The following is a 115,343-nucleotide window of genomic DNA, read 5'->3' as shown; positions in this document are numbered from 1 at the left end:
TAAATGAACTCAAAGCAAGCAAAACAAAAGTTTTGAAAACTGATGACTGGGGCGGCAGCATTAGTGTAACTGGTTCTTTAAAGAATGATTCTGGCAAAGAGGCAACAGATATACAAGCGACAGCTGGGCTGTATGATAAAAACAATAAGTTCCTCGGTGCTTTGTTCCTCAGCTCCGATGATCATACTGTAATAAAGCCTAAACAAGAAACAAGCATAGATATGTCTGTGCCAAGTTTACCAACTAAAAAAGTAAAAGAAGTAGACCATGCTGACCTAAAAGCGAATGTACCAAACTATTAAAATACAATTGCCCTCTTGCGGGGGCATTTCTTTTTCGCTTAAAATAGAACGTATGTTTGATCCATTTTTTTCAATAGGCTATTGGACACATTTATCATAGGGAGATTGTACAAATTTTAATTTCCACACATTTAAGGGGGCGTTCATCTTGGTATATACAAAAAGTCATCTGGAAGATTGGATTGAAAGGCTATATAGAGAAATAAACATTCTCAATCCTGCTGACATCAATATTGATCATATTGCTCATGCACTGGATATTTTGATCGTCTACAATCCTGTAACCAGTTTTGCGCTGCGCTTTAATGGAATGTTCACCATTTCTTTAGATTCCCGAAAATCCAGAAAAGAACAATGGCTTGATTTTTCTCATGAGGTCTGTCACGAGCTCAGACATGTAAATAACGATAAGATCATGCCGATTTATTGGAAGGAATATTTAGAGTGTCAGGCGAATTATTTTGCATATCATTTCTGCATTCCTACATTCATGCTCCGGCTAATTGAAATCCCTCAGAACCAATACTTCGCGGCGCAGGTCATTGCCGACATATTCAAAGTGCCTGAATCATTTGCCTATATCCGCTTAAATATGTACTTAAACAAAGCCAGGCTGATCATATAAGAAGAGCCTTTTCAGGCTCTTTGTTTGCAACAGGTATGCATCTCATTTGAAATGTGATTCCGTACAGTTTTTTCACTGATAAACAGCTCGCTTGCAATCTCCTTTGTTGTCTTGTCTTGAACGAGCAATTCGAATACTTCTCTTTCTCTTTTTGTTAGCAGCGGCTTTGATTGAAATTCTTTCTCCTTCAAGTATTGTAACCCTCCTTGCTAAGGTGAGAGCGAATCTAAACGAATGGGTTTATATAGTCAAGATATCATATGTAAGGAGCGCATTGGAGGTGACGTCTCTAAGAGAAATAGTTATTCGTTCAGGAGAGCAGCATTCCTTTCTCTTCCTCCGTCCAGCTGACGGCTTTGCCGCTTTTTTTGGATACTTGGACCATCACGACGGAACCGGTAAAGCATGGCTGGCCTGATTCATTTTCCCCCAGATAATGAAGGGTGACGGACGCGTTTCCGGCCGTGCTTGTTTTGACATAGATCCGCAGATTTTCATATGGCATGACCTGGCGCATATAATCACATTGCTGGCTTGCAACAACCGTGATCGTTTCTGTGTTCTCCGCCTTGATGCGGCGCTGTTTGAAGTAGGAAATCCGCGCTTCTTCGAAATAAACGAAAGGGGTTACATTATTCATATGGCCAAACATATCCGTTTCTGAAAAACGTACTGAGACCTCGGTAAAAAACGAGAACGACTTTCTCCATTCTTCAAACGGCATGTCGATATAAGACGGTTTTTTCATAACCTTCAGCTCCTTATAAAAAAACCTCTCCCGTGCGGAAGAGGCTGTTTTCTCTTTCTTATACTCTGTCGCTTCCGAAGAAATTGCGGAATGCCTGTAAATTGGTATCTCTGTTTAACGCAGCGATTGAAGTCGTCAGCGGAATACCTTTCGGGCAGGATTGGACACAGTTTTGTGAGTTTCCGCAGTCCCCGAGACCGCCATCTGTCATTAGGGCTTCTAAACGTTCGGACTTGTTCATTGCTCCTGTCGGATGAGCGTTAAAGAGACGCACTTGCGACATTGGAGCAGGCCCCATGAATTTAGATTTGCTGTTGACGTTCGGGCAGGCTTCCAGGCAAACGCCGCATGTCATACATTTTGACAATTCATATGCCCATTGGCGGCGTTTTTCCGGCATTCTCGGTCCCGGTCCCAAATCGTAAGTCCCGTCAATCGGCACCCACGCTTTGACTTTTTTCAGCGAATCAAACATTCGGCTGCGGTCAACCTGCAGGTCACGGACAACCGGGAATGTTTTCATCGGTTTCAGGCGGATCGGCTGTTCCAGCTTATCGATAAGCGCCGTACATGATTGGCGCGGTTTTCCGTTGATGACCATGGAGCATGCGCCGCATACTTCTTCAAGACAGTTCATGTCCCAAGCCACGGGGGTAGTCTTTTCCCCTTTTGCGTTGACAGGGTTTCTGCGGATTTCCATCAGCGCAGAAATGACGTTCAGATTCGGACGGTAATTGATTTCAAATTCTTCATCGTATGGCGTGCTTTCAGGCGTATCCTGGCGGGTGATAATAAACCGTATCTTTTTCTCACTCATGATTATTTCGCCACCTTCTTCTTCGAGTAATCGCGTTTGCGGGGCGCAATCAATGAAACGTCGACATCCTGATAATGAAACTCCGGCGCTTCAAACGCACCGGCATGTTTTGCCATCGTCGTTTTAAGGAACTCCTCATCGTTACGTTCAGGGAAATCAGGTTTATAATGCGCTCCCCTGCTTTCATTTCGGTTGTATGCACCGAGTGTGATGACTCGGGCAAGCTGGAGCATATTAGAGAACTGGCGGGTGAACATGGCGCCTTGGTTGCTCCATTTTGTCGTATCATTGATATTGATTTTCTTATACCGTTCCATTAACTCCTGAATCTTATCGTCTGTTTTCAGCAGCTTGTCATTGTGGCGGACCACCGTCACGTTGGCAGTCATCCATTCTCCAAGCTCACGGTGCAGCACGTAGGCATTTTCATTGCCGTCCATTTTCATAATATCCGCCCATTTTTCTTCCTCTTTTTTCACATGGGCGTCAAATAGAGTTGAAGGCATATCCTCTGCGGATGATTCAAGGCCTGATACATATTTCACTGCATTCGGCCCGGCAACCATTCCGCCGTAGATGGCGGAAAGCAGAGAGTTTGCCCCTAGACGGTTTCCTCCGTGCATTGAATAATCACATTCACCGGCTGCAAACAGTCCGCGGATGCTTGTCATCTGATCGTAATCGACCCACAGACCGCCCATTGAATAGTGGACAGCAGGGAAGATTTTCATCGGAAGCTTGCGCGGATCGTCACCCATGAATTTTTCATAGATTTCAATAATGCCGCCAAGCTTAACATCAAGCTCTTTCGGGTCTTTATGCGAGAGATCGAGATAGACCATATTTTCGCCGTTGATGCCGAGTTTTTGATTGACGCACACATCAAAGATTTCGCGTGTCGCAATATCCCGCGGCACGAGATTTCCGTAAGCCGGATATTTTTCTTCAAGGAAATACCAAGGTTTTCCGTCTTTATATGTCCATACTCTTCCGCCCTCACCGCGGGCCGATTCACTCATCAGACGCAGTTTATCGTCGCCCGGGATCGCTGTCGGGTGAATTTGGATAAATTCGCCGTTAGCGTAGTATGCACCCTGCTGATAGACGATAGATGCAGCAGAACCTGTATTGATCATGCTGTTTGTTGATTTTCCGAACACGATTCCCGGTCCTCCGGTCGCCATGATGACGGCGTCAGAACGGAATGACTCAATTTGCATATTGGTCAGATTTTGAGCTACGATGCCGCGGCATGTTCTGTCGTCATCAAGAACGGCGCCGAGGAATTCCCAGCCTTCATATTTCGTGACAAGCCCCGCAACTTCATATCTGCGCACCTGCTCGTCCAGCGCGTACAGAAGCTGCTGTCCCGTCGTCGCTCCCGCATATGCGGTTCTGTGATGCTGTGTACCCCCGAAACGGCGGAAGTCAAGCAGACCTTCCGGCGTTCTGTTAAACATAACCCCCATGCGGTCCAATAAGTGGATAATAGACGGCGCCGCTTCGCACATCGCTTTTACAGGAGGCTGGTTCGCTAAAAAGTCTCCCCCGTACACCGTGTCATCAAAATGCTCAAACGGAGAGTCGCCTTCCCCTTTTGTGTTGACCGCTCCGTTTATACCGCCTTGCGCGCAGACCGAATGAGACCGTTTTACCGGAACGATTGAAAACAGTTTAACGGCTGTGCCCGATTCCGCTGCTTTTATTGTCGCCATGAGGCCGGCAAGACCCCCGCCGACTACGATAATGCTTGATTGACTCATGATAGCCCCTCTCCCTCTAGTAATCTAGTTCTCTTACACAAATGCAAAAATCGCTTTTAGACCCACGTATGAAAGCGCTAAAAATATAATCAGCGTCACGTAAGTCGAAATTCTTTGAGAACGCGGCGTGACAGTGATTCCCCATGTGACCGCAAAAGACCATAAGCCGTTTGAAAAGTGAAAAATCACCGATAAAACGCCTACAATGTAAAAGCCGAGCATGACAGGCGAGCTTAAAATGTTCGCCATCATATCAAAATTGACTTCCGCGCCCATTTGTGCGGCAATCCGTGTCTGCCATACATGCCAGCTGACGAAAATAAGGGTGAGAATACCAGTGACACGCTGAAGCACAAACATCCAGTTTCTGAAATAACTATAGTGGCCAGCGTTGTTTTTCGCAGTAAATGCTATGTACACACCGTAAACCGCATGATAAATTAAAGGTAAGAAAATAATAAAAATTTCTAAGGCGTACCTGAACGGCAGACTGTCCATAAAGCCGGCCGCCTTATTGAACGCATCTGCTCCCCTTGCAGCAAACTGGTTGACGACTAAATGCTGAATTAAAAAGATGCCGACCGGAATGACGCCAAGCAAGGAATGCAATCTTCGAAAATAAAACTCTCTGTTCCCAGACATTACTTTACCCCCTGTTTGATTTAAGTGCGAAATGTACTAAAATCTCTGCCCCCACTTCGTTTCAATTGTAAGCACTTTATTAAAATTTATTGACAATTTCATTTTACTCCTCCCTCAAAAGGGCGTCAAGAAAACGTGTACATAAATTATAATTTTCCGAATTGAACATTTGACGGAAAAATTTTATTTTCCTGCAATATCATTCTCACATTTTTTCACGAGTTTTAAAGGATCATCCTGTAATCCTCCCCCCTGTTTAAGCTATAATAAACGAAGGAAAGAGGGGAATACATATATGAAGAATAATTATGAAGCAGCTTTAGAAACCTTATCTGAACTTGACGTCAGTGCATACGGCTACGAATTGATCCGGGAAATCGTGCTTCCGGATATACTCGGTCCGGATCATTCATCCATGATGTATTGGGCAGGCAAACGCCTCGCCCGCAAATTTCCTCTTCAATCATGGGAAGAAATCCCCGCCTTCTTTGAAAAAGCCGGATGGGGAATCCTTACAAACACCGGAATAAAAAAACAGGAGCTTGAATTTGAACTGGAGGGCCCGCTCGTCTCCAGCAGACTTAAACATCAAAAAGAGCCGTGTTTCCAGCTTGAAGCCGGTTTTATCGCCGAACAGATTCAATTGATGAATGATCAGATTGCAGAATCTTATGAACAAGTAAAGAAAAGAGCCGATAAAGTCGTTCTGACGGTAAAATGGGATATGAAAGATCCCGTGTAAATGAAAAAAGGCGGTGACTGCCAGTCCCGCCTTTTTGGCTTGCCGTTTTATACGGCAGACGGCTGCTTTGAGAGTTCAAACGCATCGTGAAGCGCTTCGACCGCTTTCACCATATCATTTTCACTGACAACCGTTGATACTTTAATTTCAGATGTGCTGACCATTTTCACTTGTACATTTTTTTCAGCCAGTACGGCAAACATTTCCGCAGCCACGCCCGGATTTGACACCATGCCGGAGCCGACAATGGATACTTTCGCTAATTTGCTTTCCGTTTCAATTTTTTCATAATCAAGCGCGTTTTTATATTCTTCAAGCACTGCGACCGTTTGGGCGGCGTCTTCTGTTTTGACAGAAAAGGAAATGTCCGTTTCGCCGCCGCCTGCCTGTGATTGAATAATGATGTCGACATTTATGTTTCGTTTTGCAAGTGTGGTGAAGATGGTAGAAAGTGTTGTCAGTCCGCTTGCGAGGCCTGAAACAGACACCCTTGTGATCTGGTCTTCAAATGCAATTCCTCTGACGATTAAATTCTGCTCCATTGATGATTCCTCCTCGATTAATGTTCCCGCTTCAGGTTCCGTACTTGACCGCACTTCCAAAGGCACTTGGTAATTCTTCGCGAATTCAACCGCTCGCGGATGAAGAACGCCGGCTCCGAGGTTTGCAAGCTCCAGCATTTCATCGTATGAAATCCCCGCCAGTTTTCTCGCTGACCGGACGTAACGCGGATCGGTCGTAAAGACACCGGGAACGTCGGTGTAGATGTCGCATTTATCCGCTTGTAATGAAGCGGCAAGGGCAACGGCGGTTGTATCCGATCCGCCCCGTCCGAGCGTCGTGATTCCGCCGTCTTCTGTCACTCCCTGAAAGCCTGCGACGACTGTGATTTTCCCTTCTGCCAGCCGCGCTTGAATCGCGGTGACATCTATATCCGTGATTCTGGCACTGCCGTGGACGGCTTCGGTGCGAATGCCCGCCTGCCCGCCTGTATAGGAGACGGCGTCATAGCCTTTTTCCTGAAGCGCCATGGCAAGCAGCGAAATTGTAATCTGCTCTCCCGTAGACAGAAGCATATCCATTTCGCGTTTATTCGGCTCACCGGTAATTTCCGCCGCGAGATTGACCAGCGCGTCCGTTGATTTGCCCATTGCCGAAACGACAACCACGACATCATGGCCTTTTTGCTTTTCAGCAATGGCGCGATTTGCGGCATTTTGAATTTTTTCGGCAGAGCCGACGGAAGTACCTCCGAATTTTTGTACGATAAGACCCATACTAGACCACCCTTTACATTTTGGTTCGTGCGGGTGAGGAGAAAGAGCGCTTTGTCCACAATAAAAAAAGCAATGAGAGGATTCGCTCTCATTGCTTTTTTCATATCATCACGAATGATTATGAACAACGAGATAGCCCTCCAAGAAAATAATTTCTTGACAGCCTTACATTTATTTAATGCAAGGCCAGCAAATGACACCGATGGGATGTTATTCGCTTCGGCGACGCTCCCCTTTCAGCCCTTTTCGCAGAATCCATCATTCTCCAAAGGCTTACTATTGAAGTTCGCACCTCTATCTTCACCATATAACACGATCTTATGAAATTATTCACATTCTAGCAGATTTTTCAGTAAAGTACAATACTATTTTTGCAGCTTTTCAAACAGGAGCTGTGCCGCCGCTGCAGGAACGCCCGCTTTCTTAATATCATCAAGGCTTGCTTCCTTCATTTTTTTGACAGAGCCGAAATGCTTCAGGAGCATCTTTTTGCGTTTTTCACCGATTCCGGGTATATCATCCAATACGGATTGAAAGGCGCTTTTTCCGCGAATCTGTCTGTGGAAGCTGATGGCAAAGCGGTGCACCTCATCCTGTATGCGCTGAAGCAAATAAAATTCCTGGCTGTTCCGCTCCAGAAATACCGGCTCAAGCGGGTCGCCGATCAAAAGGTTGGACGTGCGGTGTTTATCGTCCTTCGCCAAGCCCGCTATCGGCACATCCAAACCGAGCTCATTTTCCAGCACGTCACGAGCCGCGTTGATCTGTCCTTTTCCGCCGTCAATGATGATTAAATCCGGCAGCGGAAGGTTTTCGCGGAGCACTCTCGTATATCTTCTTCTGACGACTTCCCTCATTGAACCGTAATCGTCAGGCCCTGTAACGGTTTTAATTTTATATTTGCGGTATTCCTTTTTATTCGGCTTTCCGTCGATAAATACAATCATAGCCGACACCGGGTTTGTCCCTTGGATGTTGGAGTTGTCAAATGCTTCGATTCTGTGCGGCGTATAAATGTTCAGGGCTTCTCCCAGGCCTTCTGCCGCTCCGATTGACCGTTCCTCATCCCGTTCGATTAAGGAGAACTTTTCCCGCAAAGCGATTTTCGCATTTTTATGGGCAAGCATGAGCAGTTCTTTTTTCGGCCCTTTTTTCGGCTGATGCACGCCCGTTTCCAGCAGCTGCTCAATCATGTCTTGGTCAACGCTGTCCGGCACTAAAATTTCCTTGGGCAGAAAGTGATTGTTTTTAGAGTAAAACTGGCCGATAAAGGTGAGAAATTCTTCGTCGGCTTCCTGATACATCGGAAACATGCTGACGTCCCGTTCAATCAGCTTTCCTTGCCGTATGAAAAAGACTTGGACGCACATCCAGCCTTTATCGTACGCATAAGCAAACACATCGCGGTCCACAAGGTCATTCATCGTCATTTTTTGCTTTTCCATCGTTGATTCGATGTGGGCGAGCTGGTCGCGGAATTCTTTAGCCCGTTCAAATTCAAGCTTTTCCGCTGCCTCTGTCATTTTTGCCTGAAGTTCTTTTTTGACTTCGTTATAGCCGCCCTTTAAAAATCTGGTGATGTCTTCGACAAGCTCACGGTTCGTCTCTTCAGAAATATCCTTTACACAAGGCGCCAGGCACTGCCCGAGATGGTAGTACAGACAGACGCGGTCCGGAAGCTTCGAACACTTTCTGAGCGGGTATAAGCGGTCCAGCAGCTTTTTCGTTTCCCGCGCTGCCTGCACATTCGGATACGGGCCGAAATAGCGCCCCTTGTCTTTTTTGACATTTCGGGTCACGATCAGACGCGGATGGCGTTCATGGGTGATTTTTATAAAGGGATAGGTTTTGTCATCTTTCAGCATGACATTGTATTTCGGATCGTACTTTTTGATCAGGTTCATTTCCAAAATAAGCGCTTCAAGATTGGAGGAAGTCACGATATATTCAAAGTCCTCGATTTCCGTCACAAGCCTTTGGGTTTTTGCGTCGTGAGAGCCGGTGAAATAGGACCGCACCCTGTTTTTCAGTACTTTCGCTTTCCCTACGTAAATGACTGTTTTTTGACGGTCTTTCATTAAATAACAGCCCGGCTGATCGGGAAGGAGGGCCAGCTTTTCTTTCAGTTGTTTATTCATACGTTACCCTTCCTTACGTTAGTTCTCTCTTCATTCAGTGTATCACGAACACTTGTTTTTCTCCATTCTCAGCTTTTGGAAGATAAAAAAGGCGATTCCTTAAAAGGAATCGCCCGGCCGGACATATTGCTGCCGGCTTACAGGTGTTTGTTTACAAGCTCTTCAAGGGCTTCTTTTGGTTTGAAGCCGACAGAAGTTTCAACAACTTCGCCGTCTTTTAAGACGAGAAGTGTCGGGATGCTCATTACTCCGTATTTACCGGCTGTTTCTTGGTTTTCATCTACGTCGATTTTTACGATTTTTACTTTATCGCCCATTTCTTGATCAAGCTCTTCAAGAACAGGTGCAATCATTTTACAAGGTCCGCACCACGGAGCCCAGAAATCAGCTAATACGACACCTTCACTTGTTTCAGCTGAGAACGATTGATCAGTTGCTTTTACGATAGCCATTAGTTTATTCCTCCAATTGTCAAATGATGATTTTTAGTATAGCATCTCCCATTCGTTCATGCTAATTTAATGCTTATAATTTATCATCCCCTGATTTTGCCGGAAATAATCTTATTTATATAGTGTATTATAACCCCTGTGCAGGTGTTCAAACCTTGTTATTTTGGTGCCGGCAGCGTGAGTAAAACGACTGCCATCGGAGGCAGTTCCGCACCCAGCTTTCCATCTTTGACTGTAAATCCGGTGAACGGTTTCGGCTTGACGTTCTCCGGACTGTTGAATGTGTTGCGGGCGTTCATTTTTTCGGAATGCAGGATGGTTCCAAAAGGATTCCCTCTCTTTGTCATCCCCCTCAGCTCAATCTTCACATCGGCCTTTTGCAGATGATCGATATTGCAAATGCTGATATGGATGTCACCCGTTTTATTTTTTGACGCCGAAATGCTGATTTGAGGCAGCTGTCCGTCTTTCCATTCATATTGGGCCGCTTTTGTTTCTGAAGCTAAAAGGAAAGCGTTCTGATGGACTTTAAACATATCAAACACATGATACGTCGGCGTTAACAGCATGTTCTCCCCTTCTGTTAGGATCATCGCCTGCAGCACGTTTACCGTTTGCGCGATATTGGTCATTTGTACGCGGCTTGCATGCTGATGGAAAATGTGAAAGTGAGATGCGGCGACGAGCGCATCGCGAATTGTATTTTGCTGATAAAGAAAACCCGGATTCGTGCCTGGCTCAGGATCAAGCCATGTGCCCCATTCGTCAATGATCAAACCGACCCGCTTATCCGGATCGTATTGATCCATGATTGTGCTGTGTTTTGTAATCAGCTCATCCATATGCGCCGCTTTTTTCATCGTAATGAACCATTCATCTTCTGAAAACTCCGTCGCGGAGCCTTTTCCCTTCCAGAAGTCCCCCGGTATCGTGTAATAATGCAGGCTTAGTCCATCCATGAGATCAGCAGCTTTTTTCATTAAGATTTCTGTCCAGCGGTAATCGTCAACGTTTGCGCCGCCGGCAATCTTATAGACTTCATTTCCGCTGTAATTGCGGACATAGGTTTGAAAATTGCGGTAGAGATCAGCATAATACTCGGGATGCATATTTCCGCCGCAGCCCCAATTTTCATTCCCTATGCCGACATATTTCAGCTTCCACGGTTTTACCCGTCCGTTTTCCTTTCTCCAATCGGACATCGGAGTGCCCGCCTCAAATGTCATATACTCAATCCAATCGGCCATTTCCTTAACAGTTCCGCTGCCGACGTTTCCGGCGATATACGGTTCACAGCCGAGCAGATCGCACAGCCTCATAAATTCGTGCGTGCCGAATTCATTGGAATCAATCGTTCCGCCCCAGTGGGTGTTTAGCATGGTTTTGCGTTCACCGACTCCGTTTGCCCAGTGATATTCATCTGCAAAACAGCCGCCGGGCCATCTGAGGACGGGGATGTTCAGCTTCTTCAGGGCCTGTGCGACGTCTGTTCTGATCCCGTCTACATTCGGAATGTCGGAATCCTTCCCAACCCAGATGCCCTCGTATATCCCTCTTCCCAAGTGCTCTGCGAAATGTCCGTATATATTTTTATTAATCGTTCCTTCGATGATATCCGTTTGAATGACTGCCGTGTTTTTAGACAAACTTGACCATTCCTTTCTGATAAAAATGAAAAGCACTACAGCCAATCTATGTATCTATGATGTTACGCCTGAAAGGATGCCGTTCAAGTTTGTAAGCGCTTTTACAGAAAGTTTATTATATTCATTCGTACATGTCAATCTTACATTTTATCATTTGTATATTTGTACGAACCAATTAAAACAAATAAAGCCCTCTGACAGCAACTGCCAGAGGGTTTCGGTTACGAATGGATATTAGCGTTTTTAAATTCCTGTGTCAAAAGCGGGACTACTTCAAACAAGTCGCCGACAATTCCGTAGTCCGCTATTTTAAAAATCTCAGCTTCCGGGTCTTTATTTATCGCAACGATGACTTTGCTGTTTGACATGCCCGCCAAATGCTGGATCGCTCCGGAAATGCCGCAGGCGATATAAAGATCCGGTGTGACTACTTTTCCGGTCTGGCCGATCTGGAGCGAATAGTCGCAATAATCCGCGTCGCATGCACCGCGTGAAGCCCCCACTGCCGCCCCCAATACCTCGGCGAGCTCTTCTAAAGGCCCGAATCCTTCTTTGCTTTTCACACCGCGGCCGCCGGCAACGATAATCTTCGCTTCTGATAAATCCACGCCGTCCGCTGTTTTTTTCACTACATCTTCAATAATTGTCCGTAAATCTGCCGGCTCCGCGTCAAGTTGTTCGATGCCGCCTGTACGGTTTGTGTCTTTTTCTAACGCTTGGATATTATTCGGGCGTATTGTCGCAAAAATCATGGGATCGGTTGAGATGACCCGCTCAAAGGCTTTGCCGGAATAGATCGGTCTTGTAAACACGATATTTTCTCCGGTAACGCTTACATCCGTACTGTCAGAAATCAAGCCTGTTTCAAAACGGGCCGCAAGCTTCGGTGATAAATCTTTGCCCATTGAGGTGTGGCCGAAGATGACCGCATCAGGCTTTTCATTTTCGATCAGATCCCCAAGCACTGCGGCATACCCGTCAGCTGTGTAATGTGCCAGCCCGGGCGCATCGGCTGTGAATACTTTATCAGCTCCATATTGTATAAGCTCGGATGCTGCATCAACTGCGCCTTTTCCGATCAGCACGCCGATCACGTCTCCGCCGCCGGAAATGGTTTTGCCTGCGGCTATAGCTTCAAAGGTGACGTTCCGTAAGGCGCCGTCACGAATTTCTCCGAGTACGATCACTTTTTTTCCCATTCTGACATCCCCCAGTTTCTTTAAATATCGGTTTACACGACTTTGGCTTCTTTTCTCAGCAGTGATACAAGCTCTTTCGCCTGCTCGGCCGCTTCTCCTTCCAGAAGTTTTCCCGCTTCTTTTTGCGGCGGCAGAAAACGTTCAATCGTTTTGATTTTCGGAGCGACATCATCCTCGTCAATGTCAAGATCATCAAGCTCAAGCTCTTCCAATGGCTTTTTCTTCGCCTTCATAATTCCCGGAAGCGACGGATAACGCGGCTCATTTAAACCTTGCTGGGCAGTGATAAGAAGCGGCAGAGTCGTTTTAATGATTTCGGTGTCCCCTTCATTATCCTTTTCTGCCACAGCCTCATCCCCATTGACCGTAAGTTTTGTGATCGTTGTGATGCACGGAATGTTTAAAAGCTCGGCAAGCCTTGGAGCCACTTGGCCGGAACCGCCGTCAATCGCGACATTTCCGCCGAGAATAAGGTCAAAGTCCTGATCCTTCAGATAATGATATAAAATGGCCGAAACCGAATATTGATCCGAATCGCTGAGATCGTCGTCAATATTGATTAAAACCGCTTGATCACAGCCCATCGCCAGCGCCGTGCGCAGCTCTTTTTCTGCTTCCTCGCCGCCGACGGTAACCGCTGTAACGGAACCGCCATGCTGTTCTTTCAGCTGAATGGCTTCTTCAATGGCGTATTCATCATACGGATTAATGATAAATTCGGCTCCGTCCTCCTGAATCTTTCCTGCTTCAATGACGATTTTTTCTTCTGTGTCAAACGTCCGTTTCATCAGTACAAATAGATTCATGTTCTTATCCCCTTTATCTTCGCCCACCGAATTGAGGCTTTCTTTTTTCGAGAAATGCCTGAATGCCTTCTTTTGCGTCGTCTGATGCAAATGCTTCTCCAAAACGCTTCGCTTCAAGCTTCAAGCCGCCGTCATAAGAATATACCTTGCTTGAATAAAGAAGCTCAAGCAGATAGGCCATCGACTGCGGGCTTTTTTCCGCGAACTTGCCTGCGATAGCCTTTGCTTTTGCAAGCAGCTCCGCCTCATCCTTGGCGCCGATCGTGACAAGCCCGAGGCTGAGCGCTTCTTCCCCGGTAACAGGCTCTGAGGTGCCGATCATCTCGAGCGCTTTCGCCGTTCCGACGTACCGAGGCAGGCGCTGCGTCCCGGCAAACCCGGGAATGATGCCTAAATTCAGCTCAGGCAAGCCGAGCTTGGCGTCCATTGTGGCGATCCTGATATGGCAGGCCATTGCAAGCTCAAGCCCGCCGCCGAGTGCAGCGCCGTGAATCGCTGCGATCACGGGCTTCGGAAATCCTTCGATTCTTTCCATCAGCTGCTGGCCTTTATCTGCCATAGCAGAAGATTGTTCAAGATTTTCAAGTGAAGTGAATTCCTTTATATCCGCTCCCGCCGAGAAAAATTTCCCCTCACCGCGAATGATGATGCTTCTTACGCTGTCATCCGCTTCACACCGGTCAAACATACCGGACAGTTCATCTAAAATCCGGCCGGATAGCGCGTTGGCCGGCTGATGATTAATGGTGATCACCGCGACAGACTGTTCAACCGCCATTGAAAGGCTGTTCATCCGTCAACCCCCTTTAGTTTTGATGAATCCCTGACACCAACAGTTCTAAAACTTTATCTGACAAAGCCGGCAGATCATATTTCTGATCATTCATCACCCACGTTGTCACTGTTTCATCTATTGTCCCGAATATCATCTGCCGGGCGAGGCGGACGTCGAGATTGTCTTTCCATTCGCCCGACTTTATTCCTTCGGTCAAAATGGTGTCCAGCATGTTTAAATAGCCTTTTAAAATATCATTGATTTTCAGGCGCAGCTTGATATTCGACTGTCTGAGCTCAAGCTGGGTTACAATCGCGAGGTGGCGGTCATTGCCGAGCAGTGAGAAGTGCTGTTTAATGACGAGAGCGAGTTTTTCCTTTGCCGTCGTTTTTTCTTTTACTTCTTCTTCCATGCGTTCAATGAACTGGCCCATCTTTTCTTTGAAGAGCGAGATGAGAATGTCTTCTTTATTTTTAAAATATAAATAGATGGTGCCGTCCGCTACACCGGCCTGCTTGGCGATTTTGGACACCTGTGATTGGTGGTAGCCGTTTTCCGCTATGACTTCTACTGCTGCATCAATAATCTGCATATACTTTGGCCGTTTTTGGTTCAATGTCATCGTTCCTTCCTTCGATAAATGAATGACTATTCATTCATAACTTTATGATAAAAAGGAATCTGTACTTTGTCAAGTTTTTCTTTTAAGGAATCTTGTTTTGGTGAACGTCCTCCTCTTTCACTAAACGCCTTCTTAAAATTTTTCCGACGGCCGTTTTCGGAAGTTCCGCTCTGAATTCGTACAGTTTCGGAACTTTGTACGGCGCCAGACGCTCTCTTGCGAACGAATCAAGCTCATCAGCATCTGCCTGTGCGCCTTTCTTCAAAACGATAAATGCTTTGACCGTTTCCCCCCTGTATGAATCGGGGACACCCGCGACGACGATTTCCTGAACCGCTTCGTGTTCATACAGAACCTCTTCGACCTCGCGGGGATAAATATTGTACCCGCCGGCAATAATGATGTCTTTTTTTCGGTCTGCGATATAGAAAAACCCCTCATCGTCCATGTATCCCATATCACCGGTAAACAGCCAGCCGTCTCTGAGCACACGCGCCGTTTCCTCCTGATTGTTCCAATACCCTTTCATCACCTGCGGACCTTTTACGATCAGCTCTCCATGTTCATACGGACCGGCAAGCCCGCCTGTTTCTTCTGAATAGATTCCGGCATCGGTATTAGGCCAAGGACAGCCGATGCTGCCGGGCTTGTTTTTCCCCCAGATAAAGTTCGAGTGCGTGACCGGAGATGCTTCAGATAACCCGTAGCCTTCCACAAGTTTTCCCCCTGTAACCTTTTCAAACTTCTGCTTTACCTCGACCGGCAGCGCCGCTGAACCGCTCGGACAGCTTTTGATGGACGAGAGATCATATTTGTTCAGTTCAGGATGATGCAGAATACCGATATAAATCGTCGGCGCGCCCGGAAATACCGTCGGCTTCAGCCTATCTATCGTTTTAAGGGTATCCAAAGGATTGAATTTAGGAAGAAGAATCATTTCACAGCCCTGCATAATGGAAAAATTAAGCACGGCGGTTAATCCGTACACATGAAAAAAAGGCACGATCCCCAGCACCTTTTCGGCACCCTTTTTCATTTTATACATCCAGGCCGCACACATTTCTGTATTGGCTTGAATGTTCCGATGCGTCAGCATGACCCCTTTCGGATTGCCTGTTGTCCCGCCCGTATATTGAAGCACGGCAATATCATGCTCAGGGTCAATATCGAAAACGGGCGCATCTTCCGCTGTTTCGTCTTTTAAAATATCAGATAAGCTGTGAATCTGTTCGTGGCCGTCATAATCGATATGCACCTTTTGTTTTTGTGTAAGTGAGTACAGCATATTTTTCGGAAACGGCAAATAATCTTTTATACTGGTTGTGATAATCCGCTCTACAACTGACAGCGTTTTCATTTTTATCACCTTCGGAAACAGCATATCCAGGGTGATAATGACGCTTGGCGCGCTGTCTTTCAGCTGATATTCAAGCTCATGCTCAGTGTAGAGGGGATTGGTCTGTACGACGATGCCGCCGGCAAACAATACGCCGTAAAAAGCGATGACCGATTGCGGACAATTGGGCAGCATGATGGCGGCTCTGTCGCCTTTTTTCAGTCCTTTTTTCCGCAAAAAGGCGGCAAGCTTTAAAGAATCAGTGAGAACGTCTTGGAATGTGAGTTTTTTTCCGAGAAAATAAATAGCAGTATGGTTCGGGAATTGGGCAGCGGAGTTTGTCAGATTGGATGGCAGGGTTTGATTGGTAAATTCAAGCTCATGCGGAATCTCATCCGGATATTCAGAAAGCCATGGCTTATCAGACTGCATAAAACCTCTCCTTTCTGTTTTCATATACGCTATTATTATATCAGATGGCTGATCAAAATTGGAAAGTGTTTCATATGATTTTTTCAGGTCAAGGAGTGGTGTATTTGTTAGAAACATTGAGTTTTGAACCCGGCGTCCCCATCCTGCGCCAGCTGCCGAAGCCGTTTTCATCAGCAGCATTTCTGCTTCACCCTTTTGTCCGAATGCCCATCGGCTGGGGGCAAAAGAAGCGAAAGCGGCCTTTTGAACACATCTATCCGAGCGATGAGGAGATGCTTGCATCCGGCGTTCCTGTTTCCTGGAAAACAGTGATGCCCATTTGCGGCTTGCGGTCTGAGAAAGAGACCGCTATTGCCCTCATGACTGAGACCATGGCTTTACGTGATGAATACGCGAGGCCCGATTCATCCGCGCTGTTAGAGAGGCTGAATGGCTGCCCGGACCTTTATTTTCCAAGTGAGGATTACACTTCGGCATTTCTTATTCCGGGCCTGCTGGATGTTTTCCGCTCCAAAGGCTCTGAGCGCTGCACTTATTTTGAGCCGATCGAACAGCAAGGGATGTTTTCGCTCAATAAAGTGACGCCTTTGGAGATATGCGATTTGCTACAGCCTGAAATGGTGATTGCCGATGAACATCTGAATGCCGCTTTTATGGGCGTGTATGATTCTTTTACCACACTATTTCTTATGAAAGACCAAGACATGGCAGGCATTGTCCGCACAGCAAATTGGGAAGCGGTCATTTGCACCGAATTGACTTGCATCGACTGGTTTTATCCATAAAAAAGGCTGCCGATTGTATATCCGGCAGCCTTTCGTATTATGAGGTCATTAACAGATAAATAAGTCCGATCAGCAGAAAAATCCCTGCTGCCGACAGCAGCACTTTCGCAAGCTTCTCCATTTATACCGTCCCCTTAGATCCCGGCGGCCACCACAAATGACAGGCCGACTGAGATGACAAATGAAATAAAGCCGACAGCTCTGTTATCTTTTTCGATTTCTTTATCAATTTTAAAACGGGGGGTAAGAAATTCAAAGATAAAATAGCTGACCAACAGCATGATAAACCCGTATACGCCCCAGCCGATCATTTGCATCAGTGAATTATGCTGGGCGATGCTGTGCTGAAAGACATTAGCGATTCCGAGAATTTTCCCCCCGGTCGCCATCGCAACCGCAAGATTGCCTTTTTGGATTTCTTCCCAGTTTTTATAGGTTGTCACCAATTCAAATATACTTAGAAAAACGACGAGGCACAAGACGGCCACACTGTAATAAGCCGCGATTTCAACAAGCTCATTTTCCCAAAACGCACTCATGACGTTTACCCCTTTTTATTTTAGTTCGACAATCGTAATGCCTGATCCTCCCTCTCCCGCTTCACCGAACCGGGAGCTTTTGACACTGCGGTGGTTTTTCAGAAGATCCTGCACGCCTTTTCGGAGGGCGCCCGTTCCTTTTCCGTGAATGATGGAAACTCTCGGATAACCGGCGAGCACCGCATCATCTAAATATTTTTCCACACGGCTGAGCGCGTTTTCGTAACGTTCTCCGCGCAGGTCAAGTTCAAGGGAAACGTGATAGTCCTTCCCTTTAACGGCGGCGATTGTTTTTTCCTTTTTAGGTTCAGGCGATGATTTGAGAAATTCGAGATCTTTTTCCTTCACCTTCATTTTGAGGATGCCGATCTGGACATTCCATTCATTCGCACCGGTTTTTTCAAGCAATGTTCCTTTTTGCCCGAAGGTGAGCACCTTGACTTCGTCACCCGGTTTCAGCTCGCGTTTTTTCTCTGTTTGTCTTTCGGGCTGCTTTGATTTCTCAAAAGCGGGCATCGCGTCTCCGAGTCGTTTTTTAGCCTCAATCAGCTCGTGATCCTTGAAAGATCTGTGTTCTTGCTTAATCGACCGGAGTTCATGAATGATTTGTTCGGCTTCTTTTGTGGCGGCCTCCAGCTTTTCAGCCGCTTTCTGTTCGGCTTCTTCCAGCAATTTGTCCTTTTGGCCGTTCAGCTCGATGATTTGCTGCTGAAGTTCTTTATGCAGCTTTTCAGCCTCTTTTCTGATTGATTCGGTTTCAGAAAGCTCTTCATCCGCTCTTTTTTTACTTTGTTCCAGTGATGCGATCATCAAATCGACTTCGTTGTGTTCGGCCGTCATTTCTGACTTTGCCTGGCCGATGACATGCTCCGGCAGTCCGAGACGCCTTGAAATTTCAAAAGCGTTGCTTCGGCCCGGAACTCCGATTAAAAGCTTGTAAGTCGGCGAGAGCGTCTCAATGTCAAATTCAACGCTCGCGTTCATGACGCCTGTCCGGTTATACCCGTAGGCTTTCAGTTCCGGATAGTGGGTTGTCGCGAGGACTCTGGCGTTTGTCCGGTGAACTTCGTCGAGAATGCTCATCGCAAGCGCCGCCCCTTCCTGCGGGTCTGTTCCGGCGCCAAGCTCATCAAACAGCACAAGACTGTTTTCACTGACGTCTTTTAAAATGCCGACGATATTTACCATGTGGGATGAGAAGGTGCTTAAGCTTTGTTCAATGGACTGTTCATCACCGATATCGGCAAAGACATTGTCGAACACAGCGGCTTCGGAACCCTCGTCAGCCGGTATGTGCAAACCTGCCTGCGCCATGATCGTCAGCAGTCCGAGCGTTTTTAACGTGACGGTTTTACCGCCCGTATTCGGTCCCGTGATGACAATGGTTGTATAGTCTCCTCCAAGCTCGATATCATTGGCCACCACCTGTTCTTGAGGCAATAACGGGTGACGCGCTTTTTTCAGACGGATGAAACCTTCGCCGTTCATCAGCGGTTTTGTCGCCTTCATCGCTTTTGCGTATCTCGCTTTGGCAAAAATAAAATCAAGTGTTTGCAGCACTTCCACGTTTTGAACCAATTCATGTGTATGTTCTGCCGTATGCTCTGTCAAAACCCGGAGAATCCGTTCAATTTCCTGTTTTTCTTTTACCTTCGCCTGCTGAAGCGAGTTATTCATATCAACGATCGCCTGCGGTTCAATGAACAGAGTCGCGCCGGAAGAAGAGGTATCATGAACGATTCCTCCGTAGCTTGATCTGTATTCCTGTTTGACCGGGATGACAAAGCGGTCATTTCGGATCGTGACGATAGTGTCAGACAGCATTTTTGAGGCCGAAGAAGAGCGCAGCATCGATTCAAGCCGGTCTCTGACTCTTGATTCAAGCGTCCTGAGCTGCGTACGGATTCCTCTTAATGCATCGGACGCATGGTCAAGCACTTCGCCATGATCATCAATACAGGAGTTAATCTCGCGCTCCAAATCGCTTAACGTAATCAATTGCTCCGCATGGGCTTCAATCAGCGGAATGTCGACGCCGTCCTCCGTCATTTGGCTGATAAAATGCTTCATTTGTTTGACGGCATACAGCAGCCCGGAAATTTCGGTGAATTCCGCGGGAGTCAGCACACTGCCGATTTCCGCGCGCCGCAGAGCGGCTCTGATATCGGTCAGCCCGCCAAAAGGGGCATGGCCTCTCAGGCGCATGACTGCGGATGCTTCTTCGACTTCATCCAGCTGTTTTTGGATCTCAGCCAGATCCGTCAAAGGTTTTAGCTGCAGAAGCATCTCTTTGCCGAGCGATGAAGCGGCATGAGCGGTAATTTGTTCTTTTACTTTATGAAATTCAAGTGATGATAACACTTTTTGCTGCACGGTTATGTGGTCCTCCTTACTTAATCATTGCGCTTCAGAAATGCTTTGACCTCACTTAGCGGCCGGGCATTTAAGACGTGTTTTCTTTCAGTCCAGCCTTTGCGCGCAGCTGTTACGCCCGTTTTCATGTCGCTGAGCATCTCAATATTATGGGCATCTGTATTAATAACCAAGGTTACGCCTTTATCGTTCGCTTTCATCAGATGTTCCGTCCGTAAATCGAGGCGCGCGGGGTTTGCATTCAATTCAAGCGCCGTATTTGTTTTTGCGGCAAGCTCAATGAGCATGTCGATGTCGACTTCATAGCCGGCCCGTCTGCCGATCAGGCGGCCCGTCGGGTGTGCGATAATATCCACGTGTTTATTGGTCAGCGCCTGTTCAAGCCGTTTCATAATGACATGCTCCGGCTGGCTGAAGCTTGAGTGAATGGAAGCGATGACAAGGTCCAACTCGGAGAGCACGCTGTCATCATAATCAAGCGAGCCGTCAGGCAGGATATCCATTTCCACGCCTTTAAAGATATGAAAGTTTTCAAATTCAGCATTTAATGCGTCAATTTCTTTCGCCTGTTTTCTGAGGCGTTCCGCCGTTAAACCGTTGGCCACTTTTAAATATTGCGAGTGGTCGGTGATCGCCATGTACTGGTAGCCTTTTGCCATACACGCTTCCGCCATTTCTCTGATGGAAAAAGCGCCGTCGCTCCAGGCGGAGTGCATGTGAAGATCCCCTTTTATATCCGCTTGTCCGATCAAATCCGTTTCTTCGCGGTAGGTTTCGACCTCCTGCCCGCTTTCCCGGAGCTCCGGGGGAATCAACGGCAGGCCGAAATGTGCATAAAAAGCCTCTTCACTCGGGAAGGTTTTGACTTCTCCGGTTTCAATTGTTTCTACACCATATTCGCTGATTCGTTCACCGCGTTCTTTCGCGAGCTGTCGCATTTTAATGTTGTGGTCTTTGGACCCTGTGAAATGGTGCAGTGTCGTCGGGAATTGTTCATCTGTCACAAGACGGAAATCCACACTTGTTTCATATTCAAAGGACAGGGTGACTGATACCTTTGTATCTCCGCTTGCTATGACGTTTTTTATGTTCGGCAGTGAGAGAAGCTGATCCCTTACTGACGCCGGATTGTCCGTTGCGATAATGTAATCAAGGTCTTTCACCGTTTCCCGCGCTCTTCTCAGACTTCCTGCCCGGGAAAACCTCACAATATCCGTAAAACCGGACAAATGCTCTTCGATTACTGAAGCGATGCCGAGCGCATAGCCGATCGGAAAACGTTCCGGCTGTTTTCCGGCTTCTCCCAAAGCCTGAAGGATTTTTTCTTCCGTTTTTTTGCCGAATCCGGCAAGCCCCTGCACTTTTTGCTGTTCGCACGCTTCTTTCAGCGATTCCGCGTCATGCACGCCGAGCTCTTGATACAGCTTGGCGATTTTTTTGCCGCCAAGCCCCGGAAGCTTCAAAAGAGGCACTAACCCTTCCGGAACCTCTTTCTGCAATTGGAGAAGCGTGCTTGACACGCCTTCCTTCATATATTCGCGAATGACGCTGTAGGTGCCTTTTCCGATGCCGGATAAAGACATCATGTCGTCGATTTCCGACAGGCTGCGGTCATCCTGCTCCAGCGCGGCGGCCGCTTTACGGAAGGCTGATATTTTAAACGGGTTGTCCCCTTTCAATTCCATATAGACTGCAATCGTTTCAAGCAGCCGGATGATATCTTTTTTATGCATCTGTTTAACCCCCAGTCGTTTCCTGCTTTTCATCATACAAATTTTTCACCGCCGGCACAACTGACTTACGGCTTGAAAAAAAACTTCTCCGGTCAAGAGAAGTTTTTTATGCCCCGTACTGAGCCCACAGTTCTTCCAGGAGCCCTGACAAATACGGCGTATGATGAGTAATGATGTCCGCAAGCGTTGATTGTGCGAGCATCTGCTGAAGCGCGCTTACCGGTAATACGGATGCGACATACAGCAAGATAAACGCAAATAAATAGACTTCCAGAAAACCGAGCACCCCGCCAAGCAATTTGTTGATCTGTTTAATGACCGGAATGCTGGCTATGATATTAAGCGCCGCTCCGATGAACCGAAGCAGAATTTTCGCGATGATAAACAAAATGACAAACGCGATCGCGTTGTAATAGGCCGTCTCTACGTTACCTTTAATAAAAGAAAGAGCCGCCTGGCCGCCGGAAAAATCAGGCGCCGGTATAAAGCTCAGATGCGGTGCCAGATTTTTGTAAAAAAGCGCCGCAAACGCAATAGAGAGGATAAAACTCGTTAAATATATAAATTGCAGGATAAATCCTCTTTTTAATCCAAGCAATGTGCCCATCAGGAGCAAAACCAAGATGATGATATCTATCATATGCTGTTCATTCCTTTTCTTTAAGCTGCCGCTCCAGTATTTCATATTTTTCTTGGAGTTTCATATAATCATGCACCACATTGACCGCAGTCAAAACAGCAAGCTTATTTATATCAAGATATGGATTTTTCTCGTTGATTTCTCTCATTTTATCATCAACCATTTCGGCCACGTGGCGCATGTGCGCTTTGCTTTCTTCCCCGATAATGGTGAAGTGCTGGCCGTAAATGTTAACTGTCGTTTTTGTTTTTTTGCCGTCAGACAACGTTTCTCCTCCATTCCGCGAGAATCCTAGTTCCTATCATACCATGATTAGTGTTTGAATGGAAAGACGAGCCTCAGGCTGTTATGATACACTGGTATATACAGTGAAAAGTGCCAAAAAAGGAGATTATATCGTGTCCCATTCTGTTATAAAAGTTTCCGCTTCCGCTATTGAACAAATGAAACAGTCCTATGCTGGCTCCCTCACTCCGTCCGTGCCGCAGGGCGCCGTCTTTCAGGCTAAGCCGCCGGGCTGTACCATTACAGCCTATCGCTCAGGAAAGGTTTTGTTTCAAGGAAAAAACGCCGGAACAGAAGCCGCACGCTGGGGAACGGCTGAGGCGCCCAAAGCCAAAAAAACAGCCGTCAAAAAAGCGGCAGATCCGCTCTACGTTCCCCCTGCGCACATCGCCTCCATGTCGGTGATCGGTTCTGATGAAGTCGGAACCGGCGATTATTTCGGACCGATTACGGTTGCCTGTGCGTACGCGGACAAAACGAAGCTGGGTTTAATGAAGGAACTCGGGGTAAAGGATTCAAAGGATTTAAAAGACCCGCAGATTATTGAAATTGCCAAACTTTTGATCAAAACCATTCCTTACAGCCTTCTTGTATTAAAAAATGAAAAATACAATCAAATGCAGGAAAAAGGAATGAGCCAAGGGAAAATGAAGGCGCTCCTTCATAACCAGGCGATCTCCAACCTGCTGAGAAAAATGGACGGCGTGAGGCCGGAAGCGATTTTGATTGACCAATTCGCAGAGCCCGGCATTTATTTTAAGCATCTGGCGGGAAGAGACATCGTAAAAGAAAAAACGTATTTCAGCACAAAGGCGGAAGGCATACACCTCTCCGTCGCAGCGGCCTCGATTATTGCCAGATACTCCTTCTTACTTGAGATGGATAAGCTTTCCCGTGAAGCCGGCATGACGATTCCAAAAGGCGCGGGGCCGCATGTCGATGAAGCCGCGGCAAAGCTGATCATCAAAAAGGGCGAAGGCTCGCTCCGAACGTTTACAAAGCTCCATTTCGCCAATACGCAAAAAGCGAAACGCCTTGCTGAACGGAAACGGTCATAGGAATAAAAAAAGCTTGCAGATGAATCTGCAAGCTTTTTCATTATCCTCTCAATACAGCCTGATACGTTTCTTCTAACGCTTTCAGCACTTTATCGTGGACTTTTGTCACTTCTTCTTCTGTCAATGTTTGTTCCGGGTTGACATACTGCAATGAGAACGCGACGGATTTTTTGCCTTCTTCCATATGCTCGCCTTCGTAAACGTCAAATACAGTGACTTCTTTTAGAAGCGCGCCTCCCGCTTCTTTGATGACGGCTTCGAGCTGTCCGCTTGTGACGTTTTTATCTGTTACAAGCGCGATGTCACGTGTAACAGACGGGTATTTCGGAATCGCGGTATACACGACCGGTTCCGTTTCCGCCGTCAACAGCATATGCAAATCAAGCTCGAATACATAAGTTTCTTTAATATCAAGCTCTTTTTCCATTGCCGGGTGCACTTGGCCGATAAATCCGGCGAGCGAACCGTTCAAGAGAATATTTGCCGTCCGGCCGGGATGCATGTTTTTGCGTTCCGACTGGACAAATTCGATGCTGTCTGACACATTCAATTGGTGCAGCAGGCCCTCGACAATTCCTTTAACAACAAAGAAATCAACCGGTTTTTTCTCGCCCTGCCATAAGTTTTTGCGCCATAATCCGGTAACGGCTCCTGCAACCCGTTCTTTTTCAACGGGCTTCGTGTTTTCTTCCCTCGTCAGGAATACAGAGCCTGTTTCATACAATGCGACGGAATCAGTCTGTCTGGCCAGATTGTATGATACTGCCTCAAGCAGATTAGGGACAAGGCTGTGTCTGAGAATGCTTCTTTCCTCACTCATCGGTAAAGCGAGCATAGTGTTGAATGATTTTTCAATGGCAAATGCGGCGGCTTTTTTATCATTTGTTAATGAATATGTTGTCGCCTGTGATAAACCGGCTCCTTCAAGGAAACGTCTGACTTTCCGGCGTTTTGCCTGATACGGTGTCAAACCGCCTGTCGTGCCCGCCGTTTCCGGGAGCGTGGACGGAATGTTGTCATACCCGTACAGTCTTGCCGCTTCTTCAATTAAATCTTCTTCTATTTTAATATCGCCCCGGCGTGACGGCACCGTAACGACGAGAACATCTTCAGCTTCACCGACTGAAAAACCGAGTCTTTTATAAATGCTGACCATTTCTTCTTTCGTGATTGACATGCCGAGCACGCTGTTCACTTTTTCAACAGAAACCTGAATGTTGTTGGCTTCAATGGTCAGATGGTTTTCTTTCACTGTGCCTGACAGCACTTCGCCGCCGGCATACGCCTGAATCAGCCCGGCAGCCCGTTCAGCCGCAAGAAGCACGCGGGCGGGATCAATGCCTTTTTCATATCTTGTGCTTGCTTCACTTCTCAGCCCGAGGTCTTTCGACGCTTTGCGGACGGTCTGTCCTTCGAAATAAGCGGCTTCCAGTAAAATCGCGGTTGTATCTTCACGGACTTCCGACTCAGCTCCGCCCATTACTCCTGCAACGGCTTGCGCTTTTTCACCGTTTGTGATGACTAAGTGGCTGCTTGAAAGCTTCCGTTCCTGTTCATCAAGCGTGACGATGGTTTCGTTTTCCGCCGCTTTTCTGACGACGACCTCTTTAGAGCCGAACCGGTCGTAATCAAAAGCGTGAAGCGGCTGGCCGTATTCCAGCAGGACGAAGTTTGTAATGTCCACGACGTTATTGTGCGGGCGGATGCCTGCATTCATCAGCTTCGTCTGCATCCAAAGCGGAGACGGGCCGATTTTGACGTTTTTAATGATTTTTGCAGCATAGAGCGGGTTGGCTTCCGTATCTTCAATCTTGACAGAAATAGCTTCCGCTGCTTTTTCCGCCGCTTCTTCATATGAGGTGTGAGGAAGCTTTACCTCTGTCTCAAGGATGGCCGCGACTTCATAAGCCACACCGAGCATGTTCATCGCATCGGCGCGGTTCGGCGTTAAGCCCAGCTCTAAAATCGCATCATCTAGCTGAAGGGCCGCTAATGCGTCAGCTCCCGTTACGGCATCGTTTGGAAAAACGAAAATGCCTTCTGCATATTCCTTCGCCACGAGTTTGCTTTCAATGCCGAGCTCCTGAAGGGAACAGATCATGCCATGTGATGCTTCGCCGCGCAGCTTTGCTTTTTTGATTTTGAAATTGCCCGGAAGCACGGCTCCGACTGTTGCAACGGCAACTTTCTGCCCTTTATCAACATTCGGGGCTCCGCAGATGATTTGCACGGGTTCGTCCGCGCCTATATCGACGAGGCATTTATTAAGCTTGTCGGCATTCGGATGCTGCTCGCGCTCAAGCACGTGTCCGATGACAACACCTTTTACGCCTTCGCCCTTGTACTCAATACCTTCGACTTCAATTCCGGCTCTTGTAATTTTTTCTGCGAGCACGGCCGGGTCCATTCCCTGCAAGTCAACATAATCTTCTAACCATTTATAAGAAACAAACATGTGTATCCTCCTCTTACGCCTGTGTAAACTGCGAAATGAATCTGACATCGTTGGTATAGAAATGGCGGATATCTTCAATGCCGTATTTCAGCATAGCGATACGCTCAACACCCATTCCGAAGGCAAAGCCTTGATATTCTTCCGGGTTAAATCCTGCCATTTTTAGGACGTTCGGATGAACCATGCCGGCGCCGAGAATTTCGATCCAGCCTGTTTTTTTACAGACAGAGCAGCCTTGTCCGCCGCACTTAAAGCAGGTCACATCCACTTCGACAGACGGCTCTGTAAATGGGAAAAAGCTTGGACGAAGTCTGATTTCACGATCCTGGCCGAACATTTTTTTCGCGACCAGCTCAAGCGTGCCTTTCAGGTCGCTCATGCTGATCTTGCGGTCCACGACAAGCCCTTCGATCTGCATAAATTGGTGGGAGTGTGTCGCGTCATCGTTATCGCGGCGGTACACTTTACCCGGACAAATGATTTTGACAGGGCCTTTTCCTTTATGCTTTTCCATCGTCCGCGTTTGGACGGGGGATGTTTGTGTTCTCATCAGCATTTCCTCTGTAATGTAAAAGCTGTCCTGCATGTCGCGGGCCGGGTGTTCTTTCGGCAGATTGAGCGCTTCAAAGTTGTAATAATCCGTTTCCACTTCAGGGCCTTCTTCGACGGTATAACCCATGCCGATAAATAAATCTTCAATTTCTTCCACGACGACTGTCAGCGGATGGCGCCCGCCGATATTCACCGGGCTGCCCGGCAATGTAACGTCAATTGTCTGGCTGCTGAGTTTTTTATTCATTTCTTCTTGTTCAAGCTGTTCATTTTTCGCTGTAATGGCTGCTGCAATGCGCTCTCTCACTTCATTGGCGAGCGCGCCCATTTTCGGGCGTTCTTCTGCGGACAGCTTGCCCATGCCGCGAAGCACTTCTGTAATCGGTCCTTTTTTCCCTAGATATTGCACCCGAATGTCGTTTACTTCTTTTAATGAGCTTGCCGCTTTTACTTTTTCTGCAGCTTCCAGTTCAAGCTGTTTAAGCTTCTCTTCCATCATGCATCCTCCTTTTATATAAACAAACCGTTCTATGTCTTTTTTTGAAAACAAAAAAACCCGCCCCTTGCAGAAGGGACGAGTTGTGGCCGCGGTACCACCCTTTTTAAGGCAGACTTATCTGCCGACAGCTTCATTGACATAACGGAAACTACAGTTCCGGTTCACCTTTACGCGCGTTTTGCGCGGTCCCGGTGACAACTCGAGAGGTGAAAATCAATTTCTGAGCTGCGATAAAAATGCTCTCAGTCAGCGGCATTTTCTCCCTGGAAGGCAGTGATGGCAAAAATTGATGTCCTCTGTCACGGTTTTTACATTATTGCTATCTATTATAGTGAAATTCTCATCTCCGTGCAACACTATCCTCTGAGATGGTACAGGAGGATGGCCGCCGCTACCGCCACGTTCAGCGATTCTGCCTGGCCGTACAGCGGAACGTACAGATTGAGGTCTGTTTTTTGCAACAGGACGTTATTCACACCTGCTCCCTCGTTGCCGACGATTAACGCAAAAGCCTCCTCAGGCTTCACGCTCTGATAGGCCGCCCCGTTTTGAAGCGCCGTGCCGTAAATGGCGACGCCGCGCGCCTTTAAGTCATCGACAAAGGTTTCGAGAGGGCGTTTTAGTATCGGAATGTGAAAATGAGATCCTTGAGCCGAGCGCAGTGTTTTTCCGTTATAAGGGTCTGCTGTTCCTTCTCCAAGGACAACGGCGTCTATTCCCGCCGCATCGGCCGTACGGATCATCGTTCCGAGATTTCCCGGGTCCTGTACGGCATCTATCAGAAGCAGCCGATTCAATTCATCCGGTTTCTCAAGGGGCATATGGCAGACAGCGGCAATCTGCTGCGGCGCTTCCGTTTCTGTCACGGCGGAAAACGCATCTTCACTCAGCACATAACACGGGATGCTCATATCCAGGTCAGCGGGAATGGCGCTCTCATTTTTCACAAGTATTTCTTTTACCGTTCCCTTTGCTTTGAGGGCTTCTTCTACGAGATGCTCTCCTTCTATAAGAAATGTGTTCGTTTTGGTTCTGTCTTTTTTCGTGTGAAGTTTTTTCCAATCCTTCACTTTTTGGTTTTTTGCAGAGTCGATTCGTTTCACTTTATTCCTGTGCTCTCCTTTTTTCAGGCATGTTGTTATTATATCTCAAGAACAGCACATAATAAACCGCGTGCGCGGTAAGAATATGCGTATCACATTCAGGAAAAAGGAGCGGTTGAAATGGATCTTAATTTACGCAACGCCGTTATTGCCAATGTGACGGGCAATAACCAAGACCAGCTTGAGCATACCATCGTTGACGCCATCCAAAGCGGTGAAGAGAAAATGCTCCCGGGCCTCGGCGTGTTATTCGAGGTTCTTTGGCAGCATGCGTCAGAATCAGAAAAAAATGAAATGCTCAAAACATTAGAAGGCGGTTTAAAACCTGCTCAATAAGCGTAAACCGGGTGATGGGACACCCGGTTTTTTTTGTATAATAATGGCGAGGGGGATCGCCATGCTGTTACAGCCTGAACTGGCAAAAAAAATGATTGCCGAAGTGAAACACATGTACAGCCGTGAAGTGATTATCACCGATACTGACGGGATAATCATCGCCGGCACAAATGATGCGCGCATCGGCCGATTTCATGAAGGCGCGCTGATCTGCGCGCGCGAAAAGCGGAATGTGATTATAACAAAAGAAGATGAAAAACAGCTTGAGGGGGTCAAATCCGGTCTCAATCTTCCCGTCTTTTCTGGCCACGAGGTCATTGCTGTGTTCGGTTTGACCGGAAAACCGGATGAGATATTGCCTTTTGGAGAATTGCTCAGAAAAATGACAGAACTTTTCATCAAAGAAGCGCGCCACATGGAGCAGGCGCAGTGGCAGGCAAGAATGCTCGAATCCTTTATGGTTGATTGGCTGCAATTAAAAGAATGGTCGCCGGGCTTTTTGGAAAAGGCGAAGCTTCTCGGAGCAGACCTCGGCTCACACCGCCAAATCATCCTGATTCAAGGTGCCTATCACCAACATGAAGCGGAGCAAATGGGCCGGCTTTGGCAAAACGAATGCCCTTCGGATCTGTTTGTACGCTGGGGAAATGAGCGCCTTCTCATTAACCATAAAACAGGAGCCGGCTCTAAGGAACAGCTTATCAGAAGGATTCAAGCCATTTTTACGAAGCCTGTCATGGCGGGAATCGGCCGGACTGTCCCGGGACCGCGTCTGCCGGAATCATATGAACAAGCCGAGAAGGCGCTTTCTGTCGGCATCGCAAAGCAGCAAGCGGTTTATGAAGAAGACTTAAAGCTCGACATGTGCCTCGCCGATATCAAGCCCGGCACACGGACGGAATTTTCACAGCGGGTCTTTCAAAACGCGCTTGAACACGAGGAGCTGCTGGATACGCTGCGTGCTTTGTTCAGCCGGAATTTATCGTTAAAGCGCACGGCGGCTGACATGCACATTCATATCAATACATTGCGCTACCGCCTTTCAAAATTAGAAACGCTGACAAAAATGAAGCTTGATCATCCCGAAGATATCACGGCTTTTTATTTAGCGCTCCGTTTTTTAGATCAAGATACAAAATAGGAAGAATACAAGGCTCTATTTTCGGATGTTTCTCCATAGTATGCTGGTTTGTTTTTCTTCACAATAAAAAGAAAACGCTTTTCTTATCAAGGAGGCTGGGAGAAAGTGATTTCACGAGAAGCAAAGGAGCAGTTCATCCGGGCTGTCGGACATGAGAATTATGATGACTCAACCGCGGGGCGCCTTGTTTATTCCTATGATGCTGCGCCGCAGCTGCAAGCGATGCCGGATGCGGTGATAGCCCCCCGCTCTGCGGAAGGCGTATCACACATTTTAACCATTTGCAGCGAGTACGGAATTCCGATTGTGCCGAGGGGATCAGGCACAAATTTATGCGGCGGCACGTGCCCGTCTGAAGGCGGACTTGTTCTTTTATGTAAACATATGAACCGCATTCTTGATTTAGATGAAGAGAATTTGACCATTACAGTTCAGCCGGGCGTGATTACGCTTGATATGATTCACGCGGTCGAACAAAAGGGGTTATTTTATCCTCCTGATCCGAGCAGCATGAAAATATCGACAATCGGCGGAAATATCAATGAAAATTCCGGGGGACTGCGCGGTTTGAAATACGGCGTCACCCGGGATTATGTGCTTGGCCTTGAAGTCGTTCTGGCCAATGGTGATATTATCCGCACCGGCGGAAAGCTGACGAAGGATGTCGCCGGTTACGATCTCACAAGACTTTTCGTCGGATCAGAGGGCACGCTCGGCATTGTGACAGAAGCGACATTAAAGCTTGTGCCGAAGCCGGAAACGAAAAAAACGCTGCTTGCACTCTATGAAAATATTGAAGCAGCGGCGGAAACCGTCTCTGCGATCATAGCTGAGAAAATCATTCCGGCAACACTCGAATTTCTGGATCAGCCGACGCTGCAGGTCATTGAAGATTACGCCAAAATCGGACTGCCGACAAGCGCAAAAGCCGTTCTTCTGATTGAACAGGACGGTGCCTATGATACTGTCACACGAGATATAGAAAAAATTGAAGCTATCTGTAAAAAAGGCGCGGCCGTATCGGTTCAAACCGCCAAAACGGAACAAGAAGCATTTGCCCTTACAGAAGCCCGGCGATCCGCATTATCTGCGCTGGCCAGGCTGAAACCGACGACGATTTTGGAAGATGCGACCGTACCCCGGTCACAAATTGCCAGCATGGTCAAAGCGATTAACGACATTGCTGAAACCTACAGCCTTTCCATCTGCACATTCGGCCATGCGGGAGACGGCAACCTTCACCCGACGTGCACCACTGATATCAGAAATGAAGAGGAAATGGAACGCGTCGAAAAAGCCTTCGCCGATATTTTTGAGAAAGCGATCGAACTTGGCGGGACGATAACGGGTGAACACGGAGTCGGCATCGTAAAAGCGCCGTATTTAGAAATGAAGCTCAAAACAGAAGGAATCGCCGCGATGAAAGCCATTAAACAGGCGCTGGACCCGCATAATCTGTTGAACCCCGGAAAAATATTTGCCAATCCTGCAAGAAAACGCGTGGTGGTGACGAAATGACAACGGCAAAGGAAAAGAAAGAGATTCAGGAAGAATTCAAAAACCGCATGGATGAAAGCGAATTGCTGAACTGTATGCGCTGCGGCTTCTGCCTTCCTTCCTGTCCGACTTATATCGAATCCGGCTTTCAAGAATCCCATTCGCCGCGCGGCCGGATCGCGTTAATGAAAGCAGTCGCCGACGGACAGATTGAACCTGATGAAGATGTTGAACGTTCGCTTTCGCTTTGTCTCGGGTGCCGGGCATGCGAGCCTGTCTGCCCTGCCGGCGTCAATTACGGGCAGCTGCTTGAGGAAGCGCGGGACATCATCAATCAAAACAAAAAACATACGCCTGGCGTGCGCCTTTTACGAAAGGCCGCCTTTAAAGGGCTTTTTCCCCATCAAAACCGCATGCAGACAGCGGCAGGACTTCTCGGGCTGTACCAGCGGTCGGGCTTGCAGACAGCCGTCAGAAAAACCGGTATGCTACGCATCCTGCCTGAGCATTTGCGTACGATGGAAAAAGTGCTGCCGCCCGTCCCGAAGCGGAAAGAAATGAAAGAACGGCCCCGTTTTCTTCCGGCCGCGCACTCCGTTCAAAAACGGGCCGCTTTTTTCTCCGGCTGTTTAATGGATACTTTGTTTTTAGCAACCAATCATGCCACGACATCGCTTTTACAGGCAGCGGGCTGTGAGATCGTGATTCCGGACGGTCAGGCGTGCTGCGGCGCGCTGCACGGACACAGCGGTGAAAAGGAAGCGGGAAAAGAACTGGCCAAACGGAATATCGCAGCCTTTGAAGCGCTGGAAATTGATTATATCATTACGAACGCCGGCGGCTGCGGCGCCTTTCTTCAGGATTACGCACATTTATTAAAGGATGAGCCTGAATGGGCAGAACGGGCCCGCGATTTCGTACGGAAGCTCAAGGATTTTTCATCGGTATTGGTTGAACTGGGATTTCATGAAAAGAACTTACAGGCACAAACGCCGCATATCGTCACTTACCAGGACTCCTGCCACCTCCGCAACGTCATGCATACGTCAAAAGAGCCCCGTCAGCTGCTGAAAAGCATTGAAGGGGCCGAATACAGAGAAATGGAAAAAGCGGACAGCTGCTGTGGATCTGCGGGTATTTATAATATTGTGGAATCTGAGATGTCTATGAAAATATTAGACAGCAAAATGAAATCAGCAAAAAAAACAGAAGCTGCTGTTATCGTTACAGCCAATCCGGGGTGTCTTCTACAGATGCAGCTCGGAATTCAGCGTGAAGGATTAAGCAGCCGGGTGCGGGCGGTTCATCTGGCGGATTATTTGCTGGAAGCGATGAATTTGTCATAACTGCTAATAACAGCCGCGGAGTACGGCTTGGTCTCCGCGGCTTACTTTTTTAAAAACAGCGAACACTGGATCAAACAGATCATATTTGCTTTCTTATCGCAAAATACCTCTCGCTCCGAAAACTGACGGACAAATCCTCCAATTTCCAACATTATCCCGGAATTGACGCTTCCAATCTCGCACTCGGATCTCGCCACATGTGCATCCATTTTTTCAAAGCCGCAATAATGATCACAAGCCCCAGCAGCAGCATAATAATGGATAACACGCCATTTGGCACATTGTAACCCGCAGCTTCGGGGTTCAAATACACATACCGCACCATCCAATAGCCTGCATAGTTGACAGTTACATATAAATAGGCGAGAGGAACCAGGCAAGTCAGCATATAGCGCCGTTTATCGGCAATTTTTAACACAACGGTCGCTCCGATGATTAAGCCGACTGACGCCATAAGCTGATTGGATACCCCAAACAGCGCCCAGATTGAGCTGATATCGCCTGAATACAGCAGATACCCCCACAGCAGGCAGGCGAGCGCGCTTGAAAAAATGGAGCCGGGCAGCCAGTCTGTTTTTTTCAGCGGCTTATACAATTCGCCGAAGAACTCTTGAATTAAATAACGGGCGACACGGGTCCCCGCGTCAATCGCCGTTAAAATGAAGACCGCTTCAAACATAATGACAAATTGAAAAAAGTATGAAGCCAAATGACTGAAAAACGGAATTCCGGTAAAGATATACGTCATCCCGACGGCCAGCGTAACAGCGCCGCCCGTTCTTCCTTCGAGGCTGAGTCCGATTTCTTTGCTCAGATCAGGCAGATGGACGACATTCATTCCGAGCGCGCGGAACATCTCAGGCGTGCTGTTAATGGCAAAATAATCGGCAGGCTCAAGAGCCGCGGCGGCGATGAGCGCCATAATCCCGACAAGGCATTCCACAAGCATCGCCCCAAAAGCAACAGGCTTGATGTCGCTCCATTTGTCCAGCATTTTCGGCGTCGTGCCAGAACCGACAAACGCGTGAAAGCCCGAGATGGCGCCGCAGGCAATGGTTATCGAAATAAACGGCCAGACAGGACCGGCGATAACCGGGCCGCCGCCATGAATAAACTCGGTAAATGCAGGGAACTTAATGGCCGGATTAACGAAAAATACACCGGCGATCAAGGCGATGAAAACCCCTATCTTCATAAAACTGCTTAAATAATCACGCGGGGCCAGCAAAAGCCACACAGGAAGCGCGGCGGCAAAAAACGCATAGACGGGGAGGGCAATCGCCAGCGTTTTCGCATCAAGCGTCAGGATGTCGCCAAGTGCGGTTTTTTGCAGCCACGGCCCGATCACAACGCCGGCCATTAACAAAAGAAAACCGACAGCAGAAGCAAGCTTTAGATTTCCTGTTTTTTTATAATAAATTCCAGCCCCCATCGCAATCGGAATCGTGATTCCTACCGCAAACGTTCCCCACGGGTTTTTCTCAAGCGCATGCAGCACAACCATAGACAGCCCCGCCATGGTGATCGTTATGATAAACAGCATGGAAAGACCCGTACAAAAGCCGGCCACGGGTCCAAGCTCGTCTTTTGCGACTTCAGACAGCGTTTTTCCATTTTTCCGCATTGATGCAAACAACACGACGATATCATGAACGGCTCCTCCGATCACAGCCCCGATCAGCAGCCACAACAGCCCGGGCAAATAACCGAACTGCGCGGCCAGGATCGGCCCGACAAGCGGACCGGCCGCAGCGATCGCAGCAAAATGATGGCCGAAAGACACCCATTTATTCGTAGGCACATAGTCTTTCCCATCCTCAAGCACATGGGCCGGAGTCGGTGTGTGGTCGGTAATTTTTAATACTTTCACCATCATAAATGTTCCGTATAACCGGTAAGCGATAGCCAATATACACATAGACGCTATTACGATTGTAATCGCATTCATTTATTCCCAGCCCCTTTTCTCTTTTTCTAAATATTATCACAATTACACAATAACAGGGGATGGTTTTCATGTAAAAAAAGCCGGCTGCATGGACCGGCTTCTATCAATCTTATTTTCCTGACAGGCGGATAACATTCCAGGACAGCGGTGCGAAATGAGCCGTTATCCTTCCGCCGCTGACGAAGGATGCTCCATTGGAATGAGGGATGACTTGTTTTCTGTTATGCTGATTGGTTGCTTTGATATCCGGATGCTCAAGCACGATATGCTCAATAATGCGATAGTTTTCGAATCCTCTCAGCTTTACATCCGTCTCCATCAGCTCTTTGCTTTTATTGACGGCAAAAATGGTGAGTGTTTCTTCCTCTTCATGATAAACGGCTGCGGCATCGACATACGGCACGTCTGTAAAATCTGTGCAGTCGTATTTCGGGGATGTGATCAAGAGCTTCATAGAAGTCCCTCTTCCATAAACGGAAGCGTGCATGTAAGGATAAAAAATAGTCTGTCTCCATGCCTCCCCGCCCTTTTCGGTCATAATAGGCGCAATCACGTTTACAAGCTGAGCAAGACAGGCGATCTTTACCCTGTCGGCGTGCTGCAGCATGGTGATCAGCAGTGAACCGATCAAAAGCGCATCTTCAAAATTATAGATGTCTTCAAGAATCGGACGGGCAGTAATCCACGGCTCCACCTTTTTATCGGCTTCGTTTGAGTGGTACCATACATTCCATTCATCTAAGGAGAGATGAATGGTTTTTTTGCTGCGTTTTTTCGCTTTCATATAATCACATACAGCTGTTACAGATTTGATAAAATGGTCTAAATCCATCGATCTCGCTAAATAGTTTTCAAGATGATTATCACGGTTGCCGTAATACGTATGCAAGGATATGTAATCCACATGCTCATACGTATGCTCAAGCACACCCGCTTCCCATTCGATAAAGGTCGGCATGCCGCTGTTTGAGCTTCCGCAGGCCACCAATTCAATTGACGGGTCCGTCCATTTCATCACTTTTGCCGTTTCTGCGGCCAGCCGCCCGTATTCATGTGCCGTCTTATGCCCGATCTGCCAAGGGCCGTCCATTTCATTTCCTAAGCACCATGTTTTTATTCCGTAAGGCGTTTCATAGCCGTGCGATCTTCTTAAATCACTCCAATAAGACCCTTTGGGATGGTTGCAGTATTCGACGAGGCTGCGGGCGGCATCCATTCCTCTCGTCCCGAGATTGACCGCCATATTGACTTCGGCGTTCACTTTTTTTGCCCATGTTAAAAATTCATTTGTCCCCACTTCGTTCGTTTCTGTCGTCTGCCATGCCAGGTCAAGTCTTCGCGGGCGGTCCTTCACCGGGCCGACGCCGTCCTCCCAGTTATAGCCGGAGAGAAAATTGCCGCCGGGATAGCGGATCAACGGCACTTGCAATTCCTTAATTAATTCCTGTACGTCTGTTCTGAAACCTTCTTGATCCGCTTCCGGATGATCAGGCTCGTATATGCCCTCATATACCGCCCTGCCCATATGTTCAATAAACGAACCGTAAATCCGTTTATCCACTTCACCGATGATATATTCTTTATCTGCGATAATTCCCGCTTTTTTCATTATGTTTCCTCCCCGTGTTTATCCTTTAACTCCGCCGACTGTCAGACCGGAAATAAAGTATTTTTGGAAAAATAAGAATATGATGATAACCGGCAGAATCGCAAAAACTGAACCGGAAATCAGCATGTCATAATTATTGCCGTACGGACTCAGCAAACCTGACAGCCCGATCGGAAGCGTAAACATTTCTTTCGACCGAAGCACGATCAGCGGCCATAAAAAGTTATTCCAGCTATTTAAAGACTGGAGTATGATCATCGCGCCGAATGCCGGTTTCATCAGCGGCGCCATAATTCTGAAGAAAATTCCGAATTCAGTGCAGCCGTCCATCCTTGCTGAATCCAGCAGGTCTTTCGGAAGGCCGAGAGCATATTGCCTGAAAAAGAAAACGGCGACAGGCGATACAATAAACGGCAAAATCACACCCATATAAGAATCAATCAAATGAAGGCCCACCGTCAGTTTAAATAACGGCAGCATCATAACCTCAAGCGGCACCATCATAATGATCAGCACCAGAACAAAAATGACATTTCTGCCTTTAAACTCATACACACCGAGCCCGTAGCCAATCATAGAGGAAAAAAACAGCGTCAGTACCGTAGTGAGAATGCCGAGCACAAGACTGTTAAAAAACCATTTAAAATAGATGCTTCCTCCGCTGAATAAGTACGTGTAGTTATCCAAACTCATCACATCAGGGTCCAGACGCAAATTCAGCCCGATACGCATTAGCTCAGATGACGGTTTTAACGAGCCGAGCAATAAGCAGAACATCGGAAAAATATAAAGCAGACTCAGCATGATAAAAAACAGCGTAAACGCAATTCTGTACACGGCTGACATGTTATGGCCATGCATCGATTACCCCTCCCCTTTAAATGAATCTGACAATTTTAGCGAAACCAGGCTGACAATTAAAATGACAAGCAAAAGGACAATCCCGATTGCCGCCCCGTACCCCATTTCATTGTAAGCAAGCCCCTGCTGATACAAATAGCCGACAAGCGTGAGACCGATATTCCCCGGGGAATTATTTTGCCAAAGCACATAGCTTTCTTCAAACATCCTAAATCCGCCAATGATACTGATGGTTAACACGTAAACGGAGACCGGCTTTAAAAACGGAAGGGTAATGTGCCGGAATTTTTTCCACGTACTCGCGCCGTCAATATCCGCAGCCTCGTACAGCTCTTTCGGCACGTTTTGCAGACCTGCCAGAAAATAAAGAATGTTAATGCCCATCCACCTCCACGAGGCAAGCAGCACCATCAAAAACATGCCCGTTTCTTTATTGTTGAGCCAGTTCTCCGGAGAGGCGCCCAGTTTGATCAGGATTTCATTTGCCAGTGAGGTGTTCATTTCGCCGAAAATCAGGCGGAATATAATTCCGGCTACGATCGTCGATGTTAAAGCCGGTATAAAAAGAGCCGATTTAAAAACATTCCTGAACCTGACCAGCTTTGAGTTCAGGATCACCGCCAAAAGAAGCGGCACGGGAATCAGCACTAAAAGCGTCCAAAAGGTGTATTCCAATGTATTGAATAAAGCGGTATAAAAGGTTGGATTAAGGAGAGCGGTATAATTGGAAAAACCGACAAAGGTGACTTCCCCCGGCAGGATTCGCTGAAAACTCATGATGAAGACGCTGATGATGGGGTATAAAAAGAAAACGAGAAACGAAATGATAAAAGGCGCTGTAAAAAGATAAGGCGCCGCTTTTTTTGAATACAGCACATTGCGCCGGCGCGGCTCCTTACGAACTGAAGAAACGGTTTGCGCTGTCTGCGTCTTTACAGGTTTCAAGTGAACTCCCCCGCTTTCTCTGGTAAATACGGCAGCTCGTCATTTTTTCAATTGCTCCGCCGCTTCGTCCAAGGCTTCCTCAGGTGATTTTTCCTGTGTCTTGAGCGCGTCGAACAGCACCTGTCTGACAACGAGATCGGCTGCTTTAGAGAAATCTTCATGCAAATAAATCGGATTGATTTCATCCTTCACTTCAAGCAGCGCGGAGAAAATCGACGTGCCGTTTTGAAAGAACTCCGTGTATTTGTTTTTCTCCTTCAATTCTTTTGAATCCCATACGTCCCAGCGCAGCGGATCAAAGCCGAGCACGGTCCAAAGCTTTATATTCCCTTCCTTTGAACCTTTCGCAAATCCGAGAAACTCTTTCGCAAGCTCCAAGTGTTTTGCTTGTTTCGGCACAACGGTCGCTGTCCCGCCTAAACCCGCAGATCGGTCGCCGCCTTTTTTCCAGGCCGGCAGAGGGTAAATAGCCATTTTCCCTTTTACATCCGGCATATAATCGATAAACCGCCCCATGTACCATATCGGCATCAGCACCGAAGCAGCTCCGCCCTGATTCATAAAGCCATAGTATTCTTCGCTGTGATGGCCGCCGCCGGGAGCAGGCAGGAGGGTTTTATCATTCACCATGTCTTTTAAATAGTGCAGCGTGTTTACATTTGTCCTGCTGTTGAGGATGAGTTTTCCGTTTTTGCTGAAGTAGCCTGAACCTTGCTGTGAGATCATTGAAAGGAATGTGCCGGAGTCGTTTGTTTCAACTGTGCCCATCGGTTTTCCGGCGGCTTTGCGCACCTTTTTGCCGGCTTGCCGGTAATCGTCCCACGTCTTGATATCAGCAGGATTTACGCCCGCTTTTTTCATTATTTCCATGTTGTAAAACATGACGGTCGTCCCGACATGTGTATCAAGGCCGTACAGTTTTCCGTTTTTGCTGTATAACGCAAGGCGTGCCTCCACAAATTTATCACGGTCTTTTTCAATAAGCGGAGTCAAATCGGCAAGAGGTATATCCTTACCCTTCAAAAAGTTGGAAAAACGACTCAACTCCACATCGGCTATATCAGGAAGACCCTCGCCGGCGATCAGCGAGACGGATAAATTATCATGCATTTGCCCGTATGGATAAACTACTGTATTCAGCTTAATTTTGCGGTCCGGATATTTTGCATTCCACTCTTTGACCATTTCTTTATAAAACTGTTCATGCAGCCCGTTAAAGGTCCAAAATGTCAGCTCCGTTTCACCTGAACGGCCGGATGATCGTTCTGCTGAACACCCGGTTACTAGTGAGAAGAGCATGACCATCAGCACCAGACATAGAGCGGTCCCTTTTTTCATTTCGTTTCCCCTTCCACTTTTTAGGGCTAATGATACAAATGATGTCCAAAGAGCACATCATGTTCATTTATGATTTTTAAACCCGTATAACGGTCTCTCAGCGTATGCGCATGTTTGAAAGCCTCACTGACTATGTCCTCTTCCACACCGATTTCATTGAAATAAGCGGGGCCTCCCACAGAGGTGAGCCAGCCGGCAATTGTTTTTCCGTCAGGCAGCGTGTCATATGCCGATTGAATGGCCTCACGGGTGCGGGAAGGAAGTTCTGTCAGCCTTTCATGACGGGCAAGCCTTTTGTAAATGTCACTAAGCATGACGCACGCACAACCTACCTTCGCTCCATGAAGAATTTGAGGCTGTTTTTTCTTCAGTAATGCCATCTCGATCCAATGTGAGATGTGATGCTCTCCTCCTGACGCCGGACGGGAGTGATCCAAGGCAAGCATGACAAGGCCTGAGACGATTAACGCTTCCATAAGAATCCGGATGCCCGCTTCTGTTCTCATCGCAATGTCATTGCGGTTGTCAATGCATTGCAAAAGCGCGTCTTTCACAAGTGCGGCCCCGGGTGCCGAATACGGCTCCCCCGCCAGCCGCCGGGAAATGTCCCAATCAGCCAGCGACGTGATTTTGCCGAGCATATCGCCGAATCCCGCTGCTGTCATAGAACGGGGCGCATCTTTTAAGAGATTCGTATCCGCAAATAAGGCGATCGGCGCTTTCATTTGAATCGTCGTTTTGATTCCGTTAAAAAGTAACGGCGATCCCGCCGATGTGAAGCCGTCTACTGAAGGAGCGGTGGGAAACGATACAAACGGCAGATCACGCTGATAGGCGGCAAACCTTGTCATATCATGAATCGTTCCCGAGCCGACCGCGAGTAATGCGTCTGCTTCTTGCGTGATACGGATCAGCGTATAGACCAGTGATCGTTCATCTGCCGTCACATCCCCGGACTCATATTCCGGGATGATGATGCTTGCCGCTTTTATCCCGCTGTCATTCAGAGCAGTCTCCAATCCCCGGCCCGCTGCTTCGTAAGTATTCCGGTCGCAGATGAGCATCGTGTTGTTCCAGCGTTTTTTTTGCAGAAATCGGAGAAGCTTCTCTTGAGCATCTGCCCCGATAACAATGTCTTCTATTTTGATAGGAGACGGACTGCCTCCTTCTTTTTCAAATGCAGACTGAATGTCCTCTGCGATATGCTTCATAAAAGGATTCCCTCCTTCGCTAATTCTGTCAGATCCTTTATTGAGTTCAGTACGATGTCAGGTTCATAGAGACGGTGTTCACCAAGCTTGCTTGAACCTGTCAGAACTAACACGCTTCTCATCCCGTACAGCCTGCCCATCGCAATATCTGATTCGAGGCTGTCTCCGATAATGGCGCATTCACCGGGGGTGAGACCGAGCGCTTCACAGGCAGCTTCAGCCATCAGCCAAGACGGCTTGCCGATGACAAGCTCCGCTCTCGTCCCGGCCGCTGCTTCAATGGCGCCGAGCATTCCGGCCACATCAATGGCATGGCCGTCTTCTTTCGGAAAAGAGCGGTCCCGATTGGTGGCGATGATACGCGCACCTGAAGAGGCCGCTTGAAAAGCCAGATTCAGATCTTTATAGGTAACGGTTTCATGCAGGGAGATTATGAGCCAATCTGCCGCTTTCGGTTCCGCCGCCAGGGCGACGCCCGCTAAGGCGAGTTCATCTATCAGCCCCTTTTCCCCTAACACCCATACCTGTGAAGAAGGATACTGTTTCTTTAAAAAAGCGGCGGTGACACTGGAGGAAAGCACGATGTTACGCTCATCTGTTACAATACCGGCGCCGAGCAGCTTCTTCCGGCACATCGCCCTTGACATATTGCCCCGGTTGCTTAAAAACACGATGTTTTTGTTTAATGCCTGAAGGGTGTGAATCGCTTCTTTTGCGCCGTCAATCAGCTCTTGCCCTCTGAATACGGTTCCGTCCAAATCGATCAGGAATCCTGGTGTGTCAAGATTGGCCATAATATGCGTTCGCCCCGTGTTTTCTGTAAAAGTGCTTCTCATGCAATACTGTATTAATCGGGCTGACCTGTTCGTTCAGCATGATTGAACGGTAAGCCATTTCTGCGACTGTTTCCAGCACAACGGCGTTATGCAGCGCGTTTAATGCATCCGAACCCCAGCAGAACGGGCCGTGGCTGTTTACAAGGACGCCCGGAATTTGTTCATACTGCTGGTTTTGGAAGGTTTCTGCAATGACCTTACCTGTATGATGCTCGTAATCTTTCATAATCTCTTCGTCATACATTTCCCTTGTGCAGGGAATCGCGCTTTCAAAATAATCCGCGTGAGTCGTTCCGAGAGCCGGAATGTCCCTTCCGGACTGAGCCCAGCTTGTCGCCCACGGTGAATGGGTATGGACGATTCCGCCGATATTCGGAAAGGCTTTATATAAATACAGATGGGTCGGCGTGTCAGAGGAAGGCTTAAGTGTGCCTTCAAGGATGTCGCCCTCTTCATTCAGGACAACCAGCTTGTCAGCTGTTAATTCGCTGTACTCGATACCGCTCGGTTTAATAACAATTCTCCCGCTCTTTCTGTCAATGCCGCTGACATTTCCCCATGTGAATGTGACAAGTTTATGTTCCTTAAGCTTCAGATTGGCAGCAAGCACTTCTTCCTTCAACTCTTCAAGCATGGCGGCCTCCCTCTTTCGTAAACTGGCGGTTTTTTATTGTTTTCAGGCGTTTCATGACATTGTTTTCTTTACCGAAGTATTGAACCAGCTTTTTATATTCCGCATATAAGCTGTCATAAACTTCCGATCTATCCGCATTTGGGGTGTAGGAGTATTCCTTCAGTTTTCCCATATGAGCGGCAGCCTCCGTAATACTGGAGAATCCTCCGTTTTCCTTTCCTGCTGCGAGCGCTCCGAAAATGGCAGAGCCTAGCGCGGGCGCTTGCGGAGAGCCGGATAATTTAATCTCCATATTTGTGATGTCTGCATAAATCTGCATGATAAACGGATTCTTCTCGGCAATTCCGCCGGCTGCGTATAGCTCTTCGACCGGAACGCCGTTTTCTCTGAACGTTTCAATGATCATGCGCGTTCCGTATGCCGTAGCCTCGACTAACGCCCTGTAGATTTCCTCCGGTTTTGTGTGCAGTGTCATACCGAGCATCATGCCCGTCAAATCGGCATCTACTAAGGTTGAGCGGTTTCCATTCCACCAGTCGAGCGCCAGCAAACCGCTTTCACCCGGCATTAGCTGATCGGCTTTTTCGCTTAAAAGCTCGTGGATGCCCATCTTTCTCGCCTCTGCTTCCTTCAGGCAGCCACTCGGCACACACGTTTTCACAAACCAATCAAAGTGGTCGCCGACGCAGGACTGTCCCGCTTCATACCCAGCATACCCGGGTAAAATGCCGTTATTAACGACGCCGCACATGCCGGGTACGATATTGACTTGTTCCCCAAGCAATACATGGCAGGTTGAGGTCCCCATAATCATCAGCATTTTCCCCGGCTCCGTGATGCCGACGGCCGGTACTGAGACGTGAGCGTCAACATTAGCCACAGCGACGGCTGTTCCCGGAAGAAGCCCGATCAGATCAGCCATTTTCTCCGTTAATTCCCCGGCTTTTTCACCGACTGAATAAATCGTTCCGCTCAGTTTATCTCTTGTAATCGTTTTCATTAATGGGTTCAGCTTCTCGAAAAATCGGTCCGGCGGATACCCCGTCTCCTCATCCCATATCGCCTTGTAACCCGCTGTACAATTGCTTCGTTTTAATGAGCCGCACAATTGGTATACTATCCAGTCAGCCGCTTCCACCATCCGGTCTGACGCTTCGTAAATATGCGGCGCCTCCTCAGCAATCTGCATGACTTTCGGAATCATCCATTCAGAGGAAATTTTCCCGCCGTACCTTTCTAAAAAGGATTCACTGTTTTCTGCGGCTATGCTGTTCAAGCGATCCGCATACTTTTGGGCGGCATGGTGTTTCCACAGTTTCACGTAACTGTGAGGTTCCCCTTCAAATTCAGGCTTCATGCAAAGCGGCTGTCCGGCTTCGTCCACCGGCAGAATGGTGCACGCCGTAAAATCTATTCCTATGCCGATAATCTCTTTTGGGTCAACACCCGTCTTCTGAAGCAGCTGCGGGATCGCAGTCTCCATTACTTCGATATAATCTGCCGGATGCTGAAGCGCCCAGTCCCGCGGGAGTTTTTCACCGGTCTTCGGCAGCACATGATCGATAACGGCATGCGTATATTCTTTTACGGCGGCCGCCGTTTCTTCTCCGGTTCGGACATTCACCAGAACCGCCCGGCCGGACAATGTGCCAAAGTCCACACCAATCGTGTAAGTCATGTCAAATCCCCCCAAACCGGTATAATGCGTCATTCCATTTCAGCTCTTTTTTCAGTTCGCGGATATCCGTATCACGAGAAATGAAGATGCTTTCGATACCTGCCATTTCAGCCCAATCGAGCATCTGATCAGCTGTCAGCTTATAAGACAGACAGGTATGATGGGCTCCTCCCGCCAATATCCACGCTTCCGCAGCCGTTTTCAGCGAAGGTTCAGGCTTCCACAGCACACGCGCCACAGGTAAACTCGGCATTTCATGATCAACTTCCCGGCCTTCCGCTTCATTCAGCACGAGGCGGAAGCGACCCCCGATATCAATTATGCTCGCGATAATGGCCGAACCGCTGATTCCGTTAAATACAAATCGGGCCGGATCTTCCTTGCCTCCGATTGACAGGGGATGAACTTCAATTTTCGGCTGATCAAGAGAAACCGTCGGGCACACTTCAAGCATATGGGACCCGAGAATCATCGCATTACCCGGCTCAAAATGATACGTATAATCTTCCATGAAGGAGGTTTGTTTCCCATCGGCCATTATTTTCATCATGCGCACGAGGGCAGCCGTTTTCCAATCCCCTTCACCTGCAAACCCGTACCCTTTTTCCATGAGGCGCTGAACGGCCAGCCCGGGAAGCTGCTTCATCCCGTGCAATACTTCAAATGAGGTCGTAAACGCTGTATAACCGCCTTGTTCCAGAAAAGCCGTCAAACCGAGTTCGATTTTTGCCTGTTCTTTTATGGAAGAAACTTTTGCTTCATCCTGTTTTGTTTCGTCACTGATGATGTACCGTTTGTCATACTCTTCATAAAGCGCTTCTATTTCTGCTTCGGTGACTTTGTTCATTACCTCGACAAGGTCGCCGATTCCGTACCCGTCAACCTGCCAGCCGAATTGAATCTGGGCGCCGACTTTATCACCGTCCGTGACGGCTACATTCCGCATGTTGTCGCCGAACCGGGCTGCTTTGATATGTCTGCTTTCATTCCATGCCGCCGCAACGCTCATCCATTGGGAGATGTCTTGTTTGATTTCTTCATCATCCCAATAACCCGCAATGACCTTTCTCGTCTGCCTCATCCTTGAATTGATGTAGCCGTATTCCCGGTCTCCGTGTGCGGATTGGTTGCTGTTCATAAAATCCATATCGATCGTTTCCCATGGAATATCGCGGTGATATTGGGTATGCAGATGCATAAGTGGCTTTTGGTAAGACGAAAGGCCCTCAATCCACATCTTCGCTGGAGAAAATGTATGCATCCATGTGATAACCCCTGCACAATTCTCGTGATATTGCGCTTCTCTCAGCAGCTCTCTAATCGATTCTGATGATGTGACAACTGGTTTATGCTTGATCTTATATCTGGATGACACCCCGCTGAGCCCCTCACAAATTCCTTTTGCGTGTTGATCCACAAGCTCAAGCGTTTCCTCTCCATATAAGTGCTGGCTTCCCGTTACAAACCAAAATTCGTAATTCTTGATCTGAAGCACATTCATTTCCCCTTCCCATCAAAATAAAGCGTTTACAATTATAAACATACGTACCAATGCAAAATATAAAACTATTTTAGTTTTATTTGTACGAACAATTTTATTATAGTTAAGAAGGAATGAAACTGTCAATCTTTTATTATTTCTAAAAAAAAGCCAGGCGCAATTGCCCGGCAGCTCATTAATAGGAAGGCCAGCCTGAACTCCAATCAATATCGTTAATTAACATCTTCGGAATCCCATTGTTTTCGGCGTCATACGCGTGACGCACCAAAATATTTCCGTTTACAATATCTTGACCGCCCGGCCCTATCCAGCGATTATTGCCGGAATCGAGAATCGAGCCCCCTCCTTCCGTCATGCTTTTCCCGCTTCTATCGAGATAAGGGCCCGTAATGCTTTTTGACCTTCCATAGGCAATTTTGTACGTACTATTTACACCTGCACAGCACTTATCAAATGACACCATCAAATAATAGTAGCCGTTTTGATATGTGATAGACGGGGCTTCAAGGGCGCCGCTGTTATTCGGTCTGGCAGCGATGGAATAGAGAGAGCCCGTCGGTTTCATTGTGTTTTTATCAAGCTTTGTCAATTTAATCCCGCTCCAAAAAGAACCGAACGCAAGCCACGGATTTCCGTCTTTATCAATTGTCAGTTCCGGATCAATCGCATTGTAATCATTTGCGCTTGTTGAACGGATGACAAGTCCTTCATCCTTCCAATTGCCCGAACTGAGGCTTGCTGATGACGCGAGGCCGATGGCAGAGGTGTTTTTTCCAAATGAGGACACGGCATAGTAAAGCCAATACTTTCCGTTGTAATATTGAATATCTGGCGCCCACTGATTAAGCCCGTAATTCGGCACATAATTGCTCCACCATGACAGCGGGGCTGAAAAGATTGGCTTTTGAACGGTCCACACGCCGCTGCTTTCCGCCTTTAAAACACGCAGCCCTCTCTCACCCTCCAAGCCGGTTCCGAAAGCGTACCACGTGTTCCCTTCTTTCGCCATCGTCGGATCGTGAAGCAATTCATTTGATGCTCCCCAAAACGCTGCCGAAGCCGGTGACGCAGACAACAGCAGCAAACCGGCTGTAAATGACGCACATGAAAAACGGATGATGCGCTTGAAACTTATTTTCATTTTGTTCATGCCCCCTTTTAAATAAAACGCTTACAAAAAAAGAGTGATCCCTCCCTAATTTTCTGATTCTTCTGTGTCTTTTTCATTGTAGCCGCGCAGCTTATATTTGTACAGACAAAAAAAAGAATCTGCTAAAAAAAGCAGATTCTTCCGTATCCTTATTGATATGTAATACGATCGACCGTTTCCCTGTCCAATTTTTTAATGACTTCTGTAATCAGTTTGACCGTATTCTCATAATCATCACGATGCAAAATGGCTGCATGTGTATGAATGTAACGCGTTGCAATCGTAATTGAAAGCGCAGGCACTCCGTTTGCGGTTAAATGAATCGAACCGGAATCTGTCCCCCCGCCGGCAATGGAATCAAATTGGTAAGGAATTCCCGCTTCTTCCGCCGTATTCACGACGAGATCGCGAAGCCCTTTATGGGACACCATTGATGCGTCATATAAAATAATTTGCGGCCCGTCGCCGATTTTGCTTTGCGCCTCTTTTTCAGAAATGCCCGGTGTATCTCCGGCAATCCCGACATCCACACCGAACGCGATGTCAGGCTGAATGGTGTGGGCGGCTGTTTTTGCTCCGCGGAGCCCGACTTCTTCCTGGACCGTTCCCACGCCGTACACAACATTCGGATGATCACTGTTTTTCAGATTTTTTAATACGTCAATCGCAATCGCGCAGCCGATGCGGTTGTCCCACGCCTTCGCCAGCAGATGTTTTTCATTGTTCATCACCGTAAATTCAAAATACGGGACAATTTGATCTCCCGGGAGAACGCCCCATTCCATTGCCTCTTCACGGCTTGCTGCTCCGATATCCACAAACATCTCTTTAATATCAGCGGCTTTTTTTCTGGCGTCAGGCGGTAAAATATGAGGCGGCTTCGAACCGATAACCCCCGTAATGTCGCCTTTTTTCGTTACGATGGTGACGCGCTGGGCCAGCATGACCTGAGACCACCAGCCGCCGACGGTTTGAAAACGGATAAACCCTTTATCAGTGATTTGCGTCACCATAAAACCGACTTCATCCAGATGGCCGGAGATCATGATTTTCGGCCCGTTCTCCTGTCCGGCTTTTTTGGCGATCAAGCTTCCGAGCCGATCTGTCGTGACGTCATCGGCAAATGGTTCTATGTATGATTTCATCACTTGTCTTACTTCTCTCTCATTTCCCGGTATGCCTTTGGCATCAGTTAACGCTTTCAGCATGGTTAACGTTTCATCTAATTTTTTCATCATAAACCTCCTTTTTTTCATTACTCTTCTTATTATACAGAACCAATGCGGAACCATACGATTAATTCGCCTGAAAATCGGGTAAATGTTTTTACATATTTCTTTTAAAAAAATGAAACCTTTTGTTTTGTTTTTCGTATTACATCAGATCAAGATAATGTGAGGAGGTGCCTTCACACAAATGGCTATTATATTATTCAGAATTCTTTTGCTTGTACTTCTTGTTTATTTTATTTACATGGCGGTAAAGTTTTATTCAAATCCGAAAAGAAGGCTCAAACTGGCTCAATCTAAAGAAAACTTTTACTTTTTTGATGAACAAAAAAACACGCGAAAAAATCTCCAGCTTACTTATAAAGGAGTGCTCTTTGAAGGAGAGAAACACATCCCTTCCAAAGACCACCCGCTGTTTATCCATACCATATTTGTATGGACGGAAGCTCCAGAAAAGCTGAACGGCTTCTCTGCAGACGATTTTGAAGAGGTCGAAAAAAAGGTACTGGAACGATACCCGAATTGCAAGATTGATTGGGACCAGCCGATAAAAAAAGCAAAAAAAGCAGGCGAGCGATAAGCGCTCTCCTGCTTTTTCATTTCCTATAAATGATATACAGCAGTACAAGGGCCGATTCCGCGAAAAAGAGCAGCGGCACCCCGTATACGAAAGATCTGTGCTTCGTTTTATGCCTGAAGGCGTGCATGCCGAGCCATACGCCAAGTGACCCGAACATAGCGGCGGCAAGCCATATCCGCTTCTCTGATATTCTCCACCTGTGAAGCTCTGCTCTTCGTTTATCAGCGCCCATGATCCAAAAGCCATATCCATTGATTAGTACGGCATATATCACAACAGCCATTTGTTTCACCCTTTACGTAAAAAAACCGCTCCTCTCGGGGAGCGGTTTTTGCGGCTTACTTATCTAACTGAGCTTTAGCAGCATCAGCAAGCTGATTGAAAGCAGTAAGATCGTTTACAGCAAGATCAGCAAGCATTTTACGGTTTACTTCGATACCTGAAAGCTTAAGACCGTGCATTAAACGGCTGTAAGAAAGACCGTTCATACGTGCAGCAGCGTTGATACGTGTGATCCAAAGCTTACGGAAATCACGTTTTTTCTGACGACGGTCACGGAATGCATAGTTTCCAGATTTCATGACCTGCTGGTTTGCTACTTTGTATAATGTATGTTTTGAACCGAAATAACCTTTTGCTAGTTTAAGAACCTTTTTACGACGCTTACGTGTAACAGTTCCGCCTTTTACTCTTGGCATTAGATTTCCCTCCTAATTGTTCCTTGTCCGATTACTTGATGTTAGCAAGCTGTTGTTTGATGCGTTTGAAGTCTCCTGCGCTGACAATAGCACCCTTGCGAAGCTTACGCTTTTGCTTTTGGGATTTGTTGGCGAATAAGTGACTTGTATATGCATGAGAACGTTTTAACTTCCCAGAACCTGTCTTTTTAAAACGTTTAGCAGATCCGCGGTGAGTTTTCATTTTTGGCATGGGATTTCCTCCTTATTGCTTTTCGTTTTTCGGCGCGAGCATTAAGAACATGCTGCGGCCGTCCATTTTTGGTTTTGTTTCGACTGTCGCAACTTCCGCACATGCTTCAGAAAAACGGTCCAATACGCGCTGGCCGATTTCTTTATGAGTGATTGCGCGTCCTTTAAAGCGGATAGAAGCTTTCACTTTATCGCCTTTTTCAAGGAATTTAATTGCATTGCGCAACTTCGTGTTAAAGTCATGCTCATCGATCGTCGGACTTAATCTAACTTCTTTTAAGTTAATGATTTTTTGATTTTTGCGTGCTTCTTTGTCCTTTTTCTGCTGCTCGAATCTGAACTTTCCGTAGTCCATGATGCGGCATACAGGCGGTTTTGCATTTGCTGCAACTAACACAAGGTCAAGATTTGCGCGGCCGGCGATTTCAAGTGCTTCCTGACGGGACTTGATGCCAAGCTGATCGCCATTTTGTCCGATTAAGCGGACTTCACGTGCACGGATACCCTCATTAACCAATTGATCTTTGCTAATAATGAGCCACCTCCATAGTTTCTTCGAATTGATTCACAACGCTTTTGACTGCATTCTGCAGGCAAACAAAAAGTGCGGGCATGATAACACACCCACACTACGAACATCTGCATAAATAAAAATGTACGGTCAACCTGCCAACTACATGAATGTGTCAATCAGGTGAGAAGCGGGTGCTTCTGCTTGTGATTTATATTCAATTCAATAACTATTCTACACAATACCGGAACGTTAGTCAAGAATGACTTCTCCGGATCAACTTTTTCATTTTAACACGGTGTTGTGGTGAACGCAAGGAAAAAAGTGAAATTATGTTATGGTCAAACTAATTGCTGCATTTTTCACTGAAAAAACTGTTTCTCATACAATCTTTTCCCGTATACTCCCGACGCTCATTTCGCACCGTAAAAAAAGCCAAGGCTTCCGCCTTGGCTTACCCTCCGATAAGTTGAACGAACACCGGAATGACCAGCACCGTTACAACCCCGACAACTACAACCGCAATGCTTGCCATTGCCGCTTCTACTTCACCCATCTCAATTCCGACAGCTACACCGAGTGCGTGCCCTGATGTGCCGAGGGCCAATCCTTTAGAGATCGGATGTTTCACTTTAAACAGTTTTAAGAATAAAGCGCCAAGGGCGTATACGATAACGGCGTTGAAAATAACGGCAAAGGCGGTAATGTCGCTGATGCCGCCGATGTCTTTTGACAAAGGCAGGGCAATAGCCGTTGTCGCCGCCTGCGGAAGCATGCTTTTCATGACAGCCGCGTCAAGATTGATACCTTTTGCGATCAAATAAACAATGGTGACTGAGCAGACAGAGCCGACAATGATGGACGACATAATCTGCCACCAATACTTTTTGAGCTTGTCTCTTTGCTTATACAAAGGAATGGCAAAAGCAATGGTCGCCGGTTCCAGGAAAAACTTAATAATGTCTCCGCCGCTTTTATAATCATCGTATGAAAAACCGCCGAGCTTCAAAAAAACGATTCCCAGCACCATTGCGACAAACAGCGGGGTGAAAAGGAAAAAGCCTTTCGTTTTCTTGAATAAAAAAGTACCGATGCCAAAGGCTGCAAGTGAAACGACAATACCGAAATATGGACTCATCCGTTTTCCCTCCTAATGCTGCACAAGTTCTTTTTCTTGATTGGGATGGCGCACCCCTGCTTTTTCAGCCGGAGCAGCCTTTTGACGTTTTTTGCTTACAGACAGAATAAATTGAGAAAAAAGACCGGTTGCTCCCAGCAGAATAATGGTAGCGAGTAAGATTACGAGTGCGATTTGCACGCCGTACTGCTGCATGACGCCAAGTGAATTCATCACGGAGATGCCCGACGGGACAAATAAAAATCCGATCAGTGACGTTAATGATGTTCCCAGCATTTCTACTTGTTCAAGCTTAATCACTTTCAGACATAAGAGGACAAATAATAACACCAAACCTACGACAGAAGCGGGTATAGGAATGGGGACAATCGCTGCAATCCCATTAGATATCAGCATAATTACGGCAAAAACAAATGCTTGTGTCAAAAATCCATACACTTTTTTCGCACTCATTTTCTTCACCTCTTTCTCTTTGTTGCCTTCATTATAAAAGAGAAAAATCCGTATAAAGCGCTTTCACCTCAAATGGCAGGATATTCATTCCGAAATGCAAAAAACGGCTGGTGAAATGCAGAAAGCTGCTTCATAAAATATGAAGCAGCTTCTTTAAGTCCTTTGCGTAAGTACGGCTGACGGGGATTTTCGAGCCGTCTTTCATGATGAGGTTGTACGTCGAATTAAACCACGGATGAATTTCTGTAATATGCTCTGTATTAACGATGAAGGCGCGATGCACCCTCATAAAATCCGTATCAGGCAGTTTTTTTTCAATAACCGCCAAGGCCTCATGAACAGAATAAGAGGCGGCAAAGGTTTTGACGGATACGTGCCCGTCCTCCATCCCTGTAAAAATAATATCCTTTGTATCTAAAATGACAATTGATTCACCGGCAGATACAGCGAGCTTATGAGGACCGGCTGCGGCGGGCTGCTCAGCGGCGGCTCCTGCCTTATCCTGCTTGACTCTTTTAAACTTTCTGATCGTCTGCCGCACTCTTTCCTCATCAAAAGGTTTTGTTAAATAATCAAGCGCATCCACTTCGAAGGCTTTTAAAGCGAATTGATCATATGCCGTGGCGAACACGACGGCCGGCGGGTGTTTCATATTTTTCAGCCGCTTGGCGATGTCAAATCCGTTTTCTCCTGACAAATCAACGTCTAAAAACAATAAATCCGGTTTTTGATCCATCATGCTGTCGAAAGCGGATTCTATATTTTCCGCCTCATTTATCTCACTTACCTCATTCGTCCGCTTGAGCAAGTAGGCTAATTCATCTCTTGCAAGCATTTCATCATCAACGATTAACACCTTCAGCATGTTCTTCTCCTTTAATCATCAGTTTCAAGGGCAGCTCAAATGATACTTCTGTCCCTTTGCCGACCTCACTTTTCATTTGCAGAGCGGCTTTTTGGCCGAATAAACCGATCAGCCGCTGATTTAAGTTGTAAAGCGCCGTCCCCGTCCCTTCTTTGGACGGAAGCGGACGGTTTCCGAGTACAGATAACAATTCCGGATTCACTCCCCGTCCGTTATCCGCCACCTGCATCAAGACTGACGGGCCATCGGACACCACGCGGACATTGACGGCGCAGCTGTCTTGTTTCTTTGAAAAAGCGTGGCGGAGTGCATTTTCTACAAGGATTTGCAGCACAAAAGGGGGAATTTCGATTTCCTCCAATCCGCTTTCGATATCCAGGCCGATTTTATATTTCCCGGGAAAACGGGCCTGTTCTAATGATAAGTAAGCGTGCAGATGGTTCAGCTCCTTGGAAAGCGGGATTACCAGCTGTCTTGCGCCTTGCAGATTAGAACGGAAATAGACGCTGAGCTGCAGGAGAAGCTTACGGGTTTTCTCCACATCTGTGCGGCAAAGGGCAGAAATCGTGTTGATCGCATTAAACAGAAAATGCGGATTCACCTGTGCTTGGAGCGCCTTAATTTCTGCATCCTTCAGCAGCTTGCTTTGCAGCTCCGCTTCGCCAAGCTCAAGCTGGGTGGAAAACAGCATGGCCAGACCCTCAGCGAGTTCCTCCTCTACCTGGCTTAATCCGGACGGGCTTTTAAAATACATTTTCAATGTGCCGATCGTTTTGCCGTTTGACGTGAGGGGCAAAACAATTGCCGCATGCAGCGGGCAGTAGCTGTGCGTGCATTCAATTTCTTCCTTTGATGTCGCTTTCATAATATGCCCTGTTTTTATGACCCGTTTAGATAAGCCCGTAATCAGGCTTTTCGACGGGATATGGTGATCAGCGCCTGCACCGACATGCGCAAGAATTTTTTCATTGTCCGTAAGCGATACCGCGTCCGTCCCCGTCTGTTCATGAATAATGGACGCCACGCTTTTACAGGAGCTTTCATTCAGCCCTTGGCGGAAAAAAGGCAGCGTCTGGTCGGCAATCATCAGCACTCTGTGGGTTTCAAGCGCTCTCGCCCGTTCTTCTTTGCGGATGATGGATTGAATGATTGAGAGAAAAATGAAGGTCCCTGACCCGTTAATCAATATCATCGGGATGCCGATCATACTCACAAGCGTCCAGGCATCGGAAAACGGCTTGGCCAAAAGCAGGATAAGAAGCATTTGCAAAGATTCCATCCCGATCCCGACAAGCGCCGCCACTTTCGGTGTCGGCATCACGTAACGTTTTCTGAAATAACGGCCGATCAAGCCTGACAATATGCCCGCTAAAATGGAAGAGACGGCGCAGCTGACAGCGGTTGCTCCTCCGAGCGATAAGCGATGGAGACCGGCCAATAAGCCGACGCCGATTCCTACATACGGCCCGCCCAAAAGCCCGCCGATTTCAACACCCATAATCCGCGTATTGGCGATGGAGCCGGACGGATCAATTTGAAACACCCAGTCATTATTCATGATCATATTCCGCTGAATCTCAATTCCCGTATAGTTGCTGATAATGCTGAATAATGAAAAGATAGAAATCAGCACTGCTTTTCCTTTATAGCTTTCGGGATGCTGAAGCGCCTGTCTGAACAATTTGGTATGAGCCAAAACAAATCCCAATATCACGATAATGCCGACTCTCTCCAGCATCATAATCATTAAATGCAGCATGTCATTCACCTGTTCTTTCAAATTTTATTTTATCATGTTTCGGCATCGGAGACAGAATCGCGCATTACATCTGCCTGTTTTTTTGAAATCATCTGAAAACATACCTTTAACAGGCCTAATATCTATTGTAGAATAAACGGGAGCCTTATGGCAGAGTGTGAGAATATGAAAAAGAGGAGAAGATCATGAAAGCCGTATTTTTTGATTTGGACGATACACTGTTATGGGATGAAAAAAGCGTCAGAACAACATTTAGAGAAACGTGTTTGCAAGCGGAAAAAAAATATGGCCTTGACCCGCACACATTTGAAGCAGCGGTTCGAAAAGCCGCACGGGAATTATATATGTCATATGAAACCTATCCTTATACGGTCATGATCGGCATCAATCCGTTTGAAGGGTTATGGGCGAATTTTTCCGAACCGGTAAGCGAAGGGTTTAAAAAACTGAATCAAATTGCCCCCGAGTACAGACGGAACGCATGGACAAACGGCCTGAAAAGTGTCGGCATTGACGATGCGGCTTACGGAGAATATTTGGCAGAGTTTTTTGCGGCAGAACGCCGCCAGCGCCCGTATGTATACGATGAAACATTTGCGGTGCTTGATCAGCTGAAAGGAAATTATGAACTTCTCATGCTGACAAACGGCGACCCGAGCCTGCAAAAGGAAAAGCTTGCCGGGGTGCCTGAGCTTGCGCCTTACTTTAATGAAATTGTCATCTCAGGCGCTTTCGGAAAAGGAAAACCCGATGCGTCTATATTTGAACATTGCCTGGGTCTCTTGCATCTGAAAAAAGAGGAGGCCATTATGGTCGGCGATAACCTCAACACAGATATTTTAGGAGCCAAGCGGGCAGGCATCACGACTGTCTGGATAAACCGGACAGGGAAGAAAAATGAAACGGATGTAACCCCTGATTACGTGATCGGCGATCTTCACGAGCTGTTTGCGATATTAGAGAAAAAAGAATAGAGATACATGATAAGAATAGATAAGGAGTTTACACACCTTATCTATTCTCTTTTCCGGATGCCACTTCATTAAATCCCCCCATCACTATATTGTTATAGTATTCTCGTTTAAAATCACTTTTTGAATACCGGAGTCGGCCATTACTTCGAAAAATTTCCGTCAATTCCATTTCCCCAAATGTCTTTCATCACTGTCTAAGTATTAGCTTTCAGTCATGCAGCGCTGTCCGTGAACTTTTACATGAACATCTTTTTGTCCTTTCAAAAAACCCCATTCAATATGAATGGGGTCTTTGTGGTTCACTTATTATTTTTTCGCTTCGGATACTGCTTTTTTCACAAAGTCATCCAGTGAAACGGTTTCTGATTTCTGCTCTCCGTATTTCCGGACGTTTACGGCGCCGTTTTCTGCTTCTTGGTCTCCGACTACAAGCATGTACGGTATTTTTTGCATTTGCGCTTCGCGGATCTTGTAGCCGATTTTTTCGTCACGGCTGTCAAGCTCAACGCGCAAGCCTTCGCGCTGCAGGCGTTCCTGCACTTTTTTCGCATAGTCAAGATGCACGGCAGGCGATACCGGGATAACCTGGAACTGAACCGGGGCAAGCCATGTCGGAAGGGCGCCTTTGTGCTCTTCGATTAAGAAAGCAACGAAACGCTCCATTGTTGACACGACGCCGCGGTGAATAACGACAGGGCGGTGCTGTTTACCGTCTTCACCGACGTAAGTGAGATCAAAGCGTTCCGGAAGAAGGAAATCAAGCTGTACAGTTGACAATGTTTCTTCTTTGCCGATCGCTGTTTTCACTTGTACATCAAGCTTAGGTCCGTAAAATGCCGCTTCGCCTTCAGCCTCATAATAATCATGGCCGATTTCATCCATTGCGGCTTTCAGCATAGATTGCGCCTTGTTCCACATCTCATCATCATCAAAATATTTCTCCGTGTCTTCCGGATCGCGGTAAGATAAACGGAATGTGTAATCGCTCAGCCCGAAGTCTTCATATACGTCTTGAATCAAACGGACGGTGCGGATGAATTCCTCTTTAATCTGATCAGGGCGGACGAAAATGTGAGCGTCATTTAACGTCATGCCGCGCACGCGCTGAAGCCCTGACAGAGCACCTGACATTTCATAGCGGTGCATCGTTCCGAGCTCGGCGATGCGGATCGGAAGTTCGCGGTAGCTGTGAATGTCTTGTTTGTAAATCATCATATGATGCGGACAGTTCATCGGACGAAGCACAAGTGTTTCGTTGTCCATTTCCATCGGAGGGAACATGCCGTCCTGATAATGCTCCCAGTGCCCTGATGTTTCGTACAGATCCTTGCTTCCAAGCACAGGTGTGTATACGTGCTCATAGCCGAGACTCAGCTCTTTATCCACGATGTAACGCTCGATGACGCGGCGGATAGTTGCGCCTTTTGGCAGCCAAAGCGGAAGCCCTTGTCCGACTTTTTGAGAGTTGGCGAACAATTTTAATTCTTTGCCGAGTTTTCTGTGGTCGCGCTCTTTCGCTTCCTCAAGCATACGCAAATGCTCTTTCAGGTCATCCTTTTTGAAGAATGCCGTTCCGTAGATGCGCTGAAGCATTTGATTCTTGCTGTCGCCGCGCCAGTACGCGCCTGCAAGGCTTAACAGCTTGAATTCTTTAATTTTTCCTGTGGACGGAACATGCACGCCGCGGCACAGGTCAAAAAATTCGCCCTGCTCGTAAATGGTGACGGTTTCGTCCTCCGGAATGGCGTCAAGCAGTTCAAGCTTCAGATTATCGCCGATTTCCGCAAACATTGCTTTCGCCTCGTCACGGCTCACTTCTTTTCTGATGATCGGAAGATTTTCGCCCACGATGCGCTTCATTTCTTTTTCAATCTTCGGAAGGTCATCCGGTGTCAGCGCCTGCTCCATTTCAATGTCATAATAAAATCCGTTTTCAATGACGGGGCCGACACCGAATTTCACATCTTTGTAAATGCGTTTAATCGCCTGGGCCAATAAGTGAGCCGTGCTGTGGCGCATGATGCTCAAGCCTTCTTCTGTACCTTCTGTAATAATTTCTACGGCACCGTCCTCATTGATCGGCGTTCTCAAATCAATTTCTTGTCCGTTCAGTTTACCGGCTAAAGACTTTTTCTTTAATCCCGGACTGATGGATGCCGCGATATCTTCCGTTGTTGATCCTTTCGGAAACTCCTTTACCGCTCCGTCCGGAAATGTGATGTTGATCATATCTGACATCTTCGTCACTCCTTTTTTATGCATATCAAAAACCCCGCCCCCTATGAAAGGGACGAGGTTGAATAAACGGAATCGTGGTTCCACCCTTTTTTCCGCGAGGCCGTCGTTCCGGCACTTGCGGCTCTAAACTCTGTAACGGGAGTTCCCGTCAGCTATTACTGGCGCTTTAGTCCGGCGTTCACAGCTGAAGTTCAAAGGCGGTAAAGTCAATGATCCATAGCTGGAAAGCTTTCAGCCTGGGCTTTCCTCTCTTTTCAAGCCGGTATCAATGCTTCATGTCCTTATCAATACGTCTAGCAATCATTAATCTGATATGTATTATAAAATGTCCTGCAGAAAAATGCAACTCGGTTTCTGTCTATTTTTCGCACAGACAGCCCCGCCTTTTTTGCAAGGCCGTCTGTGCGTCTATCCTTCCGTCTTCTCTTTCGCAAACTCGTCCAGCGGAAAAAGGCGCACACGTTCCTGAAAAACGTTTTGGATTGTTCTTGCCATGATGTGCTCCGGCCGGTCCGTATAGAGCTCTACCGTTTCCGGCGCAATGGAAATCAGCGGCGCAAGCAGATGGGAATCTATATACATCGGATGCTCCCGCACAAACCGTCTGTCTATGTATTTTTTTTGTTCCCGTTCTGAAACAAAGCGCATTTCCCAAAGCGTAAATGACCGGTCATGAACGATATGGACTTTTTTCATTCGCGGCGGATTTGACGTAACGTAATCTCTCAATGATTGAATAAAATTTTGGTACTCCTGCTCCATCTGGTATTCATCTATCGCAGCCTCCGCGTATTCCCTGAGCCGCTCATAGTACGCGCCGAGCCGAAATGTCTGAAACGAACGCACGGAAAAAACGCCGCTGTCCAAAGAAATCGTTTGAAGCGCTTCTAAAATAAACTGCTTGCGCGGCAGCTTTTTCGGCTCAAACGGATGATCATCAAGATCGCCCTCCATGATGCTGTGTGCAAGCTGAAGGATTTGCTGCTGTTCATCTTGATCCGTGAAGCAGTAGTTTCCTTCAATTAGTGAAAGCATATGCTCGTCTTCTTTACATTCCAAAAAAAACCTGACCAGGATCGGCTCAATAAAGCGCTGAACGGAATAAGCCGGTTCAGCCCTTTCAATTCCGACTTTTTTTATGCTTTCACGGACAATAAAATGTCTCCGGTCGTCCGATTGCTGAATGAGATGTAAAAAAGCGGCGGTATCGTGGTCATCTTCAAAGGTCACTTCAAGCATATTTGTCCCCCCCTTACGGCATCTGTTACAAGTATATGGGGGATGCTTTTAAAATAGACGTAAAGGTTAGCTTTGACCGCCGAACAAATGGCGCACCTTCTTTTTAAAGATAATCGGAAGGGATAAAAACACGATGTACAGGCAGATCACGCTGAACACTGCGAGCGCATTTCCAGACATAAAGCTCGCGCCGAGCACGTTTAGAACAATCGTCCCTGGAATGATGCCCGCCGCGGTCGCCAAAAAGTACGTCATCGGTCTGACCCGGGAAAGGCCTGCGGCGTAGCTGATCACATCGAAATTAATCGGTAAGATGCGGAGAATGAAAATGTAAAAAAAGCCGTTGTTTTTCATCTGCTTTTGAATGGCTTCCATTTTTCCGTGACGGCTCTCTTGCTTAAACGAAAACATGCCCGCCGCTAAAAAAGACACAGCGGCAGCCCCCATTGAGCCTGCCAGCGTATACATCGTGCCAAAAAGCGGGCCGAACGCCAACCCTCCGGCTATTGAAACAACTGAAACAGGAAACAGCACAAAAGGCCTGACAACAGAAATCCCGATAAAAACAAGCGGCGCAAAGACACCGAACGATAACACCCAGAGCCGAATGTCCTTAGGCGACAAATTCAGGTATTTACGGTTTGCCCAAAACAAAAGTCCCGCTCCCGCTGCAATCACAGCCCATGTGACAGCCTTTTTATTCCTCATTCCTTCAAATCCTTCCCCTTGTCGCGCCAGACCCTATGATTGGCGGCGGTTTTCTCCGTCCAGGCGGATCGGCGAAGCCAAATATAAAATCCGCTCCATCAGTCTTGCCGCCTTTACCTCTTCCTTTTCCCCCCGCTGCGAATACGTAAAATGATGCTTTAATTCGTCAGGTGAAAAATTGGACGAGAAGAACGTAGGCAGCTGCTGGCTCATTCGGTGCTGAAGCACGGTGCCGATGACCTCATCTCTGACCCAGCTTGTCATTGATTCCGCTCCGATATCATCAAGCATAAGAACCGGCGTTGTTTTCACCATATTCAGTTTCTCTTCCAATGACTTGTCTTGGAGTGAGTTTTTCAGCTCCCTGACAAACTCGGGCACATACACGATCATAGACGAATATTCTTTCTCCGCCAGTTCATTGGCGATGGCGGCTAACATAAACGTTTTTCCGATTCCGAATTTCCCGTACAGGTATAGCGCCTTGCCTTTGCCCGTTTCATTATAGCTTTTCAGAAAATCCGTTACATGCTGGAACATGCTGAGTCTGCTCGGATCGTTAATGTCGATTTGCTGGAAGGTGGCGCCGAGCAAATCCTTCTGAATATACATGCTCTTCATGAGGGACTGCTGTTTTTTCTGCCGGTCGAGCTTTCTCTTTTCCGGACATTCATAATATTCGATATCAATAGAACGTCCGTTTATGACGAGTTTCGGATGATACCCCTCCAGCAGGTTGTTCGTTTGGTTGTCTTCCGAGCAAAAGGCGCATTGCTTGCTTTGCTGAACGAATTCATACAGTTTGTTTAAGCCTCTTTCAATCATGCTTTGATCGATAACGTCTTGCTGCTCCTTCAAAAAAGCTTGGACGTCTTTGTCAGCCATAACGTGCTGCTGCATTCGTTCCAGGCGTTTTTGGAAGTCAGGCCTCTTTGTGACCCCTTCAAGGGAACGGCTGATCGGTTCCATTCATCATCACCCCGCTTCTCTGTCTTAATAGGCAGAGTATTTTTTCAGTTTTTTCATTTCTTCCATCATCTTTTTCTTTTGCTCTTCGAGATCGTCAGCGGAAAGAAGCGGCTTTTCCGCCTTCTTTCCGGCCTCTTCTTCTTTCAGCCAATCAGGGCGTTTTTCTTCCCGGACGGTTTTTTTGTTTTGCGCCGTCCGGTTTGTCTTGCCTTCAGCCCAGTCGAGATATTGCCTATGCTCTTCAATGGCGAGCTTCATCGCTTCTCTGACGGTTTTCACCTTTTTTCTGGCCCAGTGGGAAGCGATTTTTTGTATATAGTTTTTGGACAGTTTCATATCGGTCTTAAGCATTACATAATAAATCAGCACATTGGTGACGCCCGGTTCAAGCTTCTGCTCAAACATAATATCGGCTATGATTTTCAGATCGGCTTTAGAGGGCTCGGTGCCGTCGGCAATGTCTTGCAAAAGCTTTCTCGGTGAGATGGTCTCAAGCTGTGCAATAAGCTTGGCATCCAATGAGTCCCCGTTATCCTTTTCGCCGTTTTCCCTCAGGCTGACAGGCTGCGTTTTATCAATTAAGTCCGGAAGCTGTCCGTTCCGTTCTATTTGGTACCAGTCGCTTGCCGCTCTTCTTAGCGCTTCAACCGTAATAACGTCTTGCTCATTAATTGCGGTCATGGCGACATGCTGCATAGAGATAGGGTCAATTCCATATAAATACGACAGCTTTTTAATGCACTCCCGTACATCTTGTGTGATCGCTTTACGCGGTATCATCGTTTCTGACAGTCCCGCCAAAAACAGCTCAAAGTCAAAGACTTCCTCCGTCACCGTATAAGAGGGCGCTTGTCCGACAGACGTCAACTCAGAGCCCTCGGCCAATTCCATCGTTTCCTCCATATCAGGTGTAAGTTTCCATTCACTCGGCTGAAAAGATTCAAAGGTATGATTAAACGGACGTGTAATCTCCTTTGCGTCACTGCTGACAGACGGATGTGTGTAAAATTGTCTCAGCTGCTGGTATTTCGTTTTACCGACTCTATTATAAAGAAAGACATTCAGCATGCCGTCTTCAAAAAATTCATTCGGCCTGAGCGGCGGCAAAAGCTCATAGATAAACATCCGCTCCTCTTGTTCGGATTCCCGGATATACACTTTTAATAAACCGATTCCTTCAAGCTTCCCCTGTTCATGGTGAATCTTTTTTAAATTCGACTGCGTCATTCCCATCAGCTGCCTGTGTGTAGATTCTGTGCCCCACAGGCGGTTTTGCTCAAGCTCTCCCCATAATGTCATATAAAGAGAGAATGCAAAAGAACCGATCAGCGGCTGATACAGCTGTGTCAAAATTTGTCTGTCAATATCCTGAAGAAGCGAACGGCTTTTAACCGTATAAGGGTCTACAGGCAATACGTCTTTCCAATAGTCAGCCATGATTCTCAAACCTTCCGATATGTTTCTACTCTCATTTTACACCGTTTCTCTTATCTATCACAAATGCCAATTTTGCTCATGAGAAAAGAGCCAGAAAATTCTCTTAGCTCTTTAGCGTTCTTTCTTTATTAAATCTTTCAGTTCGTCGATAAACACGTTTATGTCTTTAAACTGGCGGTATACGGATGCGAAACGGACATATGCCACCTCGTCAATCTCCGCCAGACGATCCATCACCATTTCTCCGACGAGCTCGCTTTTGACTTCGGATATGCCTTGATTTCTTAATTCTTTTTCAATGTCAAAGCACATATCTTCAAGTGTTTTCAAAGGAACGGGCCTTTTTTCACAAGCTTTGAATAACCCGCGGAGCATTTTTTCACGGCTGAATTCTTCCCGCACGCCTTCTTTTTTGACGACGACAAGCGGCATCTCTTCGACCTTCTCAAATGTGGTGAAGCGATAATGGCAGGCTTCGCATTCCCGCCTTCTGCGGATAGATTTCCCTTCGTCCGCAGGCCGTGAATCAAGTACGCGGGAACCGTTATGCTGGCATGAAGGACATTTCAAATAGATCAGCTCCCATCTGTTTCGTTGCTGTAATGCGGTTCGCAAGCTTCCGGTAAATGCCCGCCAACGTTTCTAGGATGAGCCTAATGTGTTGGGAGAGCCGATAGACCGGCCTTATCTCTTTCTATTTTACAAAAAAAATGCATAAAGAAAAAGTGATGCTGTTTTTTACATTAGAAAAGGAGCATCAGCCTCAAAGCGCGTTACGGCTTTTTTAGCTTAGCTCCCTTGTTTTTGCGTTTTGAAATTTACAGTACTTTCGCTTGTGCCTGTTTAATCTGCACAGGCCCCATTCCTCTCGGTATTTCAATGTTTTCTCTTGTATCAGCATGTAATGCCTCCGCAATGTAGTCAGCAGCGACATTAGGATCTAAGTCTCCACAAGTATAAACATCAATGCTTGCATAACCGTGTTCAGGAAAACTGTGAATCGTTAAATGTGACTCAGAAATAATAACGACTCCGCTTACGCCTTGCGGTGCAAACTTGTGAAATGCAACCTCGCGCACTTCAGCTCCTGATTTCAGAGCAGCATTTACAAACGTTTTTTCAATAAAATCCATGTCATTCAGCTTATCAAAATCGCATCCCCACAGCTCGGAGATGACGTGACGCCCCATTGTTTCCATAATCATGGACCCCCCTTAACAAGAATTAAAAAGTGAATTTCCGAGAACTGACCCGGCTATTTACCACGGGGGAAAGTTAGTCCGGAGAGGTCCTAACCCTTTAAGTAATTCCGAAGCAGTCACGAGCAAGAAGTTCACGAAAAATAGTATACTGTGTTTAAGTTTATTTTGCAAGGTGCGTTTTTTTGCAAATATGCCGTTAAGGGTTTTTTTCTAACAAATGTCCATGACCTTTATTTTACACAGCGGACGGATGTTTCATTCGTACGGCGACATGCCTGATGAGATCAACGACCCGGCAGGAGTATCCCCACTCATTATCATACCAGGCGAGAACTTTTACTTTTCGGTCTTCCATCACCATTGTTGTCAGTCCGTCAATAATGGCTGAATGGGAATTTGTATTGTAGTCCGAAGAAACGAGCGGTTCATCAGAATAATCGAGAATGCCGTACATCGATGTTTTTGCCGCTCTTTGAAAAGCATCATTTACCTGTTCTGCCGTCACATCGGTTTTCAGATCGCAGACAAGATCAACTAGTGACACATTAGGAACCGGAACACGCAAAGCAAGACCGTGAAGCTTTCCCTTCAAATGAGGCAGCACAAGCGACAGCGCTTTGGCAGCGCCGGTTGATGTCGGAATGATGGACTCTCCGCAAGCTCTCGCACGCCGCAGGTCTTTATGCGGATTGTCGATATTTTTTTGGTCGTTCGTATACGCATGCACAGTCGTCATCAGACCGCTTTCAATCCCGAATTCATGATCAAGCACTTTGACCACGGGCGCGAGGCAGTTTGTCGTACAGGATGCATTTGAAATGATCACATGCTCCTCAGGATTATATTGCTCTTCATTAACCCCCATTACAATGGTAACGTCTTCATTTTTACCCGGCGCTGTTAAAATGACCTTTTTTGCTCCTGCTTCAATGTGGCTCATCGCTTTTTCTTTTGAGTTAAATTTCCCTGTCGCCTCTACGACGATGTCAATCGCATATTCCTTCCACGGAAGCTCTCTCGGATCTCTCTGATTAAACAGCATAATTTTTTTTCCGTTGACAATGAGGCTGTCTTCGGCTGCTTCAACATCTTGATCGTATCGTCCGTGAATTGTGTCATACTTTATTAAATGAGCAAGCGTTTCCGGGGGATAGCTTGCATTAATGGCTGCTATTTGTATTTGATCATCTTCCATTGCTTTTCTGAACACCATTCTTCCGATTCTTCCAAACCCGTTGATTGCTACTTTTACCTTCATGCTCAGGTCACCCCTCTTTAATATGCTACTCTAATTTTACTTTTATTTATATATAGTATAACACATTAAAAGAAATCCGCCAGTACATCTTAATAAAAATCCACCCTTATACCGATCAATATGTTGTTCAATCGGTTTTTTTGCATATAAAATGATATTTCTTCAATAAAAAAAGCAGGATCAGCGTCTGATGCTGCCTGCTTTTTTCTTATATTTGCCCCGGTTCCTTAAATTTTTCATTTAAAATGCTGTCTTGCAAGACTGCGGACGGTTCGCCGTATCGTTTGGCAATATGCATCGCGCCCCAGTCGCAAAGCGCATTTAAAATGCCTTCCAGGCTCCAGCCGTATTCGCTCAGCTCATACTCCACTTTAGGGGGCACCTGATTATATACAATCCGGTTGATGACGCCGTCTGCTTCCAATTCGCGCAATTGCTGCGTCAGCATCTTTTGGGTGATATCGGGCATAAGCCGTTTCAGTTCACTCGTCCGTTTTTTGCCGTGGGTAAGGTGGCAGAGAATCACACATTTCCATTTCCCGCCGATCACTTCAAGCGTCGCCTCAACGGATATATTGTATTTTTTCTTCAGCATCAGCTTTTCCTCCTCAATTGCAGGAACTAAAAAGTGCCTATAGCACTTAAAAGTACGTTCTTTTCATTCACTGCACTATCGATCATAATGACATTTGCCGGCCGAAAAGGATCGTACTCTTATACTTATATCGTTTCTCCGGCAGGATTTCAATCATACACCATCGTCTAAAGGAGGAAAATACATGTCTTCTCACCATAAAAGCCATTTGCCCGCGCTGCTGGCTTTGGCGGTAAGCGCATTTGCCATCGGCACGACTGAATTTATCAGTGTCGGGCTGCTGCCGCTTATTTCTCACGATTTGCACATCCCTGTAACAACCGCAGGGCTGACCGTTTCAATGTATGCGCTCGGCGTTACATTCGGGGCGCCTGTTTTGACTTCTCTCACATCCGGCATGTCGCGGAAAACGCTGCTGCTCTGGGTGATGTTTATTTTTATCGCCGGCAATTCCCTGGCAGCCGGAGCTTCTTCGATCGGCGTTTTATTAGCGGCGCGCGTCATTTCGGCATTCTCCCACGGGATTTTTATGTCTATCGGCTCAACGATCGCCGCGGATATCGTGCCGGAACATAAGAGAGCAAGCGCTATCTCCATTATGTTTACAGGGCTTACCGTGGCTACGGTCACAGGCGTTCCGTTCGGCACATACCTCGGCCAGCAATTTGGCTGGAGAACTGCTTTTGCCGTCATTATCGCGGTCGGCGTTATCGCCTTTATCACAAATGCTTTGCTCGTTCCGTCACATTTACGCAAAGGAACTAAAACTGCGTTCAGCGAACAGGTGAAGCTCGTCACGAACGGCCGATTACTGCTTTTATTTATCATTACTGCATTAGGTTACGGCGGAACATTTGTCGTATTTACTTATTTATCTCCGCTGCTTCAGGAAGTAACGGGTTTTCAGAAAGAAACCGTCGCGGCCATTTTGCTTATTTACGGAATCGCGATTGCGATCGGAAACATGATCGGCGGCAGATTGTCCAATCGAAATCCGCTGAAAGCATTGTTTTACATGTTTATCATTCAAGCGGGCGTTCTGCTCGCCTTAACATTTACAGCGCCTTTTAAGACAGCAGGGCTTATCACCATTATTTTTATGGGTCTCTTAGCGTTTATGAATGTGCCGGGTCTTCAAGTGTATGTTGTTATGCTGAGCGAACGGTTTGCGCCAAGCGCCGTTGATACAGCGTCCGCGTTGAATATTGCCGCATTTAATGCTGGGATTGCGATCGGGTCCTTTGTCGGCGGCGTGATCACAGACTCAATCGGACTCATCCACACCGCATGGATCGGAGCGCTTATGGTGCTCGGGGCGGTTATACTGACCGGATGGAGCCGCCTGCTGGAGAAACAGGACAGAAGCATTCCTGAAGGGAGGTGATTTTTTCACGCAGCTTTTTTGAATTCACATCACATACAATAGGAGGAATATATAAATGACAACACATTTACAAGCAGCAGCAACATTGCATAACGGAACAAAAATGCCGTGGTTCGGCCTCGGAGTCTTTCAAGTAGAGGAAGGTGCGGAACTCGTCAATGCGGTTAAAACCGCACTCGTGCACGGCTACCGCAGCGTCGATACTGCGGCCATTTACGGAAATGAAGAAGGTGTCGGCGAAGGCCTCCGCCAAGGGCTGAAAGAGACAGGTTTGAAACGTGAAGATGTCTTCGTCACATCAAAGGTGTGGAATGCCGATTTAGGATACGAAGAAACATTAAAGGCCTTTGACACAAGTTTAGAAAAGCTCGGCTTAGACTATTTAGATTTATATTTAATTCATTGGCCTGTAGAAGGGAAATACATTGATGCGTGGAGAGCGCTGGAAACCCTTTATCAAGAAGGCCGTGTCAAAGCGATCGGCGTCAGCAATTTCCACATTCACCATCTTGAAGCTCTCATGAAGCATGCGAAAACCAAACCGATGATCAACCAAGTGGAGTTCCACCCGCGTTTGACGCAGAAAGACCTTCACGCCTTCTGCTCTGAACAGGGCATTCAGCTTGAAGCGTGGTCACCGTTAATGCAGGGCCGATTACTTGAAGATCCGGCCTTGCAGGACATCGCTCAATCTTATGGCAAATCAACAGCACAAATCATTTTGCGCTGGGATTTACAAAATGGAGTGATCACGATTCCGAAATCAACAAAAAAACACCGTATTCAAGAAAACGCAGATATCTTTGATTTCGAACTGTCAGCTGAAGATATGAAACGGATTAATGAGCTTAATGAAAATATGCGCGTCGGCCCGGACCCTGACAATTTCGATTTTTAAACGGCAAAAACACCGTTCGGTTTCTCGAACGGTGTTTTTTTATGACCAGCTTTTGAGAATATCATCAAGCTGCTGTTTCGTTTTCTCCACGCTGCCGCTATTATCAATCACGATGTCTGCCCTTTTCGTTTTATCCGCTAAAGGCATTTGCGACGTAATCCGGCTCAGCGCCTCTTCTTCTGTAAGGGAGTTTCGCTCCATCAGCCGTTTGAGCTGCGTCTCTGCCGTTACGGTGACGACAATCACTTTGTCGACAAGATATTCAAGCTTGCTTTCATACAAAAGCGGAATGTCTAAAACGACAAACGGTTCATGACGAGAAACGGCCTCATCCCGCTGTTTCATCATTTCCGCGCGCACAGCCGGATGGACGATCTTATTCAGCGCCAGCCGCTTCTGTTCGTCCGTAAAAACGATAGAGCCGAGCTTTCTTCTGTCAAGCTCGCCATTTTCCAGCAGAATACCTTCTCCGAATGCGTCAATGATCTGCCCGTAAGCCGGCATCCCTTTTTCAACCGCTTGTTTTGCGATAATATCCGCATCAATCACTGTAATTCCTCTCTCGATCAGCATGCGTGCAACCGTGCTTTTACCGCTTGCAATGCCTCCCGTTAAACCGATGACTAAGCTCAAAAAGGCCCACTCCTCTTTACAATTTCCAAATCCCGATTAAAATCAGCAGGATTCCCGGCAAAAATGACATTTTGGAAATCCAATTCCATTTCGCCAGCAAATGCCCGGCGTTAATACCGAATGAGACAAACAGAGAGCTCATCACACCAACCGTCACGCTCATCATAATCGGAGAAAAGCCCAGTATGGCGGCGCCCATCCCGGCGCCAAATGCGTCAATTGACAAGGCGAAGCCCAGCAAAAGCGCCTCGATTCCGTTAATAGTCCCGGATCGATCAATATCGGCGCTGGTCGGCTTTCTCAAAATATGAATAACGATCCCGAGCGATTTCACTTCTAAATTAAGTAACGTTTTTTCATGCAGTAAGTAATCCGGTTCTTTATCCGGTTTAAAAAACTGATAGATGACCCATGCCCCGATTCCGACTAAAATCAGCCCGCCCAGCTTCTCTGTGACGGATACGGGAAAAATCTTTGTCAGGAAATGCCCGATCAGCATGGATACAAACATCACAGAGGCCGAGCAGCATGCGATGACGGCAATCGCTTTGAACGGGATTTTCATTTTTCTCAATCCATACGTAAATCCAACTGAAAAACTGTCCAAGCTGACAGCAAAAGCCAGCAGCAGCAAAGAAACAATCTGCATATCCGGTTCTCCCTTTCTGTTGGTGGGCAATTGTGACAAATGCCTATTGGGTGAGTCACATTATATATATGGAGAAAGGAAGGCAACTGTGTTATAAAAAAGTCATTTCAGCTGCCGCTTGAACAGATTTTCGGTTTATGATTTTTTTTGGCATCGGGCGCAGAAATGCGTGCCCCTTCCGCCGACGACGATTTTAGAAATCATCGTGCCGCACGTTTTGCACGGCTCATCCTTTTTGCCGTATACGAAATGATTGAGCTGGAACATTCCGATCTCCCCTTGCGAATTGAGATAGGACCGGACCGTACTTCCGCCCGCATCAATCGCTTCTTGAAGAGTGTCTTTAATTTCAGTGCGGAGCTTGTTGATCTGGTTTGCAGACAAATTGTTCGCTTTCGTCTCAGGGTGAATCCCTGCCCGGAACAGTGCTTCATCGACATAAATGTTGCCGAGGCCGACAACCGTTTTTTGATCAAGCAGGGCGGTTTTCACCGCACGGTTCGTTTTTGAAAGCCGTTCTTTTAAATAGGCGCTGGTGAATTCTTCATCGTCCGGTTCAGGGCCGAGCTGTGACAGCGGCAGCTCGTTCATTTCCTCACCCGGTGAAAATAAATGCATCGTTCCGAATTTCCGCACGTCCCGGTAACGGAGCTGTGTGCCGTCTGTCATGGTGAACACCACATGCACATGCTTATCGTCCGGTTCGTCTGCCTTGTGAAGACCGTATTTTCCTTCCATCCGCAGATGGGATACCATAACATAATGATCCAGGCGGAAAAGCAAAAATTTCCCCCGTCTTCCGATGGATCGGATCGTTTCTCCTGCAATTTGCCGCGCAAATTCCTCCGGCTCGGCGGGTTTTTTGATGATATTCGGCCATCTGATTTCCGCCGATTGAATCGTTTTCCCCTTCACAAGACCGGTCAGAGTGCGCCGGACCGTTTCAACTTCTGGCAATTCCGGCACAATCATCACTTCCTTTTTTTCTGTTTATTTTGCGTCGTACCAAGACGGCCCTGAAGCAAAGTCCACCTTTAACGGCACGTTTAATGATAATGCATGTTCCATCACTTCAGGAACAAGCTTCTCTAATATTTCAATTTCTTCCTTCGGCGCTTCAAAAATTAATTCATCGTGCACTTGCAGCAGCAGTCTTGCCTTCAGCTGTTTTTCTTTCAGCTTGGCTGCCATATCAATCATGGCTTTTTTGATAATATCAGCGGCGCTTCCTTGAATCGGCGTATTCATCGCCGTTCTTTCCGCAAAGCTTCTGAGATTGAAATTGCGGCTCGTCAGCTCAGGGATATAACGCCGGCGCTGCATGAGCGTTGTTACATATCCTTTTTGCTTCGCTTCTTGGACCGAGTCTTCCATATACGCCTTGACGCCTTGGAAGCTCTCCAAGTAGCGGTCAATAAATGCGCCCGCTTCCTTCCGGGTAATGCCGAGGTTTTGAGAAAGCCCGTAATCGCTGATGCCGTAAACGATACCGAAATTGACCGCTTTCGCCTGGCGCCGCATGGCTTGTGTTACTTCATCCTCAGCGACATGGAAGACATCCATGGCGGTTTTCGTATGGATATCCATGTCATTCGTAAATGCCTCGATCAGATTTTCATCCTTTGAAATGTGCGCGAGCACCCGCAATTCAATTTGCGAATAGTCGGCAGCGAATATGAGCCAGTCCGGTTCAGACGGGACAAACGCCTGACGGATTTTGCGCCCCTCTTCCAGCCGGATCGGAATATTTTGCAGGTTCGGATCTGTCGAGCTGAGGCGTCCGGTTTGTGTTAAGGCTTGATTGAAGCGTGTGTGTACCTTATGCGAATCCTTGCGTGTGACTTTCAGCAGCCCCTCAATGTAAGTCGATTGAAGTTTGCCGATTTGTCTGTACTGCAAAATATAGGCGACAATGTCATGTTTGTCAGCAAGCTTTTCCAGCACATCTGCTGAAGTGGAGTAGCCTGTTTTTGTTTTCTTCACAACAGGCAGGCCGAGCTTTTCAAACAGAATGACGCCGAGCTGTTTAGGAGAGTTGATATTAAACGTCTCGCCGGCGGCTTCATGGATTTTTTCTTCATATTCTTTCAGCTTCGCCTTGAGTTCTTCGCCCATTCGTTTCAGCCTTTCGACATCCACCTTGACGCCCATTGATTCCATTTCTCCGAGAATGAGTGCAAGCGGAAGCTCCAGATCTTCATACAATTCAAGCTGGTTATTCTCTTCGAGATCGTGCAGCAGCTTTTCCCGGAGGCTGTTTACGGCAGCAGCTTTTCTTGCGAGATGAAGGGCAAGCTCGTTCTCAGCCGGAACGGCACGCTTTGCGCCCTTTCCGTAAAACGCTTCGTCGCTTGAAACGATGTGCAGCCCGTATTCCTTCGCAACACTGGCGACATCGTCGTAAGAATTGCCCGGATTAATGATATACGCCGCAAGGAGCGCGTCAAATTCCGCCCCCTTCAGCTCAATGCCTTGCCAGCGCAAAGCGACAACGGACCGTTTGCTGTCAAACACCCATTTTTTCATTGAATCGTCCTCAGCCCAAGACTTAAATACATCGGACTGGATGGCTGTGTCTGTCGGAATATAATAAAGACCCTTTTCATTCACGATAGAGAAGCCGAGAATCGGTTCTTCGTGATAATTGTCGCCGATCTGCTCGACGACCAAAGCAGACGGCGACACGAGCATTTCACTAGTAATCTCTGTGACCTCTTTCACGTCTACTTCCTCAAACGCTTCCTCCTGCGCCGCTTCTCCGCTTTCCTCTCCAAGCCGCTCAAGAAGCGTGTTAAAACCGAGGTCTTTAAAAACGGTAATGACTTGCTCCCGGTCAAACCCCTGATAATCTAAATCTTCGAGCTTCACTTCAATCGGCGCATTTGTCATGATCGTAGCCAGCTCTTTGCTCATCAATGCTTGATCCTTAAATTCCTCAAGCTTTTCTTTTAATTTTTTTCCGCTCACTTCATCGATGGAGTCAAGCAGCTTTTCAACGGAATGGAACTGCTTCAACAGCTTAATCGCCGTTTTTTCTCCGACGCCCGGCACGCCCGGAATGTTGTCGGATGAATCTCCCATCAACCCCTTCATATCAATGATTTGCGAAGGAGTCAGGCCGTACTTTTCTTCGACGTGCTCCGGTGTGTAATCTTCTACGTCAGTAATGCCTTTTCTCGTAATGGCAACGGTTGTTTTGCCGGTTGCAAGCTGGGTTAAGTCTTTATCTCCTGAAAACACCTTAACTTCGAATCCGTCTTTTTCAGCCGATACGGCCAGCGTTCCGATGATATCATCGGCTTCATATTCAGGAAGTTCATATCGGCTGATATTGTAAGCATCCAGAAGCTCGCGGATAAACGGCATCTGTTCTGAAAGCTCCGGCGGCGTTTTTTGTCTTCCGCCTTTATATTCTTTAAACGTGCTGTGGCGGAAAGTGGTTTTCCCCGCATCAAAAGCCACCAGCATGTGGGACGGCTTTTCATCTTCCAGCATTTTCATTAAAATCATCGCAAAGCCGTAAACGGCATTTGTATGAATGCCTTTTTCATTGCTTAACAGCGGTAATGCAAAAAATGCCCGGTACGCCAGACTGTTTCCGTCGACAAGCACTAATTTTTTTCGTTCCGTCATTCAATATCCTCCTAAGAGCAAAAGCTCCTTTTCCTCTTGTTTTAATCTCATCGCTTCTCTTATTTTAACAAAGTTCAATTTGAAAGGAAAATGAGCGAACCTCCCGGAAACGCAAAAAAGGACGGGAACAAGAAAAGACGTTCCCGCCGTCAAAATTGGCTCCTTGGATGAAGGGGTTCTGTTACATCCTAACAAGATAGGTTTAACAGGTCATGAAGAAATTGTTAACTCTTTGTAAAGCCGTTACGCCTCAAGCGCACGTTTCAGTGTCACAGTAAATACCGTGCCCTTTCCCGGTTCGCTTGATACTTCTATTTTACCTTCATGGGCTTCTATTAAATGTTTGACGATAGCAAGGCCCAGCCCTGTTCCGCCTGAGTTTCGGCTCCTGTCTTTATCCACCCGGTAAAACCTTTCAAATATCCGGGGGATTTCTTCTTTCCTGATCCCGATTCCCGTATCGGAGACTTCGATATCAACATCGGATTCTCTCACCTTTACAGAAATCGAAACCGAGCCTTTTTCCGGCGTGTAAGTTAAAGCGTTGTTCGCCAGATTCAGGAATACCTGCTTCAGCCTGTGCGCATCCCCCGCCACAAAGATCGGCTCTTTCGGAAGATCAAGCTGAAAGCTGATGCCTTTTTCCGCAGCCTTATGCTGCAAAAGCGCTTCGATTTCATGCAGAATTTTAGCCGCATCAAAAGAATCTACGCGCAGCGTAAAGTTTTGCTGCTCCATTTTGGATAAATCCAATAAATCCTGCACGAGTGATTGGAGCCTTTCGCTTTCTTTCAGAATAATAGACAGAAATTCAGAAAGCGCCTTCTCATCCTTCATCGCCCCGTCCAACAGCGTTTCCGTAAAACCTTTAATAGAGGTAATCGGGGTTTTCAGTTCATGGGAGACATTGGCGACGAAGTCCTTTCTCATCTGCTCCAATTTTTTAATTTCCGTCATATCATGAAACACGAGAACAATGCCTTTCCATTCATCGTCAGGGCCCATAATCGGGACGCCGTCAACCTCAAAATAGCGCCGTTCGATTTTGATGGGAAGCCTGAGCAGCTGGCGTTTCTTCGTTTCTGTCATAAAGATGTCTTCGACCAGCCGAATGATTTCCTCATGTTCAAATGCGTCATGGTAGAGACGCCGAAGCAGACGTTCAGGATTTGTATGGAACTGCTTCGTATACGACCTGTTCACGAGATTAATAAAGCCTCTCCCGTCTATTAAAATCAAACCTGATCCGATATTTTCGATGACGGTCAGCAGGCGGTCGCGCTGCATATCCTGCGTTCTCGTCATTTCCATCAAATCCACAGCGAGGCTGTTCATAGCGCGCCCGAGACGGTCTGAGCGTCTTGCGTACCCGCCGTAGGAGCGGGCGTCATAGTTCCCCTTAGACAGCTCAGTGGCCACTTTTGTCGCGGAGTCGATTGACCTTTTGTAACGGGAGGTCATATTCGTATAGAAGAAAACGATAATAATAAAAGCAGTACAAAGGCTTGCAGCCAGCATGCCCCACATTTCCCCTGTTATATTTGAACTTTTATCGATCCGCGAGGAAACGAGCACATATCCCGCCGTTTGGCCGGCGGCGTTTTTAAGGGCCGTTCCATGCCATACTTTCTCTCCGTTCTGAATCGCCGCCGCATTTTTATTACGGGAGACGAATTCCTTTATAGCCGAGTCATCAGCGCGTCTGCCTGAGTGATATAAACCGCGGCCTTTTTCATTTAATACGGACACGTCGATATCTAATGTACGGCCGGCATCTTTAATGACCGTTTCGTTTCTTTTATTGTTTACTTGGCCGGCGTCAAGGAGTCCGGCTATGTATGCGGCTTCCTTTTCAAGCTGTCCCTCCGTTCTTTCCTTGGCGGATGAAGAAATGAGCTGCTGCAAGAAAAGGCCGAGAACACTGAAAACCAATATGATACAGACAACGAGTAAAGCGAACAAACGCACACGGACTTTATTCATTCATTTTTGGCTCCTCCAGTTTATACCCCAAACCTCTGATTGTTTTAATATAAATGGGTTTTTTGGTATTAGTTTCGATTTTGTCGCGAAGATGGCTGATATGGACATCGACAATACGGGTGTCTCCGGCGAAGTCATAGTTCCAGACCGCGCTCAGCAGAAGGTCTCTTGTCAGCACTCTCCCCTTATGTTTTCCTAAATACAGAAGCAGTTCAAATTCTTTAGGCGTGAGCTCAAGCTGCTTTGATTTAAAGTACGCTTCGTAATGGTCCGGGAGAATTTTCAGTTCCCCGATGACAATCTGCCCGTCCTTTTCACCGTCCCTGTCATGCGGCAAAGAAGAAATATCAGCTCTTCTTAAAATGGCTTTCACCCTTGCATTGACCTCTCGCGGGCTGAACGGTTTTGTCATGTAATCATCCGCCCCGAGCTCAAGTCCCAGCACTTTATCAAACTCCTCATCTTTTGCTGTCAGCATTAAGATCGGAACCATCATTTTTTGCTGTCTGAGCTGTTTGCAGACGTCGATTCCATCCAATTTCGGCAGCATCACATCAAGTACGATTAAATCCGGCTTTTCCTTCTCTGCATGCTCCAGAGCCTCTTCACCGTCTGATGCAGTGATGACCTCATAGCCGGACCGTTCCAGGTTATACTGTAAAAGAGTAACGATAGATTGTTCATCATCTACAACTAAAATTTTTTTGTTCATGCTGCGCCCTCCGCTATCTATTTTCCCCGACATCCAATTTTCTCTATTTTATGTGATGTTTATGTCTTTCATGATTTCATTTTAACGAATCCCGGCCTTTCAGACAATTCGCCTTTTTGATCATTTTCAGAGAAATAATGGCGTCAAAGATAAAGAAAACGCTTTCATTAATTGTAAAAAGAGGAAGGCTTCTGTTTCGGAAGCCTTCCCGTTTACTTATGATAATACTTTCATCACGTTTTTAACAGATTCAACTGATTTAGTCAGCTGCGCTTTTTCATAGTCTGTCAGTTCCAGCTCGATGATCTGCTCAAGTCCGTTGCCTCCGACAATTGTCGGTACGCCTAAGTAAATTCCTTCATGCCCGTATTCGCCTTCTAAATAAGCGATTGTCGGCAGCACACGGCGCTGATCTTTTAAAATGGCTTCTACCATTTCTGTCAGTGAGGCCGCAGGCGCATAGTAGGCGCTTCCGTTTCCGAGAAGGTTGACGATTTCCCCGCCGCCTTTTCTTGTGCGCTCTACAATCGCATCAAGACGGTCTTTCGGGATAAGCGTTTCAAGCGGAATGCCGCCCGCATATGAGTAGCGAACGAGCGGAACCATGTCATCACCGTGTCCGCCAAGAACGAAACCGGTCACATCTTTCACGGACAGGTTTAATTCTTCCGCGACGAACGTTCTGAATCTGGCAGTGTCAAGCACTCCGGATTGGCCGATGACGCGCTCTTTCGGGAAGCCGGATTCTTTGTAAACCGCATATGTCATCGCATCAACAGGGTTTGTTAATACAACGATGATGCAGTCAGGAGAGTATTTTACAATTTCACGTGTTACGCTTCTCATGATTTTTTCGTTTGTAGATACCAGATCATCACGGCTCATGCCTGGTTTTCTTGCAATACCCGCTGTGATAACGACGATATCTGAACCGGCTGTATCCTCGTAGTTGGATGTGCCGGTGATTTTCGCGTCAAATCCTTGAACCGGGCTTGCTTCCAGCATGTCAAGCGCTTTTCCTTTAGTCGGGTTTTCTAATTGCGGAATATCAACGAGCACAACATCCGCAAGCTCTTTTTGAGCTGTTAAGAAGGCTGTGGTCGCTCCTGTAAATCCTGCTCCGATAACAGAAACTTTACTGCGTGTTTTTCCCATGATTCTCTTCTCCTTTTTTGGCTTCATTAGAAGTCTGCTTTTGGCTCAGTCCATGTTTTTAATAAGCTCTTCACCGAACTCTGAACATTTAACCTCAGTTGCACCGTCCATTAATCTGGCAAAATCATAAGTTACTACTTTTGAAGCAATTGTTTTTTCCATTGATTTGATGATTAAATCTGCCGCCTCATTCCAGTTTAAATGTTCAAGAAGAAGCACTCCTGAAAGGATAACTGATGACGGGTTGACTTTGTCAAGTCCGGCGTATTTAGGAGCCGTTCCGTGAGTCGCTTCAAAAATCGCATGTCCTGTTTCATAGTTGATATTCGCACCAGGGGCGATTCCGATTCCGCCTACTTGAGCCGCAAGAGCGTCAGAGATATAATCTCCGTTTAAGTTCATCGTCGCTACGACGTCAAATTCGCTCGGACGGGTTAAGATCTGCTGAAGGAAAATATCAGCGATGCTGTCTTTCACAATGATTTTCCCTGCCGCTTCCGCTTCGCTTTGGGCTTTATCAGCCGCGTCTTTTCCGTCTTTTTCAACAATACGGTCATATTCAGCCCAAGTGAAAACTTTATCTCCGTATTCTCTTTCGGCAAGTTCATAGCCCCAATTTTTAAAGGCGCCTTCAGTGAACTTCATGATGTTCCCTTTATGAACAAGCGTTACAGACTTACGGCCGTTTTCAATGGCATACTCAATGGCTGCTCTGACTAAGCGGCTTGTTCCTTCTTCAGAAACAGGCTTGATGCCGATCCCGGAAGTTTCAGGGAAACGGATTTTGTTAACGCCCATTTCATTTTGTAAAAAGCTGATCAGCTTTTCAACTTCCTCAGAACCTTTCGCATATTCAATACCCGCGTAAATATCTTCCGTATTTTCACGGAAAATGACCATATCCGTATCTTCAGGACGTTTTACCGGAGAAGGCACCCCAGTAAAATATCTGACCGGACGCAGGCATGTAAATAAATCAAGCTCTTGTCTCAGCGCGACGTTCAGAGAACGGATACCGCCGCCTACCGGTGTTGTCAGCGGGCCTTTGATTGCGATGAAGTACTCTCTGATATCTTCCAGGGTCTCAGCAGGGAGCCACTCACCTGTTTTATTATAAGCCTTTTCGCCGGCATAAACTTCTTTCCACGTAATTTTTTTCTCGCCTTTATATGCTTTTTCAACAGCAGCTTCTAATACTTTTGAAGCGGCGTTCCAAATATCAGGGCCTGTGCCGTCACCTTCGATAAACGGGATAATCGGGTTATTTGGTACGTTTAATACTCCATTAGAGACTGTAATTTTTTCACCTTGTGACACAATATTACCTCCCAGTATGTAGTTCATATTTAGAAAACATTTTATTTTTCTTATATAAAAAACAAAATGATTTTTCTCAAGATTCTATCAAAATTGTAAACCATCAGAGGCTTGATTAACAAGAGGCTAACGACATGAAAATCACCAGCCTCCCGTTTCATCAGGCTCTTTCATCAATCGGAACAAAGGTCTGCTTATCCGGGCCCGTGTAATCAGCACGCGGACGGATGAGCCGATTGTTATCGTACTGTTCAAGAATATGGGCGATCCAGCCTGACATTCTGCTGATCGCAAAGATCGGCGTGAACAAATCATGGTCAATGCCGAGGCTGTGGTAAACGGATGCAGAATAGAAATCAACGTTAGGCGGGAGTTTTTTCTCCGACGTCACGATTTCTTCGACACGGATGGACATGTCATACCATTTGCTTTCACCCGTTAAATTCGTCAGGCGCTTGCTCATCTCTTTTAAATGTTTCGCGCGCGGGTCTCCATGCTTATACACACGGTGCCCGAAGCCCATTACTTTTTCTTTCTTTTCCATTTTGCTGCGGATATACGGTTCGGCGTTTTCCACTTCGCCGATCTCAGTCAGCATTTTCATAACGGCTTCATTGGCGCCGCCGTGGAGCGGTCCTTTTAAAGCGCCGATGGCAGCTGTGATGCCTGAGTAAATATCGGATAAAGTGGCGACACATACTCTCGCCGTAAACGTTGATGCATTCAGCTCATGATCTGCATGAAGAATCAGCGCTTTGTTAAACGCTTCCACTTCAATCGGCGAAGGCTCTTCACCGTTTAAAGTGTAAAGAAAGTTCTCGGCGATTCCGAATTCTTTCTTCGGTTCAATAGGCTCAAGCCCCTTGCGCATTCTAGAGAAAGCGGCGACAATACCCGGCACCTTCGCCTGCAGACGGATGGCTTTTCTGTAGTTCGCTTCCGGATTCATGGTATCGGCTTCACTGTCAGTCAGACCGAGTAAAGAAATCGCTGTCCGAAGCGCAGCCATTGGATGAACTTTATTGAGGGGATAGGATTTGAAGTGCTCAATGATTTCTTGTGGAACGGCAGCTTCTGTTGCAAGCTGTTTTTTCAGTTCAGCAAGTTCCGTTTTATTTGGCAGCCGCAAGTGCCACAGCAAATAAATAATTTCTTCAAAACTTGCATTCTCTGTTAAGTCATCAATATCGTACCCTACATATGTAAGGGTATCGTCGATAATAGAACTTACAGATGATGTTGTTGCTACAACCCCTTCAAGACCGCGTGTTGCTGTCATATTAACCTCTCCTTTTCAATCAAAATTCCCCTTTAAAGAGTAGATAAAACATACGGCTTACTTAAAACGAGCCATGCAAACACTCCCTTTCCCCTTTAAGAAAATGCTTACATTTCACTGTTTGCGGTTACATAACCGATATGCTTATGAAAGAACATAACAAATTCTTATAAGCTTATTTAAGTTTAAGCCTATTCTTATTATAAACAATAATCAGACATTTGTTAAATGTTTACCTATAATTTTTTTTGTTTTTCGCAAACTTTCTTGATTTTACGCGGTTTTTTCCCCTTTTTCCGCAAGAAAAAAAGCGGTTTGAGGCCGCTTTTTACTTTATGAAGTGAATATTTTTACGATTTGCATAGCCAAGTAGGCAATTCCGGCTCCGATTAACGGACCGACGGCGACTCCCCCAAAAAGCGCGACGGCAAGTATCGTCCCGATCACAAGCGCCGTTGTAATGTGAGGATCATTCTCCAATAGAGTAAGTCCGTTTTTTGCGATTAAAGCGACGGCGATTCCGGCTCCGAGGGCAATCCACGCGTAATACGATCTCATCGCTTCGCCAAGCTGCTTAAAGCCGATATCCCCCGTTGCAATCGGCACCAAAACAGCGATCGTAATCACGGTGACACCCCAGTTGATTCCTTTTGACTGAATAACCGGAAACAGTTTTTGATCAAGCCCGACGGCTTTAATCACAATGAGAAAACCGACGGCAAAAAGCAATGATTGATTTTTAGCTATAAGTGCAATCGCAAGCAATAAGATTAAAAATAAATTAGCCTGTGTAAACATGCTGAAAACACCCTCCTTCATCATAACTGTATTCATATCCTTTTTTTTCAGGAATAAACTAAATAAATAGGACGTGCCGACCGAGAGGAGGATCGATTTGAATCCGCAATACGCAACCATTTTTTTCCGCACGCTTTTTGTACTGGCTGTGGCCGGCGGCGCTTTGGCTGCGGGTTACGCCTCATTTCCGTTAACTTATCCGTTTCTGATCGCACTTATTCTTTCATCCGCGATTATCCCTTTTGTCGACTGGCTGGACAAACTGACGGGGCTGCCCCGGTCTGTAAACACAGTCATTGTCCTTGCCTTTTTTTTGCTGCTTCTCCTTGGCGCGGCTACATTTCTTGTAGCGGAAATCATTTCGGGAACGGCGTATTTGGCAAAAACGCTTCCTCCCCATATCAGCGCTTTTATTACCTATTGCGAGGAACTGTTCACGTCCCGCATTCAGCCATTGTACCATGAGCTGACTGTCTTATTTAACGGACTGGAAACGAAGCAGCAGGCTTCGATCGTGACTCATATTCAGACGCTCGGTGATACAGCCGCTAAAAACGCAGGATTGATGCTGTCACACCTTTTTGAAATGGTGCCGAAACTGTTTGCCGTTCTTCCCAATACGGCCGCTGTCTTTATTTTTTCATTGCTTGCGACCTTTTTTATCACAAAGGATTGGCATAAGCTGAAGGCGCTGCTGCATTCGATTCTTCCGGAACGGGTCTCAGCAAACGGAAAGGCCGTTGTGGGAGAGCTGAAAAAAGCAATGGCCGGTTTCATTAAGGCGCAGGCCGTGCTCGTTCTCTTTACAATGGTCATTGTCTTTATCGGACTTTTTCTTTTACACATTGAGCATGCGGCAACAATTGCCTTCTTTATCGGGCTTGTGGATCTTCTTCCCTACCTCGGCGCCGGGTCGGTGTTTGTTCCCTGGATTATTTACTTATCCATTACAGGACAGCTCCCTCAAGCCATCGGCATCGGAATTTTATATATTGTCGTTCTCATTCAGCGCCAACTGACGGAGCCGAAAATCTTAAGCAAATCGATCGGCATTGACCCTCTTGCCACGTTAATCGCCCTGTTTGCCGGTTTTAAGCTGTTTGGATTTTTAGGACTTGCTGTCGGACCCGCGCTGCTTGTCTTCATCCAAGCGTTTATTACGACCGGTACGCTTAAAGAAATATGGGCCTATATTACCATTCAATCAAAATAAAAAAGCAGCCTTTGTGACAGGCTGCCGTTTTTATTTAATAATCATCCGCTTGTTTTTCGACATTCCTCTCAGCCATTTGAACATTAGCGGCTTAGAACGGTTCCGGATAAACGGAATCAAGAGACAGGCTCCTAAGACATCTGACAAGAAACCGGGGATCATCAGAAGCAGACCGCCGATAAAGACGCACATACCGTCCAGAAGTGCTTCTCCGGGCATTTTGCCGTATTGCAGATCGCGCTGCACCCTGTGATACACATCGATTCCCTGCCTTTTTGCCACTAAGGCGCCTAAAACGCCCGTCAAAATAATGAGAAGGATCGTCGGAAAAATGCCGATCAATTTTCCGGCCAGCAAAAAGAGGCCGATTTCAATTGCCGGACATACGATAAATAGTAAAAATAAGTATTTCATATTCTGCCCTCCTGCACTTCTCAGCACGTTCACCGCCCGCGCGGGAATGTGAAAAACAGTGAAAAGACGAAAAGAGAAGGGCACTCCCCTCTCTTCTCTTACGGCTGTTTAAAGAACGCTTGCGCGGCCTTCATACACTGCGCCGCGGGCAGCGTCAACTGTGATAACCTGTCCTTCTGTTAAAACAGCAGTCGCATTTTCCATTCCGACGATGACCGGAATGCCGAGGCTTAAACCGACCACAGCAGCATGGCTCGTTAAGCCGCCTTCTTCTGTAATAAGCGCTGATGCTTTTTCAAGTGATGCGATCATGTCGCGGTCAGTGCTTGAAGCAACCAATACCGCGCCGTCTGTCATTTTTTGTTCAGCTTCTTTTGCATTTTTGGCAATAACGACCGGGCCGAATGCTGATTTGCGTCCGATACCTTGTCCTTTTGCCACAATGCTGCCGACGGTGTGGACTTTCATCAGGTTTGTTGTACCTGATTCACCGACTGAACCGGCTGTAATGACAATCAGATCGCCGTGTTTGACAATTCCGCTGTCAAGCGATTTTTGAACTGCATCTTCAAGCATTTCATCTGTTGAATTTGCGTTTTGTCCGCTTGCCGGGAATACGCCGAATACAAGACCGAGTTTGCGTGATACAGACTCATTCACAGTTACGGCCACAATCGGAGCCTGCGGACGGTATTTCGCGATCATACGCGCCGTATGGCCGCTTTCTGTCGGAGTAACGATAGCTGATGCGCTAAGGTTGATCGCCGTGTGCGCAACAGATTGGCCGATTGCATCGGTAATCGTCATGCCGACTTGATCTCTGCGTTTAGAGAGAATTTCTTTATAGTTCAGAGATTCTTCTGTGCGTGTGGCAATGTTAAACATCGTTTGAACGGCCTCAACAGGATATTGCCCTGCAGCTGTTTCACCGGAAAGCATAATCGCATCTGTTCCGTCGAAAATAGCGTTGGCAACGTCACTTGCTTCAGCACGTGTCGGACGAGGGTTGCGCTGCATGCTGTCAAGCATTTGTGTCGCCGTAATGACCGGTTTGCCGAGCGCATTGCACTTTTTGATCATTTCTTTTTGCACAAGCGGCACTTCTTCAGCCGGAATCTCTACGCCGAGGTCTCCGCGCGCTACCATTAAGCCGTCAGATACTTCCAGGATCGCGTCAAGGTTATCTACGCCTTCTTGGTTTTCGATTTTAGGGATGATTTGAATGTCCGATGCATTATGTTCTTCAAGCAATTCGCGGATTTCAAGCACATCCGTAGAACGGCGCACAAATGACGCAGCAATGAAATCTACGCCTTGCTCAATACCGAAAATGATGTCTTTTGCGTCTTTTTCCGTGATGCCCGGAAGGTTAACGCTGACGCCGGGAACGTTTACGCCTTTTTTATTTTTCAGCGTGCCGCTGTTTAAGATTTTTGTTTTGATTTCATGTTTTTCCGGATTTGATTCGATGACTTCCAATCCGATTAATCCGTCATCCAAAAGGATGATAGAGCCTTTTTGCACGTCTTCTGCCAAGCCTTCGTAAGATACTGAGAATTTTTCAAGCGTCCCCAGAACTTCTTTCGTTGAAACGATAATTTCATTTCCCGCTTGCAGATCAAGCGCGCCGTTTTCCATTTGGTGCGTACGGATTTCCGGGCCTTTCGTATCAAGGAGAATTCCTACATTTTTGCCGAGCTTTTTACTTGCTTCCCGGATGTTTTTAATTCTGGCGCCGTGCTCTTCGAAATCACCGTGTGAAAAATTCAAACGAGCAACGTTCATACCCGCTTCCATTAATTTCGTAAGCATTTCAACACTTTCACTGGCCGGGCCGATTGTACAAACGATTTTTGTTTTTTTCAACTCGTTCACTTCCTTCTAAAATCTTCAGCTTTTGCCTCTTATATAGACAGTTCCTTTGAAAGCTGATACATGTTTGGTTCAATAGTATGTCTTGTCTCCAAAATTTCTATAATATCATGGTCTACAAGCTTGTTGTTTTGTATACCTACGCAGCGTCCGCCTTTTCCTTCGAGGAGAAGTTCAACTGCGTAAGCGCCGAGGCGGCTTGCAAGAACGCGGTCAGAAGCGCTTGGAGATCCGCCGCGCTGGATGTGCCCTAACACAGATACACGCGTTTCTAGGTTTGTTTCTTCTTCGATGCGTTTTCCGAATTCAACTCCGCTGCCTACCCCTTCGGCAACGATAATGATACTGTGTTTCTTTCCGCGGTCATGCCCTCTTTTTAAGCGGCCGATAATTTCATGCATATCATAGTCCGCTTCAGGAATTAAAATCGATTCCGCTCCGCCGGCAAGCCCTGCCCATAAAGCAATGTCGCCCGCATGGCGCCCCATCACTTCAATGACATATGTACGTTCATGCGACGTAGCTGTGTCACGGATTTTATCAATCGCGTCGATGACAGTATTTAACGCCGTATCGAATCCGATCGTAAAATCAGTTCCCGGGATGTCATTATCTATCGTACCCGGTACACCTACACACGGAAACCCGTGTTCCGTTAATTTTTTCGCTCCCATGTAAGAACCGTCGCCGCCAATGACCACAAGCCCCTCAATGCCGAGTTTCTTTAAATTTTCTATTCCTTTTTCACGGCCTTCAACTGTTTTGAATTCAGGACATCTGGCTGTGTACAGCTTTGTTCCGCCGCGGTGAATGATGTCACCAACCGAGCCAAGCTCCAGTTTTTCTATTTTCCCGTTGATTAATCCGGCATAACCGTTATAAATGCCGTAAACCTCTACGTTGTGGTAGATAGCCTTCCGTACAACCGCGCGAACCGCCGCGTTCATCCCCGGGGAATCCCCGCCGCTCGTTAAAACTCCTATACGCTTCATTTCCTATTCACCTCAGAACATATATATGTTAAACATATCATGATCATTGCCCTAAAACAATGAAAAGGGACGCCTGGGCTCCCATGAAACCTTACCTATTATACAATTAAATAAATTGTTTTTAAATAAAATTTAAGGAATATCACAAAAAATAAACGTGAGCCATAGGCTTCACGTCTATTTAGTTTACCCCGATATAATGATCCTCAACCGAAACTTTCCCAATCGCTTTATATTTTTCATAGCGCTGGCTGATCAATTCTTCCGCGCTCAGTTTGATAAGAGATTTTAACGATTGTTTCAGAGTTTCGTCAATATAGCCCGCCTGCTGCTTAATATCATGGTGTGCTCCGCCTTTTACTTCTTTAATCATATGATCTATAATACCTAATTCTAATAAGTCAGGCGCAGTGATCTTCATGGTTTCTGCCGCTTTTTTGGCAAGGCTTGAATCTTTCCATAAAATTGATGCCGCTCCTTCAGGAGAAATAACCGAATAAGTAGAGTTTTCCAGCATAAACATGCGGTTGCCCACACCCAGAGCCAGCGCGCCTCCGCTTCCGCCTTCTCCGATTACGATACAAATGACAGGCACTGTGAGTCCGGCCATTTCGAACAGGTTTTTGGCAATTGCTTCGCTTTGTCCGCGCTCCTCAGCCGCTTTACCGGGATATGCTCCCTTCGTATCAATAAAGCAGATAATCGGACGGTTAAACTTATCGGCTTGTTTCATGAGGCGAAGCGCTTTGCGGTAGCCTTCAGGATGAGGCATCCCGAAATTGCGGACAAGGTTTTCTTTCGTATCTTTTCCGCGCTGGTGGCCGATGACGGTTACGGGCATGCCGTGATACTTGGCAACTCCCCCGACAATCGCCGCATCGTCTCCGTACGTTCTGTCTCCGTGGCATTCAAAAAAGTCGGTAAACAGATATTGAATGTAATCAAGCGTCGTCGGACGGTCAGGCAGCCGGGCGATTTGAACTCTGTCCCACGGCTTCAGATTTTTATAAATTTCATCTTGAAGCTTGCTGAGCCGGTCTTCAAGCCTTTCGATTTCAGCGCTTAAATCCATATCCGAATCTTGGGTGAATTTTTTCAGTTCGGCGATTTTAGTTTGCAGTTCAACCACCGGTTTTTCAAATTCTAATCTTGCAGCCACTCATGCTCACCTCCTGTTTGGTGCATGTCCAGCAGATATCCGAGTTTATCTTTCATATCATTTCTATGAATTACTGCATCAAGCTGGCCGTGCTTTAATAAAAATTCCGCCGTCTGGAAATCTTCCGGCAGTTTTTCCCCGATCGTCTGTTCAATGATACGTCTTCCCGCAAAACCGATCAAGGCTCCCGGTTCAGCGAGATTATAATCGCCGAGAGAAGCGAAGCTCGCCGATACCCCGCCTGTCGTCGGATGGGTCATGATTGAAATAATCAGGCCCTGCTCCTCACTGAACAGTTTTAATGCAGAGCTTGTCTTCGCCATCTGCATAAGGCTTAAGACCCCTTCCTGCATGCGTGCGCCGCCGGAAGCGGTAAAGATGATAAATGGGACTTTTTCCTCTTTTGCTTTTTCAATTGCAAGCGTAATTTTTTCTCCGACAACGGAACCCATGCTTCCCATGCGGAATGTCGAATCCATAATCGCGACCACGGCAGGGAAACCGTTGATGTTCCCTTTTCCGGTAACAACCGCTTCATTCAAAGATGTTTTCTCACGGTCTTTTTCGACTTTTTCTAAATATCCCGGAAAACCGAGCGGGTTCTCAGAAATCATTCCCTGGTTGAATTCCTCAAATGAATCTTCATCCAGGATGCTATCGATGCGCTGTTTTGCATTCATCGGGAAATGGTATCCGCAATTCATGCAGACGCGCAGATTTTTATCTAACTCTTTTGTGAGCATGATTTTTTTACATTTGGGGCACTTTGTCATAATGCCTTCCGGAACATCGTGTTTTGCCTGCTCAGACGGCACGGAAGCATATTTTTTCTTTTTTGTGAATATATCCTTTAACAAATGATTACCTCCCTTTTGTGAAGGGTTCTCTTCACTGCATGTCTTCCGATTAAGATAGACTTAATAATAACTTTACCGAAACTATTGTACTTTTTTTGTCAAACGGTGTCATCCTCCATTCGACATTTTTTGCTCTGAAACAGGCCGATATCGGTATTAAAAAAGCAGTGAAAAACGTTGCTCAGCCTTATTTGTCAGCGTTTTCAAAAGAAATAGCGGATACTGCTGAAATTTTTTCAAGACCTGCCCTTTAAAAAATGTCGGCAGTCCGTTTATTGAACAACAGCGCGTTGTTTTCTGCCAACGCGCTGCCATTCTTATATCCGTTATTTATTCGCCGATGACAGTAAGCTTTCTTGTTTTTTCAGCGACTTCTTCAGGGTCAACGTTCATTCTTGCCACACCTGTTTCCATCGCCGCTTTTGCAACAGCTTTTGCAACAGCAGGCGCAACGCGTTTGTCAAATGGAGCCGGGATGACATAATCCGCGCTCAATTCTTCCTCTGAAACGAGGGACGCAATGGCTTCAACCGCTGCAATTTTCATCTCTTCGTTAATATGAGTCGCGCGAACGTCAAGCGCTCCGCGGAAAATTCCCGGGAATGCCAATACATTGTTTACCTGGTTCGGGAAATCGGAGCGGCCTGTTCCGATTACGCTTGCGCCGGCTGCGCGCGCGTCCTCAGGCATGATTTCCGGATTCGGGTTCGCCATTGCGAAAATGATCGGATCGTTCGCCATGCTTTCAACCATTTCTTTCGTTAAGGCACCCTCGACTGAAACGCCGATAAAGACGTCTGCATCTTTAATGACATCCTGAAGCGAGCCGTCTTTGCGATCTTGGTTAGTAAACTTCGCCACTTCGTTTTTCACACTGTTCATGCCGGCAGGGCGCCCTTCGTAAATGGCTCCTTTTGAGTCGCACATCACGATATCCCGTACGCCGAAATGATAGAGAAGCTTTATGATCGCGATGCCTGCCGCTCCCGCTCCGTTCGCCACCACTTTAATGGATGACATGGATTTCCCTGACAATTTCAACGCGTTTACAAGCCCGGCAACGGTTACAATGGCAGTTCCGTGCTGATCATCGTGGAAAACCGGAATATTTGTTTCTTTTTTCAGGCGTTCTTCAATGATAAAGCAGTTCGGTGCCGCAATGTCTTCAAGGTTGACGCCGCCGAAAGTCGGAGCAAGAAGCTTCACCGTGTCGATTATTTTGTCCACATCATTTGTGTCAAGCGCGATCGGGAACGCGTCTACTCCTGCGAAGCTTTTAAAGAGGACCGCTTTCCCTTCCATGACAGGCAGTGAAGCTTCAGGCCCGATATTGCCGAGTCCGAGAACGGCTGATCCGTCTGTTACGACTGCTACCATGTTCCCCTTCATTGTATAATCATATACTTTGTTTTGGTCATCATAAATCTCTTTACACGGCTCAGCCACACCAGGAGAGTAAGCAAGGCTTAAATCTTCCGCATTTCTTACTTCAACCTTTGCTTTTGATTCCAGTTTTCCTTGGTTGACTTTGTGTAAATGTAATGCTTCTTCTCTTAATGACATTCTTTAATACACTCCTTTTAAGTACTTTATTACATATTCTGCTGCATAGACTGGTACAATCTCTGGAGATGAAAAATATCAGAATCTTTAAATAAGATAGCACAATTGCTTCAATTGTATAACAAAACTATTGGTGTTACCACTATTTTAATACGACGTTTTGCCGGCCCAACAGCTCTTTTAAACGGTATAACACCTGATGGTCAGCTTGTATATGAAAAGAATCAGGCAGCTTAATCGTCTGCTTCTGCTTCTCATAATAAAGATACACGCCAGTTTCCCCTTTATGCTCCAGTAAAATACGCTTCATCTTTGCCAAAAGTTCCTGATTGTGACGACTGCCTTCTATTTTGATATAAACAGACGGCGCTTTGTCAGTTCCCGTTTGCTCCAAAATGGATGCCGCGGAAATAATGAACTGTGTTTTTTCCTGCCGCTGCTCCATTTTTCCATACGCGTATAAAAGCGCGCCTTCTGTTAAGAGCGGCGACAGCTTTCTGAATTGGTCAGGAAACACGATGGCTTCGATCTCTCCCGTTTCGTCGCTTAATGTGAGAAACGCCATATGCTGACCTGTCTTTGTCCGAATCGTTTTGATGCCGGCGAGCAAAGCCCCGATTGACAGCTGACCCTTCGGCATTTGCCGCGCTTCTGCTATCGGCAGCGCTCCCCGGGCCGTCAGCCCGTCCCTGAAGACAGACAAAGGATGGCTTGAGAAATAAACGCCGAGGGCCTCCTTTTCAAACCGAAGCATGTCCACAAGCGGAAATTCCTCAGCTTCTACATATTTTGGCTTAATGGAAAAAGATTCTTCCAAAAACAATCCCATCTGGTCATCGTCTGCACGAAAAAGCTCGGCGTGCTCTAAAGCCACATCAACGGAGGCGAGCAAGGTCGCGCGGTTTTGATTGAATTCGTCCATGGCACCAGAAAATATAAGGGCTTCGATGGTTTTTCGATTTACACTCTTTGCAGGTACGCGAAAGCAGAAATCAAAAAGATCCTCGAACGGTTTATGTTTTCTTGCTTTATAAATATCTTTCACTGCCGAGACACCTACGTTTTTAATGGCGCGCAAGCTGTATCTGACGGCTCCGTTTTCAACTGTAAACGGAAAACTGCTGCTGTTTACTGACGGCGGAAGGACTTCAATCCCGCTCCCCTTTGCTTCGTACAGATATTGCGATATTTTGTCCTCATTGCCGATGACGCTCGTCAGCAGCCCGCACATAAAATATAAAGGATAATGCGCCTTTAAATACGCGAGCTGATAGCCGATCATGCTGTATGCTACAGCATGGCTGCGGTTAAATCCGTAGTTTGCGAATTTCACAATCAGATCGTAGACCTCGTTTGCAGTGACTACAGAATACTCCTTTTTTAAGCACCCTTCAACAAAATGGCTTCGCTCCCTGTCCAAAATGTTCTTCTGCTTTTTGCTGACGGCACGTCTGAGCAGGTCCGCCTCGCCTAAAGAAAAACCTGCCATGCGCGATGCGATCATCATAATCTGCTCCTGATAGACGATGACGCCGTATGTTTCAGCCAGGATGCTCCTTACATCTTCATGCGGAACCTCTACACGCGCCCGCCCGTGTTTCCGGTCAATAAATAACGGGATATTTTCCATCGGACCCGGCCTGTACAGCGCATTAACCGCGACAATGTCCTCAAGCCTTGACGGCTTAAGGCGCTTCAGCACGCTCCTCATTCCTGACGATTCAAGCTGAAAAATCCCTGTCGTATCGCCTTTTGAAAGCAGTGTGAAGGTTTTTTCATCTTGATAGGAAATCCCGGAAAAATCTATTTTGGTATTTGTCTCTTTTTCAATCATCGTTTTAATCGATTCGATCAGCGTAAGATTACGCAGGCCTAAAAAGTCCATTTTTAAAAGGCCGAGATCCTCCAGATGATCCATCGCATACTGGGTTAAGTATACGCCTTCATGGCCTTCCTGAAGGGGAACAATCTCAGATAGAGGCTCTTGGCTGAGAACAACGCCTGCCGCATGTGTAGACGTATGCCTCGGAAGGCCTTCGATTTTCTGGGCGATTCGGAAAACTTTGGCAGTCACGGCGGATTCAGAAAGCCGCTGATTCAGCTGTGCGGACTGGCGCCTCGCCTCCTCCAGCGTCATACCGGGCTTTGACGGGATCAGGCGGGCGAGCTGGTCGGCTTCTTTCGGGCTGATTCCGAAGACTCTCCCGGTATCTCTTAAAGCAGCCTTTGCCGCAAGAGTTCCGAAGGTAATGATCTGAGCCACATGCATACTGCCGTATTTTTTTTGCACATATTGAATGACCTCATCCCTTCTTGTATCAGGGAAATCAATATCAATATCCGGCATGCTGATTCGCTCAGGATTCAGAAAACGCTCAAACAGCAGAGAATGTTTCAGCGGATCTACATCTGTAATGAAAAGGGTGTAAGCGACAAGTGAGCCTGCCGCGGATCCCCTTCCAGGTCCGGTTACGATGCCTTGCTCATGCGCGTATTTCATAAAATCCCACACGATGAGAAAGTAATCGCTGAATCGCATCCGCCTGATCACATCCAGCTCGTATTCAAGCCGCCGGACAGCGCGATCATCGGGTGATTCAAAACGGCGTCGCAGCCCTTCAAAGCATACTTCCGCCAAGTAATCATCCGCAGATTTTCCGTTTGGCGCCGGAAATGACGGAAGCCGTGTCTGTCCGAGGCTGACATCAACATGGCACTGTTTTGCGATATTTGCTGATGCCTCCAGCGCCTCGGGATGCTCGGCGTAAAGCTCTCTCATCTCATCAGGCGATCTCAAATGTAAGCCGGGTATATCCCCGCTCTGATCGGCCCATTTTTCCCCGGCTTTAATGGCGCACAGACAGCGATAAGCATCTTGATCTTCTTTCCGTATATAATGAACATCCCCGGTTGCGCAGACAGCGATTTCCGTCTCGGCGGACAGCCGGAGAATCTCTTCTGATAATGTCCCGTCGTTTTTAAACGGCTGGTACCCTAAGTAAAAACAGCCTTCTCCAAACAACGCCCGAAACTCCTTAGCGGTTTGAACCGCTTTTTCAAACTCCCCCGCTTGCAGCAAGGTTTCAATATACCCTTTTTCACCGGGTGTAATGGCGATGAGCCCCTCATGATAGCTTTTCATCCATTTTTGTTTGATGCCGCCCTTTGATTTGGATTGCAGCGCGCTTGAAATCTTCAGCAGGTTTTGATAACCGGCGTTCGTCGCCGCCAAAAGAACAAGCGGACAGGCTTCAAGTTCGGATTCATCCGTGTAAAGAGATGCCGTCAGTCCGATAATCGGCCTGATTCCGTTTGCCTTGCATGCTTTATAAAACTCAATGGCGCCGTACATGACATTTTCGTCAGTCAGCGCCAAAGATGAATATCCGAGCGCGCCGGCCTCTTTGACAAGCTCTTTCACGGAAGCGGCGCTGTTTAACAGACTATAGCCGCTATGTACTTGCAGGTGAACAAAAGACAAAGCCGCCACCCCTTTCTCGTATACGTTCATTTTTGTCTTTCTACATTATAAGACGGGTTTTCATAAGAAACAAATGTTCTTTTTTGACTCATCATCATACTTGTCCGTATCGCTCAATATGATAGTAAGGTGAGGTGATGTATAAAATGGATCAGGAAGCCGGATTTATGGCAAATTTCATTAATAGTTATTTTATCGCGTTCGGTGTTTTGTTCGGCGGCGCGCTGATCGGCGGCATCGGCGCTTATTTATCGGGCGAGGCCCCGCTGACAGCGATTACGAAGCTGGCGAACAGGCTGAAAATCTGGGCGCTCGTCGCGGCCATCGGAGGGACGTTTGACGCGGTGTACAGCTTTGAAAGAGGAATTTTAGAAGGGAATACGCGCGACATTTTTAAACAGCTTCTGTTGATCATCTCAGCCATGGGCGGCGCCCAGACCGGCTGGCTGATTATTTCTTGGCTGACCCAGGAGAATATCTCCTCATGAGAATTCCCGAATATTATAAAAAACCGGGGTGGCAGCGTTTTTTTGCGGGGATGATGTGCGGCGCTGCAGTCAGCTGGCTGTTTTTCCTGTTTACATACGCAACGTTTCAGGAAGAACAGGTGACATTAATCGAAAAACAGCAGGAGCATATGCGGGATTTGAAGACTCAGATTTCCATCTATCAGGAAGATCTTCATAAATTAAATGAAGACAATAAAAAAAGGCTGCTGATTCAAAGTGTTGATATTAAACTGCTTAACGGCGAAAAATATAAAATTTCGCAGCCTGACAAAATGAAATTCGAAGAGCATGTAAAAGATAATATCTCTGAGGTCATTACAAAAGATATTGAAAGTGTGTATAAAACAAAGGAGCTTTTAAAACGGACGATTGAAAACAAAGTGTACACCATAAATGAGAAGGAATACAAAGCTGAAGTGAAGGAACTGACAATTTACACGAGATTGTCTGTCGAAATTAATATTTCTTTTGCGACGTAAATATGTCATTTTTAAAAATTTTCCAAAGATGTGTCGCTTTTTTCTCCGCTTTTTTATAAACTGTAAATGAGACATTTTCAATGAATCTGAAGGGAGGAAGGGAAAATGGAGGTTTTTAGTGAACGACGATTAGCAAAAGATCACGCAGACCGAATCAGACAAGGCTATTCCGCATATGCAGAAACAGACACACTCGCTTCCCTCATAAAAAAAGAACTCCAAATCTATAATCTCCGCGTCTACGAAGACCTGACTGAATTCGGCTGCTGGTTCATCCCCTTGACAGATGAACACTAAGAAAGAGGGTCTCCCCTCTACTTGTGTTCGTTACATAACTCTTCCAGATCAGCCAAAATCGGCTCGGTTTCGTCCCAGCTGTAGACGGACGCGCCGGCTGCGAACGGATGCCCACCGCCATTGTATTTTCGGGCAAGTCCATTAATGACCGGTCCTTTAGAGCGGAACCGGACTCTGATTTGATCGTCTTCTTCTACGAAAAACACCCATGCGCGAATACCTGAAATATTTCCAAGCGTTCCGACAAGCTGTGACGCTTCAGAAGCGGTTGTCCCATATGTCTCCAGAATGTCTTTCTTAATGAAAACGGAAGCGACGCCGTTTTCAGACAATGACACATTTTGATAAATAAAGCCGTTCAGCTTCACCACATTCAATTTTGTTTCATACAATTGATTAAACAGCTCCGAGGATGAAAATGGGAACTCAATGAGCTCTCCCGCGTATTTTAATGTCTTTTTTGTTGTGTTCGGGAATAAAAAGCGTCCCGTATCACCGACGATACCCGCGTAGATCAGCTCAGCTGCTTTCGTGTTCAGTTTCCAGCCGTGCTGCTTTCCTTCCAGGTACAGCTCATAGATCATTTCGCTTACGGAGCTTGCATTCGTATCGACCCATAAAAGATCGCCATACGGATCTTCATTTGGATGGTGATCTATTTTCATGAGCTTTGCGCCGGAATGGTAGCGCTGATCGTCGACACGCCCTTGATTTGCGGTGTCACATACGATGACAAGAGCATCTTTATATGTTTCGTCATCCACCTCATCGAGGGAATATAAGAAAGACAAGGACGGCTCAGGCTGTCCGACGGCAAAAATATTTTTTTCAGGATACGTTTCCCGCAGGATTTCCGTAAGGCCGCACTGTGATCCGTAAGCGTCTGGGTCAGGCCTCACATGTCTATGTAAGATAATGGTGTCATATAATGATATGGTTCTGATCAGTTCGGATTTCATCTTTTTCTCCTTTTTGTTTTTATTCATTTAATCATACTCTTTGATTACGGAAAAGGAAAATCTTTCGGCAAGACAGGTTTAACGGTTTCGTAAACTCATACAATGGAGGATTTCATTTATGCTGGTTTTTGTTCTTCTCATCGGGCTTTCTGCCTGCTTTTACGTCTATTACAAAGTAAAGGGCGTTCGGACGAAACGGGCGCTGGAAAAGGAATGTTTTTCGGCTAAATCAAGTATGGCGTTAGGCGCGCTGGTGCTGCTGTACGGGATAAACCAAATGATTTTATTTCATTCAGTCTTAACCCTCGTCATCGGCGGCGTCTTCATTTTAATAGGGGCAGGCAGCGCATGGGCTGGGTATAAAGCCTATAAGCATTATGAACCCATCCATGCAAAAGAAGCGGAGAGAGACCACGCATAGTGAAGGCCAAGGGACCGGACAGCGTCCCTTAACTTCTCTCCATCAGCTGCACCATCAGCATCGCTTTTGATACGATGCCGCTTTGGCTTGACACTTCCACTTCCATTTTGCCGAACTTCCGGCCGGCTTCGAGAATGCGCGGTTTTACCTCAATGACCGATTCCATCTGCACGGGCTTTAAAAAGAAAATCGTAATGCTTTCAATTACCAGCTCTCCGCGTTTACGCGAGCGTAAAAACCGGCTGGCGGCCTGCGTTAAAATGGTCGTAAACACCCCGTAAGAGATCGTCCCAAGCTGATTGGTCATTTGCGGCGTTACTTCATATTGATAAACAGCGGGTATTTGTTTATCATCTTCCTCTTCTTTAAATCCTCTTGAAACGATATCATCGAGCTTTTCCCCGACCTGGGGCTGCTTTTGAACCATTTGCAGCGCTTTTAAGACATCCTGACGGCTGATCATGCCAATCAGCCTGTGATGCCCGTCAGTAACCGGAAGCACTTCGATCCCTTCCCACACCATCATTTGAGCCGCCGAGGCAACCGACGTTTTTCCGATCACTGTGACCGGGTTTTTCGTCATTACTTTTTCAATCTGGACAGACCTGTCATGCCCGGCGATATCTTTTGAGGTCAGAATCCCGTGAATTTTCATATGCTGATCGATGACCGGGAAGCGGCCGTGGCCGGTTTCATAGTTTTTCTCGTACCATTTTTCCAGCTTATCCTTAGGAGAAAGCGTGACGGTTCTTTCTGCCGGCGTCAAAATGTCTTCCACAAGCACAATTTCTTTTTTAATCAGCTGGTCATAGATTGCCCGGTTTATCATGGCAGCAACCGTGAAGGTATCATAGCTCGTGGATAGAATGGGCAGCTCCAATTCATCGGCAAGCTGAATGATGCTGTCATCGGTGTTAAAGCCCCCGGTTACCAATACAGCCGCGCCTGCTTCAAGCGCCTGACGGTGGGCGTTGATTCTGTTTCCGACAATTAACAGGTTCCCCGCCGCCGTATAGCGCATCATCGCGTCAAGTTCCATCGCGCCGATTACAAATTTATTTAATGTTTTATGGAGGCCTGCCCGTCCGCCGAGCACCTGGCCGTCTATTACATTTACAACCTCTGCATATGTCAGCTTTTCAATATTTTCTTTTTTCTTCTGTTCAATGCGGATCGTCCCCACACGTTCAATCGTGGAAACAAAGCCTTTGTTTTCGGCTTCCTTAATGGCTCTGTAAGCCGTTCCTTCACTGACTTTCATCTCTTTTGCAATTCTTCTGACAGAAATTTTTTCACCGACAGGCAGCGAATCTATGTAAGATAGTATTTGTTCATGCTTTGTTGCCAAGCCTTTCACCTCTAAGGACAGTCTTCTGCTTTTATTATAAGGGTACGGGGGATTCATTCGCAACGAGGCATCTGAAAAAAGACGGCCTCACAAAAAAACCTTCTGAATGCTTTGATTCAGAAGGTCAGTTTATCTTCGTTCAGCCGTCAGACAAGCTCGATTGACTCGCCGGCTGCCATGACTTTGCCGACGCCGCCCGGCAGGCTTTCAGCGAAAGCGTCAGGGTCTTGCTCAATAACAGGGAAAGTATTGTAATGAACGGGAACCACCTGTTTAGCTCTCAGCCATTCAGCTGCAAGCTTCGCGTCCTCCGGCCCCATCGTAAAGTTGTCGCCAATCGGCAGAAAGGCCAGATCAATATGGTTTAATTCCCCGATCAGTTTCATATCGGAGAACAGCCCTGTGTCTCCGGCGTGAAAAATGGTTTTTCCGTCGATCGTCAATAAAATTCCCGATGGCATTCCCGTGTATGTGATGGTTTTGTTTTCTTCATCAGTGACGGCTGATCCGTGGAACGCCTGCGTCAGTTTAACTTTGCCGAAATCAAATTGGCGCGAGCCGCCGATATGCATCGGATGAACGTTTAAGCCCTTAAAGCCGAGATAAACAGCCAGCTCGTTCGGTGCGATGACGAGCGCATCGTTTTGTTTGGCGATTTGCTCTGTATCTCCGACATGGTCATTGTGCCCGTGAGTGAGCAGGATCACATCCGCTTTTACCTCTTCCGGTTTCAGGTCAGTCATGCTGTTTCCGGTTAAAAACGGATCGATCATAATGTTATGCGTTTTTGTTTCCACATGAACCACAGAATGTCCGTAATACGTCACTTTCATCGGTTTTTCACCTCATTAAAAATTTTGTATTTATCAAGTTCCCTTTTTTACAAGCCGAAAAACTTACAGGGATTGATGCCTGTTAATCACATTAAGCCCTCCTGTGGCTTCAATGACGGTTCCGGTTACAAGATCGGAGTCTTCCTCACATAAAAAAGCGATGATTCTCGCAATGTCTTCTCCGGTTCCGGACCTTCCTATCGGCGTATTTTCCTTGCCGATTTTCAGTCTCGCTTCCTCTATGGATGCTTCCTTCATGTCCCCTACGATATCACCCGGACAGACCATATTGGCCGTAATGCCAGATTCAGCCTCTTCAATCGCAATAGTTTTGGTCAGCGAAGCTAAGCCGACCTTTGCCGCCCCGAAGGCGGAACGGTGAAGCCAGCCGGGCGCATGGGCAGCCCCTTGGAAGCCGTATGTAATAATCCGGCCGAACCGCTGTTTTCTCATGGCCGGAATGACTGCCTTAAACAAATGAAAAACAGCGCTTAAATTTCCTTCCAGCATGCCGTACCATTCCTCATCTGAGTAATCAGCAAGCTTCTTTCGCTCAAATATGTACGGCCCGGCATTGTTAATAAGGATGTCAATCCTCCCAAACCGCTGAAGGGCCGCTTCGGCAATCCGCATCAGATCATCTTTTCGGGTGACATCACCCTTTACGAATTGCAGTCTGTCATGGCACTGGGGATAATCAGCCTTCAGACAGGCGACTGCTTCTTCGTCCTGTCTGTAATTCACCGTGACGGAGAAGCCTTTTTCCAGCAGCATTTCAGTCACTTTCCGGCCTAATCCCTTTGTACCGGCAGTAATTAGAGCATGTCGCACATGAATACCCTCCCCAGGCAACGTCGCCGCTTCAATTAAGTCATTTCTCCCTCTACTTTACTATAAACAGGCGGCAATATCACTTTTTTGCACTTCAGTTGCATGAAAAAAAAGCCGTCTGTACAGACAGCTTAATCTTCAGAAGGAGAAGCGGAGGCTTCCTCCATTCCGACATAGCCGCTTTGGTATGCCTCTGAAATGAGCCGGGCCGTTTCTTCGCTTTCTTTTTCATCATAGATATAACGTTCTTGTTCTTTGCGCATTCCTTCTACCTCCCATCAGTATAGATGTAGGGTGTCTTGTATGACGGGAAATTATGAAGGAAATTTTAACATATTAAAAGCCTGCACAAGCTTTTGCTTTAACGAGTGCCTGCTCTACCTGTTTAAAGCCAGTTCCGCCGGCGCTCATTCTTTTTTCCACTGCATGGTAAGGATCGAGAACGGTGTAAATATCCTCCTCAAAGAGACTGCTTGCCTGAAGGAAATCTTCAAACGCCATGTCGCTTAAATAGATACCTTTTTCAATGCAGGTGTACACAAGCTTTCCGACCACTTCATGAGCTTCTCTGAACGGCATGCCCTTTTTCGCTAAATAGTCCGCAAGCTCGGTCGCGTTCGAAAAGTCTTGTTTCGTCGCCTGTTTCATCGTGTCTATGTTCACGGTCATCGTTTGAATCATGCCTGTGAAAATCTGAAGGCTGCCTTCGACTGTTTTCACAGTATCGAACATGCCTTCCTTGTCTTCCTGCAAATCCTTGTTGTAAGCGAGCGGCAGTCCTTTCATGATCGTAAACAGACCCATCATATCACCGTAAACGCGGCCTGTTTTTCCGCGGATCAGCTCCGCCATGTCAGGGTTTTTCTTTTGCGGCATCATGCTGCTGCCTGTCGCGTACGTATCATCCAGTTCGATGAATTTAAATTCCTGTGAGCACCAGAGGATAATTTCTTCAGAGAACCGGGAAAGATGCATCATCAGCATACTGCTGCTGCTTAAAAATTCTAAAATAAAGTCTCTGTCACTGACGCCGTCCAGGCTGTTTTCATAAATGGAATCAAATCCGAGAAGCTCCGCTGAATAGGCGCGGTCAATCGGAAACGTAGTTCCGGCAAGGGCCCCGCAGCCGAGCGGCGATTTGTTGATCCGCTTCATGGAGTCGCGGAATCGCTCCTTATCCCGTTCCAGCATCCAAAAGTAAGCGAGCAGGTGGTGGGCGAAGGAAATCGGCTGGGCGCGCTGCAAATGCGTGTATCCCGGCAGAATCGTCTCAATATTGGCTTCTGCTTTTTCAATCAGCGCATGCTGGAATTGTTCGATCAGCCCGATGATATGAGAGACATGGTTTTTTAAGTATAAATGCATGTCTGTCGCCACCTGGTCATTCCGGCTTCTTCCGGTATGGAGCTTGCCGCCGAGCGGTCCGATTTCATCGATCAGCATTTTTTCGATATTTAAATGGATATCCTCATAATCAACCGAGAATTCCAGTGTCTCATCTTCTGCTTTTTGCAGGAGCGTTTCCAGCCCTTCACGGATTCTGCTCTCTTCTTCTTCCGTCAGGATGCCGCATTTTTTCAGCATTGCCGCATGAGCGAGAGACCCTGTAATATCCTCTTTGACTAGGTTTTGGTCGAATGTGATGGACGCGCCGAACTCATCGACCCATTTTTCCGGAGTTTTTTGAAACCGGCCTCCCCAAAGCTTCTTCATGCTTTAATCTGCTCCTTCTTTTTTACGATGCTGTTCACTTTTGTCGGCAGACCCCAAAGCTCGATAAAGCCGATCGCCGCGTGATGGTCAAATGCATCGTCTTTTGTATATGTGGCAAGCTTTTCATCATACAGAGAAAATTCCGACTTGCGTCCTTCTACAATGGCGTGGCCTTTAAACAGCTTGACGCGCACTACCCCTGTAACGTGTTTTTGAGTTTCTTTTAAGAAAGCAAGCAGAGCGTCTTTTAACGGTGAAAACCATAAACCGTTGTAGATGATTTCAGACAGTTTTTGTTCGATTGCCGGTTTGAAATGGGCCACTTCTTTGACCAGCGTCAAATCCTCAAGCTCTTTGTGAGCCGTAATCAGCGTCATGGCGCCTGGGCACTCATATACTTCACGGGACTTAATGCCGACAAGACGGTTTTCCACATGGTCGATACGGCCGATACCGTGTTTTCCGGCTGTCTCATTCAGCTTGAGAATCAAGTCAGAAAGCGGATAGGACACGCCGTCGATTGAGACGGGAACACCTGCTTCAAACGCGATTTCAATGACATCTGGGACATCCGGCGTGTTTTCAAGAGGCGCTGTCAGGTCGTATGCCCCTTCAGGAGGCGCCGCCCACGGGTCTTCTAATATACCGCACTCATTGGCGCGGCCCCATAGGTTTTGGTCAATGGAATAAGGGCTGTCGAGATTAATCGGAATCGGAATCCCGCGGTTTGCCGCGTATTCAATTTCCTCTTCACGAGACCATTGCCACTCACGAACCGGAGCAATGACTTCCAAATCAGGATTTAATGATTTAATGGATACTTCAAAACGAACCTGATCGTTCCCTTTACCCGTGCAGCCATGCGCTACCGCCACTGCGTTTTCTTTTTCCGCCACTTCGACGAGTTTTTTCGCAATCAACGGACGGGATAATGCAGATACAAGCGGATATTTTCCTTCGTACATCGTATGAGCCTGCATAGAAATAAGCGCGTAATCTTGGGCGAATTCTTCTTTTGCATCAATAACGTATGAGTTTGACGCGCCCACTTCCAGCGCTTTTTGCTGAACGAATGCCAAATCCTTTCCTTCACCTACGTCTAAGCAGCAGGCCACAACATCATATCCCTGTTCTTGAAGCCATTTTATCGCTACAGAGGTATCAAGCCCTCCTGAATATGCCAATACAACTTTTTTTTGATCTGCCATGTCAAAAGCTCCCTTTGTATAAAAATTAGTTTTAATTAATAAAAATTCATTTTGTATGTATACACTGTAACAAGTAAATTCTGTTTTTTCAAGCTTTTTATAAAAAAAACTTCACCCATTTTTTGAGTGAAGCACAGCCTTATTTATTCATTTACAAGTCTTTTTGAATCTCTCTGATGACGTGGGGCAATTCGGGAATAATGAGCTTATTCATCGCAAGCTTCACAGCGCCGGAAGAACCCGGTGTGCAGAAGACTGCGGTGTTGTGAATGACTCCCGCGGCCGCTCTGGAGAGGATGGCAGCCGAGCCGATGTCCTCCGTGTAACTCAGCATCCGGAACAGCTCGCCGAAGCCGGGGAGTTCTTTTGAAAACAGCGGGGTGACCGCTTCGATTGTGACATCTCTTTTTGCGATTCCCGTCCCTCCGTTCAGCAGCACCGCATCTGTATATTCATCCATACAGCCGGATAAAACGGCTTTTTGCAATTCTTCTTTCTCGTCTTTTACAATTTCATAAGCGACCGTTTGCAATCCTGCCGCTTTGATCAAATCCATCATTATACGCCCGCTTTTGTCTGTCTCTTCCGTTCTCGTGTCGCTGACGGTGATGACCTTGCAGCGAACCGTTGCAGGAGCCTCCTGTTTATGTTCATGCACGCTCATGTTTTCACCTCTTACCTGATTATGTATGAAAATATCGTAACGTTTCCCGTGACGGCATTCAATAAAAAAGCACACCCGGAGGATGTGCTTTTTGATGATTATTGTGCCAAACGGACAACGTCACGCGCGATCATGACCTCTTCATCAGTCGGAATGATCATGACTTTTACAGGAGAGTGAGGGTAACTGATAAATGCTTCCTCACCGCGTACGTTGTTCAGTGCAGGATCCCAATAAACACCCATGAATTCTAAGCCGCGAAGCACGCGTTCTCTGACTTCAACGCTGTTTTCCCCGATACCGGCAGTGAAAATAATCGCGTCAACGCCGCTCATTCTCGCAGCATAAGAACCGATGTATTTATGGATTCTGCTCGCGAACACTTCAAGCGCAATTTCCGCTCTCTCGTTGCCTTCTTTGGACGCTTCGACAATATCGCGAAGGTCGCTTGAGAAACCGGACACGCCAAGCAGTCCGCTTTTTTTGTTCAACGTGTTTAATACTTCATCGGCAGTTTGATCTGTTTTTTCCATAATATATGGAATTAAAGCAGGGTCGATGTTTCCTGAGCGTGTTCCCATCGCAACACCGGCTAACGGTGTGAAGCCCATTGATGTATCAATCGATTTTCCGCCTTCAACGGCTGCGATACTTGCACCGTTTCCTAGGTGGCAGGAAATCAGGCGCAAATCTTCAAGCGGACGGCCGAGAAGTTCAGAAGCGCGCTGTGTAACATATTTATGAGATGTGCCGTGGAAGCCGTATTTACGGATGCCGTATTTCTCATAGTATTCGTACGGAAGGCTGTACAGGTAAGACTGCTCAGGCATCGTTTGGTGGAACGCCGTATCAAAGACTGCAACCGCAGGCACATTCGGAAGCACTTCTTTGAAGGCTTTAATGCCGACGATGTTAGCCGGATTGTGAAGCGGCGCAAGTTCAGAAATATCTTCAATTTCACGGATTGTCTCATCTGTCAGTAAGACAGAATCACTGAATTTTTCTCCGCCGTGAACGACACGGTGGCCGATTCCGTCAATTTCATTTAAATCTTTTATAATGCCGAATTCAGTCAGTTTGTGAAGCAGCATTTTTACTGCAACCGCATGATCCGGAATATCTGTTACTTCTGTATTTTTTTCGCCGTTAACACTGATGGTGAAAACGCTGTCGGCGATACCGATCCGTTCTACTAAACCTTTTGTTAACACCTTTTCTGAAGGCATTTCGAAAAGCTGAAATTTTAAAGATGAGCTTCCTGCGTTAATTGCAATAATTTTAGACATAAATGACGCTCCTATCAAAATTCTTCTTCTTCGTTCTTTTTTCCCAGACCTTAAATGCAGTCTAAAAAATATCTGACTTTTCCATTTAAACATTGTCAACTCAGCATTTCAAGTCAACATCTCGTTTGGCACCGCTTTCAATATGAAGTCGATATTTTCTGATAAATATCCACTATGCCATATGGATCGGACAGCCTGAAGAATTTTTTCTATTCTTCCTTAATTTGTGTTGATCACATGTTTTCCATTCATTTAAAAAAGCAAAACAGCTTAAGGGTACACCCCTTAAACTGTTCATTCAGCGCTTATTTTTCATTTTGAAACCATTGATCCCATTTCGCCATCATATCCCGCATGGCCTGCTGGTTTGCAAATGATGGCAGACTGGCAAGAAGCGCTTGCTTCGGCGGCTTTGCGGTTTCTCCTTTTTTCTGCAAAATTAAAATGCTCTTTGCCTGAGCCTCATCTTTAAACATGGAAGCCGGCAGCTGAAGGAGTGCGTTGATATGGACTTTTTCTGCAAAGAACTGCTTCAGTTTATCACTTTGGGCACTGTCAAACAGATGGTTCGGTATCATAAAAAACAAGTATCCGCCCGGTTTTGTATGCTTGACGCTTTGTTCAATAAACAAATGGTGAGCGAATGAATGGCCTTCATCCGCTTTCAGCTCGTACGCGGCAGCTCCTTCATCATTCGGATAGTAGCCGACGGGCAAATCACAAATTACCGTATCAACGGGATCGATAAATAACGGCTCCAGGCTGTCCTGGCAAAACAGCTCCATCTCTTTTTCCTGCAGGTTTGCCTGAGCGTAAGCAATCTTTACCAGAACATCATCAATTTCAATCCCGAAGCTTTTTGCCATTTTGTCAGAAAGCTGATTTGCTGCTGTGAGCAGGAGATTTCCTGTGCCGCAAGCAGGGTCTAAGAGTGTCAAACCCTTTTGGCCGCCCGTGAATTTATTCACCAAATAGCTGATGAAAAGGCCGATCGTATCAGGGGTCATTTGCCTGTTCGGGTGTGATTTATCCTTCAGCCCTTTTAAAATGGCGAGCTGAAATGCTTTACGCACCCACTCATGCTCGTACGTTTTGAAATCTGCCTTTTCCAGCAGATTTTGAAGCTGTTCGGCATGCTTTTCCTGCACCGGGAGCTGTTCGGTTTTTTCAAGAAAGTACATTTCCCCCGCTTCTGCAAGCCCCTCAATGTATGACAGCTGCAAGCCGTCAGCGATGACTCGGGCCGCTTCATCTAAAAATTCGTAAATTTGACCGACATGGTCGTTTTGCATTTTGTTTCCTCCTTGCCATGAAAAGAGCTCCGCGGCAGCACCCGGAGCTCTTTTACACCTCTTTACTTGATTAACGCTTTTGCAGCTTCGATAGGTTTTTCATAATTCGGGTGGTTTGTGGCTTCGCTTACGTATTCCGCATAAACGACTTTTCCGTCCTGGTCGAGAACGAATACGGAACGTGCCAGAAGACGAAGTTCTTTAATGTAAACGCCGAACGCTTCACCGAATGACATGTCTTTGTGGTCTGATAATGTTTCAACTTTATCAATTCCATTTGCTCCGCACCAGCGCGCTTGTGCAAACGGCAGGTCTGCGCTGATCGTATAGACGTTCACATCGCCGAGTTTTGCAGCCTCTTCGTTAAAACGGCGTGTCTGCGCGTCACATACCCCTGTGTCAATTGAAGGAATAACGGAAATGATCGTTACTTTCCCTTTCATGTCAGCGAGCGTTTTTTCTTCTAATCCGTTTGTCAGCACCGTGAAATCCGGAGCTTGGTCACCCGGTTTTACTTCTTGTCCGATAAGCGTTACCGCTCCGCCTTTAAATGTAATGTCAGCCATTATACTTCCTCCCTTTTCTATGTATAGCTCTATCATAGTCGAGTTTTATATAAACTGCAAAGGTTATGCCGCATCGTAAAAAAAGCTAACTGCGGGCGGCAGTTAACTTTTATGTTATAAATCAATATCGGTCATTTTTTGATTCCGGCCTTTGTCATTTTTTTTAAACATATGCTGGATCCGTTCAATTGTCTGGGGCGCGGAGTCTAAAAGTTTATCAATAAGATGGGTGTTTTCATCTAAGTGAAGCATTCGTACGCCGCTTGTTCCGACAATCAGAAACGCGATCGGCGTTATTGATACGCCTCCGCCGCTTCCGCCGCCGAATGGAAGCTTCTGCTCTTTTCTTTCATCGTCCTCAGTTCTTTTTTCAGCCGGCTTTCCGCCAAATTCGCTTCCGCCTGCCGCAAATCCGAAGCCTACCTTTGAAACTGTTAAGATGACGCTTCCGTCAGGCGTTTCAACAGGGTCTCCAATGATTGTATTGACGTCAATCATTTCTTTTAAATTTTCCATAGCGGTTTTCATTAAACCTTGAATCGGATGGTCTGCCATGTGCGCTCCTCCTTAAACTGATGAATCATTCTTTGAAGTAACCGGAACAGGCTGTTTCTTTCGCAAGATAGAAAGTCCGTTCCGCCCGTATTTGAGCAATTTGAAAGCTGCAACTATAAGATGTCCAAAACGGAAAAAGAATATACACTGAAAATGCGTCTTGGAAGCAGGCGCTTGAAATGATGGAATGACTTCGTATACGGGTTTATGCAAAAAACGAAGGTGGTCAAAAAGCATCGCCATCAGTCCGCCCTTTATTGCCCACACGCCTCCGGCAGCAATACCCGTGGCAGCAGCGTCTTTTATCCCGATCACTGTTATCCATTCTAATTTCGTCACACGGATGCCAGCCAGAAAAGAAGCTCCGATTTCCTTCATTCTGACGACTTGATGCAGAATCATTTCAATTCGGTGAATGCTTTGCTTGACGTCTTCGTATGTTATCTTTTTTTTCTCATCTTTTTGGCCTTTTATTTTGGATTCCGTGTTCTGTCTGACATCAATCGACGCATCTTCTTTATTCACTTTAATGACAGGCAGCGTTTTTTTGATACGGATCAGACCGAATAATGCCGACGTTTTTAAGGTTAATTTGTCATTATCTTTATCGTGCAGATATTCGAATGTCAGATGGATTTTCATTCTCATGAGCAGCCAGACCGCAATGAGAATGAGAACAGCTGCTGCGGCATATCCCATAAGCTTCACATCCTCAGCAAGCATTATCGCCAAATCAAAAAAAAAGTAAACCCGGACTTCCGCCGGGTTTACTGCTTTTATTTACGATACAGTTTTTCATGAACGACGGCTGTGTCGGCGATAAGATCGTGAATTCCCTGCTTTTTAGGTGTAAATGCAACGACAGCGTAGAGAATCCAAATTTTATCGATATAACGGCCGACCGCTTCTCTGAAAATGACGGTGCCCCAAGTCATCCGTTTGCCGTCGGCGAGAGGAATGACCTTTAATCCGAAGACCATCTTGCCGAGTGTCTGATGAAACCATTTCGTCATGAGCACAAAATAGGCAAGATAGACGATTAAGGTTGTCACAGAGTAGGCAGAAACCGTAAACATTCCGCTTGTTTTCGGGATGTTCATCAGGCTGAACACCGGGGAAACAATTAAGTGGTTAAGGCCCCAGATCACAAGCCAATCGAGAAGAAACGCCCAGAACCTGATCCAAAACCCTGCATACGCCGGTTCAAGCGCCCCGTGGTGTTCGGCTTCCTCTTCTTTGCCTTCAAAGCCTTCGTAAGTCGCGTCCATTCTTTCTTCCCCCCTACTTTGCATAGAGATACATCATTCGCGGCGAACCGGATTGTGAAATGAGTTCTTTCATATTCAGAAAATCCAGTTCGCTTTTAAACATTTTGTTCGCGCTCATGGATAAGAGCGACCCCAATCCAAAGCCCTCTTCATAAGTAACGACTGAAGCGTTTTTCATATTTTTATGATCCTTTTTCATCGCGCTGATTGTATCATCATAAAAACCGAGCTCATCGACGAGATGGAGCTTTTTCGCTTGTCTGCCGTCATAAACCCGGCCGTCGGCGATTTTTTTGACATCGTTTTTTGACATATGCCGCCCTTTTGAAATGACATCTACGAAACCTTCATACGAGCTGTCTACCATCGTCTGCATAATCTTTTTCTCTTCCTTGGTCATCTCGCGGGTCGGAGACATGATGTCTTTATGAGCCCCGCTTTTGATGGTTTCAAACTTAATCCCGAGCTCATCGGCAAGCTTAGAGTAGTTCACGCTTTCCATGATCACGCCTAAAGAGCCTGTGAGCGTTTCCGGAGAAGCATAGATTTTATCGGCTGCCGTGGATATGTAGTAGCCTCCCGACGCTGCCATTGAACCCATGGACACGTATATCGGCTTCTTCGTTTCTTTCTTTACTTCTTCAAGTTTTTTATGTATCTCTGCGCTTTCATACACGCCGCCCCCCGGCGAATTTACTTTCAGGACAATTCCTTTGACGCTTTTGTCATCTTTTGCACGCTCAATATGTTTTAAAAATGACCGGTGATCATACCCGCCTGAGCTGAGCAGGCCGCCTGACTCGCCGTTGTCCTCAATCGTTCCGTCCACTTCAAGCACGGCGATTTTGCTGCCGGGGCTGCCCTTATCCAGCGTCACTTCCTCCGATTCATCAGTCAGCGACGCGAAGTCAGACCCGGTATCGCCAAAATTCTTCAGCACGCCGACAGTCACGCTGGCAATCACTGATACGCCGAAGATGCCGATGGCGATGACGAGCGCAATCCATCTTTTTGCATTCATTTGTTCCGCCTCCTTTTCTATCACTAATCGTACGTTCCCCCGTAAAAAAGGTTTCATCTTTTTATGAAACGGCTTTCACTTAACGGATAAACAGGAAACATGATACACTATTGCCACAGGTATTTTAACACAATACCTGATGGGAGAAAAACGTAAATATGACAGCAAAGGGGAATTGGGATATGGCCGATATTCGCCGCAATGTTTATTTTTTTCACAAACAAGACAACGAAACAAAAGAACAAGTCAGCTCTTTAAAGCAACTGGCTGAAACGCACGGTTTTAAAGTTGCGTCTCATCCGGAAGAGGCCGGAATTATTGCGAGCATCGGCAGCGACGGTTCGTTTTTACAAGCCGTCAGAAAGACCGGTTTCCGTGATGACTGCCTGTATGTCGGAATCGCTAAAAAGGGAAAAGCTCATCTATATTGCGATTTTCACAGCGATGAGCCTGAAAAAATGGCAGACAGCATGACCGCCGAACAGCTTGAGGTCAGAAAATATCCGCTGATTCACGTAACAGTAGACGACAGCAATCATTTTCACTGTTTAAACGAAGTTTCCATTCGTTCAAGCATCATTAAAACGTTTGTGATGGATGTGTTAATTGATGATCTTCACTTTGAAACGTTCAGGGGAGACGGCATGATCATCTCTACTCCGACAGGCAGCACCGCCTATAATAAGTCGGTGGCGGGCGCCGTCGTTGATCCTTTGATTTCCTGCATGCAGGTATCAGAGCTTGCTTCATTGAACAATAACACGTACCGCACCCTCGGCTCTCCGTTTATTTTAAGCTCAGATCGAAAACTGACATTACGGGTGGTGCAGGACGGGAACGAGCATCCGATTATCGGGCTTGATAATGAAGCGCTCAGCACCAGAAATGTAAAAAAGGTCGAAATTACATTATCTGAAAAGAAAATCAAAACGGTTAAACTGAAAGACAATTCATTCTGGGAAAAAGTAAAACGCTCTTTTTTATAATAAAAAAAGAGGACGGGCTGTCAGCGCCTGTCCTCTTTTTCATATACAATCTGCCCGCTGACGACCGTTTTTACCGCTTTCAGCTCGTGGAGACGCTTCGGATCAACCGTAAACGGATCACCGCTTAGAATGGTAAAATCGGCAGCATAGCCGGGTGCAATAGCCCCGCGGGTTTTCTCTTTGTGAATGATAGCCGCGCTGCCCGTTGTGTATAGCTGAATCGCTTCGTACACGGTTAAGCATTCTTTTTCATTATATACCGGCCCGTTTGGATTTTGTTTACTTGTCCTGAGCACCGCCGATTGAATGCCGAGAATCGGATCAACAGGTTCTATCGGAGCATCTGAACCGCCGGCGCATAATATGCCTTTTGATATGAGCGTTTTCCAGGCAAAAGCCGTCTCCATCCGCTCTTCTCCGAGCCTGTCAATGACCCAAGGAAAATCACTCGCGACAAAATGCGGCTGCAAATCAAGCCCGATCGAAAGCTGTGATGCTCTTTCGATCAGGGCGTGATCTAATACTTGAGCGTGAATGAGCCTGTCGCGCTGTCCCGGTTTTGCAGGATGCTGCTCAATGGCATCCAGCACTTTTTCAAACGCAAGATCGCCGATCGCATGCACGGCGATTTCCATCCCTTTTTCTCTCGCTTTTTTGACAAGAGAAGAGAGCGTCTTGTCATCGTGCACCTGCACGCCCGAAACTGAAGGATCATCATGATAAGGTTTTTTCAGCAGGGCCGTTCTCCCGCCAAGCGCTCCGTCGGCGAAAATCTTCATCGCTCCGTATTCTAGATACGGACCGGTCGATTTTTGAAGCTGACTCCACTTGTCCGCGGCTTCATGATGAACGAGCAAATGGGCGCGGAAAGGATACAGTCCGCTGCCGGTTAACGACTCATACGCTGTAACAGGAACACAGACGTCTCCGTAGTATGCCAAATCCTCTGAGTGCCCCCCGGTCAATCCTTTTGACCAGCAATCCATAATCGCTGTTTGGAGAGCGCGCTTTACATAATCCAGTGAGGCTGGCGGCAAGACCTGTGTAACAAGCTCTTGGGCTTTATCAAGCAGAAGGCCTGTCGGCTCCCCGTCATCCCGGGCGATCACTCCGCCGTCCGGATCGGATGTTTCGCTAGTAATACCCGCGGCACGCAATGCAGCGGAGTTGACCGCAGCCGCGTGCCTGCACACACGTTTCAGCAGAACGGGACGGTCTGGAAACAGCGGGTCTAGGTCATGTTTCGTTAAATAATCCGGCTGTGCAAATTGATTTTCATTCCAGCCTTCGCCAATCAGCCATTCACCGTCCGCAAGCCCCCGTTCGGCTTCTTTTGCGGCTTGCAAAATCGCTTCTTTTGACGTCAGGCCCGACAAATCAAGGCGAAGCTGTTTTTCCCCGTGTCCGATCAAATGCAGATGGCTGTCTGTGAAGCCGGGAAACATGACAGCCCCTTTCAAATCTATGTCAGCTGTATCATCTGAACCGTATGCCTCAATCAGCTCGGAATAACTGCCTGTTTGCCTGATAATGCCGTCTTCAATATAAACAGCTTCTGTAACCTGATTCTCCTCAAGCATCGTATAAATGAAACCGCCGTGCCAAATCGCTTTCATTCACGCTCACTCTTTTCTGTATTAAGCTTTTTTATCCGCTTTAAGCCGTTCTTCACGCTGTCTCAGCTCAACACGTCTGATTTTCGCTGAAGCTGTTTTCGGAAGGCTTTCCACAAATTCAATCTCTCTCGGATATTTGTAAGGCGCTGTTATCGTTTTGACGTGGTTTTGCAGTTCTTTTACAAGTTCGTCACTTCGTTTTTCATCGTTTTGCAGGACGACATATGCTTTCACGATCGAGCCTCTGATTTCATCCGGACTCGCCACTACGGCGCATTCTTTTACCTCAGGATGCTTCACAAGCGCGTCTTCCACTTCAAACGGTCCGATTGTATAGCCGGAGCTGACAATGATGTCATCGTTGCGACTTTCAAACCAAAAATAGCCGTCCTCGTCTTTTTTTGCGCGGTCACCGGTCAGGAAGTAATCACCGCGAATTTGTTTTTTCGTTCTTTCAGGGTCTTTGTAGTATTCTTTAAACAGCGCAGGGGTGCTGAGATGCACGGCGATGTCGCCTGTTTCGCCGACTCCGCAAATTTCGCCTTCATCGTTAATGATTTCTACTTGGTTCCCCGGTGTCGGTTTCCCCATGCTTCCCGGTTTAATGTCCATATCTTTCAGAACGCCGACTAACAGCGTGCTCTCCGTTTGGCCGTAACCGTCTCTCACTTTGATGCCGAAATGCTTTTGGAAAATGTCGATGACTTCGCGGTTTAATGGTTCACCCGCAGAAACGGCGCTGTGAAGAGAAGAAAGGTCGTATTTGTCCAAATTCTCTACCTTTGCCATCAGGCGGTATTCTGTCGGCGTACAGCAGAATACATTGATTTGATAGCGGTTTAACAGCTCTAAATACGTTTCGGCATCGAATCTTCCGTGATAAATAAACCCTGTTGCTCCGCTTCCGAGAACTGCAAGCAGCGGGCTCCACACCCACTTCTGCCAGCCGGGCGCGGCGGTGGCCCAAACCGTGTCCTTTTCAGAAATGCCGAGCCATGCACCGGCGGATGTTTTCAAATGGGCAAAGGCCCAGCCATGTGTATGTACAACAGCTTTAGGCTGGCCGGTCGTACCGGATGTATAGGATAAAAACGCCATATCCTCTCTCGTTGTATCAGCCGTTTGAAAGCTGTCTCCGTTCGCTTCTATCGTTAAGAGGTTTTTCCAGCCGGCATCACTTTCACCGATAGAAAGTGTCACTAGCCCATTTGTTTTCACATCTTGAAACGCGTTGACAAATGAAGAATAAACGATGGCTCCTTTTACACCCGCATGTTCGATCCGGTATTCAAGATCTTTAGCGCGAAGCATTTCCGAGCAAGGAATGACGACCATTCCCGCTTTTAAAATAGCCAAATAGACGGCATATGCCTCAAGCACTCTCGGAACCATGACAATCAGCTTATCACCTTTTTCAAAGCCAAGTCCCTTCAGCCGGGCGCCGATTTTATTCGTTTCTTCCATCAGTTTTTCATACGTCCAGACTCTTTTATTGCCTTTTTGATCTTCCCACATAAGCGCGTTCTTCTCTTTCGAACGGCTGAATTTTTCAATTTCATTCACAAGGTTGTAGTTCATTGGGGCGATTAAATCTTCTCGTTTTAACACGAAACAACTCCTCACTTTCTTTCCCCATTATACATAATCAGAGGACTTTACAATAAAGATATGCATAAATTCCTATTCTTCTTCGTGTATTTTATATATGAAAAAGAGCGGGGGCATCCCCGCTCCTTAGCCATTATGTGAAATTGTGATTAAAACTGCTGGTTGCTTCCGCCCATGCTTTGCTGAGCGAAAGAAACTAGACGTTTAGTGATTTCTCCTCCAACAGAACCGTTGGCGCGAGAAGTTGTTTCCGGTCCAAGGTTTACACCGAATTCAGAAGCGATTTCGTACTTCATTTGGTCGATAGCTTGAGCAGCCCCTGGTACTAGAAGTTGGTTGCTGTTTCCGCTGTTTGATTGTGCCATGTGTATCACCTCCTTGTGAGTATAGAATGTGATAAAACACATGGCTTCATTCAGAAAAACTTTGGTAATTGTATACAGCTTTTAAAACAAATCGGCAAATTTATCGTGAGCTTCTTGTTCTGAGTAAATAGTGACGGTTTCAATCCCGGCTGCCGCCTCTTCAATCAGCGGCTCAAAATCAACAAAGCTTTCGAAATGCTCGATTTTTTCTTTTTTCGGGCGTGTTTTCGGGCTTGGCGGTGTAAAGATGGTGCAGCAGTCCTCAAACGGCTGAATACTTGTCTCATACGTGCCGATTTCTTTTGATTTCTCGATGATTTCTGTTTTGTCCATTCCGATTAAAGGCCGCAAAACCGGTGTTGCGGTCACGGCGTTGATCGCATACATGCTCTCAAGCGTCTGGCTCGCCACTTGGCCGAGGCTTTCCCCCGTTATAATCGCAAGGGCGTTTCGCTCTTCTCTGATTCTGTCAGCTATTTGGAGCATGAGGCGCCGCGTGGCCGTCATCGTATAGTTTTCAGGTATTTGTTTTTGGATGAGCTCCTGCGTTTTTGTAAACGGCACGATATGAAGCGTCATGCTGCCTCCGAACCGCGCAAGGCATCCCGCGAGATCCATTACCTTCTGCTTCGCCCGTTCGCTTGTATACGGCGGACTGAAAAAATGCACGGCTTCCACTGACAATCCTCGTTTCATCGCGTAAAAACCGGCGACAGGGCTGTCAAACCCGCCGGAAAGCATGAGCATTGCTTTGCCCGCTGATCCGACAGGAAGCCCGCCCGCGCCTTTTTCATCGCGGATGGTCAGGAATGTCGCTTCTTCCCTGATCTCAATCCTGAGCGGAATATCCGGGTTTTTCACATCAACGGTTAATCCTTCTGTGTTTTTCAAAATATGGCCGCCGATTTCAGCATTCATTTCATTCGTATTTAATTCAAACTGCTTGTAAGCCCGTTTTGTCGCAACTTTAAAAGTGCTCCCGGGTGTGTATTTGCCTTCTATCGCGGCTAATGCCGTTTTTTTAATTTCGTCCAGCCTGCTTTCGCATTTAATAGCGAGACTAAAACTTTGAATGCCGAATATATTCTTTAATAAGGAACAAATTCCCTCCGGATTTTCTCCGTTTAATGTAATGGTCATCCGGTCCCGGTTTGAAAAGTATTTTACTTTTTTATAATCCTTTAATACCAGTCTGATGTTTTGTTTTAATCTTTCAATAAAACTGCGTCTGTTTTTTCCCTTTGTGGATATTTCACCAAAGCGGATTAAGATGTGATCGTAATTCATATGCTACCTCATCATTTTTTTTAGTTTTTGAACAGCCGGTACAAGCGCGTTCATAAACGGCTCTGCGACCTCTGCTGTCTGGCTGAAATTCAGGCTGGCTCTGATGCTGCTTGACGCAATCTGTTCGCCCTTATTCATTTGCAAAAGCACGCGGCTCGGTTTATGCTCTCTCGCTGAACAGGCCGCGGTTGTAGAAACATAAATGCCCTTCTCCTCAAGCATGTGCAGGAGAACTTCGGCCTTCACACCCGGAACGGAGAAGTTAATAATGTGGGGCGCGCTGTTTTCGGCGGGAGTGTTGATCACAACTCCTTCCGTTTCGCTCAGCCTTTTGATCAGCACCTTCTTAGCCTCCTCCATGGAAGAAAGCCGCTCTGCCATCTCACGGGCAGAAAGGTTTACGGCTTTTGCAAGAGAAACGGCGCCTGCTGTGTGTTCTGTACCGGCCCGAATGCCTTTTTGCTGCGAGCCGCCCGTTATAAGCGGATTCAGGCGGGTTCCCTTTTTGACCAAGAGCGCTCCCGTCCCTTTTAAGCCATGAAATTTATGCCCTGAGATGGCGCAAAGGTCAATGCCCGCTTCCTCTATTGAAAGGGGGACTTTATGAATCCCCTGCACATGGTCGACATGAAACAGAATATCCCGGTGCTGTTTAAGGAGATCGCCTGTTTCCTTTACCGGCTGGATGGAACCGACCTCATTGTTGACATGCATCATACTGACCATGATTGTATCCGGCCTGATGGCTTCTTTTACATCCTGAACGGACACAAAGCCGTCTTGATTGACGGGGAGATATGTGACCTCAAAGCCAAACAGCTCTGTCAGCTGATCAAGCGTCTCAGTCACTGACGGATGTTCAACGGCTGTAGCAATGATATGCCTGCCCTTCTTCATATTCGCCCAAGCAGCTCCCTTTAAAGCGGCGTTATTCGCTTCAGTGGCGCCTGATGTAAATACAATATCATAATTTTTCAAACGTAAGGTTTTTTTTATTTGCTGCGCTGCCGCTTCAAGAAGCTGTTCCGTCTCAGTTCCTAACCGATGCAGGGACGACGGATTGCCGAAATAACGGCTGCTTGTCTGTTTATATACTTCTAAAACGTCTTCATACGGCTCGGTCGTTGAGCTGTTATCTAAATATATCATTTTTTTAACTCCTTTATGAAAACGGTACATCGTATGATATTTATGTTACCATAACAAAAATGAATATAATTTCGCAATAAAACGAGTATTGACTTCTATCCACTTTGCCATATAATAAGTAATGTTCGTTTTGTTATATTATCTGACAATTAATTGACAGAATATTTCAACATAGTATTTAGGAGGACTTTTATGAAACACTCACTACCTGTCAAAGATACCGTTATTATCGGTTTCATGCTGTTCGCACTTTTTTTCGGAGCAGGAAATATGATATATCCGCCAGAGCTTGGACAAGCGGCCGGTTCTAACGTATGGAAAGCGATGGGCGGTTTTTTACTGACCGGCGTAGGTCTCCCTCTTCTGGGGATTATCGCCATCGCCTTAACCGGCAAGGATGCCAAAGGGCTTGCTGATAAAGCCCATCCGGTATTCGGAACTGTTTTTACCGTTGTATTGTACTTATCAATCGGACCGCTTTTTGCGATCCCGCGGACAGGAACGGTTTCATATGAAATCGGCGCACTTCCTTTCCTTACCGGTGTTCCTGAAAGATTATCTTTATTTATTTTCACACTGATATTTTTTGCCATTACGTATTATTTAGCACTCAATCCGTCCAAAGTAGTGGACAGAGTCGGAAAAATCCTCACTCCGATTAAATTCGGAATCATTTTAATCATTGTCGTTAAAGCTATCGTGACTCCGATGGGAGGGCTTGGAGCCGTACATTCATCCTATTCGGGAACACCGGTTTTCAAAGGATTTCTAGAGGGCTATAAAACCATGGACGCACTCGCTTCGATCGTATTCGGCGTTGTTGCGGTCAACGCGGTAAAAAGCAGAGGCGTCACACAGCGGAAAGCGCTGGCAGCCGCATGTATTAAAGCGGGGCTTATTGCAGCAGCCGGTTTAACATTCATTTATTTATCATTGGCTTACTTGGGCGCAACGAGCACAGACGCTGTCGGGCCGCTTGGAGAAGGAGCAAAGATTTTATCAGCATCATCTAATTACTTGTTCGGTTCATTAGGCAACATTGTACTCGGCGCAGCAATCACGGTTGCGTGTTTAACCACAAGCATCGGGCTTGTCACATCTTGCGGCGAATATTTTTCAAAACTGATTCCCGCTTTATCATACAAAATGGTGGTTACCATTGTCACTCTGTTCAGTCTGGCGATTTCTAACTTCGGGCTTGCTGAGATCATTGCATTCTCAGTTCCCATCTTATCAGCGATTTACCCGCTGGCGATTGTCATTATTGTCCTTTCTTTTATTGATAAAATATTTAAGGAAAGACGGGAAGTCTATATTGCTTGCCTGATCGGAACGGGTTTATTCAGTATTTTAGACGGCCTAAAGGCTGCCGGAATCCCGCTTGGGTCATTGAATTCGTTTTTGAATGACAATCTTCCGCTCTACAGCATGGGGATCGGCTGGGTTCTCCCGGGGATTGCAGGAGCCGTTATCGGTTATATCATCACGTTTTTCATCAGCCCGCCCATTGAGCTGAATAAAGCAAATTCATAACGGGCTTAGCGCCTGCGGCTTGAATCCATTTCAGCCGCAGGCGTTTTTTATGTTAAAAGATGCCGTAAAAAAACTGCACCTCTGATTCAATCAGGGTGCAGTTTGTCTCGTTATGATGCAGATTGATCGGCTTTAATGCTTTTCACCGCGCCGGGAGCCGCTTTTTCAACAGCTTCGGCAGCAATCTCATATGCTTCATTGTAGCTGTATGTGTAAAAAAGCCGTTCCGCTTCTTTCAGCTGTTCTGATAATATGTGATTCTGGCTTCGGAAACGATTGCCGAACTGGATGATTCGTTCAATGAGTTTTACCTGAATCACAAGTTCTTCCGCTTCCTTGCTGACCTCAGTGACGATGTTTTCCGCCTGCTCCAGATGTCTGCCGGCTTCCTCCATATTTAACGGAAGCTCTTGCAGCTGGTTTATGGTTTCTTCTATGTGATGATGTGCCGTCTCCAGCTTGTCTTTCACATGTTCGGGGATGCCCGGAATATTGCTTTTTTGCAGCATCCTTGACGTGTCAGAAATGATTTTCCGCAGCCGCGTGAGCGTCTCTCTTGCCTGCAGCTCCTCTTTCCTGAGCGCCTGAAGATTTTGGCGGTATTCGGCATGTTCTTTCTGAACCTCTTCCATTTGCTTCTCTATAGATTCAACTTCTTCTATTAACAGGGAGTAAGCGACATGCTCCCCGTCCAGCTTTTCTCTCGCCTGCTCAAGGAGCCGGCCGATTGTTTCCATACGCTTTTCAAACGCATTTTGTTTGCTGAGCTCTCCCGCTGTCAGCTGATAGCTTTCCTTAACAAGCTCCGTTTCAGCTTTGGTGCGGTCCTTTTCTTCCTCCAGCTTCTCATATGCAATGACCAGCTCCGGCATTTTGCTTAATACCGACTGCCCGGCCTCTACTTCGCCTTCAAGCTGTTCATACATGGACTGGATCGTTTCATCAATCAGCTGAAGCACGGACGATGCTTCATCGACGTCCAGCTCCTCTAAAAGCGCGTTCTCCGCCCGTTTTAATTGATTTGACAGTGTATCCAGTTCTTTTTCAATTTGAATATGCTCCAGTTTGTAGCCTTTTTCCGTCATTTCACGGTAGCCG

The 115,343-nt window shown here is 46.7% G+C and carries 109 protein-coding genes, 1 riboswitch and 1 other annotated feature (2 of these 111 cut by a window edge); of the genes, 20 read left to right on the top strand and 89 right to left on the bottom strand.

From position 1 onward, the window contains the following. Together KY305_RS10945 and KY305_RS10940 are read left to right on the top strand one after the other, a co-directional pair. Nucleotides 1-302, top strand: partial view of a hypothetical protein gene (locus KY305_RS10945; RefSeq protein WP_223062538.1) — the final stretch only. The gene continues 466 nt to the left of window position 1, outside the view; the window shows 302 of its 768 coding nt (coding positions 467-768); its start codon lies beyond the left edge, outside the window; it ends in the stop codon at nt 300-302. A 148-nt stretch (nt 303-450) separates the two neighbouring features. Then, on the top strand, nt 451-927 hold the full coding sequence (locus tag KY305_RS10940) for an ImmA/IrrE family metallo-endopeptidase (RefSeq protein WP_223062537.1): 477 nt from the start codon (nt 451-453) through the stop codon (nt 925-927). Between the two features lie 11 nt (nt 928-938). Here the strand turns inward: KY305_RS10940 and KY305_RS10935 are convergent, their stop codons facing one another. The 5 genes from KY305_RS10935 to sdhC all read right to left on the bottom strand — a co-directional run bounded on the left by KY305_RS10935 (nt 939) and on the right by sdhC (nt 4,897). Continuing rightward, nucleotides 939-1,118, bottom strand: coding sequence for a helix-turn-helix domain-containing protein (locus KY305_RS10935; protein WP_223062536.1), 180 nt, complete (start codon nt 1,116-1,118; stop codon nt 939-941). A gap of 119 nt (nt 1,119-1,237) precedes the next feature. Then, complete coding sequence (locus KY305_RS10930; RefSeq protein WP_223062535.1) at nt 1,238-1,675, bottom strand: acyl-CoA thioesterase; 438 nt, start codon at nt 1,673-1,675, stop codon at nt 1,238-1,240. 58 nt (nt 1,676-1,733) lie between these two features. Next, nucleotides 1,734-2,492, bottom strand: coding sequence for a succinate dehydrogenase iron-sulfur subunit (gene sdhB, locus KY305_RS10925; protein WP_223062534.1), 759 nt, complete (start codon nt 2,490-2,492; stop codon nt 1,734-1,736). A 2-nt stretch (nt 2,493-2,494) separates the two neighbouring features. Next, entirely contained in the window at nt 2,495-4,255 is a 1,761-nt protein-coding gene (sdhA, locus tag KY305_RS10920) for a succinate dehydrogenase flavoprotein subunit (RefSeq protein WP_223062533.1), read from the bottom strand. A 33-nt stretch (nt 4,256-4,288) separates the two neighbouring features. Continuing rightward, nucleotides 4,289-4,897: a succinate dehydrogenase cytochrome B558 gene (gene sdhC / locus KY305_RS10915; RefSeq protein WP_061523027.1), complete on the bottom strand. Its 609-nt coding sequence runs from the start codon at nt 4,895-4,897 to the stop codon at nt 4,289-4,291. A 295-nt stretch (nt 4,898-5,192) separates the two neighbouring features. Between sdhC and KY305_RS10910 the strand changes: the two genes are divergently transcribed. Next, entirely contained in the window at nt 5,193-5,639 is a 447-nt protein-coding gene (locus KY305_RS10910; protein WP_223062532.1) for a YslB family protein, read from the top strand. A 47-nt stretch (nt 5,640-5,686) separates the two neighbouring features. Here KY305_RS10910 and KY305_RS10905 read toward each other — a convergent pair whose 3' ends face one another. The 9 genes from KY305_RS10905 to KY305_RS10865 all read right to left on the bottom strand — a co-directional run bounded on the left by KY305_RS10905 (nt 5,687) and on the right by KY305_RS10865 (nt 16,322). Further along, the gene (locus KY305_RS10905) at nt 5,687-6,916 is read right to left on the bottom strand and encodes an aspartate kinase (protein ID WP_223062531.1); all 1,230 of its coding nucleotides are present in this window, start codon (nt 6,914-6,916) and stop codon (nt 5,687-5,689) included. Between the two features lie 125 nt (nt 6,917-7,041). Then, a riboswitch (Lysine riboswitch) is annotated at nt 7,042-7,221 on the bottom strand. 60 nt (nt 7,222-7,281) lie between these two features. Beyond that, a complete protein-coding gene (uvrC, locus tag KY305_RS10900; RefSeq protein WP_223062530.1) occupies nt 7,282-9,054 on the bottom strand; it encodes an excinuclease ABC subunit UvrC in 1,773 nt (590 codons plus the stop codon). Between the two features lie 137 nt (nt 9,055-9,191). Continuing rightward, nucleotides 9,192-9,506, bottom strand: coding sequence for a thioredoxin (gene trxA, locus KY305_RS10895; protein ID WP_061523030.1), 315 nt, complete (start codon nt 9,504-9,506; stop codon nt 9,192-9,194). Between the two features lie 158 nt (nt 9,507-9,664). Further along, on the bottom strand, nt 9,665-11,152 hold the full coding sequence (locus KY305_RS10890; RefSeq protein WP_223062529.1) for an alpha-N-arabinofuranosidase: 1,488 nt from the start codon (nt 11,150-11,152) through the stop codon (nt 9,665-9,667). Nucleotides 11,153-11,373: 221 nt separating this feature from the next. Further along, nucleotides 11,374-12,351, bottom strand: a complete 978-nt coding sequence (locus tag KY305_RS10885) for an electron transfer flavoprotein subunit alpha/FixB family protein (RefSeq protein ID WP_223062528.1) — start codon at nt 12,349-12,351, stop codon at nt 11,374-11,376. A gap of 32 nt (nt 12,352-12,383) precedes the next feature. Further along, nucleotides 12,384-13,157: an electron transfer flavoprotein subunit beta/FixA family protein gene (locus tag KY305_RS10880; RefSeq protein ID WP_223062527.1), complete on the bottom strand. Its 774-nt coding sequence runs from the start codon at nt 13,155-13,157 to the stop codon at nt 12,384-12,386. Between the two features lie 13 nt (nt 13,158-13,170). Further along, entirely contained in the window at nt 13,171-13,950 is a 780-nt protein-coding gene (locus KY305_RS10875; RefSeq protein ID WP_223062526.1) for an enoyl-CoA hydratase, read from the bottom strand. A 13-nt stretch (nt 13,951-13,963) separates the two neighbouring features. After that, nucleotides 13,964-14,548, bottom strand: coding sequence for a fatty acid metabolism transcriptional regulator FadR (locus KY305_RS10870; protein WP_061523149.1), 585 nt, complete (start codon nt 14,546-14,548; stop codon nt 13,964-13,966). 88 nt (nt 14,549-14,636) lie between these two features. After that, nucleotides 14,637-16,322, bottom strand: a complete 1,686-nt coding sequence (locus KY305_RS10865) for an AMP-binding protein (protein ID WP_223062525.1) — start codon at nt 16,320-16,322, stop codon at nt 14,637-14,639. 104 nt (nt 16,323-16,426) lie between these two features. Here KY305_RS10865 and KY305_RS10860 point away from each other — a divergent pair, with 104 nt between their 5' ends. Next, nucleotides 16,427-17,107, top strand: coding sequence for a DUF2711 family protein (locus KY305_RS10860; protein ID WP_223062524.1), 681 nt, complete (start codon nt 16,427-16,429; stop codon nt 17,105-17,107). A 134-nt stretch (nt 17,108-17,241) separates the two neighbouring features. Here the strand turns inward: KY305_RS10860 and KY305_RS10855 are convergent, their stop codons facing one another. From KY305_RS10855 to zapA, 5 genes are all read right to left on the bottom strand, one after another. Continuing rightward, nucleotides 17,242-17,646, bottom strand: coding sequence for a DUF350 domain-containing protein (locus KY305_RS10855; RefSeq protein WP_061523037.1), 405 nt, complete (start codon nt 17,644-17,646; stop codon nt 17,242-17,244). 15 nt (nt 17,647-17,661) lie between these two features. Next, on the bottom strand, nt 17,662-20,019 hold the full coding sequence (locus KY305_RS10850; RefSeq protein WP_223062523.1) for an endonuclease MutS2: 2,358 nt from the start codon (nt 20,017-20,019) through the stop codon (nt 17,662-17,664). Between the two features lie 20 nt (nt 20,020-20,039). Beyond that, nucleotides 20,040-21,752 (bottom strand): DNA polymerase/3'-5' exonuclease PolX, encoded by a 1,713-nt coding sequence (polX, locus tag KY305_RS10845; protein WP_223062522.1) that lies wholly within the window; start codon nt 21,750-21,752, stop codon nt 20,040-20,042. A 106-nt stretch (nt 21,753-21,858) separates the two neighbouring features. Further along, nucleotides 21,859-22,392 (bottom strand): CvpA family protein, encoded by a 534-nt coding sequence (locus KY305_RS10840; RefSeq protein ID WP_223062521.1) that lies wholly within the window; start codon nt 22,390-22,392, stop codon nt 21,859-21,861. A 7-nt stretch (nt 22,393-22,399) separates the two neighbouring features. After that, a complete protein-coding gene (zapA, locus tag KY305_RS10835; protein WP_223062520.1) occupies nt 22,400-22,657 on the bottom strand; it encodes a cell division protein ZapA in 258 nt (85 codons plus the stop codon). A 133-nt stretch (nt 22,658-22,790) separates the two neighbouring features. On the opposite strand from zapA, the gene rnhC reads away from it, so the two are divergent. Then, the gene (rnhC, locus tag KY305_RS10830) at nt 22,791-23,735 is read left to right on the top strand and encodes a ribonuclease HIII (RefSeq protein WP_223062519.1); all 945 of its coding nucleotides are present in this window, start codon (nt 22,791-22,793) and stop codon (nt 23,733-23,735) included. Nucleotides 23,736-23,775: 40 nt separating this feature from the next. Here rnhC and pheT read toward each other — a convergent pair whose 3' ends face one another. The 3 genes from pheT to KY305_RS10815 all read right to left on the bottom strand — a co-directional run bounded on the left by pheT (nt 23,776) and on the right by KY305_RS10815 (nt 28,344). Continuing rightward, nucleotides 23,776-26,190, bottom strand: a complete 2,415-nt coding sequence (gene pheT / locus KY305_RS10825; protein ID WP_223062518.1) for a phenylalanine--tRNA ligase subunit beta — start codon at nt 26,188-26,190, stop codon at nt 23,776-23,778. A gap of 13 nt (nt 26,191-26,203) precedes the next feature. After that, nucleotides 26,204-27,238, bottom strand: coding sequence for a phenylalanine--tRNA ligase subunit alpha (pheS, locus tag KY305_RS10820; RefSeq protein ID WP_223062517.1), 1,035 nt, complete (start codon nt 27,236-27,238; stop codon nt 26,204-26,206). 359 nt (nt 27,239-27,597) lie between these two features. Further along, on the bottom strand, nt 27,598-28,344 hold the full coding sequence (locus KY305_RS10815) for a TrmH family RNA methyltransferase (RefSeq protein ID WP_223062516.1): 747 nt from the start codon (nt 28,342-28,344) through the stop codon (nt 27,598-27,600). Nucleotides 28,345-28,464: 120 nt separating this feature from the next. Here KY305_RS10815 and sspI point away from each other — a divergent pair, with 120 nt between their 5' ends. The 4 genes from sspI to KY305_RS10795 all read left to right on the top strand — a co-directional run bounded on the left by sspI (nt 28,465) and on the right by KY305_RS10795 (nt 32,664). Beyond that, nucleotides 28,465-28,680, top strand: coding sequence for a small acid-soluble spore protein SspI (gene sspI / locus KY305_RS10810; RefSeq protein WP_013353118.1), 216 nt, complete (start codon nt 28,465-28,467; stop codon nt 28,678-28,680). A gap of 61 nt (nt 28,681-28,741) precedes the next feature. Further along, entirely contained in the window at nt 28,742-29,821 is a 1,080-nt protein-coding gene (locus KY305_RS10805; RefSeq protein ID WP_223062515.1) for a CdaR family transcriptional regulator, read from the top strand. A gap of 105 nt (nt 29,822-29,926) precedes the next feature. Continuing rightward, on the top strand, nt 29,927-31,339 hold the full coding sequence (glcD, locus tag KY305_RS10800) for a glycolate oxidase subunit GlcD (RefSeq protein WP_223062514.1): 1,413 nt from the start codon (nt 29,927-29,929) through the stop codon (nt 31,337-31,339). Further along, nucleotides 31,336-32,664: a (Fe-S)-binding protein gene (locus KY305_RS10795; RefSeq protein ID WP_223062513.1), complete on the top strand. Its 1,329-nt coding sequence runs from the start codon at nt 31,336-31,338 to the stop codon at nt 32,662-32,664. The genes glcD and KY305_RS10795 overlap by 4 nt, the downstream gene beginning before the upstream one ends. Nucleotides 32,665-32,815: 151 nt before the next feature. Here the strand turns inward: KY305_RS10795 and cstA are convergent, their stop codons facing one another. The 12 genes from cstA to KY305_RS10735 form a co-directional block, all read right to left on the bottom strand. Further along, entirely contained in the window at nt 32,816-34,612 is a 1,797-nt protein-coding gene (cstA, locus tag KY305_RS10790; protein ID WP_223062512.1) for a carbon starvation protein CstA, read from the bottom strand. Nucleotides 34,613-34,721: 109 nt separating this feature from the next. Next, nucleotides 34,722-36,221, bottom strand: a complete 1,500-nt coding sequence (gene arfA, locus KY305_RS10785; RefSeq protein ID WP_223062511.1) for an arabinosylfuranosidase ArfA — start codon at nt 36,219-36,221, stop codon at nt 34,722-34,724. Nucleotides 36,222-36,239: 18 nt separating this feature from the next. Next, the gene (gene araQ, locus KY305_RS10780; RefSeq protein ID WP_223062510.1) at nt 36,240-37,082 is read right to left on the bottom strand and encodes an arabinooligosaccharides ABC transporter permease AraQ; all 843 of its coding nucleotides are present in this window, start codon (nt 37,080-37,082) and stop codon (nt 36,240-36,242) included. 3 nt (nt 37,083-37,085) lie between these two features. Continuing rightward, complete coding sequence (gene araP / locus KY305_RS10775; protein ID WP_223062509.1) at nt 37,086-38,027, bottom strand: arabinooligosaccharides ABC transporter permease AraP; 942 nt, start codon at nt 38,025-38,027, stop codon at nt 37,086-37,088. 39 nt (nt 38,028-38,066) lie between these two features. Continuing rightward, a complete protein-coding gene (gene araN / locus KY305_RS10770) occupies nt 38,067-39,365 on the bottom strand; it encodes an arabinooligosaccharides ABC transporter substrate-binding protein AraN (RefSeq protein ID WP_223062508.1) in 1,299 nt (432 codons plus the stop codon). Between the two features lie 26 nt (nt 39,366-39,391). Continuing rightward, on the bottom strand, nt 39,392-40,576 hold the full coding sequence (locus KY305_RS10765; protein ID WP_223062507.1) for a sn-glycerol-1-phosphate dehydrogenase: 1,185 nt from the start codon (nt 40,574-40,576) through the stop codon (nt 39,392-39,394). Then, the gene (locus KY305_RS10760) at nt 40,573-41,370 is read right to left on the bottom strand and encodes a sugar-phosphatase AraL (RefSeq protein ID WP_223062506.1); all 798 of its coding nucleotides are present in this window, start codon (nt 41,368-41,370) and stop codon (nt 40,573-40,575) included. Before KY305_RS10760 ends, KY305_RS10765 begins: the two co-directional genes overlap by 4 nt. After that, complete coding sequence (gene araD, locus KY305_RS10755; RefSeq protein ID WP_223062505.1) at nt 41,357-42,046, bottom strand: L-ribulose-5-phosphate 4-epimerase; 690 nt, start codon at nt 42,044-42,046, stop codon at nt 41,357-41,359. Before araD ends, KY305_RS10760 begins: the two co-directional genes overlap by 14 nt. Beyond that, nucleotides 42,039-43,724, bottom strand: a complete 1,686-nt coding sequence (gene araB, locus KY305_RS10750; protein WP_223062504.1) for a ribulokinase — start codon at nt 43,722-43,724, stop codon at nt 42,039-42,041. Before araB ends, araD begins: the two co-directional genes overlap by 8 nt. A gap of 1 nt (nt 43,725) precedes the next feature. Continuing rightward, nucleotides 43,726-45,219 (bottom strand): L-arabinose isomerase, encoded by a 1,494-nt coding sequence (gene araA, locus KY305_RS10745; RefSeq protein WP_223062503.1) that lies wholly within the window; start codon nt 45,217-45,219, stop codon nt 43,726-43,728. Between the two features lie 181 nt (nt 45,220-45,400). Next, nucleotides 45,401-46,366, bottom strand: a complete 966-nt coding sequence (abnA, locus tag KY305_RS10740) for an arabinan endo-1,5-alpha-L-arabinosidase AbnA (protein WP_396021518.1) — start codon at nt 46,364-46,366, stop codon at nt 45,401-45,403. Between the two features lie 158 nt (nt 46,367-46,524). Then, on the bottom strand, nt 46,525-47,610 hold the full coding sequence (locus tag KY305_RS10735; RefSeq protein WP_223062501.1) for a M42 family metallopeptidase: 1,086 nt from the start codon (nt 47,608-47,610) through the stop codon (nt 46,525-46,527). Nucleotides 47,611-47,791: 181 nt separating this feature from the next. Between KY305_RS10735 and KY305_RS10730 the strand changes: the two genes are divergently transcribed. After that, nucleotides 47,792-48,184, top strand: a complete 393-nt coding sequence (locus KY305_RS10730) for a sigma-w pathway protein ysdB (protein WP_223062500.1) — start codon at nt 47,792-47,794, stop codon at nt 48,182-48,184. Between the two features lie 16 nt (nt 48,185-48,200). On the opposite strand, the gene KY305_RS10725 is transcribed toward KY305_RS10730, so the two are convergent. From KY305_RS10725 to KY305_RS10690, 8 genes are all read right to left on the bottom strand, one after another. Next, nucleotides 48,201-48,467, bottom strand: a complete 267-nt coding sequence (locus tag KY305_RS10725; RefSeq protein ID WP_223062499.1) for a DUF1294 domain-containing protein — start codon at nt 48,465-48,467, stop codon at nt 48,201-48,203. A gap of 55 nt (nt 48,468-48,522) precedes the next feature. Next, the gene (gene rplT / locus KY305_RS10720; RefSeq protein ID WP_003152495.1) at nt 48,523-48,882 is read right to left on the bottom strand and encodes a 50S ribosomal protein L20; all 360 of its coding nucleotides are present in this window, start codon (nt 48,880-48,882) and stop codon (nt 48,523-48,525) included. A gap of 31 nt (nt 48,883-48,913) precedes the next feature. After that, a complete protein-coding gene (gene rpmI, locus KY305_RS10715; protein ID WP_003152493.1) occupies nt 48,914-49,114 on the bottom strand; it encodes a 50S ribosomal protein L35 in 201 nt (66 codons plus the stop codon). Nucleotides 49,115-49,126: 12 nt separating this feature from the next. Next, complete coding sequence (infC, locus tag KY305_RS10710) at nt 49,127-49,648, bottom strand: translation initiation factor IF-3 (protein ID WP_071543361.1); 522 nt, start codon at nt 49,646-49,648, stop codon at nt 49,127-49,129. 57 nt (nt 49,649-49,705) lie between these two features. Then, nucleotides 49,706-49,836: a sequence feature (ribosomal protein L20 leader region), on the bottom strand. 242 nt (nt 49,837-50,078) lie between these two features. Then, on the bottom strand, nt 50,079-50,762 hold the full coding sequence (gene lrgB / locus KY305_RS10705) for an antiholin-like protein LrgB (protein ID WP_214797991.1): 684 nt from the start codon (nt 50,760-50,762) through the stop codon (nt 50,079-50,081). A gap of 12 nt (nt 50,763-50,774) precedes the next feature. Next, a complete protein-coding gene (lrgA, locus tag KY305_RS10700; protein WP_223062498.1) occupies nt 50,775-51,215 on the bottom strand; it encodes an antiholin-like murein hydrolase modulator LrgA in 441 nt (146 codons plus the stop codon). Nucleotides 51,216-51,345: 130 nt separating this feature from the next. After that, nucleotides 51,346-52,080 carry a LytR/AlgR family response regulator transcription factor gene (locus KY305_RS10695; RefSeq protein ID WP_223062497.1) on the bottom strand — a complete coding sequence of 245 codons (735 nt, stop codon included), beginning with the start codon at nt 52,078-52,080 and terminating at the stop codon, nt 51,346-51,348. Beyond that, nucleotides 52,058-53,839: a sensor histidine kinase gene (locus KY305_RS10690; protein ID WP_223062496.1), complete on the bottom strand. Its 1,782-nt coding sequence runs from the start codon at nt 53,837-53,839 to the stop codon at nt 52,058-52,060. The genes KY305_RS10695 and KY305_RS10690 overlap by 23 nt, the downstream gene beginning before the upstream one ends. A gap of 185 nt (nt 53,840-54,024) precedes the next feature. On the opposite strand from KY305_RS10690, the gene KY305_RS10685 reads away from it, so the two are divergent. Beyond that, the gene (locus KY305_RS10685) at nt 54,025-54,813 is read left to right on the top strand and encodes an HAD family hydrolase (RefSeq protein ID WP_223062495.1); all 789 of its coding nucleotides are present in this window, start codon (nt 54,025-54,027) and stop codon (nt 54,811-54,813) included. A 306-nt stretch (nt 54,814-55,119) separates the two neighbouring features. Here the strand turns inward: KY305_RS10685 and thrS are convergent, their stop codons facing one another. The 9 genes from thrS to KY305_RS10640 all read right to left on the bottom strand — a co-directional run bounded on the left by thrS (nt 55,120) and on the right by KY305_RS10640 (nt 64,459). Next, nucleotides 55,120-57,051 (bottom strand): threonine--tRNA ligase, encoded by a 1,932-nt coding sequence (gene thrS / locus KY305_RS10680; protein WP_223062494.1) that lies wholly within the window; start codon nt 57,049-57,051, stop codon nt 55,120-55,122. 408 nt (nt 57,052-57,459) lie between these two features. Beyond that, nucleotides 57,460-58,290, bottom strand: coding sequence for a putative sporulation protein YtxC (ytxC, locus tag KY305_RS10675; protein ID WP_223062493.1), 831 nt, complete (start codon nt 58,288-58,290; stop codon nt 57,460-57,462). Between the two features lie 66 nt (nt 58,291-58,356). Further along, nucleotides 58,357-58,998 carry a TVP38/TMEM64 family protein gene (locus tag KY305_RS10670; RefSeq protein WP_223062492.1) on the bottom strand — a complete coding sequence of 214 codons (642 nt, stop codon included), beginning with the start codon at nt 58,996-58,998 and terminating at the stop codon, nt 58,357-58,359. A 33-nt stretch (nt 58,999-59,031) separates the two neighbouring features. Then, nucleotides 59,032-59,967, bottom strand: a complete 936-nt coding sequence (gene dnaI / locus KY305_RS10665; protein ID WP_223062491.1) for a primosomal protein DnaI — start codon at nt 59,965-59,967, stop codon at nt 59,032-59,034. Nucleotides 59,968-59,991: 24 nt separating this feature from the next. Beyond that, nucleotides 59,992-61,404 carry a replicative helicase loading/DNA remodeling protein DnaB gene (gene dnaB, locus KY305_RS10660; protein WP_223062490.1) on the bottom strand — a complete coding sequence of 471 codons (1,413 nt, stop codon included), beginning with the start codon at nt 61,402-61,404 and terminating at the stop codon, nt 59,992-59,994. Between the two features lie 111 nt (nt 61,405-61,515). Further along, complete coding sequence (gene nrdR / locus KY305_RS10655) at nt 61,516-61,974, bottom strand: transcriptional regulator NrdR (protein ID WP_223062489.1); 459 nt, start codon at nt 61,972-61,974, stop codon at nt 61,516-61,518. Nucleotides 61,975-62,222: 248 nt separating this feature from the next. Further along, on the bottom strand, nt 62,223-62,603 hold the full coding sequence (speD, locus tag KY305_RS10650; protein ID WP_003223584.1) for an adenosylmethionine decarboxylase: 381 nt from the start codon (nt 62,601-62,603) through the stop codon (nt 62,223-62,225). A 238-nt stretch (nt 62,604-62,841) separates the two neighbouring features. Further along, the gene (locus KY305_RS10645; RefSeq protein WP_223062488.1) at nt 62,842-63,864 is read right to left on the bottom strand and encodes a glyceraldehyde-3-phosphate dehydrogenase; all 1,023 of its coding nucleotides are present in this window, start codon (nt 63,862-63,864) and stop codon (nt 62,842-62,844) included. Nucleotides 63,865-64,072: 208 nt separating this feature from the next. Continuing rightward, nucleotides 64,073-64,459 (bottom strand): winged helix-turn-helix transcriptional regulator, encoded by a 387-nt coding sequence (locus KY305_RS10640; RefSeq protein ID WP_214804027.1) that lies wholly within the window; start codon nt 64,457-64,459, stop codon nt 64,073-64,075. A 184-nt stretch (nt 64,460-64,643) separates the two neighbouring features. Between KY305_RS10640 and KY305_RS10635 the strand changes: the two genes are divergently transcribed. Together KY305_RS10635 and KY305_RS10630 are read left to right on the top strand one after the other, a co-directional pair. Further along, entirely contained in the window at nt 64,644-65,843 is a 1,200-nt protein-coding gene (locus KY305_RS10635) for an MFS transporter (protein WP_223062487.1), read from the top strand. Between the two features lie 55 nt (nt 65,844-65,898). Continuing rightward, nucleotides 65,899-66,741 (top strand): aldo/keto reductase, encoded by an 843-nt coding sequence (locus KY305_RS10630; protein WP_223062486.1) that lies wholly within the window; start codon nt 65,899-65,901, stop codon nt 66,739-66,741. A 39-nt stretch (nt 66,742-66,780) separates the two neighbouring features. Here the strand turns inward: KY305_RS10630 and coaE are convergent, their stop codons facing one another. The 10 genes from coaE to KY305_RS10580 all read right to left on the bottom strand — a co-directional run bounded on the left by coaE (nt 66,781) and on the right by KY305_RS10580 (nt 78,900). Next, on the bottom strand, nt 66,781-67,374 hold the full coding sequence (gene coaE / locus KY305_RS10625; RefSeq protein WP_223062485.1) for a dephospho-CoA kinase: 594 nt from the start codon (nt 67,372-67,374) through the stop codon (nt 66,781-66,783). A gap of 16 nt (nt 67,375-67,390) precedes the next feature. Continuing rightward, complete coding sequence (gene ytaF / locus KY305_RS10620) at nt 67,391-68,023, bottom strand: sporulation membrane protein YtaF (protein ID WP_223062484.1); 633 nt, start codon at nt 68,021-68,023, stop codon at nt 67,391-67,393. A gap of 135 nt (nt 68,024-68,158) precedes the next feature. Next, the gene (gene mutM, locus KY305_RS10615) at nt 68,159-68,989 is read right to left on the bottom strand and encodes a DNA-formamidopyrimidine glycosylase (protein WP_223062483.1); all 831 of its coding nucleotides are present in this window, start codon (nt 68,987-68,989) and stop codon (nt 68,159-68,161) included. Between the two features lie 24 nt (nt 68,990-69,013). Beyond that, nucleotides 69,014-71,656 (bottom strand): DNA polymerase I, encoded by a 2,643-nt coding sequence (gene polA, locus KY305_RS10610; RefSeq protein WP_223062482.1) that lies wholly within the window; start codon nt 71,654-71,656, stop codon nt 69,014-69,016. A gap of 243 nt (nt 71,657-71,899) precedes the next feature. Then, nucleotides 71,900-73,639, bottom strand: coding sequence for a two-component system histidine kinase PnpS (pnpS, locus tag KY305_RS10605; RefSeq protein WP_223062481.1), 1,740 nt, complete (start codon nt 73,637-73,639; stop codon nt 71,900-71,902). Next, nucleotides 73,632-74,351: a response regulator transcription factor gene (locus tag KY305_RS10600; protein WP_223062480.1), complete on the bottom strand. Its 720-nt coding sequence runs from the start codon at nt 74,349-74,351 to the stop codon at nt 73,632-73,634. The genes pnpS and KY305_RS10600 overlap by 8 nt, the downstream gene beginning before the upstream one ends. Nucleotides 74,352-74,567: 216 nt before the next feature. Then, a complete protein-coding gene (mdh, locus tag KY305_RS10595) occupies nt 74,568-75,506 on the bottom strand; it encodes a malate dehydrogenase (protein WP_223062479.1) in 939 nt (312 codons plus the stop codon). A 45-nt stretch (nt 75,507-75,551) separates the two neighbouring features. Continuing rightward, a complete protein-coding gene (gene icd, locus KY305_RS10590; protein ID WP_061523075.1) occupies nt 75,552-76,823 on the bottom strand; it encodes an NADP-dependent isocitrate dehydrogenase in 1,272 nt (423 codons plus the stop codon). Nucleotides 76,824-76,983: 160 nt separating this feature from the next. Beyond that, nucleotides 76,984-78,102, bottom strand: a complete 1,119-nt coding sequence (citZ, locus tag KY305_RS10585; protein ID WP_223062478.1) for a citrate synthase — start codon at nt 78,100-78,102, stop codon at nt 76,984-76,986. Nucleotides 78,103-78,435: 333 nt separating this feature from the next. Further along, on the bottom strand, nt 78,436-78,900 hold the full coding sequence (locus KY305_RS10580; RefSeq protein ID WP_061523077.1) for a DUF441 domain-containing protein: 465 nt from the start codon (nt 78,898-78,900) through the stop codon (nt 78,436-78,438). A 97-nt stretch (nt 78,901-78,997) separates the two neighbouring features. Here KY305_RS10580 and ytvI point away from each other — a divergent pair, with 97 nt between their 5' ends. Beyond that, nucleotides 78,998-80,113 carry a sporulation integral membrane protein YtvI gene (gene ytvI / locus KY305_RS10575; protein WP_223062477.1) on the top strand — a complete coding sequence of 372 codons (1,116 nt, stop codon included), beginning with the start codon at nt 78,998-79,000 and terminating at the stop codon, nt 80,111-80,113. A gap of 30 nt (nt 80,114-80,143) precedes the next feature. Here ytvI and KY305_RS10570 read toward each other — a convergent pair whose 3' ends face one another. From KY305_RS10570 to dnaE, 7 genes are all read right to left on the bottom strand, one after another. Beyond that, nucleotides 80,144-80,527, bottom strand: a complete 384-nt coding sequence (locus KY305_RS10570; RefSeq protein ID WP_214804016.1) for an FxsA family protein — start codon at nt 80,525-80,527, stop codon at nt 80,144-80,146. Nucleotides 80,528-80,635: 108 nt separating this feature from the next. Then, nucleotides 80,636-82,393 (bottom strand): pyruvate kinase, encoded by a 1,758-nt coding sequence (gene pyk / locus KY305_RS10565; protein WP_223062476.1) that lies wholly within the window; start codon nt 82,391-82,393, stop codon nt 80,636-80,638. 38 nt (nt 82,394-82,431) lie between these two features. Further along, nucleotides 82,432-83,391 (bottom strand): 6-phosphofructokinase, encoded by a 960-nt coding sequence (gene pfkA / locus KY305_RS10560; protein ID WP_223062475.1) that lies wholly within the window; start codon nt 83,389-83,391, stop codon nt 82,432-82,434. A gap of 181 nt (nt 83,392-83,572) precedes the next feature. After that, nucleotides 83,573-84,550 (bottom strand): acetyl-CoA carboxylase carboxyl transferase subunit alpha, encoded by a 978-nt coding sequence (accA, locus tag KY305_RS10555; protein ID WP_214804013.1) that lies wholly within the window; start codon nt 84,548-84,550, stop codon nt 83,573-83,575. Continuing rightward, complete coding sequence (gene accD / locus KY305_RS10550; RefSeq protein WP_223062474.1) at nt 84,535-85,407, bottom strand: acetyl-CoA carboxylase, carboxyltransferase subunit beta; 873 nt, start codon at nt 85,405-85,407, stop codon at nt 84,535-84,537. The genes accA and accD overlap by 16 nt, the downstream gene beginning before the upstream one ends. A gap of 330 nt (nt 85,408-85,737) precedes the next feature. Then, the gene (gene ystJ / locus KY305_RS10545) at nt 85,738-86,970 is read right to left on the bottom strand and encodes an NADP-dependent malic enzyme (RefSeq protein ID WP_223062473.1); all 1,233 of its coding nucleotides are present in this window, start codon (nt 86,968-86,970) and stop codon (nt 85,738-85,740) included. A gap of 142 nt (nt 86,971-87,112) precedes the next feature. Then, entirely contained in the window at nt 87,113-90,451 is a 3,339-nt protein-coding gene (gene dnaE / locus KY305_RS10540) for a DNA polymerase III subunit alpha (RefSeq protein ID WP_223062612.1), read from the bottom strand. A 146-nt stretch (nt 90,452-90,597) separates the two neighbouring features. On the opposite strand from dnaE, the gene ytrH reads away from it, so the two are divergent. The 3 genes from ytrH to KY305_RS10525 all read left to right on the top strand — a co-directional run bounded on the left by ytrH (nt 90,598) and on the right by KY305_RS10525 (nt 91,736). After that, nucleotides 90,598-90,939: a sporulation membrane protein YtrH gene (ytrH, locus tag KY305_RS10535; protein WP_223062472.1), complete on the top strand. Its 342-nt coding sequence runs from the start codon at nt 90,598-90,600 to the stop codon at nt 90,937-90,939. Further along, a complete protein-coding gene (gene ytrI / locus KY305_RS10530) occupies nt 90,936-91,439 on the top strand; it encodes a sporulation membrane protein YtrI (protein WP_223062471.1) in 504 nt (167 codons plus the stop codon). Before ytrH ends, ytrI begins: the two co-directional genes overlap by 4 nt. 105 nt (nt 91,440-91,544) lie before the next feature. Next, nucleotides 91,545-91,736 (top strand): YtzJ family protein, encoded by a 192-nt coding sequence (locus tag KY305_RS10525; RefSeq protein ID WP_214804007.1) that lies wholly within the window; start codon nt 91,545-91,547, stop codon nt 91,734-91,736. A 17-nt stretch (nt 91,737-91,753) separates the two neighbouring features. On the opposite strand, the gene KY305_RS10520 is transcribed toward KY305_RS10525, so the two are convergent. Then, nucleotides 91,754-92,695 (bottom strand): DHH family phosphoesterase, encoded by a 942-nt coding sequence (locus KY305_RS10520; protein WP_223062611.1) that lies wholly within the window; start codon nt 92,693-92,695, stop codon nt 91,754-91,756. 118 nt (nt 92,696-92,813) lie between these two features. Between KY305_RS10520 and KY305_RS10515 the strand changes: the two genes are divergently transcribed. Next, nucleotides 92,814-93,116 carry a YtpI family protein gene (locus tag KY305_RS10515; protein ID WP_223062470.1) on the top strand — a complete coding sequence of 101 codons (303 nt, stop codon included), beginning with the start codon at nt 92,814-92,816 and terminating at the stop codon, nt 93,114-93,116. A gap of 28 nt (nt 93,117-93,144) precedes the next feature. On the opposite strand, the gene KY305_RS10510 is transcribed toward KY305_RS10515, so the two are convergent. From KY305_RS10510 to sppA, 14 genes are all read right to left on the bottom strand, one after another. Then, nucleotides 93,145-94,464 (bottom strand): CBS domain-containing protein, encoded by a 1,320-nt coding sequence (locus KY305_RS10510; protein WP_223062469.1) that lies wholly within the window; start codon nt 94,462-94,464, stop codon nt 93,145-93,147. Nucleotides 94,465-94,610: 146 nt separating this feature from the next. Further along, a complete protein-coding gene (locus KY305_RS10505; protein WP_223062468.1) occupies nt 94,611-95,297 on the bottom strand; it encodes a metal-dependent hydrolase in 687 nt (228 codons plus the stop codon). A gap of 63 nt (nt 95,298-95,360) precedes the next feature. Next, nucleotides 95,361-96,128, bottom strand: coding sequence for an SDR family oxidoreductase (locus KY305_RS10500; protein WP_223062467.1), 768 nt, complete (start codon nt 96,126-96,128; stop codon nt 95,361-95,363). Nucleotides 96,129-96,259: 131 nt separating this feature from the next. Continuing rightward, nucleotides 96,260-96,391 (bottom strand): hypothetical protein, encoded by a 132-nt coding sequence (locus tag KY305_RS19995; protein ID WP_262417694.1) that lies wholly within the window; start codon nt 96,389-96,391, stop codon nt 96,260-96,262. Nucleotides 96,392-96,464: 73 nt separating this feature from the next. Then, entirely contained in the window at nt 96,465-97,841 is a 1,377-nt protein-coding gene (argH, locus tag KY305_RS10495) for an argininosuccinate lyase (RefSeq protein ID WP_223062466.1), read from the bottom strand. Then, a complete protein-coding gene (locus tag KY305_RS10490) occupies nt 97,838-99,049 on the bottom strand; it encodes an argininosuccinate synthase (RefSeq protein WP_223062465.1) in 1,212 nt (403 codons plus the stop codon). Before KY305_RS10490 ends, argH begins: the two co-directional genes overlap by 4 nt. Nucleotides 99,050-99,200: 151 nt before the next feature. Next, complete coding sequence (locus KY305_RS10485; protein WP_214803999.1) at nt 99,201-99,713, bottom strand: MogA/MoaB family molybdenum cofactor biosynthesis protein; 513 nt, start codon at nt 99,711-99,713, stop codon at nt 99,201-99,203. 98 nt (nt 99,714-99,811) lie between these two features. Further along, nucleotides 99,812-100,999, bottom strand: a complete 1,188-nt coding sequence (locus KY305_RS10480) for an acetate kinase (RefSeq protein ID WP_214803998.1) — start codon at nt 100,997-100,999, stop codon at nt 99,812-99,814. A gap of 305 nt (nt 101,000-101,304) precedes the next feature. Continuing rightward, nucleotides 101,305-102,291 carry a class I SAM-dependent methyltransferase gene (locus KY305_RS10475; protein WP_223062464.1) on the bottom strand — a complete coding sequence of 329 codons (987 nt, stop codon included), beginning with the start codon at nt 102,289-102,291 and terminating at the stop codon, nt 101,305-101,307. Between the two features lie 62 nt (nt 102,292-102,353). Further along, nucleotides 102,354-102,857: a thiol peroxidase gene (tpx, locus tag KY305_RS10470; protein ID WP_061523098.1), complete on the bottom strand. Its 504-nt coding sequence runs from the start codon at nt 102,855-102,857 to the stop codon at nt 102,354-102,356. 114 nt (nt 102,858-102,971) lie between these two features. After that, nucleotides 102,972-103,412, bottom strand: coding sequence for a GerW family sporulation protein (ytfJ, locus tag KY305_RS10465; protein WP_223062463.1), 441 nt, complete (start codon nt 103,410-103,412; stop codon nt 102,972-102,974). Nucleotides 103,413-103,424: 12 nt separating this feature from the next. Then, the gene (locus tag KY305_RS10460) at nt 103,425-104,111 is read right to left on the bottom strand and encodes a DUF2953 domain-containing protein (protein WP_223062462.1); all 687 of its coding nucleotides are present in this window, start codon (nt 104,109-104,111) and stop codon (nt 103,425-103,427) included. A 77-nt stretch (nt 104,112-104,188) separates the two neighbouring features. After that, nucleotides 104,189-104,680: an RDD family protein gene (locus tag KY305_RS10455; RefSeq protein WP_223062461.1), complete on the bottom strand. Its 492-nt coding sequence runs from the start codon at nt 104,678-104,680 to the stop codon at nt 104,189-104,191. 13 nt (nt 104,681-104,693) lie between these two features. Then, a complete protein-coding gene (sppA, locus tag KY305_RS10450) occupies nt 104,694-105,701 on the bottom strand; it encodes a signal peptide peptidase SppA (protein WP_223062460.1) in 1,008 nt (335 codons plus the stop codon). 182 nt (nt 105,702-105,883) lie between these two features. Between sppA and KY305_RS10445 the strand changes: the two genes are divergently transcribed. Continuing rightward, nucleotides 105,884-106,687 carry an NAD kinase gene (locus tag KY305_RS10445; protein WP_223062459.1) on the top strand — a complete coding sequence of 268 codons (804 nt, stop codon included), beginning with the start codon at nt 105,884-105,886 and terminating at the stop codon, nt 106,685-106,687. A gap of 20 nt (nt 106,688-106,707) precedes the next feature. Here the strand turns inward: KY305_RS10445 and KY305_RS10440 are convergent, their stop codons facing one another. From KY305_RS10440 to KY305_RS10420, 5 genes are all read right to left on the bottom strand, one after another. Continuing rightward, nucleotides 106,708-108,303, bottom strand: coding sequence for an amidohydrolase (locus tag KY305_RS10440; protein WP_223062458.1), 1,596 nt, complete (start codon nt 108,301-108,303; stop codon nt 106,708-106,710). Between the two features lie 21 nt (nt 108,304-108,324). Beyond that, nucleotides 108,325-109,911 (bottom strand): acyl-CoA synthetase MbcS, encoded by a 1,587-nt coding sequence (mbcS, locus tag KY305_RS10435; RefSeq protein ID WP_223062457.1) that lies wholly within the window; start codon nt 109,909-109,911, stop codon nt 108,325-108,327. A gap of 149 nt (nt 109,912-110,060) precedes the next feature. Continuing rightward, on the bottom strand, nt 110,061-110,276 hold the full coding sequence (locus KY305_RS10430) for an alpha/beta-type small acid-soluble spore protein (protein ID WP_214803988.1): 216 nt from the start codon (nt 110,274-110,276) through the stop codon (nt 110,061-110,063). An 81-nt stretch (nt 110,277-110,357) separates the two neighbouring features. Then, nucleotides 110,358-111,563 carry a tRNA uracil 4-sulfurtransferase ThiI gene (thiI, locus tag KY305_RS10425; protein ID WP_223062456.1) on the bottom strand — a complete coding sequence of 402 codons (1,206 nt, stop codon included), beginning with the start codon at nt 111,561-111,563 and terminating at the stop codon, nt 110,358-110,360. A 3-nt stretch (nt 111,564-111,566) separates the two neighbouring features. After that, on the bottom strand, nt 111,567-112,712 hold the full coding sequence (locus KY305_RS10420; RefSeq protein WP_223062455.1) for a cysteine desulfurase family protein: 1,146 nt from the start codon (nt 112,710-112,712) through the stop codon (nt 111,567-111,569). A 192-nt stretch (nt 112,713-112,904) separates the two neighbouring features. Here KY305_RS10420 and brnQ point away from each other — a divergent pair, with 192 nt between their 5' ends. Further along, nucleotides 112,905-114,245: a branched-chain amino acid transport system II carrier protein gene (gene brnQ / locus KY305_RS10415; protein ID WP_223062454.1), complete on the top strand. Its 1,341-nt coding sequence runs from the start codon at nt 112,905-112,907 to the stop codon at nt 114,243-114,245. 110 nt (nt 114,246-114,355) lie between these two features. Here brnQ and ezrA read toward each other — a convergent pair whose 3' ends face one another. Beyond that, nucleotides 114,356-115,343, bottom strand: partial view of a septation ring formation regulator EzrA gene (gene ezrA, locus KY305_RS10410; protein ID WP_223062453.1) — the 3' portion only. 704 nt of this gene lie beyond the right edge of the window; the window shows 988 of its 1,692 coding nt (coding positions 705-1,692); its start codon lies beyond the right edge, outside the window; the stop codon is at nt 114,356-114,358.

It is taken from the genome of Bacillus sp. YC2, from assembly GCF_019891195.1.
GTDB lineage: Bacteria > Bacillota > Bacilli > Bacillales > Bacillaceae > Bacillus.
Note: the sequence above shows the minus strand (reverse complement) of the source record. Positions and strands in the feature narration are given on the sequence as shown.

Bases quoted from the DNA above. Each gene is read 5' to 3' on its own strand.
- KY305_RS10930 (WP_223062535.1), bottom strand. From the start codon at position 1,675: ATGAAAAAACCGTCTTATATCGACATGCCGTTTGAAGAATGGAGAAAG.
- sdhB (WP_223062534.1), bottom strand. From the start codon at position 2,492: ATGAGTGAGAAAAAGATACGGTTTATTATCACCCGCCAGGATACGCCT.
- sdhA (WP_223062533.1), bottom strand. From the start codon at position 4,255: ATGAGTCAATCAAGCATTATCGTAGTCGGCGGGGGTCTTGCCGGCCTC.
- sdhC (WP_061523027.1), bottom strand. From the start codon at position 4,897: ATGTCTGGGAACAGAGAGTTTTATTTTCGAAGATTGCATTCCTTGCTT.
- KY305_RS10910 (WP_223062532.1), top strand. From the start codon at position 5,193: ATGAAGAATAATTATGAAGCAGCTTTAGAAACCTTATCTGAACTTGAC.
- KY305_RS10905 (WP_223062531.1), bottom strand. From the start codon at position 6,916: ATGGGTCTTATCGTACAAAAATTCGGAGGTACTTCCGTCGGCTCTGCC.
- uvrC (WP_223062530.1), bottom strand. From the start codon at position 9,054: ATGAATAAACAACTGAAAGAAAAGCTGGCCCTCCTTCCCGATCAGCCG.
- trxA (WP_061523030.1), bottom strand. From the start codon at position 9,506: ATGGCTATCGTAAAAGCAACTGATCAATCGTTCTCAGCTGAAACAAGT.
- KY305_RS10885 (WP_223062528.1), bottom strand. From the start codon at position 12,351: ATGGGAAAAAAAGTGATCGTACTCGGAGAAATTCGTGACGGCGCCTTA.
- KY305_RS10880 (WP_223062527.1), bottom strand. From the start codon at position 13,157: ATGAATCTATTTGTACTGATGAAACGGACGTTTGACACAGAAGAAAAA.
- KY305_RS10875 (WP_223062526.1), bottom strand. From the start codon at position 13,950: ATGAACAGCCTTTCAATGGCGGTTGAACAGTCTGTCGCGGTGATCACC.
- KY305_RS10865 (WP_223062525.1), bottom strand. From the start codon at position 16,322: ATGCAGTCTGATAAGCCATGGCTTTCTGAATATCCGGATGAGATTCCG.
- KY305_RS10855 (WP_061523037.1), bottom strand. From the start codon at position 17,646: ATGAGTGCGTTTTGGGAAAATGAGCTTGTTGAAATCGCGGCTTATTAC.
- polX (WP_223062522.1), bottom strand. From the start codon at position 21,752: ATGCATAAAAAAGATATCATCCGGCTGCTTGAAACGATTGCAGTCTAT.
- KY305_RS10840 (WP_223062521.1), bottom strand. From the start codon at position 22,392: ATGATAGATATCATCATCTTGGTTTTGCTCCTGATGGGCACATTGCTT.
- pheT (WP_223062518.1), bottom strand. From the start codon at position 26,190: ATGTTTGTTTCTTATAAATGGTTAGAAGATTATGTTGACTTGCAGGGA.
- pheS (WP_223062517.1), bottom strand. From the start codon at position 27,238: ATGGAAGAGAAGCTTAAACAGCTTGAACTGGAAGCTGCAGAAAAAGTA.
- sspI (WP_013353118.1), top strand. From the start codon at position 28,465: ATGGATCTTAATTTACGCAACGCCGTTATTGCCAATGTGACGGGCAAT.
- KY305_RS10805 (WP_223062515.1), top strand. From the start codon at position 28,742: ATGCTGTTACAGCCTGAACTGGCAAAAAAAATGATTGCCGAAGTGAAA.
- KY305_RS10795 (WP_223062513.1), top strand. From the start codon at position 31,336: ATGACAACGGCAAAGGAAAAGAAAGAGATTCAGGAAGAATTCAAAAAC.
- cstA (WP_223062512.1), bottom strand. From the start codon at position 34,612: ATGAATGCGATTACAATCGTAATAGCGTCTATGTGTATATTGGCTATC.
- arfA (WP_223062511.1), bottom strand. From the start codon at position 36,221: ATGAAAAAAGCGGGAATTATCGCAGATAAAGAATATATCATCGGTGAA.
- araQ (WP_223062510.1), bottom strand. From the start codon at position 37,082: ATGCATGGCCATAACATGTCAGCCGTGTACAGAATTGCGTTTACGCTG.
- araN (WP_223062508.1), bottom strand. From the start codon at position 39,365: ATGAAAAAAGGGACCGCTCTATGTCTGGTGCTGATGGTCATGCTCTTC.
- KY305_RS10765 (WP_223062507.1), bottom strand. From the start codon at position 40,576: ATGAAGCATATCGCAGAGGACATTCAGTCTGCATTTGAAAAAGAAGGA.
- KY305_RS10760 (WP_223062506.1), bottom strand. From the start codon at position 41,370: ATGGCCAATCTTGACACACCAGGATTCCTGATCGATTTGGACGGAACC.
- araD (WP_223062505.1), bottom strand. From the start codon at position 42,046: ATGCTTGAAGAGTTGAAGGAAGAAGTGCTTGCTGCCAATCTGAAGCTT.
- araB (WP_223062504.1), bottom strand. From the start codon at position 43,724: ATGACTTACACGATTGGTGTGGACTTTGGCACATTGTCCGGCCGGGCG.
- abnA (WP_396021518.1), bottom strand. From the start codon at position 46,366: ATGAAAATAAGTTTCAAGCGCATCATCCGTTTTTCATGTGCGTCATTT.
- KY305_RS10735 (WP_223062501.1), bottom strand. From the start codon at position 47,610: ATGAAAAAATTAGATGAAACGTTAACCATGCTGAAAGCGTTAACTGAT.
- KY305_RS10730 (WP_223062500.1), top strand. From the start codon at position 47,792: ATGGCTATTATATTATTCAGAATTCTTTTGCTTGTACTTCTTGTTTAT.
- KY305_RS10725 (WP_223062499.1), bottom strand. From the start codon at position 48,467: ATGGCTGTTGTGATATATGCCGTACTAATCAATGGATATGGCTTTTGG.
- rplT (WP_003152495.1), bottom strand. From the start codon at position 48,882: ATGCCAAGAGTAAAAGGCGGAACTGTTACACGTAAGCGTCGTAAAAAG.
- rpmI (WP_003152493.1), bottom strand. From the start codon at position 49,114: ATGCCAAAAATGAAAACTCACCGCGGATCTGCTAAACGTTTTAAAAAG.
- lrgB (WP_214797991.1), bottom strand. From the start codon at position 50,762: ATGAGTCCATATTTCGGTATTGTCGTTTCACTTGCAGCCTTTGGCATC.
- lrgA (WP_223062498.1), bottom strand. From the start codon at position 51,215: ATGAGTGCGAAAAAAGTGTATGGATTTTTGACACAAGCATTTGTTTTT.
- KY305_RS10695 (WP_223062497.1), bottom strand. From the start codon at position 52,080: ATGCTGAAGGTGTTAATCGTTGATGATGAAATGCTTGCAAGAGATGAA.
- KY305_RS10690 (WP_223062496.1), bottom strand. From the start codon at position 53,839: ATGCTGCATTTAATGATTATGATGCTGGAGAGAGTCGGCATTATCGTG.
- KY305_RS10685 (WP_223062495.1), top strand. From the start codon at position 54,025: ATGAAAGCCGTATTTTTTGATTTGGACGATACACTGTTATGGGATGAA.
- thrS (WP_223062494.1), bottom strand. From the start codon at position 57,051: ATGTCAGATATGATCAACATCACATTTCCGGACGGAGCGGTAAAGGAG.
- ytxC (WP_223062493.1), bottom strand. From the start codon at position 58,290: ATGCTTGAAGTGACCTTTGAAGATGACCACGATACCGCCGCTTTTTTA.
- KY305_RS10670 (WP_223062492.1), bottom strand. From the start codon at position 58,998: ATGAGGAATAAAAAGGCTGTCACATGGGCTGTGATTGCAGCGGGAGCG.
- dnaI (WP_223062491.1), bottom strand. From the start codon at position 59,967: ATGGAACCGATCAGCCGTTCCCTTGAAGGGGTCACAAAGAGGCCTGAC.
- dnaB (WP_223062490.1), bottom strand. From the start codon at position 61,404: ATGGCTGACTATTGGAAAGACGTATTGCCTGTAGACCCTTATACGGTT.
- speD (WP_003223584.1), bottom strand. From the start codon at position 62,603: ATGGAAACAATGGGGCGTCACGTCATCTCCGAGCTGTGGGGATGCGAT.
- KY305_RS10645 (WP_223062488.1), bottom strand. From the start codon at position 63,864: ATGAAGGTAAAAGTAGCAATCAACGGGTTTGGAAGAATCGGAAGAATG.
- KY305_RS10640 (WP_214804027.1), bottom strand. From the start codon at position 64,459: ATGCTGAAGAAAAAATACAATATATCCGTTGAGGCGACGCTTGAAGTG.
- KY305_RS10635 (WP_223062487.1), top strand. From the start codon at position 64,644: ATGTCTTCTCACCATAAAAGCCATTTGCCCGCGCTGCTGGCTTTGGCG.
- KY305_RS10630 (WP_223062486.1), top strand. From the start codon at position 65,899: ATGACAACACATTTACAAGCAGCAGCAACATTGCATAACGGAACAAAA.
- ytaF (WP_223062484.1), bottom strand. From the start codon at position 68,023: ATGCAGATTGTTTCTTTGCTGCTGCTGGCTTTTGCTGTCAGCTTGGAC.
- polA (WP_223062482.1), bottom strand. From the start codon at position 71,656: ATGACGGAACGAAAAAAATTAGTGCTTGTCGACGGAAACAGTCTGGCG.
- pnpS (WP_223062481.1), bottom strand. From the start codon at position 73,639: ATGAATAAAGTCCGTGTGCGTTTGTTCGCTTTACTCGTTGTCTGTATC.
- KY305_RS10600 (WP_223062480.1), bottom strand. From the start codon at position 74,351: ATGAACAAAAAAATTTTAGTTGTAGATGATGAACAATCTATCGTTACT.
- mdh (WP_223062479.1), bottom strand. From the start codon at position 75,506: ATGGGAAAAACACGCAGTAAAGTTTCTGTTATCGGAGCAGGATTTACA.
- citZ (WP_223062478.1), bottom strand. From the start codon at position 78,102: ATGACAGCAACACGCGGTCTTGAAGGGGTTGTAGCAACAACATCATCT.
- KY305_RS10580 (WP_061523077.1), bottom strand. From the start codon at position 78,900: ATGTTTACACAGGCTAATTTATTTTTAATCTTATTGCTTGCGATTGCA.
- KY305_RS10570 (WP_214804016.1), bottom strand. From the start codon at position 80,527: ATGAAATACTTATTTTTACTATTTATCGTATGTCCGGCAATTGAAATC.
- pfkA (WP_223062475.1), bottom strand. From the start codon at position 83,391: ATGAAGCGTATAGGAGTTTTAACGAGCGGCGGGGATTCCCCGGGGATG.
- ystJ (WP_223062473.1), bottom strand. From the start codon at position 86,970: ATGTCATTAAGAGAAGAAGCATTACATTTACACAAAGTCAACCAAGGA.
- ytrH (WP_223062472.1), top strand. From the start codon at position 90,598: ATGGATCAGGAAGCCGGATTTATGGCAAATTTCATTAATAGTTATTTT.
- ytrI (WP_223062471.1), top strand. From the start codon at position 90,936: ATGAGAATTCCCGAATATTATAAAAAACCGGGGTGGCAGCGTTTTTTT.
- KY305_RS10525 (WP_214804007.1), top strand. From the start codon at position 91,545: ATGGAGGTTTTTAGTGAACGACGATTAGCAAAAGATCACGCAGACCGA.
- KY305_RS10520 (WP_223062611.1), bottom strand. From the start codon at position 92,695: ATGAAATCCGAACTGATCAGAACCATATCATTATATGACACCATTATC.
- KY305_RS10515 (WP_223062470.1), top strand. From the start codon at position 92,814: ATGCTGGTTTTTGTTCTTCTCATCGGGCTTTCTGCCTGCTTTTACGTC.
- KY305_RS10505 (WP_223062468.1), bottom strand. From the start codon at position 95,297: ATGAAAGTGACGTATTACGGACATTCTGTGGTTCATGTGGAAACAAAA.
- KY305_RS19995 (WP_262417694.1), bottom strand. From the start codon at position 96,391: ATGCGCAAAGAACAAGAACGTTATATCTATGATGAAAAAGAAAGCGAA.
- argH (WP_223062466.1), bottom strand. From the start codon at position 97,841: ATGAAGAAGCTTTGGGGAGGCCGGTTTCAAAAAACTCCGGAAAAATGG.
- KY305_RS10490 (WP_223062465.1), bottom strand. From the start codon at position 99,049: ATGGCAGATCAAAAAAAAGTTGTATTGGCATATTCAGGAGGGCTTGAT.
- KY305_RS10485 (WP_214803999.1), bottom strand. From the start codon at position 99,713: ATGAGCGTGCATGAACATAAACAGGAGGCTCCTGCAACGGTTCGCTGC.
- KY305_RS10480 (WP_214803998.1), bottom strand. From the start codon at position 100,999: ATGTCTAAAATTATTGCAATTAACGCAGGAAGCTCATCTTTAAAATTT.
- KY305_RS10475 (WP_223062464.1), bottom strand. From the start codon at position 102,291: ATGCAAAACGACCATGTCGGTCAAATTTACGAATTTTTAGATGAAGCG.
- tpx (WP_061523098.1), bottom strand. From the start codon at position 102,857: ATGGCTGACATTACATTTAAAGGCGGAGCGGTAACGCTTATCGGACAA.
- ytfJ (WP_223062463.1), bottom strand. From the start codon at position 103,412: ATGGCAGACCATCCGATTCAAGGTTTAATGAAAACCGCTATGGAAAAT.
- KY305_RS10460 (WP_223062462.1), bottom strand. From the start codon at position 104,111: ATGGGATATGCCGCAGCAGCTGTTCTCATTCTCATTGCGGTCTGGCTG.
- KY305_RS10455 (WP_223062461.1), bottom strand. From the start codon at position 104,680: ATGGACGCGACTTACGAAGGCTTTGAAGGCAAAGAAGAGGAAGCCGAA.
- sppA (WP_223062460.1), bottom strand. From the start codon at position 105,701: ATGAATGCAAAAAGATGGATTGCGCTCGTCATCGCCATCGGCATCTTC.
- KY305_RS10445 (WP_223062459.1), top strand. From the start codon at position 105,884: ATGGCCGATATTCGCCGCAATGTTTATTTTTTTCACAAACAAGACAAC.
- KY305_RS10440 (WP_223062458.1), bottom strand. From the start codon at position 108,303: ATGAAAGCGATTTGGCACGGCGGTTTCATTTATACGATGCTTGAGGAG.
- KY305_RS10430 (WP_214803988.1), bottom strand. From the start codon at position 110,276: ATGGCACAATCAAACAGCGGAAACAGCAACCAACTTCTAGTACCAGGG.
- thiI (WP_223062456.1), bottom strand. From the start codon at position 111,563: ATGAATTACGATCACATCTTAATCCGCTTTGGTGAAATATCCACAAAG.
- KY305_RS10420 (WP_223062455.1), bottom strand. From the start codon at position 112,712: ATGATATATTTAGATAACAGCTCAACGACCGAGCCGTATGAAGACGTT.
- brnQ (WP_223062454.1), top strand. From the start codon at position 112,905: ATGAAACACTCACTACCTGTCAAAGATACCGTTATTATCGGTTTCATG.